Genomic DNA, 115,343 nt, shown 5'->3' with positions numbered 1-115,343 from the left:
CAGCAGCTCGTTGACCCCAACCGGGCCGCCGGTCTTTGGACGCGCTTCGGCGATCTGGAAGATCTGCCGTTCGGCTTCGTCGAGAATCTCTGCCGCGTTGCGACCCTGCGGGTTGAAGGCACTGTCGGCAATCTCGCTGCTGATGCTGATCAGCTGACGCAGGGTCGCCCGCTCACGAATGATCTGCGCATAGGCCTTGATGTTGGCGACCGATGGCGTGTTCTTGGCCAGCTCACCGAGGTAACCCAACCCACCCACCTGGGAGCTGAGACCTTCCCGATCCAGCTGCTCATGCAGGGTTACCACATCGAACGGGGTGTTCTGATCGGCCAGCTTGTAGATCGCACGGAAGATCAGGCGGTGGTCATGCCGGTAGAAATCGCCATCCGAGACTTGATCCAGCACGCGCTCCCAGGCGTTGTTGTCCAGCATCAGGCCACCGAGCACAGCCTGTTCGGCCTCGATGGAATGCGGCGGCACCTTCAGGGCAGCAGTTTGCAGATCGTATTGTTCGGGAGCGGATATCTCGTTCATGGCCACACGGAAATCAGGGAGACGAAAAAGACAAAGGGCACGACCTGCCTAGCAGGATCGTGCCCGATGTTAACCGGCTGACACGCGAGGTGCCAGCCGATTGGTGCAGCTTAGGCTGCGACAACAACCACGCGAACGGTGGCTTCAACATCGCTGTGCAGGTGCACGGCAACGTCGTATTCGCCAACATTACGGATGGTGCCGTTCGGCAGACGAACTTCAGCTTTAGCCACTTCAACGCCGGAGGCGGTCAGGGCATCAGCGATGTCGTGGGTGCCGATCGAACCGAACAGCTTGCCTTCGTCGCCAGCGGTGGCAGTGATGGTCACTTCCAGCTCGGCCAGTTGGGCAGCGCGGGTTTCAGCAGAAGACTTCTTGTCTGCAGCCAGTTTTTCCAGCTCGGCGCGACGCTCCTCGAACGCAGCCAGGTTGGCAGCGTTGGCAACGGTGGCCTTGCCTTGCGGCAGCAGGTAGTTACGGCCGTAACCAGCCTTAACATTTACCTTATCGCCCAGGTTGCCCAGGTTGGCGATTTTTTCCAGCAGGATCAGTTCCATTTGGTAATAACCTCTTAACTTTTAACCTTCACCGTTCGCGGAACCGTTGTCGGCACCATTTTTTGGCGCCCCGCGGCCGCGAAAATCAATCAGGCTGTCGACAATGGCCAACACCACGAGCAACGGATAAATCAGCTGCATGAACAGCAGCAGTGTCACGTACAACCCAACCAGCCAGAACCTTGCCAGCCGGCCCTGCGCCACCAGCCCATGCAACAGGGCAGCCCCTGCGAACATCAGCGGTACACTGCAAATCGGCGTCAACATCGCCAACCCGGCCCCGAAATTGGGCCCGATCAGCATGCACGCCAGCAGCACCAGCGCCGGCACCAGCGGTAGTCTGACGGCGCGAAACTCGCGACCGAAGCCACCCGGGTTATACAACACTGCCTGCCAGTAGCGACCCAATATCAGGGCCAACAGACTGACGGCTTGCAACAACGCGGCGATCAGGCCGTAGAGAACTGGCGCGATAAGGCTACCCAGGTGCGCTCGCTCTTCTACCGTCAACTGCTGGTAGAGCCCGTCGAGCATTTGCGGCAAGGCTTTCTCAAGCGCTTGTGACAAAGCTTCGACCGGTTCGCGGAAAACCGACCCAAGAACCACACCGTACACCAACCCCAAGGCAGTGCTGATCAACAGCACCCTGTTCCAGGACTGCCCCGCGCGTAAAAACGCAGCCAGGCCAAGCGTTCCCAACAGCACCATCAAGATGCGTGGGTCACCGAAGAACCACCAGGCCAACGCGGGCAACAAAGCCCAGGCGAGGACACCGGAGGCGTCACTGAAACCGCGCCGCAGGAACACCAGGCTCCCGGCGGCGGCACTCAACCAGAACAGCAGCGGCATTGCCGCACAACCAACCACCACTAAAGTGGCCTGCACGCGACCGCGCATGATGAAATCAGCCAAGGCGCGCATGCGTTCTATCCCTTGCTACTTGTCGACGACCCGGTCTCAGCGGCCGTGGCTGTCGGTGTAGGGCAGCAGGGCCAGGAAGCGGGCGCGCTTGATAGCGGTAGCCAGCTGACGCTGATAACGAGCTTTGGTACCGGTGATACGGCTTGGAACGATCTTGCCGGTTTCGGATACATAAGCTTTCAGGGTGTTGAGATCTTTGTAATCGATCTCTTTCACTTCTTCAGCAGTGAAGCGGCAGAATTTACGACGACGGAAGAAACGTGCCATGTAATTGGCTCCTCAAAAGGTCCGTGGATTACTCGTCAGCGTTATCGCTGTTGTCGCTGTTGTCGCTGTCATCGCCTTCGGCGCTGTCAGCATGCTCAGGACGGTCGCGACGCTCACGGCGCTCACTGCGGTTCTCTTCAGCCTTGAGCATCTCGGACTGGCCGGTAACGGCTTCGTCGCGACGGATGACCAGGTTACGGATCACGGCATCGTTGTAACGGAAGTTGTCTTCCAGCTCGGCCAGGGCCTTGCCGGTGCACTCAACGTTCAGCATCACGTAGTGAGCCTTGTGAACATTGTTGATTGCGTAGGCCAGTTGACGACGGCCCCAGTCTTCCAGACGGTGGATTTTGCCGCCGTCTTCTTCGATCAGCTTGGTGTAACGCTCAACCATGCCGCCGACTTGCTCGCTCTGGTCAGGGTGGACCAGAAAGATGATTTCGTAATGACGCATGAATGCTCCTTACGGGTTGTAGTCTGCCACCAGAGTGGTCAGACAAGGAGTGAATGACACTTGTATGTCCTGCCTTGGAAAGAGGCACATGCGCGCCTGCCAACACGACAAGGGCCGCAATTGTAGAGAAGCGCCCGCAGACAAGCAAGGTAATTGGTGATTATTTGAACAACGTTGCGCAAGAGAAGCGCGACGCTCTACAGCCCTTAACGACAAGGCCCGCGCCTGCAGCATCGCTGTAGACGCGGGCCTTGGCAGGCCGTCATGCGCGGCGCTGGCGCACCGCTTCAAACAGGCAGACACCTGTAGCCACCGAGACGTTCAGGCTGCTGACACTGCCGGCCATCGGCAATTTCACCAGGAAGTCACAGTGCTCACGAGTCAGGCGACGCATGCCTTTGCCTTCGGCACCCATGATCAGCACGATCGGGCCGGTCATGTCCTGCTGGTACAACTCCTGCTCGGCCTCGCCGGCCGTGCCGACGACCCACAAGCCACGCTGCTGGAGCTTTTCCAGTGTCCGCGCCAGGTTGGTCACCGCGATCAGCGGGATAACCTCGGCGGCACCACAGGCCACCTTGCGCACGACGGGCGTCAGGGTCGCCGACTTGTCCTTGGGCACGATCACCGCGGTTGCACCGGCCGCATCGGCGGTACGCAGGCAGGCACCCAGGTTGTGCGGGTCGGTTACGCCATCGAGCACCAGGATCAACGGCGAACCCTCGGTACGCTCAAGCAGTTCCTCGAGCATGTTCTCGCCCCAGACCTGGCTCGGGCTGACCTCGGCCACCACACCCTGGTGAACGCCCTCGACCCAGGCGTCCAGTTCACGCCGCTCCGCCTGACCGACCGCTACGCGGTTCTGCCCGGCCAACTCCAGCAGCGCCTGGATACGTGGCTCGCTGCGCCCTTCAGACAACCAGATCTGCTTGACCCGCTTGGGATGATGACGCAACAGGGCCTCTACGGCATGCACGCCGTAGATTTTTTCCAACTGACTCATGACTTGCCCTTCTTACGCGGAGCAGCGCCAGACTTCGGCGGCCCCTTGCGGTGTTTGCTTGGCTTGGCCGCAGGCTTGCCGGACGACGACTTGCCAGCGGCGTGACTGCCCTTGGCGTCGGCCATCAAGGCCTTTTTCATTTCGCGGCTCTTGCGCACCTCGGCATTCTTCGCCGCCGCATGGGACGGGAAGTAAGCCTCGGCGGTCTCGCTTTTCTTGCTGCGACGCGACGGTTCGGCGCTTGGCGCTGGCGCAGCGGCCTTCTCGGCAGCAGGCTCGGAGCCCGAGCGTTGCTTGCGACCGATCGGCGCGCTGAGGGTTTTCTCGGCCATCTCGAAGTCGATCTTGCGCTCGTCGAGATCGACACGCATGACCCGCACCTCAACGGTATCGCCCAGGCGGAACGTGCGACCGGTACGCTCACCAGACAACCGATGGTGAACCGGATCGAAGTGGTAGTAATCGCCCGGCAAGGCACTGACATGCACCAGGCCTTCCACGTAGATGTCGGTCAGCTCGATGAACAGGCCGAAACCGGTCACAGCCGTGATCACGCCTGGGAAGCTCTCGCCCACGCGGTCCTTCATGTACTCGCACTTGAGCCAGTTGACCACGTCGCGGGTCGCCTCGTCAGCGCGCCGCTCGCTCATCGAGCACTGTTCACCCAACTGTTCCAGGGTGTTCTCGTCGTACGGGTAGATCCGTGCCTTCGGAATGCTCATGGCCCCGGCGCGCTTGACGTGCGGGGTATCCTGACGCGAACGGATCACGCTGCGGATGGCCCGATGGGTCAGCAGGTCGGGATAACGGCGAATCGGCGAGGTGAAGTGGGTATACGCCTCGTAATTCAGGCCGAAGTGACCATGGTTATCGGCGCTGTACACCGCCTGGCTCAACGAGCGCAGCATGACGGTCTGGATCAGGTGGAAGTCCGGACGGTCGGCGATTTGTGCCAACAGCGCCTGGTAGTCCTTCGGCGACGGACCATCCTTGCCCTTGTGCAGCGACAGCCCCAGCTCACCGAGGAACGCACGCAGTTTTTCCAGACGCTCCGGTGGCGGACCGTCATGGACCCGGTACAAGGCCGGAATTTCATGCTTCTTGAGGAACTCGGCAGTGGCAACGTTGGCCGCCAGCATGCACTCTTCGATCAGCTTGTGAGCATCGTTGCGCACAGTCGGTCGAATTTCCGCGATCTTGCGCTCGGAACCGAAGATGATCCGGGTTTCCTGAGTCTCGAAATCAATCGCGCCACGGCTGTGACGAGCGGTCAACAGCACCTTGTACAGCGCATAGAGCTGCTTGAGGTGCGGCACCACGTTGCTGTACTCGTCACGCAGGGCTTTGCCCTCACGCGTACGCGAATGCTCAAGCATGCTGCTGACCTTGTTGTAGGTCAGGCGTGCATGGGAGTGGATCACCGCTTCGTAGAACTGGTAGTCGACCATCTGGCCAGACTTGTTGATGGTCATTTCACAGACCATCGCCAAGCGGTCGACATGCGGGTTCAGCGAGCACAGCCCGTTGGACAGTTCTTCGGGCAGCATCGGCACGACGCGCTCGGGGAAGTACACCGAGTTACCGCGCACCTGCGCCTCGGCATCCAGTGCCGAGCCGAGGCGAACATAACTGGACACGTCGGCGATTGCGACATAGAGGCGCCAGCCTCCGGAGAACAGGCGCAGCTTGCCCAGGCTCTCGCAGTAGACCGCATCGTCGAAGTCGCGGGCGTCTTCACCGTCGATGGTGACGAACGGCAGGTGGCGCAGGTCAATGCGCTTTTCCTTGTCCTTCTCTTCGACGTCCGGCTTGAGCTTGCGGGCTTCCTTGATGACGGCTTCCGGCCAGACATGCGGGATGTCGTAGCTACGCAGCGCGACGTCGATCTCCATGCCCGGCGCCATGTAGTTGCCGATGACTTCGACGATGTCGCCTTGAGGCTGGAAGCGGGGTGTCGGCCAGTGGGTGATTTTCACCTCGACGAACTGGCCGATCTTGGCGTTGCCACTGCGCCCCGGGGTCACCAGCACTTCCTGCTGGATTTTCGGGTTATCCGGCGTTACGAAGCCAATGCCGCCTTCCTCGAAGTAACGGCCAACGATGCTTTCATGGGCACGGGAAATGACTTCGACCAGCACACCCTCGCGGCGACCACGGCGGTCAACGCCGGAAACGCGAGCCAGGGCTCGGTCACCGTCAAACACCAGACGCATCTGCGCCGGGCTGAGGAACAGGTCTTCAGTGCCGTCATCCGGGATCAGGAAGCCGAAACCGTCGCGATGGCCGGAGATGCGGCCGAGGATAAGGTCCAGCTTGTCCACCGGGGCATAAGTGCCGCGCCGGGTATAGATCAACTGACCATCACGCTCCATGGCACGCAACCGGCGGCGCAGGGCTTCGATCTGGTCCTCGGTCGTCAGGCCAAACTCCTCCACCAACTGCTCACGGGCAGCTGGCGAGCCTCGTTCGGCGAGGTGCTGCAGGATCAGCTCACGGCTGGGGATGGGGTTTTCGTATTTTTCCGCTTCACGAGCGGCCTCGGGATCGAGGGTCTGCCAATCGGCCATTAGGAGGGGTTCACCTTGTCTATATAAGGGTTAGTTTGGCATAGGCGTATTGAAACCGGAAATTTCGGCCTTGGACAGCCCCGCCAGAGCCCTGTGAGGGGCTATAAGTGCTGTCATTGGACAACAACTTGAATTTTTTAAGATTTTTTCCAAACAGGGCTTTACAGCCGTTTTGAGCATCCGTATTATGCGCACCACAGCGACGGACACCGTCGTTATAGTTGAGAAGCAACGTGATGTGAAGCATCATGTGACCTTAACGAAATGCCCAGATGGTGAAATTGGTAGACACGCCAGCTTCAGGTGCTGGTGACCTTACGGTCGTGGAAGTTCGAGTCTTCTTCTGGGCACCAATTTCAAATTTCAGATTAGCCTAAAGCATCTGAAATTTATGCAACACGCTACACCGTTTCATGCTTTAAAGCTTTACTTTTGCCCAGATGGTGAAATTGGTAGACACGCCAGCTTCAGGTGCTGGTGACCTTACGGTCGTGGAAGTTCGAGTCTTCTTCTGGGCACCATATTTCTAAAGAAACCCGCGAAAGCGGGTTTTTTTATGCCTCGCGAAAAGTACTTATCCCCCACCTGCAGCTACGCCCCTCCCTCTCAGTAAGGGCGAATGGCAACGATAGCCTGCTCATGAATTTTTCCTCACTGGCGTACTTGAGAAACAATATCGTTTATTATTGTTTCCAGATTTGTACCCGTAAGCGAGGAAGTACCCGCATGACGATTCGCATCAAACCGATTTTGCGCGGCCTGGCCGCCTCCCTGTTCACACTGGCACTGGGCACCCCTCCGGCCATGGCCGCCGACCCCGTGTCGCTGACCCTGTACAACGGCCAACACAAGGAAATCGGTGAAGCCATCGCCAAAGCCTACGAGGCCAAGACTGGCATTCACATCAATATCCGCAAGGGCAGCAGCAACCAGCTGGCCAGCCAGATCATCGAGGAAGGCGATCGCTCCCCCGCCGACGTCATCTACACCGAAGAGTCGCCACCCCTTAACAACCTGGGTGAACTCGGCCTGCTGGCCAAGATCGACGATGCAACCTTGCAGGTTCTGCCCAAGGAATACGTTGCCAACAATGGCACCTGGATGGGTGTAACCGCACGCACGCGCGTCGTCGCCTTCAACCCCAAAGTGATCGACGAGAAGTCGCTGCCGCCTTCGGTCATGGATTTCGCCAACCCGGAATGGGACGGCAAGATCGGTTTCGTCCCTACCAGCGGCGCCTTCCAGGAACAGGCCGTTGCAATCCTCAAACTCCACGGCCGCGAAGCCGCCGAGGAATGGCTGACCGGCCTGAAAGCCTTCGGCAAGACTTACACCAACAACATGGTCGCGCTCAAAGCCGTGGAAAATGGTGAAGTCGCCGCGGTACTGGTCAACAACTACTATTGGTACGCCCTGAAAAAAGAGCGCGGCCAGCTCGATTCGAAGCTCTACTACCTTGCCGATGGCGATGCCGGCGGCCTGGTGACCATTTCCAGCGCGGCAGCGGTCAAGGCCAGCAAGCACCCACAGGAAGCCCAGGCGCTGCTGGCCTGGATGGCCAGTGAAGAAGGCCAACGGGTGATCACACAAACCACCGCCGAATACCCGCTGCACAAAGGCATGGTCTCTGATCAGGGCCTGAAGCCATTCGAAGACCTGCGTCCACCGAAAATCACCCCGGCCGATCTGGGTAACGCCGAGGAAGCCCTGGAACTCGAACGCGAAGTTGGCCTGCTCTGATGAGCGCCGCCCTGCCCTTGGCGGCCTCGGTCGCCTATGTACCGCGACGAAAGCGCCCCTCGATCTGGGTGGTGCTACCGGTTCTGCTGCTGGTCGGGCTCAGCCTGCTGCCGTTGCTGTATGTTGGGCTCAAGGCCTGGCAGGCCGGGCTGCACGAAGCCTTGCGCCTGCTCTGGCGACCCTTTGTATGGGGCCTGATGCGCAACACGCTGCTGCTGATGGTCGGCGTTACGCTTGCGTGCGCGATACTCGGCCTGGCGCTGGCTTGGCTACTGGAACGCAGCGACTTGCCGGGAAGGCGCCTGTGGGGCGTCGTCCTGTGCCTGCCATTTGCCGTGCCCGCGTTTGTCAGCGGCTTTACCTGGGTATCCCTGAGCCCGCGTTTCGAAGGGCTGGGCGGGGCGATTCTGGTGATGGCGCTGTCCAAGTACCCCTTGGTGTTCCTGCCGGTGGCCGCAACACTGCGCAACCTCGACACCTCCCTGGAGGAGTCGGCACGCACCCTGGGCCAGAATCGCTGGGGAGTGTTCTTCAGAATCACCCTGCCACTGCTCTGGCCGTCGATTCTCGGCGGCAGCCTGCTGATCGCCCTGCACATGCTGGTGGAGTTCGGCGCCCTGTCGATCCTCGGGCTACAAACCTTCACCACGGCGATTTACCAGCAATTCGAGCTGGAGTTCAGCAATGCCAATGCAGCCATGCTGTCAGCCGTGCTGCTGTTCATGTGCCTGCTGATGCTATGGCTGGAGTTGAGGGTGCGCGGCAAGGCACGCCATGTACGTATCGGCCAAGGCGTGGCACGTCGCGCTGCTCCCGTGCGCCTGCGTGCGTGGACGCCCATCGCACAGCTGTTCTGCCTGATACTGATGTTACTGGGCAGCGGCATTCCGCTGGGCATGCTCGCGTACTGGCTCAGTGTCGGCTCTTCGGCAGCCTTCCCGGTCGCCGATATCAGCCGGGCACTGGTCTCCTCATTGTCGCTATCGCTGGGCGGTGCCGGGGTAAGCCTGCTACTGGCGCTGCCAGTGAGCTTCCTGGTGGTGCGCTACAAGGGACGCCTGGCAGTCTGGGCTGAGCGCCTGCCGTATTTGTTACATGCCCTGCCGGGGCTGGTGATTGCCCTGACGCTGGTGTACTTCGCCTTGCACTACGTGCCCGCCCTGTACCAGACCACCGGGCTGTTGCTGCTGGCCTATGCCCTGCTGTTTCTGCCACTGGCCCAGGCGCCGGTGCGCACAGCACTAAACAAGGCCTCCCCGCAACTGGAAGAGGCAGCACGCACCCTTGGCGCAACGTCGTTTGGCGCCTTCTGCCGGGTGACCCTGCCGATCATCTTCCCGGCACTGGCAGCAGCTTTTGCGCTGGTCTTTCTGGATGCCATGAAAGAGCTCACGGCAACCCTGCTGCTCAGCCCGACAGGCATGACCACGTTGGCTACCGAGGTATGGGCACACACCGCCAACGTCGAGTTTGCGGCAGCAGCGCCCTATGCAGCCCTGTTGATCCTTGTCTCGGGCCTGCCGGTGTATCTGCTGACCACACGCATGTACCTGAACCGGGCCTGACACTGCCGACAGCCGCTGACCGATCAGCGGCTGTCGATCAGTTGTTCAGGCACGGAACTGCCCTAGGCTGGCCTTGAGCTGAGCCGCCAGATCGTCCAGCACTTTACTGCTGGCCGTCGTTTGCTGAACCACCCTGGCAGCGCGCTCAGCTTGCTCATGAATGGTTTCCACTCGACCACGTACTGCCTGCGCACCCCTGGCCTGCTCCTCAGCCGCACGGGTCGCCATACCGATGGCCGCATGCACCTGCTCGACCGAGGCCTGTACGGCCTGCTGTACCCGCGCATTGTCACGCAGTACCAGCAACCCCTCGCTGGCTTGACGCCCTGCCTGGCTGATCGCCGCAACGGCCTCCCGCGCGCCCTGCTGCAAGGCCCCGATGTGGGCTTGAATATCACCCGTTGAGCTCTGAGTCTTGCTGGCCAGCGCGCGCACCTCATCCGCGACCACGGCAAAGCCCCGGCCTGTTTCACCCGCACGAGCCGCCTCGATGGCCGCATTAAGCGCAAGCAGGTTGGTCTGCTCGGCAATACCGTGAATCACCGTCAAGACCACTTCAATCTGCTCGCTCTGCTCAGCCAGTCGCTCGATCACTTTCGAGCCGGTCTGCACCTGCCCGGCCAAGGCCTCGATCAGGCCGGCCACCTGAGCCGAGGTACGGCTGCCTTCATCCGTAGCCTGGCGAATGTCCACAACCTGTTGCAGGGCAGACTGCATTACCTGACTTTCGTTCTGCGCCTCATCAGCCATGGCCGACAAGGCACGCAGGCTTTCGGCCACTTCATCACGCTGCAACTCGGCCGCCGCATCGGCGCCGGCATTGTGCTGGGCCATGACACCGATTTCGATGCCCGTACGCTGTGCCACTTCACCGGCTTCGCGAACAATCGGCTGTAACTTGTCGACAAAGCGGTTGACCGCCGTCGCCATGTCACCAATTTCGTCACGGCTATCAATCGGCACACGCTTGGTCAGATCACCCTCGCCAGCGGCCAAGTCGTTAAGCGCGGCAATGAGCAAACGCAACTTGCTGACGACCCGATGGCCCAGCACCACCGCCACAACCAGAAGCACGCCAAAACCGACCAACGCCAGCCCCAGACCAATGTTCCAACGCAACGTAGCAGCGGCTTCCTGAACGCTCTGCGAGGTGTTCGCCTGCATGCCCGCAGCACTGGCCTGAGCTGCCTCCAAACGCGCACGCAAGGCCTTGGTGCTGTCTGCCGCTGCCCCCATCAGGCTCTCACCCACCAATTGATCACCGCTGGCGATCAACGCCGCGAAGCGCTGATCCAAGGCCTGCAGTTCGTGTTCGACTGACGACGTGGATACCCCCATGAGCACTTTGCCGATCTCGACACCATTAGGGTTGATCGGCGCCTCGACGAAGTACACCGACGGATCGTTGCGCGCAGCATTGACCACCTTGTCCAGCGCCCGCTCTCCCTCACCCTTTTCCAGCAAGGCCTGGTTGATCGGGTTTTGCCGGTTCAGGTAACGAGTCAAGTGCTGACCCTGAGCATCGTCGTAGACCACAAAGAGCACATTGGGATTGCGCTGGGCCCGTCGCGAGAACTCCGACAGGGTCGGCACATCGTTGTCCCACATCGCTCTTGGCGCCACAGAGGCCAGCAACTCAGCCATGTCATTGGCCGAGTCCTTGAGGTTTTTTTCCAGGGTGGCTCGTAACTGCGCCTGCTCGCTTTCCAGACGAGCCGAGAGCCCGCCCGTCAGGCGCTGACGAGTACTGGCCGAAAGGCTGTCCAGACCGGCGCTGACCTCCTGCTCCGCACGCTCCAATTCCGCCGACAATTTCTGACTGTCGACCCCCAAACGATTGCCCAAATCCGCTTCAAGCGTGGTCACCGTGCTCCGGGTAAGCGCTACCGCTACCAGCACTTGCACCAAAAGAGCGATACCAAGGGCAACAAAGACAGGCCGCAACAGGCGGCTTCGTAACAGTGAGAGAACGGCTGACACGAAAGAACCCTCTACTTTCTGGCGCCATTAAAATGATGGCTCACCTGTAACGGTTCTCTTAGCAATCCCCATGCCGCACTCCCGATAAAATGCCTGAGCACTGCGCTTCCTGTGGGATCAGCACCAGTCTTTGGCTTAAAAAAAACCCCCGCTAAAAAGCGGGGGTTTGTGTTTAGCGCAAACGTATATCAGGCAAACGGATGACGCAGCACGATGGTCTCGTTGCGGTCAGGGCCGGTGGAGATGATGTCGATCGGCGCGCCGACCAGCTCTTCCACACGCTTGATGTAGGCACGGGCGTTGGCCGGCAGTTCTTCCAGGGTCTTGGCACCCAGGGTCGACTCGCTCCAGCCCGGCATTTCTTCGTAGACCGGCTCCAGGCCGATGTAGCTGTCGGCATCGGTCGGTGCATCGATAACCGCACCGTTCTCGTTCTTGTAGCCAACGCAGATACGGATGGTTTCCAGGCCGTCGAGGACGTCCAGCTTGGTCAGGCACAGGCCGGAGATGCTGTTGATTTCGATGGCGCGACGCAGGATCACGGCGTCGAACCAGCCACAACGGCGGGCACGGCCCGTGGTAGCACCGAACTCATGGCCACGCTTGGCCAGGAAAGCACCAACGTCGTCGAACAGTTCGGTCGGGAATGGACCGGAGCCAACGCGAGTGGTGTAGGCCTTGGTGATACCCAGGATGTAGTCCAGGTACATCGGGCCAAAACCGGAACCGGTGGCGATACCGCCAGCAGTGGTGTTCGAGCTGGTGACATACGGGTAGGTGCCGTGGTCGATGTCCAGCAGCGAACCCTGGGCACCTTCGAACATGATGTCCTTGCCGTCGCGACGCAGAGCATGCAGCTCGGCAGTGACGTCGAGCATCATCGGCTTCAGCTCTTCTGCAAAGGCCATGCACTCGTCCAGGGTCTTCTGGAAGTCGATCGCAGGCTCTTTGTAGTAATTGACCAGCACGAAGTTGTGGTAGTCCAGCAGCTCGCCGAGCTTGGCAGCGAAACGCTCACGGTGGAACAGGTCACCGATACGCAGGCCGCGACGGGCAACCTTGTCTTCGTAGGCCGGGCCGATGCCACGACCAGTGGTGCCGATCTTCAGCTCGCCACGGGCCTTTTCACGGGCCTGGTCCAGCGCTACATGGTAGGACAGGATCAGCGGGCAGGATGGGCTGATGCGCAGGCGCTCACGCACCGGTACACCTTTTTCTTCCAGCTTGGTGATTTCACGCAGCAGGGCGTCTGGTGCAACCACCACGCCGTTGCCGATCAGGCACTGCACGCCTTCGCGCAGTACGCCCGATGGAATCAGGTGCAGCACGGTCTTCTCGCCGTCGATCACCAAGGTGTGACCGGCGTTGTGACCGCCTTGGTAGCGCACTACGGCGGCAGCATGTTCGGTCAGCAGATCGACGATCTTGCCTTTGCCCTCATCACCCCACTGGGTGCCCAGGACTACGACATTCTTACCCATAACACTTGTCCTCATTCGCGCAAACTTGGCGCCGGGCATCGCCGGCGGGAAAACTCAAATGGCCAGTGGCAGAACCTGCCAAAGCCCGTTTTGCTGAATCAATTGCCGATCACAATCTGCCTCGCGGGCGGCGGACAACGGTTGCCCAGGCAATGCCTGAACCACACGCTGACCTTCGCTACGCAACTGGCAGACCTGTTGCCAAAGCGCGGCATCGCTGCTGTCGGGCATCCAGATCCCGCCAGACGGCAACACGACTTCGGCTCGCCCCAGTGTGACCAGGGTCTTCAAATCCGTAGAGAAACCGGTGGCCGGGCGCGCCCGACCGAAATCCGCGCCGATATCATCGTAGCGGCCGCCCTGGGCGATCGACTGACCGACACCCGGAACGAACACGGCGAACACAACGCCGGTGTGGTAGTGATAACCACGCAACTCACCCAGGTCGAAATACAGCGGCAGGTCTGGATAACGCGCGGACAAGCGCTCGGCAATCGCCAGCAGATCATCCAGCGCAGCCAGTACCGCTGCAGGTGCACGCCCCAGGCGCACACGCGCCGCTTCCAGCACTTCTCGCCCGCCGCACAATTCGGTCAGGGCGCGCAGCATGCCGCCCAGCTCTGCCGGAAGGTTTGCCGTGAGTGCTTCAACTTCGTCGACGGCCTTGCGCTGCAGTGCGTCGAACAACTGCTGCTCAACCGCACCGGACAACCCGGCGGCACGCGCCAGGCCGCGGTAGATACCGACATGCCCGAGGTCCATGTGGACGTCCGCCACGTCAGCCAGTTGCAGCGTTGCGAGCATGAGGCTGATCACCTCGACGTCGCTGACCGGGCTGGCATCGCCATACAGCTCGGCGCCCAGCTGAATCGGGCTGCGCGAGGTCGAAAGCGCCCGAGGCAACGCATGCAGCACGCTGCCGGCATAGCACAGTCGGTTTGGGCCCTCACGACGCAGGGTGTGCGCGTCGATACGCGCCACCTGCGGCGTGATGTCGGCACGGAAGCCCATCTGCCGACCGGATTGTGGGTCGACGACCTTGAAGGTACGCAGGTCCAGGTCCTGGCCGGCACCGGTAAGCAGCGATTCCAGGTACTCGATATGAGGGGTTACGACAAACTCGTAGCCCCAGCTCTGGAACAGATCCAACACCTGACGACGCGCGATTTCGATGCGCGCCGCTTCCGGTGGCAGTACTTCTTCGATGCCATCTGGCAGCAGCCAGCGGTCTACCGTTGCCATTACGCCATTCCCCTTGGGTCCCGACGGCCTGTCCGCAGGCCCGCCTTGAGTGAAGCAGGTATCGCCTGACGCCGCCTGTACAGGCGCTTCAAGCCGGGGCGATACCCTCGAAAACCTTGCTGCGCTGCCGATCAAACATGCAGACGCAAAAAAGCCGGGAATTTCCCGGCTGCCGCATCATACACCCGTTTTCGCGCAGGATCACCCCGCCAGAGGTATTAGCCGCCCGGCGGGGTACATCATCAAGGCTTGGTCTTGCCCATGAAGCGGAAGAAATCGCTGCTTGGGTCGAGTACCAGCACGTCGCTCTTGTTCGCGAAGCTCTCACGGTAGGCCTTGAGACTACGGTAGAACGCGTAGAACTCCTGGTCCTGGCCGTAGGCCTTGGCATAGATGGCCGCTGCCTGGGCATCGCCATCACCACGCACCTCTTCCGACTCGCGATAGGCTTCAGCCAGCAGCACACGGCGCTGACGGTCAGCATCGGCACGGATACCTTCAGCCAGCTCGTTACCCTTGGCACGGTGCTCACGGGCTTCACGCTCACGCTCGGTGCTCATGCGCTCGAACACGCTGCGGTTCACTTCCTTCGGCAAGTCGATGGCCTTGACCCGAACATCGACGACTTCGATGCCCAGCTCCTTGTTGGCCATGCGGTTCAGCGAAGCGGTGATGTCCGCCATCAAGGCGTCACGCTCACCGGACACCACTTCGTGCAGGGTACGCTTACCGAACTGGTCACGCAGGCCGCTTTCCAGACGACGCGACAGACGCTCGTCGGCGATCTGCTTCAGGCCCGAGGTAGCGGTGTAGAAGCGCTCGGCGTCCTTGACCCGCCATTTGGCGTAGGCATCGACCATCACGGCTTTCTTCTCCAGCGTCAGGAAACGCTGGGTCGGAGCATCGAGGGTCATCAGGCGGGCATCGAACCTGCGCACCTGGTTAACGTACGGCACCTTCACGTGCAGGCCAGGCTGAACGTCAGTTTTCACCACACGACCGAATTGCAGCAACACGGCGCGTTCGGTCTGGGCAACGATGTAGAAGCTGTTCCAGGCCACGATCGCCAGCACTACGCCAACGATCAGGGCGATCAGCGATTTATTGCTCATCAGCGGCTCTCCCTAGAACGCGACTCACGTTGCTGCTGTTGCAGGTCAGTGGCAGCACGGTTGGCTGCATCATTGACCGAGACCGGCACGCTGCTCACAGGAGCACTACTGCGCGTGTTTTCGATCATCTTGTCCAGCGGCAGGTAGAGCAGGTTGCTCTGGCCGTCTTTGCCAGAGACCAGCACCTTGCTGGTGTTGCTGTAGACTTCCTGCATGGTGTCCAGGTACAGACGCTGACGGGTCACCTCAGGCGCCTTGCGGTACTCGGCCACCAACTTGGTAAAGCGATCCGCCTCACCCTTGGCACGAGAAACCACTTCGTCGCGATAACCGTTGGCGTCCTCGATGATACGCTGCGCCTGACCACGGGCTTCCGGCACCACGCCATTGGCGTAGGTTTCAGCCTGGTTGCGGGCACGCTGCTCGTCTTCACGGGCGCGAATCACGTCATCGAAAGCTTCCTGCACTTCACGCGGGGCTGCCGCGCTCTGCACGTTCACCTGAGTGACGGTGATACCGGTACGGTAGGTGTCGAGGAAACGCTGCAAGCGCTCCTTGATCTCGACCGCCATCTGTTCACGGCCTTCGGTCAGCACCTGATCCATCGCGGTGGAGCCCACCACGTGGCGCAATGCGCTGTCGGTCGCGTGCTGCAGGCTGACTTCAGGCTGATCGACGTTCAGCACGAAATCCTGCAGGTTGGTGATCTTGTACTGCACGGTCAACGGCACTTCGACGATATTCTCGTCTTCAGTCAGCATTTGCCCCTGCTTGGTATAGGCACGCTCGCGGGTGACGTTTTCCATGTACTTGCGATCGATCGGCGGGAAGTAGATGTTCAGGCCCGCGCCAACCGTTTCGTAGTATTTGCCGAAGCGCAGAACGACTGCCTGCTCCTGCTCGTCAACCACATAGACGGCGCTGTAAAGCCAGATAGCCGCCAACACGGCGAGACCGACACCCAGCAGGCCAAAACCACCGCCCTTGTTGGTGCCGCTGTCGCCGCCACGTTTCTTGCCACTGCCGAACATACCGTTCAGGCTGTCCTGCAGCTTGCGGAAGGCTTCGTCGAGATCCGGCGGCCCTTTCTTGTCGCCACCACGGCGGCCACCCCAAGGGTCCTGATTGTTCGAGTTGCCACCCGGCTCATTCCAAGCCATAGCGCTCTCCATCTGATAAAGCAAAGACGCGCTCACGGCGCGCCGTCCAATGCTACAGAATGCCTGTCACGGCTGCCTGACCGCTAGGCCTGGCATTTATTGCAAAGTGTGTTGCTCGATGAAATCCAACGGTTTCATCCCTTCACGACTGACCAGTCGATTGAACTCTATTCGCGACAACCGCACCGCCAGCAGGCTGTTACCTTCTTCATCGTGTTCTTCGCTCTGCACCGCACCGAGCGCAAAGAACTGCGCACGCAATCGCGCATAGCGCTGCTCAAGGCGCAAGGTACCGATGAACAGGTCATCCCCCAGCAATTCGGCAATCGCCTGCCCGACCAGCTCCAGACCGCGTCCGTCACGTGCCGACACCCAGACACGTTGCGGTTTACCTTCTTGGTTACGCTGAATCTGAGGCTCTACACCTTCAAGCAGGTCGAGTTTGTTATACACCTCAAGTATCGGCAAGCCTTCAGCACCGATCTCACTGAGCACTGCCATGACTTGCTCGATCTGTGCCATGCGCTCCGGCTCATGGGCATCGATCACGTGCAACAGCAAATCAGAGTTGCTCGACTCTTCGAGCGTAGCTCGAAAAGCTTCAACCAGCTTGTGCGGCAGATGACGAATGAAGCCCACGGTATCGGCCAGCACGATCGGCCCGACATCGTCGAGCTCCAGGCGGCGCAAGGTCGGGTCGAGGGTGGCGAACAGCTGGTCGGCTGCATACACCTCGGAGGCGGTCAGGGCATTGAAGAGGGTCGACTTGCCGGCGTTGGTATACCCCACCAGCGAGACTGACGGGATGTCTGCACGCTTGCGTCCACGACGCGCCTGCTCACGCTGGCTGCGCACCTTTTCCAGGCGTGCCTTGATTTGCCGCAGACGGACTCGCAACAGGCGACGGTCGGTTTCCAGCTGGGTTTCACCCGGGCCTCGCAGACCAATACCGCCCTTCTGTCGCTCGAGGTGGGTCCAGCCGCGTACCAGGCGCGTGCTCATGTGCTCTAGCTGAGCCAGCTCAACCTGCAGTTTGCCTTCGTGGGTACGTGCGCGCTGGGCGAAGATATCGAGAATCAAACCGGTACGGTCAAGCACGCGACACTCGAAAACGCGTTCGAGGTTACGTTCCTGACTGGGCGTCAGGGTGTGATTGAAAATCACCAGGTCCGCTTCTTCGGCTTTGACCAGGTCGCGCAACTCCTCGACCTTGCCAGTGCCAATCAGGAATTTGGCGGAAGGCTGGTGTCGCGTCACCGTGACGAACGCAACGATATCGGCACCTGCCGACACTGCCAGCTCCTGAAACTCCTGCGGGTCTTCGCGCGCCTCAGGGTCCTGACCTTCCAAGTGAACGAGGATCGCCCGTTCACCACCACCGTGGCGCTCAAAGAACAAAGCAGACTCCTATCAGGCGTTACCTGGCTCAGCGTCACCGTGTTCGGCATCAGCTGCGCTTGGCAGACGGATTGGACGCACTGGAACCACTGTCGAGATAGCGTGCTTGTAAACCATTTGGCTGACGGTGTTCTTCAGCAGAATCACGAATTGGTCAAACGATTCGATCGTGCCTTGCAGTTTGATGCCGTTGACCAGATAGATCGAGACCCCGACCTTTTCTTTTCGCAAAGTATTCAAGTAAGGGTCTTGTAGCGAATGCCCTTTTGACATGTGCCGCACTCCTGTAAGGATCAATAGTAAGAAAATTCAAAAAAAACTGATGGCTCAGGCCGCCCCACCCCAAGGATAGACGGCAATTGCAAGGACTCAGCTCAATATGGAGGCCGATCCCAAGTATTTCAAGGTGCGAGACAGATTGTCGCAAGCCAGGCTATCCAGCCAGTGCAGATCAGCCCAACTACGCAACCAGGTAAACTGCCGCTTCGCCAACTGGCGAGTGGCAATAATGCCGCGCTCCTGCATTTCAACTGAAGTCAACTTGCCATCGAGATGATCCCATACCTGGCGATAACCGACTGCTCGTATAGACGGCAATCCGGCATGCAAGTCACTTCTGGCACGCAGCAATCGGACCTCATCAACGAAGCCCTGTTCCAACATTTGACCAAAGCGCAGTGCAATTCGCTCATGCAGAACCTGCCGGTCCTTCGGTGCGATCGCCAAACTGGCGACAGTATAGGGCAATTGCCCCTGTCCCGACGCGCCTAGTACGCTACTTTGCGCAGATTGACGCTCTCGATGGGCCGTCATGCTCAAGCCGCTGACCCGATAGACCTCCAGCGCACGCATCAGCCGCTGCGGATCATTGGGATGAATACGCGCCGCAGATACCGGATCGATGGCCGCCAGTTGATCGTGCAGGGCTTGCCATCCAAGGCGCAGGGCTTCGTCTTCGATTTCCGCCCGCACCTGCGGATCGGCAGGCGGCATATCGGCCAACCCTTCGAGCAGCGCCTTGTAGTACAACATGGTACCGCCCACCAACAGCGGGATATTGCCCCGCGCAGTGATTTCAGCCATGGCTTCCAGGGCATCGCGCCGGAAGTCCGCGGCCGAGTAGCTCTCTGCGGGGTCCAGAATGTCGATCAGGCGATGCGGGTGAGCCGCCAGAATATCCTTGGACGGCTTGGCCGTGCCGATATCCATACCGCGATAGACCAGCGCAGAGTCAACGCTGATCAGTTCGCAGGGCAATACTTTTGTAAGTTCGATGGCCAGATCGGTCTTGCCCGCGGCAGTCGGGCCCATCAGAAAAATTGCCGGCGGCCTGGAAGCAGGCATATCAACGACCACGCAAGAACAGTTTGTCCAGGTCATCCAGGCCCAATTGGGTCCAGGTCGGACGACCATGGTTACATTGACCGCTGCGCTCGGTGTTTTCCATATCGCGCAGCAAGCCATTCATTTCTGCCACCGCCAGACGGCGATTGGCACGCACCGCGCCATGACAGGCCATGGTGCCCAACAACTCGTTCAAGTGTGCCTGAATACGGTCACTGGTGCCGTACTCCATCAGGTCGGCCAAGACATCCTGAACCAGGCGATTGGCTTCAGCCTGCTTGAGCAAGGCCGGAATCTGCCGGATTGCCAGGGTTTCCGGGCCAAGGCGCTGCAACTCGAAGCCCAGGCGCTGGAACCACTGGGCATGCTCTTCAGCACAGTCAGCCTCACGCTGACTCAATGCCAGCGACTCCGGCACCAACAGTGGCTGCCCACTAAGCCCCTCACTGGCCATGGCGATTTTCAGGCGCTCATACATGATCCGCTCATGGGCCGCATGCATGTCCACCAGCACCAGCCCCTGAGCGTTTTCGGCCAGGATATAGATACCCTTGAGCTGGGCCAGGGCATAGCCCAACGGCGGAATGTCGCCCTGGCCTTCCGGCAAGGCGACCGCTGCAGTTTCGGGCAGCGGGGCAAAGAACTCGCGGTAGACACTCTGGGTTTCCGCCGTTGGCATCGGCGAAGCAGGACGCGGGGTGTACTGATACCCGTAACCGGCACCCGAACCACTGCCGGCCGGACGAGACACAGGCTCGGCCACAGGCTGCTCGAGCAGGTTGGCCGCCAGGCGCATCTCGCCCTGAGGACCAAACTCGCCCGCCGCCAGCCCACTCGGCCGAATCGCTTCGGGCACTGCCGCAGGCGCCGCCACCTGATCTTCCGGACGAACATCAGCCAGCGCCCGGTGCAACGTGCCGTAGAGGAAGTCATGCACCATACGGCCGTCACGGAAGCGCACTTCGTGCTTGGTTGGATGCACGTTGACGTCGACACCCGTAGGGTCAACCTCGAAGAACAGCACAAAGGTCGGATGCCGGCCGTTGAACAGCACGTCGCGGTAGGCCTGGCGTACCGCATGAGCCACCAGCTTGTCGCGCACGGCCCGACCGTTGACGAAGAAATACTGCTGGTCTGCCTGGCTGCGAGAGAAGGTCGGCAAGCCGACCCAGCCCCACAGGTGCAAGCCGTTACGCTCGATCTCGATCGGCAACGCCTGCTCAAGGAACGCGGGGCCGCAAACCGCGGCAACGCGCCGCGCCCGGGCCACATCGTCATTGGCCTCATGCAGGCTCAGGATGGTCTTGCCGTTATGGCGCAAGTGGAACGCCACATCGAAACGTGCCAGCGCAAGGCGCTTGATGACTTCCTGAAGGTGATCGAATTCGGTCTTTTCAGTCTTGAGGAACTTGCGCCGGGCCGGCGTATTGAAGAACAGGTCCCGGACTTCCACCGACGTTCCTACCGGATGCGCCGCAGGCTGCACCCTTGGCGCCATGTCGCGCCCCTCGGTTTCGACCTGCCAGGCCTGGTCGGCGTCACGGGTGCGCGAGGTCAGGGTCAGGCGTGCAACCGAGCTGATCGACGCCAGCGCCTCACCGCGAAAACCCAGGCTCATTACCCGTTCCAGGTCTTCGAGGTCGCGAATCTTGCTAGTAGCGTGGCGTGCCAGCGCCAGTGGCAGATCATCGGCAGAGATACCGCTACCGTCATCACGTACGCGCAGCAGTTTGACCCCCCCCTGCTCCACGTCCACATCGATACGCCGGGCGCCGGAATCAAGACTGTTCTCCAACAGTTCCTTGATCACCGAAGCCGGACGCTCAACAACTTCACCGGCGGCAATCTGGTTGGCGAGCCTCGGGCTAAGCAGCTCGATTCGAGCGCTGGTACTCATTGCTGGGCCGCCAGGGTGGCACTGGGAATGTCCAGGTTCTGACCAACCTTCAGTTCATCGGTCTTGAGGCTGTTGGCACTGCGCAGCGTCGCCACGCTGACCTGATAACGCACGGCAATCATCGCCAGCGTTTCGCCAGGACGCACCACATGTTCACGTGGCCCCTGGGCGATCTTGCCACTGTCACGCAGCCAGGCCACATAGGTGCCCGGCGGCGGGTTTTGCTGGAAGAACTGCCGCACGCCACTGTGGATAGAACGCGCCAGCGACTGCTGATGGCTAGGCGTGGCCAGCTTGGACGCCTCGTTGGCGTTAGAGATAAACCCGGTTTCCACGAGGATCGACGGGATATCCGGCGACTTCAGCACCATGAAGCCTGCCTGTTCAACCCGACGCTTGTGCAACGGGGTGATCCGGCCAATGTTACCCAATACCTTTTGCCCAACGTTCAGGCTGGAACTCAGCGAGGCGGTCATCGACAGGTCGAGCAGTACCCCGGCCAGCATGCGGTCCTTGTCATCCAGGCTGACGTTACCGGCACCACCGATCAGGTCGGAACGGTTCTCGCTGTCCGCCAGCCAACGCGCGGTTTCCGACGTCGCACCACGGTCGGACAAGGCAAACACCGAGGCACCGAAAGCTGCCGTGGAGGGCGCCGCGTCGGCGTGGATCGAAATGAACAGGTCGGCGCCTTTCTTGCGGGCAATCTCGGTACGTTTACGCAGCGGGATGAAGTAGTCGCCGGTACGGGTCAGTTCGGCGCGAAAGCCCTTCTCGGTATTGATCTGGCGCTGCAGTTCCTTGGCGATCGCCAGGACAATGTCTTTCTCATGCTGGCCACGCGAGCCCGAGGCGCCCGGGTCTTCACCGCCGTGACCGGCATCGATGGCGATGACAATATCGCGCTTGCCATTCGGTACCGGCGGCAATTTGATCGCAGGCTGCGCAGGCGTGACCGGAACGGCAGGCGCGGTTGCAGTGGTCGGCGGCGGTGCTGGCGTCGACGGCGAGGTATCGGCGTCCTGATCGAACAGGTCCACCACCAGGCGGTTACCGTACTGCTGATTCGGAGCCAGAATGAAACTCTTGGGGTTGACTGCCTTGCTAAGGTCAATCACCACACGCAGGTCAGTCGGGGTACGTTGCGCCGAGCGCACACTGGTAATCGGGGTATTGGCAGTGGGAAGCGACAGCGGCGCGGCCATGGTAGCGCCGTTGATGTCGATCACCAGGCGATCCGGCGCACTCAGCGTGAATACGCTGTGCTGCACAGGCCCCGACAGGTCGAATACCAGCCGCGTGTTGTCCGGCGCCCGCCACAAACGCACGCTTTTGACTTGAGTGACGGCCAAAGCGTCAACGGTCACGACCGTAAGCAATAGTCCTACGACGGCAACCAGTGCGCGAATGCGCATACCTATCCCCATTTTCTATTTGAATTCCAAGGCCAGAGCGACACACCAGGCTTCGCCGCGCGAGCCCTGCGGCAACAGGTTCAGCGAACGACCGCCCGCTTGTGGGCTTATGGTAATGGTCAGGTCAGGCTTTGGCAAAATGCCCGCCCCCTTTTGGGGCCACTCCAGCAGACACAGGGCGTCATCATCAAAATAGTCACGAATGCCCATGTACTCGAGCTCTTCGGGATCGACCAGACGATACAGGTCAAAGTGGAAGGCACGCTTGTCACCTATCTCATAGGGTTCCACCAGGGTAAACGTCGGGCTTTTCACCGCGCCACGATGCCCGAGCCCACGGATAATGCCGCGCGACAGGGTAGTCTTGCCCGCCCCGAGGTCGCCCTCGAGAAAGATCACGCCACGACCTTCAGTCACCTCGGCAATACGTGCGCCGAAATCGACCATGGCCTGCTCATCGGCCATAAACAGGGTTACACCTGACACGCTGAATGCTCCTCCAACAACTGACGAATCTCTGGAATCAGGTCACTGGCCGCCAGGCCACGCCCTTTTTCACCCTGCCGCTCTCCGGCACGGGCATGCAACCAAACACCAAGACAGGCGGCCTGCCATGGTGCCATTCCCTGCGCCAGCAGTGCCCCCAGCACACCACTGAGCACATCACCCAAGCCTGCTGTTGCCATGGCCGGATGCCCATGCTGACACATGGCCAGATGACCATCCGGAGCAGCAACCAGGCTGCCGGCGCCCTTGAGAATGCACACCGCCGCATATTTGCGCGCCAGCTTGCGTGCCGCCCCGGCCCGGTCCACCTGCACCGCTTCGGTGGCGATACCCAGCAAACGTGCGGCCTCACCCGGATGCGGGGTCAGAATGCTATGGGCGGGCACCGACAAGGGCGAGCGCGCCAACAGGTTCAACGCATCGGCATCCCACACCTGCGGCAACCCCACATCAACAAGGGCTGACAACAAGCTACGACCCCAAGCCGCCTGCCCCAGACCTGGCCCCACCACCAACACCGAGGCACGTGACAACGGCGCCATCAACTGGTTGGCCGACTGCACACCCAGGCTCATCACTTCCGGCAACCGCGCCTGCGCTGCAGCCAGGTGTTCGCCACGGGTCGCCAGTGAAACCAGCCCGGCACCACAGCGCAGGGCAGCCTCTGCCGCCAGAAGCCCGGCACCGCCGGTGCCGCGATCCCCACCGATTACCAGCACATGACCAAACTGGCCCTTATGTGCATCAACGGGTCGTGCTGCAAGCAACGGCAGGCTGTCGCCCTCAAGCGTCAGCACGTCTTTTGCGATGTGTTTGGTATGCGGCATGCGTACTGGACTCCGATGTCTGGCAGAATTATACGCACCTGAGTCCTGATTGCCTTGTTTAGCATGCCTGTTCCTGTCACTGATCTTCCCGCCCTGGCCCAATCCATCAAGGAATGGGGCCGCGAGCTTGGCTTTGCCCATGTCGGTATTGCCGGGGTGGCACTTGGCGAGCATGAAAAACACCTGGAGCGCTGGCTTGAAGCCGGTTACCACGGCGAGATGGACTACATGGGCGCCCACGGCAGCAAGCGCTCGCACCCTGAGGAACTGGTACCCGGTACGCTTAGGGTGGTTTCGCTGCGCATGGACTACCTGCCGGGCGACACCCAGATGGCACAACGCCTGGCACAACCCGAAAAAGCGTACATTTCCCGCTACGCCCTGGGCCGCGACTATCACAAGCTGGTCCGCAAGCGCGTTCAACAACTGGCCGAGCGTATCCAGCAGGCTATTGGCCCCTTTGGCTTTCGCGCCTTTGTCGACAGTGCCCCGGTGCTGGAAAAAGCCATCGCCGAGCAGGCCGGACTCGGCTGGATCGGCAAAAACACCCTGCTGTTGAACCGCAAGGCCGGCAGCTACTTCTTCCTTGCCGAACTGTTCGTCGACATTCCACTGCCCGTCGACCCGGCACAGACCAGCGAGCATTGTGGTCGCTGCAGTGCCTGCCTGGATATCTGCCCGACCAAAGCCTTCGTCGGCCCCTATGTACTGGATGCCCGACGCTGCATTTCCTACCTGACCATCGAGCTGAAAAACGCCATCCCCGAAGACCTGCGCGCCCTCATTGGCAACCGGGTCTTCGGTTGCGACGACTGCCAGATTGTCTGCCCCTGGAACCGCTTTGCTCGCCCAACCGAAGAGCACGACTTCAAGCCTCGACACAACCTGGACAACGCCGAGTTGGCCGAGCTGTTTCTCTGGGATGAAGAAAAATTCCTGGCCAGCACCGAGGGCTCGCCGTTGCGCCGGGCCGGCTATGAGCGCTGGCTGCGCAACCTTGCCGTGGGCCTGGGCAACGCGCCCTCGAGCATTCCCGTGCTGGAAGCCCTCAAGGCGCGTCGCGACTACCCTTCCGATCTGGTACGCGAGCACGTCGAGTGGGCGCTAAGGCAACATGCCGAGCGGTTGCCCCCCCTCTCGGTTTGATCATTGCTCGTCGTTGTAATGGAACTTGGGCATTTCCCAGTGAAAACGAATGGCCAATAGGCGCAACAGGAAGCCGCCGAACAAGGTGAGCAGAATGGCCTGCTCGCCTGGCAGCTCCAGCGCAACGCAGGCCAGGTAGCACCAGGCCGCAGCGAAAGAGACGCTGGCATAGAGCTCACGACGGAATATCAGTGGGATGTCGTTGCAGAAGATGTCGCGCAGGATGCCGCCGAAGACCCCGGTAATGACCCCACTGATCGAGGCAACCAAAAAGCTCTGGCCCATTTCCAGGGCGGTCATGCAGCCAATCAGGGTGAAGGCCACCAACCCCAGCGCATCAAGCACCAGGAACAGCGAACGCAGGTGGCGCATCAAGGGGGCAATGAAGATAGTAACCAGCGCCGCAACACTGGTCAGCACCAGGTACTCGGGGTGCTTGACCCAGGTCAGCGGGTAATGCCCCAGCAGTACATCCCGCACCGAGCCACCGCCCAGTGCGGTAATGCAGGCGATCAGCACCACGCCGAACCAATCCATGCCGCGACGACCGGCCGACAACGCACCCGTCATGGCTTCAGCGGTGATTGCAATCAAGTAGAGCATCAACAACATGGTGCAGATCCGAGCAAAGGGGCGCGCAGTCTACCCAGTTGCCCGCAGCACCAAAAGGGGGCGCACGGAGGATAATCCGCACACCCCGGGTGCGCGCCGCATCAGAACTTGATGAAGTGCTCGCGGTAGTGACGCAGCTCGGCAATGGATTCGCGGATGTCGTCCAGTGCCAGATGGGTTCCACCTTTCTTGAAACTGTCGCGGACCTCAGGCGCCCAGCGTGCAGCCAGCTCCTTCAGGGTTGAGACGTCGAGATTACGGTAGTGGAAATAGTTTTCCAGCTCACGCATGTGGCGGTAGAGGAAGCGGCGGTCCTGACAGATGCTGTTGCCACAGATCGGCGACTTGCCCTTCGGCACCCACTGCTCGAGGAAGGCCAGGGTCTGTGCTTCGGCGGCGGCCATGTCGACCTTGCTCTCACGCACGCGCTGAGTCAGGCCCGAAGCGCCGTGGGTGCGAGTGTTCCACTCGTCCATGCGCGCCAGCACCTCATCGCTGTGATGGATCGCGATGACCGGCCCTTCAGCCAGGGTATTCAGGTCACTGTCGGTGACAATCGTGGCCATCTCGATGATGACATCATGATCAGGGTCCAGACCGGTCATTTCCAGATCGATCCAGATCAGGTTCTGGGGGTTCTGCATACAGTGTGCTCCTCAACGTAGCTACGCAGTTTAGCCTAGTGGAGCATGCTAAACTCCAGACCGATTTAATATTGCCTCCCGCACGGAACCTTCATGGCCAAACGCCAGCTCAATCGTCGCCAGAACTGGCGTATCGAAAAAATCCAGGGCGAACGCGCTGCACGCGCCGCCAAACGCGAACAACAGGCCATGGAGGTACTCGAAGGTGGCGACTTGGGGCCCGAGCAACTGGGCCTGGTAATCGCCCACTTTGGCGTACAAGTTGAAGTCGAGGCCCAGGACGGCGAACAGGTCGGCCAGGTCTTTCGTTGCCACCTTCGCGCGAACCTGCCAGCACTGGTAACCGGCGACCGCGTCGTCTGGCGCGCAGGCAACCAGGGCATTGGCGTGATCGTGGCGCAAATGCCGCGCAGCACCGAACTGTGCCGCCCAGACTCGCGCGGCCAGCTGAAACCGGTGGCGGCCAACGTCGACCTGATCGTGATCGTCTTCGCACCAATGCCCGAACCGCATGCCAACCTGATCGACCGCTACCTGGTAGCCGCCGAACACGCCGGTATTCGCCCCTTGCTCCTGCTGAACAAGGCCGACCTGATCGACGAACAGAACGCCCCGGCACTCAATGCACTGCTGGCGGTGTACCGGCAACTGGGTTACCCGCTGCTGGAGGTTTCGGCCCACCATGGCGACGGCATGCAACAGTTGCAGTCCCAACTCGACGGCCATATCAGTGTGTTCGTCGGCCAGTCGGGGGTGGGTAAGTCATCGCTGGTCAACAGCCTGCTACCCGAGGTGCAAGCCCGTGTTGGCGCGCTGTCCGAATGGTCAGGCCAAGGCACCCATACCACGACGACCGCCCGCCTCTTCCACTTCCCCGGGGGTGGCGAACTGATCGACTCACCGGGTATCCGTGAGTTCGGCCTGGGCCATGTCAGCCGCGCTGATGTCGAGTCGGGCTTTATCGAGTTCAATGACCTGCTCGGCACCTGCCGCTTCCGCGACTGCAAGCATGATCGCGAACCCGGCTGCGCCCTGCTCAAGGCACTGGAAGACGGGCGCATCCAGCAGCAGCGCATGAACAGCTACCGCTCGATCATTGCCAGCTTGCCGCAAGACAGCTACTAAGCAATAACGAGCCCGTCAGCACACAGCAAAACGCCCGCGCAGATCGCTCTGCGCGGGCGTTTTGAGTGCCTTGGACTTAACGCTTGCCCGGCTCGTCCATCTTCAACACACCATCCTCGAAGATATTCAGCTTCTGGCGCAGCTCGTGTGGCTGCATAGGCTCGGGCTCTGGCGCAGTTGCACCGCTGGAGCCGCCCGGCGAAACCGGTGCACCACCTGGCTGAGTGCCATCCGGCGCGGCAGGCGCCTGCTCACCCTCCATCGCTCGCTGGGCCTTCTTGGTCAGCACGATGATATCGATACGACGGTTAACCGGATTGAACGGGTTAGCGCGATCAAACAGCGACGACGACGCATAACCCACTACCCGAGCGACCTGGGTGTCCGGGTAACCACCCGCCACCAGCGCACGCCGAGCGGCGTTGGCACGGTTGGCAGAAAGCTCCCAGTTACCGAAATCACCCGTACCAGCGAACGGCTTGGCATCCGTGTGGCCACTGATGCTGATCTTGTTCGGTACGGCCTTGATGGTATCGGCCATGGCCAGCAGGATATCTTCGAAATAAGGCTGCAAGCGCGCACTGCCCAAATCGAACATCGGCCGGTTTTCCGCGTCCATGATCTGGATACGCAGGCCGTCCTGGGTAATCTCGAAGAGGATCTGATCCTTGAACTTCTGTAGCTGCGGGTTTTCTTCGACCTTGTTTTGCAGCTCCTGCAGCAACAACTCCAGACGCTCACGCTCAACCTGTTCGGCCATGGTTTCGACCTTGTCCTTATCCAGCTGAATGCTGGTGTCAGGCGTTGGCTCGGACTTCACCTCAGGGTTGATAGTCTTTTCAGGGGCCAACTGAGGCGAACCGCCCAGGTCGATAATGTACGGCGTACCACTTTCAGAGAACCCTATCGGGTCTTTGAAGTAGCCAGCGATGGCAAGCTTCTGTTCCGGCGTGGCCGTCGACAGCAGCCAGAGCACCAGAAAGAACGCCATCATCGCCGTCGCGAAGTCGGCGAACGCAATCTTCCAGGCGCCACCGTGATGGCCAGCGTCAAAGCGTTTGACGCGCTTGACGATAATGGGCTGATTGTTCTCCATGGCTTAGCGACCGCGAACCGCTTGTTCCAGCTCAGCGAAGCTCGGACGATGCGACGGGAACAGTACCTTGCGACCGAACTCTACAGCCAGCGATGGCGGCATGCCCGACGCCGAGGCGACCAGCGAAGCCTTGATGGCCTCGTAGACATTGAGTTCTTCACGGGCGTCATGACGCAGCGTATTGGCCAGTGGACCGAAGAAACCATAGGCCGCGAGAATACCGAAGAAGGTACCGACCAGCGCCGCGCCCACGTGCAGACCGATGGATTTCTGATCGCCATCACCCAGCGAGGCCATGGTCACCACGATACCCAGTACGGCAGCCACGATACCGAAACCCGGCATACCGTCGGCAATACCCGTCACCGCGTGCGACGGATGCTCAAGCTCTTCCTTAAGGCTCAGCAATTCCATGTCGAACAGGCCTTCCAGCTCGTGGGGAGCCATGTTGCCGGTAGACATGATGCGCAGGTAGTCGCAGATGTACGCGGTCATACGTTCATCCTTGAGCACAGCCGGGTACTTGGCAAAAATCGGACTGGCCGCCGCGTCTTCGATATCGGCTTCAATCGCCATCATGCCTTCACGACGGCTCTTGTTGAGGATCTCGTAGACCAGGCCCAACACCTCGATATAAAAGGTGTGCGTGAAGCGCGTGCTGAACATCTGCAACGATTTTTTGACCACGTGCATGGTCATATGGCCAGGGTTGGCCTGCAAAAACGCACCGAATGCAGCACCCCCGATGATCAGCACTTCGAAAGGCTGAATCAACGCAGCGATTTTGCCGTGAGAAAGCACATATCCGCCAAGCACACTCGCGAATACGACGATGATGCCGATAATTTTAGCCATAGTTTAAAGCACTTACTGTCGTGGTCAGGGTCGGGGGGCGGAAGCTCGAAAACTCTTCTTCTACTTATCGGCACTTCTGCGCCAGACTATAGCCAGTCAAGGCGAAAAGCCAGTTCAGGCGCCCTACAGCATGCCTAATGAAACTATCGTGCCAAATAAAACCCCAAAAACACTCGATGCCTGGGTCAGGCTTCTAGACAGCGCTCGCCTTCCGGTACCCCGCGACAGCCATGCACGGGTTCGTGCGGCAATCAGCGACAACCGAAGCTCGTTACGTGACATTGCCGAGCTGATGCAGGGCAGCCCAGCGCTGGTGCTGAGCGTGATCCGCGAGGCCAATCAACACACTCATTCGAGCATGAGTGAACCGGCCGAGAGCCTGGAAATCGCCCTGAACAGGTTGGGCCTCAAGCGCACCGAAGAACTGCTTGAGCGCTTGCCCACCCTGGATCAGGCGCAGATCCCGCAACCCCTGCGGCAGTTGCAGATGGTCAGCCAGCATGCCTGCACGCAAGCCAATGGCCTGTTCGCCAATCGACTGGCGCGACTGTGGCAGGAAATCCACTGGGGCAGCCTGCTGTTCCTCTCACCGCTCTGGCCTCTGGCAATCACTTACCCCAAGTTGCTTGAAGAATGGGAAGTGCGGGTTGTCCACAAGAGCGAATCATCAACGGCCGTTGAACACGAGTTGTTCGGTGTGCGCCTGCTCGCCATCTTCCAGGCCCTGGCCAATCATTGGCGCCTGCCAAACTGGGTCACTCAGGGCTATCACTTGCTGCAGGAGGAGCGCGAACTGCTGGCCAAGGTCACCCACATTGCGCGTGATGACGACCCGCTGCATCAACAACAGCAACTGGACGATGATCCCGGTTTGCGACGCTGGTTCAACCAGCCGGCCAACACCGTGCTACTGGCCAATGGTTTGGCGCTGTCGGCCCAGGTGGCCTGGACCAGCCCGCACAACGTTCGCTGGGAGTACCTGATCAGCCTGTACTTGCAAGAACCTATCGACGCGGTACAGCAGCAGATTCACCAACACGCCGCCAGCAGTGCCCGCAGCCACGCAGATGCCGACCTGTTCCACCCGGCGGAAGCATTGATCTGGCCGTGGGAGGCACGCCGTATCCCGCGCGGCCTGTTGCCAGCGGCGCCGCCGTCAACCGAGGCACTGGGTGCCTGGCGCAAGTACTGCGCCGAACTGCTGGCCGAACCCAGCCCCTTCACCAACGCCATGCACCTGACGACTCACGCCCGGGACGCGCTGCTCGCCTGCGGCATGCAGCGGGTGATGCTACTGATGACCGACAAGAACCTGACCCACCTGCGCGTTCATCAAATTGCCGGCCTGGCCAAAGAGGCTGCCAGCCTGAACCTGCAGATCGATCAGAGCAAAGTGCTGCAACGCCTGCTGGCTCAGTCAGCCCAACTGCGCCTGACCCCGGAAAACAACGCGCAGTTTTCTGCACTGTTGCCGGCCAGCCTGCGCAGCCTGTTCAAGGGCAGTCACGTGCTGTTGCGCTCGCTGTCGAGCCATGGCCGGGTCGTCATGCTGCTGGTGGCCGACCAAGGCGGCGCGCCCTTCTCGGAAATCAGCGTGCAAGCCTTCGGCAAGACCGCGCAATGCATCGAACGCGCCCTGAACAACTTCAGCAATCGCAGTGCCTGACCCATGCGCTACAATCGCCCCCTCTCTTTCGACGTGGAGACCCTGGATGACTGACTTTTCTGGCTTGCCCCTGGTGATCGAGCCCGCTGACCTGCAGGCTCGCCTTGAGGCCCCGGAGCTGATTCTGGTCGATCTGACCAGCGTCAACCGCTACGGCAGTGGACATATCCCGGGGGCGCGCTTCGTTGATCCCAAGCGCACGCAATTGGGTCAGCCTCCAGCGCCAGGCTTGCTGCCGGCCAAAGCTGACCTGGAAAAACTGTTCGGCGAGCTCGGGCATAACCCCAATGCCGTCTACGTCGTGTATGACGACGAAGGTGGCGGTTGGGCCGGGCGCTTCATCTGGCTGCTGGACGTAATCGGCCACACACGCTACCACTACCTGGATGGTGGCCTGCATGCCTGGCATGGCGCAGGCTTGGCCCTGTCCACCGATGTGCCGGCCAGCGCTGGCGGCCCGGTCAGCCTGCGCCTGAACGACGCACCGACAGCCACCCGCGAATACCTGCAAAGCCGCCTCGGCGCTGCCGACCTGGCGATCTGGGATGCGCGCAGCCAACTGGAATACAGCGGTGAAAAGGTCCTCGCCGCCAAGGGCGGACATATCCCCGGTGCGGTCAATTTCGAGTGGACCAAGGGCATGGACACCGACAATGCCCTGCGTATCCGCAAAGACATGCCACAGATCCTCGAGCAACTGGGCATCAGCAAAGACAAGGAAGTGGTTACCCACTGCCAGACACACCACCGCTCCGGCTTTACCTACCTGGTGGCCAAGGCCCTCGGCTACCCACGGGTCAAGGCGTATGCCGGCTCGTGGGGCGAATGGGGCAACCATCCGGACACGCCTGTAGAAGTTTAAGGAAACCCAATGAAATCCCGCTTGTTCATCATCAGCCAGTACCTGCTGCCGCATCACCTGCTTTCGCGCCTGGCAGGCTGTATTGCCGAGTGCCGCGTGCGCTGGTTCAAGAATGCGTTCACCCAATGGTTCGCCAAACGCTACCAGGTCAACATGAGTGAAGCGCTGGTCGAAGACGTGACCGCCTACGAGCACTTCAACGCCTTCTTCACCCGCGCGCTGAAACCGGATGCACGCTCGCTGGACACAACTCCAGGGGCGATTCTCTGCCCAGCCGACGGTGCTGTGAGCCAGCTCGGCCCTATCGAGCACGGACGCATTTTCCAGGCCAAGGGCCACAGCTTCAGCGCCCTGGAGCTACTGGGCGGCGATCCAGCACTTGCTGCGCCGTTCATGGGCGGCCAGTTCGCCACCATCTACCTGTCGCCGAAGGACTACCACCGCGTGCACATGCCACTGGCCGGCACACTGCGCGAGATGGTCTACGTCCCGGGTCGCCTGTTCTCGGTCAACCAGACTACCGCCGAAAACGTACCGGAGCTGTTTGCCCGTAACGAACGCGTGGTCTGCCTGTTCGACACCGAACGTGGCCCGATGGCCGTGGTGCTGGTGGGTGCAATGATCGTGGCATCGATCGAAACCGTTTGGGCGGGCCTGGTGACACCGCCGAAGCGCGAGCTGAAAACCTTCCGCTACGACGACGCCGCCCGTGCGCCGATCCACCTGGAAAAGGGTGCGGAGCTGGGACGTTTCAAACTGGGTTCGACCGCTATCGTGCTGTTCGGTCAGGATCAAGTGAAATGGGCTGAAGAGCTGACAGCAGGTTCTGCTGTACGAATGGGCCAAGGCCTGGCACTGCCTGCACAAGCCTGACGCTACAGACAAACATGCGCCCCCAGGCCGGGGGCGCATGTCATGCGGGGCTAACCAGCAGCGTGATCAGCCACGACCGTGGCGGTCACGCATGCCCAGCAGGTACAACACACCATCCAGGCCCAATGTCGAAATCGCCTGTTTGGCCGACTGCTTGACCAACGGTTTGGCCCGGAACGCAACACCCAGCCCTGCAATGGCCAGCATTGGCAGGTCATTGGCACCATCGCCCACGGCAATGGTTTGCTCCATCTGCAAGCCTTCCTTGCGTGCCAGCTCGGTCAGCAGATCAGCCTTGCGCTGTGCATCGACAATCGGCTCTACCGCCACACCGGTGACCTTGCCATCGACGACTTCCAGCTCGTTGGCATAGACATAGTCAATACCCAGACGGGCCTGCAACTGCTTGGCGAAGTAGGTGAAGCCGCCGGACAGGATGGCGGTCTTGTAGCCCAGGCGCTTGAGCTCGGCGAACAGGGTCTCGGCACCCTCGGTCAAACGCAGCGACGCACCGATTTCATCCAGCACGCTGACATCCAGCCCTTTGAGCAACGCCAGGCGCTCCTTGAAGCTGGCCCGAAAATCCAGCTCGCCGCGCATCGCGCGCTCGGTGATCTCCGAGACCTGCTCACCCACACCCGCAGCCTTGGCCAACTCATCAATAACTTCGGCTTCGATCAGGGTGGAGTCCATGTCGAATACCGCCAGACGACGGTTACGGCGGAACAGCGAGTCCTGCTGGAAAGCGATGTCGACGTTCAGCTCCTGAGCCACGCTGAGAAATTCGGCGCGCAGGGCTTGAGGGTCGGCGGGTTCGCCACGTACTGAGAACTCGATGCAACCCTTGCTCTTTTCCACCGGCGTATCCAACGCAACGCGGCCGGACAGACGGTCGATGTGGTCGATATTCAGCCCGTATTGCGCGGTAATCGCGCTCACTCGCTGCACTTGCTCAGCGGTTACCTTGCGGGTCAGCAACGTAACGATATGCCGTGGCTTGCCCTGACCCTCTACCCAGGCCTGGTAATCGGCTTCGGAAACCGGCGTAAAACGCACCTGCTGATCCAGCTCGTAGCCAGCGAACAGGATGTCCTTGAGGACCGAAGAGGCATGCTCGCTTTCTGGAATTTCGACCAGAATGCCAAAGGACAGGGTGTCATGAATCACCGCCTGACCGATATCGAGGATGTTCACACCGCTCCTCGCCAGGACACCGGTGATGGCGGCGGTGAGACCCGGACGGTCCTCACCAGTGATGTTGATCAGGACGATTTCGCGCAAGACGGGCTCCGACTCGTTGAAAAAAAGCGCATTCTACCGACTTTCACTGACTATCGGGCACCGCCGATACTTTGCCGCCCTGTAGCTGCTCGCTATACTGCGCAGCAACTTAACCGACATAAAGAGCCGCGCTCTGTGAACCGGCCTACGCCTGTAAAAACCGACAACTTCTTCCTGCTGATCTTTCGTGCCCTGCGCCAGCGCCGAGTACCGTTGGCGCTGCGGATCGCCTGCCATAACGTCTTCCTGGTCGCCTTGGCACTGGTGATCTATGCCGTTGTGATGGGCCTGCAGTTCAAGGAAGCCATGCATGAACAGGCTGATGCCCTGGGCCAGAGCCTGACGACCCAGACGGCCACCTCGGCTACCGAACTGCTGGTGTCCAACGACATCCTCAGTCTCAACGTGCTGCTGGGCAACCTGGTGAAGAACCCGCTGGTGGCCCACGCGGCCATCTACAGCGTCGATAACCGGATTCTGGCCGAGGCTGGCCAGCGCCCGAAAAACGGCCTGCTGGGCGAAGCGGAAGGCCTCTACCAGACCAAAATCACCTTCCAGGACGTGACGGCAGGGCAACTGCGCATCAGCCTGGACATGAGCCAGTTTCAGCAGCCGCTGACCATCAGCCTGCAAAGCATGGGCATTCTGGCCGGTATCCTGCTGGCACTGGCACTGGCCTTGAGCCTTCGTCTGGGGCGTTTCATCTCCACACCGCTGCTGCAACTGCGCGTATGGCTGCGTGACCTGAATGAATTCACCCCGGCCACTGAGCGCCAGGACGAGATTGGCGACCTGGCGCGCCAACTGCATGCCCGCTTCGCGCCGCCGCCACGTGAGGTAGAGCCAGAAGCAGAGGATGACGACTCGCTGGAAAGCGAGGCAGACGAACCGACATTTGAAGTTCGTAATCTGCGCGACCCAAGCTTTGACGAAACCCCAGCCATTGCACGCCCTACCGTCCGAGCTGTCGTGGACGAGGACGACGAGGCGTTCGCCGACCTGCATGATGACACCGATGTCGCTCGTCCAGCCCAGCAAGCAGTGGCACGCCCACCACAGGCCAGTGCGGTTCTGGCTATACAACTGGGCTCGCAGGAACAATTGCGTCGCCTGCCGCGCGCGCGCCTGACTGAACTGCTGGAACGCTACCGCGACTGCCTCGACCAGGCCGCCTCGCTGTATGAAGGCGAAGTGCAGACACTCAATGACGGCAGCACCCTGATGCTGTTCCACCGCCAGGACAGCGGTGATGACTACCTGACCAACGCCATTTGCTGCGGCGAACTGCTGCGCGCACTCGGCCATGCACTGCAGATCGAGGTCGCGGACAGCGGCATCACCCTGCAACTGCAGCTGGGTCTGGTGTTGGGTGAGGGCCTGCATGGCCTGAGCCAGATCGACCTGCTGCTGACCGAAAAGGCCCAGGATGCCCTGGCCTTGTCCCAGCACAGCCGCAATTTGTTGCTGGTCGAACGCAAGATCAGCGACGACGCCCTGATTCGCCAGCGCGCCCGCATTCGCCCGATCGCCAGCCCTGAAGGGGCTTGCTGTGTCGAGCGACTGATGGAACCTTATCCATCGATGCTGGAACGCCAACTGGCGCGCATGCACGAAAGCCGCGTCAAGAACTAGCCCACCCAGCGATGCAGGCTTGCCTGCGATGACGTCAGCACGGGTGTCAGTGAGTACGAGGCGCCTGCATCGTTGGCAAGCCAACTCCCACAGGAGTCCGCGCAGTACACTGCATTTTCTGTGGGAGTGTCTGCGATGGCATCAGCGCGGTGCCAGCGAGTGCGTAGCGCCTGCATCGTTGGCAAGCCAACAGGGGGGCCGCGCAGAACGCTACATTTCCCTGTGGGAGCAGGCTTGCCTGCGATGGCGTCAGCACGGGCACCCGTAAGTGCGCAGCGTCGACGGCCTGAACCCGCATCGCTGCGGGCTCGTTCTTCAGAAGCGGAACACTTCCATTTCGGTGCGGATTGGCGAAGCCAGCGGGATCTTTGACTTTTCAGGCCCCTCCTTGCGCACCTGCACAGGAGCAGCCTTGCGTGGTGTTTCTTCGACCACAGGCGGCTGATTGGCCAGCGGTTTGAGCGCAGCGCTCAACTGCTCAGACAATCGCTGCAGCAACACGCCCTGAGCCTTGACCTGATCAGCAGAGCTGCCCAAGTGCCGTTCCTCAAGGTGGATGATACGGTTGTCGCGAACCTTGCCACGACGGTCAATCAACCGCCACTGGGCATCCAGGATGGCAGGCTGATGCACGCCCGAATCCAGACGTGTGATCGACAGCAGCACTTGCACGTCAGGACTGAAACCCGACGTGGCCGGCGCCAGCACGACGCGATGGCTGTCCAGACGCCAGGCCAACTGACGTACCAGCAGTTGATCGATGTCAGCCGACAGGCTGCCTGCCCAACGACCATCGGTAGCAGCAGTCAGGCTGCCATCCGCCTGACGCTGCAGGAAGGTTTCACGTTGCAAGTAATCAGCAACCGACACCGGCCCCAGCACAACGGCCATGCCGCCCGCCTGTTTAGGCTGCTCAGGCTGACCATCGTCGAGCTGATACAGCGCAACCGGTTGATGCATGCTACAGCCAGCCAGGCCCAATACCCCTGCCAGCAGTAGAACAAATGGAAGGCGCAGAAAAGTCATCATCCCATCCAGGCGGTCGCCACTCGGCTCACCGCAGTGATACACATAAATTCACTCGGGCACCCAGCTACCTGGGCACCACAAGGCGCCTATCATCCGCGAATATGCGGCGCGACTCCAGCATTTGTGCCGTATACCCGACCAAAAAAGCCGGGTATGCGGCCCACGAGCACACTAGCCAAGGCTCTCGACCAGCAACGCGTCAACCCGCTGGAAACCACGTGGCAGCTTGCTACCGCGCCGCCCTCGCTCACCCTTGTAGTGCTCCAGGTCATCAGCCTTGAGAGACAGGGTACGCTTGCCGGCCTGCAATACAAGGGTTGAACCCTCAGGAACGACCGCCAAATCAGTGACGTACTCTTCGCGGCTAGCAACCCGCTCACCTGGAATACCAATGATTTTATTGCCCTTTCCTTTGCCTAACTGCGGCAAGTCGCTGACCTTGAACACCAGCAACCGACCTTCGGTCGTGACGGCTGCCAGCCAATCCTGCTCACGATCGGCCAACGCACGCGGCGCAATGACCTTGGCACCATTGGGCAAGCTGAGCAGCGCCTTGCCCGCCTTGTTTTTGGCCTGCAGGTCTTCGCCCTTGGCCACAAAGCCATAGCCGGCATCGGAAGCGATCACATACAGCGCGTCATCGTCAGGCAGCAGCACGCACTCAAAAGTAGCCCCTGGCGGCGGTGTCAGTCGGCCGGTCAGCGGCTCTCCCTGCCCCCGCGCCGACGGCAGGGTATGAGCCGCCACCGAATAGCTGCGGCCTGTCGAGTCGATGAATACCGCGAATTGGTTGGAACGCCCCGCAGCGGCAGTCTTGAAACCATCGCCGGCCTTGTAGGAAAGCCCCGTTGCATCGATGTCGTGACCTTTGGCGCAACGCACCCAGCCCTTCTCCGAGAGCACCACGGTAACCGGCTCGGTCGGCATCAACTCGTTTTCCGAGAGGGCCTTGGCCTCGGCACGCTCGATGATCGGCGAGCGGCGATCATCGCCGTAAGTCTCGGCATCCTTGATCAGTTCCGTGCGCACCAGCTTGCGCAGCTTGGATTCGCTACCCAGCAAGGCGATCAGGCGAGCCTGCTCTTTGGCCAACTCGTCCTGCTCATTGCGAATTTTCATTTCTTCCAGCCGCGCCAGTTGGCGCAGGCGGGTTTCGAGAATGTACTCCGCCTGGGTTTCGGTCAGGCCGAAACGGGCGATCAGCGCAGCCTTCGGCTGATCCTCGGTGCGGATGATATGAATCACTTCATCCAGGTTGAGGAACGCCACCAGCAAACCTTCCAACAGGTGCAGGCGCCGCTCGACCTTGTCCAGGCGGAACTGCAGACGACGACGCACAGTACCAACCCGGAACTCCAGCCACTCGCTGAGCAGCGCCCGCAGATTCTTGAGCTGAGGGCGACCGTCAAGGCCGATGATGTTCATGTTGACCCGGTAGCTGGACTCCAGATCCGTGGTCGCAAACAGGTGCTGCATCAACTCGTCGAGGTCGACCCGGTTGGAGCGGGCGATGATCACGATCCGGCACGGGTTTTCATGGTCAGATTCGTCCCGCAGATCGGCCACCATCGGCAGCTTCTTGGCTTGCATCTGCGCGGCGATCTGCTCCAGCACCTTGGCGCCGGAGACCTGATGCGGCAACGAGGTAACGACGATATCGCCATCCTCGATGCGGTAGACCGCGCGCATGCGCACCGAACCCCGACCGGTTTCGTAGATTTTCAGCAGGTCGGCCCGTGGCGTAATGATTTCCGCCTCGGTCGGATAGTCTGGGCCCTGGATATGCTCACACAGCTGTTCGACGGTCGCTTTCGGCTCATCGAGCAGCCGCACACAGGCACTGGCCACTTCGCGCAGGTTGTGGGGCGGCACGTCAGTCGCCATGCCCACTGCGATACCGGTGGTACCGTTGAGCAGAATGTTCGGCAAACGTGCTGGCAGCACGGCAGGTTCGTCGAGGGTGCCGTCAAAGTTCGGCACCCAGTCGGCGGTACCCTGGCCCAGCTCACTGAGCAGTACTTCGGAGTAACGCGACAGACGTGCCTCGGTGTAACGCATGGCGGCAAAGGACTTCGGATCATCCGGTGCGCCCCAGTTACCCTGGCCATCGACCAGTGTGTAGCGGTAGCTGAATGGCTGAGCCATCAACACCATGGCTTCATAACAGGCCGAATCGCCATGGGGGTGGAATTTGCCGAGTACATCACCAACAGTACGTGCCGATTTCTTGTGCTTGGCGTCAGCGTCCAGCCCCAGCTCGCTCATGGCATAGACGATACGTCGCTGCACCGGTTTCAGGCCATCGCCGATATGTGGCAGCGCACGGTCCATGATCACGTACATGGAGTAGTTGAGGTAGGCCTGTTCGGTGAAGTCAGCCAGTGACCGGCGCTCTACGCCATCGAGGCTGAGATCAAGGGAGTCGCTCATGCGGGCCTCATCATTTCAAGGTCTGGCGCAGCAGCAAGGTGCCGCTGCGCTGGGTAAATTCAAGTCGTTTCAGGGCACTCATGCCCAACAGCACCTGCTCGCCGCCTAGCCCCGGCACCACCAGGGCACGCACATCGAGCAAGCGAATATCGCCCAACTGCAGTTCGTCCAGCCGCGTGCGGTAACCCTCTGTACGGCCATTGGCAGTGCTCAGGGTGACCGGAACGCCGCGCTCAAGACCGAGCCGGGTTGCCAGACGCTCGGGGATAGCCACATCGGTCGCCCCGGTATCCAGCATAAAATGCACCGCCTGACCATTGATCTGGCCATCGGCGACGAAGTGACCCTGGCCATTACCGACCAGTTGCACCTCAATGTAATCCTCGCCCCGCACCGAACTGACGACCTTGTTCGGGTTTTCCTGACGCTGCTCCCACTGCCCGAAGAAGCGTGTCGCCAGAAACAGACCGGCGGCCCAAGCCAGTATCAGGAACACCCGACCGGCACGCTTGCCCGGGGCCCGGCTCATGGCTTGGCGCTCCAACCGTCCTTGGGCGCAGCAAAGCGCCAGACGATCGGGCGGCTTTCGCCATCGGCACGGCTGCCACCATTGTTATCCAGCCCCACCCAGGCACCTTCAGCGTCGATCACCAACGCTTCAGCCAGGCCGAAGGGTTGAGAATAGCGACGCGGCTCCGTCAAGGCTTCAGCTGCAAACGACCAGCAGCGCTCGACCACGGCCGTGGCCGGGTCTCGGCGGCAGATTCGAAACGCATTGCGCTCCAGGGTGAACAGCTTGTCATTGAACAACGCCAGGTCGGCAAAATCACGCTCCCAGGCTCTCGCGCTGGGCATCTGCTCCGGCTGAAGTTCAGCCCCGCCTTCACTGAGCAATACACAACCGCCATTGCAGTCCCAGGTCGTCTGCTGTCGTTTAATCAACAGCAGACCGCGCCTTTCGCGCTCGGCAGCCAGCCAGATACGGTCACCGGACGGGTTGACGGCAAGCCCCTCAAACAAGGCATTGAAGTGCAACAGCATGCCACTGCCACGGGCCTGACGAATAACGCCGGGGTCAATTTTTAACCAGTTTGGCGCACCATCAACCGGCACCTGAAGTACGGCCGCATGGGCCTCGCTGACCAGGTACTTGTTGCCAGTGGCGTCACAGCTCACGGCTTCGAAATCGATCGAGCCACCCCGTACCCAGGACGCAGCCCAATTACGCATGCGCACTCCCCAAGGCAATGCGCTGTTCGGCGCAGGGGGCAACACCATCGTGCTAGCGATGGACTGCCAGACGGGCGCCGAGGTGTCCAGGCGGTACAGCAGGTCATCATCACGATCCGAAATCGCCCACAGGTCCTTGCCACACAAGGCCAGGCCCGAGAGGTTGCCGCCACGCATGCCGTCGACAGGATGCTCGGCCTGGAGTGTCAGTTCCGGCCAGGGCGCAGCCAGCGTCGGCAAGGCGAAAAGCAGCAGCACGCTCGCCAACAGCGAACGAATCAAGCCATGACCTCGGCCAGATTCCCTTTGGTTTCCAGCCAGTTTTTGCGGTCGCCCGCACGCTTCTTGGCCAGCAGCATGTCCATGATCTCGCTGGTTTGCGCGAAATCATCCAGCGTCAGTTGAACCAGGCGCCGGGTGTTTGGGTCCATCGTGGTTTCGCGCAGTTGTGGCGGGTTCATCTCACCCAGACCTTTGAAGCGCGTCACCTGAGGCTTGCCACGCTTCTTCTCGGCGACCAGGCGATCGAGAATGCCATCGCGCTCCGCCTCGTCGAGGGCGTAGTAGATCTCCTTGCCCAGGTCGATCCGGTACAACGGCGGCATGGCGACGTAGACATGGCCCGCCTCGACCAGCGGGCGGAAGTGCTGAACGAACAACGCGCACAGCAAGGTGGCGATATGCAGGCCGTCGGAGTCGGCGTCGGCCAGGATGCAGATCTTGCCGTAACGCAGTTGGCTCATGTCACTGGCACCTGGATCGACACCGATGGCGACTGCAATGTTGTGCACTTCCTGGCTAGCCAGGACTTCACCACCATCGACCTCCCAGGTATTGAGGATCTTCCCGCGCAACGGCAGGATCGCCTGGAACTCCTTGTCCCGTGCCTGCTTGGCCGAGCCGCCTGCCGAATCACCCTCGACCAGGAACAGTTCAGCGCGCATCGGGTCCTGCCCGGCGCAGTCAGCAAGCTTGCCGGGCAGGGCCGGCCCTTGAGTGACACGCTTGCGCTCAACCTTCTTGCTCGCCTTGAGGCGACGCCCGGCGTTACTGATCGCCAGTTCGGCCAGTTGCATGCCCAGCTCTGGGTGGGCGTTGAGCCACAGGCTGAAGGCATCCTTGACCACGCCGGAGACAAACGCAGCCGCCTCGCGTGAGGACAGGCGTTCCTTGGTCTGCCCGGAGAACTGCGGTTCCTGCATTTTCATCGAGAGCACAAAGGTAATGCGCTCCCAGACATCTTCAGGCGCCAGCTTGACCCCACGCGGCAGCAGGTTGCGGAACTCGCAGAACTCCCGCATGGCGTCGAGCAGACCCTGACGCAGGCCGTTGACGTGGGTACCGCCCTGGGCGGTCGGGATCAGGTTGACGTAGCTTTCCTGAACGCTGTCGCCGCCTTCGGGCAGCCACAGCAAGGCCCAGTCCACGGCTTCCTTGTTACCGGCCAGGCTGCCGCAGAACGGTTCGTCCGGCAGACGCAGGTAGTCGCTGACCGAGTCGACCAGGTAGGAACGCAGGCCGTCTTCGTAGTGCCACTCGACTTTCTCACCACTGGCCTTGTCCTCGAAGCTGACCAGCAACCCCGGGCACAACACCGCCTTGGCCTTGAGCACATGCTTGAGGCGGCTGATGGAGAACTTCGGCGAGTCGAAGTACTTTGGATCGGGCGCGAAGTAGACGCTGGTACCCGTGTTGCGCTTGCCGACCGTACCGACCACTTCCAGCTCGCTGGCCTTGTAGCCGTCGGCGAAGGTCATCTGGTACTCGTTGCCATCACGCTTGACCTTGACCCGAACCTGACTGGACAAGGCGTTGACCACCGAAATACCGACCCCATGCAAACCGCCGGAGAACTGGTAGTTCTTATTGGAAAACTTACCGCCCGCGTGCAGTTTGGTCAGGATCAGCTCGACCCCGCTGACCCCTTCTTCAGGGTGGATGTCCACCGGCATGCCACGACCGTCATCCGAGACTTCCAGAGAATGGTCGGCGTGCAGGATTACCTGAACCGACTTGGCGTGCCCGGCCAAGGCCTCGTCGACACTGTTGTCGATGACTTCCTGAGCAAGGTGGTTCGGCCGGCTGGTATCGGTGTACATGCCCGGGCGCTTGCGCACAGGGTCAAGGCCGGAGAGGACTTCGATGGCGTCTGCGTTATAGGCGCTAGCGCTGGGATTGGCCATGGGTTCTCGTCGTCATTCGTAGGTAAAAATAAGCAATCAAAATACAGAAAAATCGAGCGCTTGATACTGTTTCGGCGCAATTCCTGCAAAGTTCAGCAAGGCCGGCAAACGTTCGGCGAAGCCCTGGAAGCTATGGTCGCCCCCTGCCTGGATCCGCAAGGCGCATGCCCGGTAGAAGGCTTCGGCACGGCGATAATCAAGGGTTTCATCAGCGGTCTGCAACCAGACCTGGAAGCGCTCGGCATCGCGTGGCGGGGCCACTTCCAGTTCGGCCAATGCATGCACATGATCGACCGTCAGTTCCCATGTTTCACCGGTGTAGAGGTTCTGCTGGCTACCCAGGTAGCCGTCGAACAACTGGTGCGGATTGACTGCCGGGTTGATCAACAGGGCCTTCAGACCGTGGCGCTCGGCCAGGCTGGTCGCATAGTAGCCGCCGAGTGAGCTGCCGACCAGTAATGGCGCACCGAGTTCGGCGATGGCTGCTTCCAGTTGCGCGATTGCCTCACGGGGATGGTGGTGCAGCGCCGGAACCCGAAGCTGTTCCTCCAAGCCCAGCTGCTGCATGACCGCCACCAACTGAGTGGCCTTTTTCGATGACGGCGCGCTATTGAACCCGTGGATATAAAGAATCGAACCCGACATACCACCCCCGCGCATCGATATGGCCCGCACTGCGGGCGCAAAAGCATGCAGTTTAGCGTGTCCGGCGGGCGTTGGATCAGCTTTGGAGACTTCGCAACACTTTGTACTCAGTAACCCGTGCTACCGTAGTCCACCGTGAAGGCAAAATCGCTGACACGGGACACGCCGGTATCGATCTGACCGTTGCCGTGGAGTCGCAACCAGCGGTACCCCGGCGCCTGTGCACCTACGGTGAAGTCTTCGCTGCCTGGCTCGAACTGAATACAGGTGGACGGTGAGGCGAGCAGACGAATGTCACCACGCTGTTCATCCCACTCCTGATGGACATGCCCCCAGAGTACTGCCCTGACCTGTGGATAACGCTCAAGTAAGGCGAACAGGGCATCGCCATTACGCAGGCCGATCGGCGCCAACCAGGCGCAGTCAATCGAGACCGGATGATGATGCAGGCAGACCAGATGATGGCGCTCGGGCGCCGTGGCCAGCGCCTGCTCAAGCAATTGCAGTTGATCCTCGGCCAGCAGGCCTGGCACGGCACCCGACACCGCCGAATTGAGCAGAATGACCCGCCAGGCGCCGATATCCATGACCGGTTCAAGCGCATCCGAGCCTTGCGCGGCCTGCGCCATGGGCAAGGGCTCGTCATGATTGCCCGCCAACCAGCGTACCGGTGCAGAAATTTGCTCGCTCATCTGGCGAAACCGCTCGTAGGACGCCTGCGTACCGTCCTGGGACAGATCGCCCGTTGCCAACACCAGATCGATACGTGGCTGCTCGTTCAGCACCTGCCCGATGACCCGCTGCAGGCTGTCACCGGTGTTCATGCCAAGCAGCGTGCTGCCTTCATCGGCAAACAGATGACTGTCGGAAAGCTGGACCAGTAGCACTGAGGCATCACTGGTGGAAGTCGATTGAGGCTGCAAGGCTCGCTCCTGGGGCGGATTCGGCACGATTATGGTGGCGACGAAACGTCGGAGCAAACCCGTTACACGACCGGCTTCACATTTTTAACGTACCGCCGCCAACTCGTGTCCACAGGCCAGGCAGTGGCTCAGCCACTCACCGAGGAACAGGTTGAGCTGAGCCTTTTCATCCGGCTGATGCATCTGCGTGTTCGGATAAGGGTAGATGCTGCGAAAGCGTCGGGCATGCTCAGCGCTGACCACTTCAGCCATGCGCGCATCATGATAGACCTGTACCTCCAACTGCGGCACCGGCAACCAGGGCAGGCTGTGTTCCTGACGTACACGGAGCGTGGTGGTGTAAGGACAGGCAAGGACAACATCGAGCACCAGAACGCCAAGCATCTGGTCGCCCTGGGTCATACCGATACGGCGCGAGCTTTGGGTGTTGCGCATATCCGGCAACAGCCGCATCAGGCGCGCATAGTTGGCCTCGCAGGCAGCCTGCAAGCCCACCAGATCGACCCGATAGCGCTCACGCAACAGATTCACGACCATAGCCCCCTGACTTCATCGCGGTTCAACGCCAACCATTGCAAGGCAATGATGCTTGCCGCGTTGATGATTTGCCCATCGCGCACGGCCTGAAGGGCATCCTCGAATGCCCAGACCTTCACGCGAATATCTTCGCCCTCAGCCTCCAAACCGTGCAAGCCACCCGCCCCCACGCTGCTGCAACGGCCAAGGTACAAATGAACGTACTCATCACTGCCGCCCGGCGATGGAAAATACCGCGTCATGGGCCACAGGGCAGTGAACTTCAGGCCAGCTTCCTCCTCGGCTTCGCGGTGTGCAACTTCTTCCGGTTGTTCGTCCTTGTCGATCAGACCAGCAACCAGTTCTATCAGCCAAGGGTTCTCAACCTTGCCTATGGCACCGACGCGAAACTGCTCGATCAGCACCACTTCATCACGCTGCGGGTCGTAAGGCAGCACACACACGGCATCGTGACGCACAAACAGCTCACGGCTTATCTCCCGCCCCATGCCGCCTGCGAACAGCTCATGACGCAGGTGCACCTTATCGAGCCGGTAAAAGCCCTTGTAGCAGTTGTCCCGTTGAACGATCTCAACGGCGCTGGGCACAGCACTAGCCTTGTCTGTCATGGAAATCCTCATTGCTTCGGTGTACCGCTTGGCGCCATCCTAACGCGCACTCGGCCAGCTTTCACCTCTTTAAAGATACCGGCGAGGCTGCGAGGATAGGCAGCCCGCTGGTCTATTCAGCTTAGTGGCGAACCGAAGGCGCCGCCGACGGTCAAAGCCCGATTACCTTAGCCTTACAGGGACCATCATGACGCTTGCGAAACTGACTTCCGTGGCCGTACTGGCACTGGCGCTGGGCGCTTGCCAAAGCGTGTTCCAGCCCAACATGCGTACGCCACTGGAGGTCAAACGCGAGGCCTGGGAACACATCAAGCCAGGCTGCAACAACACCGACTGCCCGCTGGTAAACATCGACACGATTCACTTCCCGGCACAGCCAAAGCTGGATGCACTCGTCGAGCGACGCCTGTTGCAAATGACCCAGGACAACAACCGCACAGCACTGCCTGCTTCGCTCAAAGCCTACGAAGAACAGTTTTTGCGTGACGCAGAAAGCCGCAACAGCAGCTACCTGCAAGCCAAGGTACGCGAACAGCATGACGGACTGGTGATCATTGAACTGTCCAGCTACCTGGACACCGGCGGTGCCCACGGTATGCCCGGACGCGGCTTCATCAACTACTCGCGCCAACAGGACAAGGTGCTGACACTGCAGGACATGCTCCTGCCTGGTCAGGAGGAAGCCTTCTGGCAGCAGGCGCAACTGGCTCACAAGAGCTGGCTGGCGAGCGTCAAGATGGATCAGGACCCGGAGTTCGTGCAAACCTGGCCCTTCCGCAAGACCCCACACATTGCCCTGACGTACGGCGCGCTGGTACTCAAATATGAGGTCTACACCATCGCGCCCTACTCCATGGGCCACACTGAGCTGAAGATCCCTTACCCGCGCCTGAACGGCATCCTCAAGCCGGAGCTTTTTCCTGGCCGCGGCTGAATACGCCCACTGAAAGCCCGTACAACAACCCTGCCGACAGCAATGCCGGCAGGGTTGCGCCGACTTCAGGCGAGTAATTCGCCAACAGGTGGTAGATCAGCACACCGCCACACCAGGCCAGCAACGCCCCCCAGTGCAGCGCCCGTATGCTGATGTCCGCACGGCGACGGCGCCAGATGAAGTGATCCACCAGCACGACGCCAAACAGCGGGGCAAACACCGAGCCAATCAGCAACAAGAAGTTCTGGTACTGCGCCAGTGGCGCCAAACAAGCGATCAGTGTGCACACCAGGCCGATGACCAAGGCCAGATGCTCGACTTTCAAAGGCAGCAGCAGGCCTGTCGAAACAGCGGCCGAGTGAATGTCGGCAAACGCGTTTTCCGACTCGTCCAGCAAAATCAATAACAAGGGAATGCCCAGGCCAGCGCCGGCCAGGGCCAACAGCAGTGCATTGGTTTCACCGCTTGGGGCAAATGCCAGGGTGTACGCTACGCCCAGGCTCATCAGCCAGAAATTACCGATAAAAAAGCCGAGCGCCGTGCCACCGAACACCCGCGAAGCACGCTGACCGAAACGCGAGTAGTCGGCAATCAACGGCAGCCAGGACAACGGCATCGCAATCGCGATATCAAAGCCCAGTGCAAATGACAGCGAACCATCTCCCGTACGTTGCCAGAGGCTGGCCAGATCTGCCTTGGCGAACAGGTTCCAGGTCAGCCACAGGCAGGCACCCAGCAGCAACCAGATGCCCCACTTGCGCAGGATCCGCCGCACGAAGGTCAACGGGCCACTGACGGCCAGCAAGGTCGCCAGGCCACCAAAGAACAGCGTCCAAAGCAACGGACCGGCCCAGAGGCTCCCGTCACCGAACGCCCGCGCCCCTAACAAGCTAGCGGCATCGCGCATGACAATGATCTCGAACGCGCCCCAACCGATCAGTTGCAGCAGGTTCAACAGTGCCGGCAAGGCCGCCCCCTGCCGCCCCAGGCTCAACCGCAAAGCGGCCATGGCCGAGAGGCCGGTATCACTGCCGATGACGCCGACCGCCGCCAGCAACAACACGCCCACGGCCGTGCCGAGGATAATCGCCAGTAACGCACCCGCAAGCCCCAGCCCCGGACCGAGCAAGGCGCCGGTCTGTAGCACCATCAGGCCAATGCCAAGGGAAAACCACAGGGAAAACAGGTCACGTGCACCGAAGGTACGCTGATGACTGGGAACAGGATGGTCGGGGGAGTAGTGGCTGGATGTGCTCACGGCGATGGTCTCGACAGGGAGAGAGTCAGGTAGTCGTTTGAATCCCATTGCGGCCAAGCCAACCCCCACAGGCACCGGCATGTGCAGTGTCTGTAGGGGTTGGCCTGGTTGCGAGGCGGTGCGCATGGCGCGCCGCCCCAGGGTGTCCTTAGACCTTTTTGTACAACTGGCTGCCTTCCTGGCGGAACCGCTCGGCCTGCTCACGCATGCCTTCCTCGACCGATACATCCAGCGCTTCGATGCGTTGGTTGGCGGCGTACTCGCGCACTTCCTGAGTGATCTTCATCGAGCAGAACTTCGGCCCGCACATGGAGCAGAAGTGCGCGACCTTGGCCGAATCCTTCGGCAGGGTTTCGTCATGGAAGCTGCGTGCAGTGTCCGGGTCCAGGCCAAGGTTGAACTGGTCTTCCCAACGAAACTCGAAGCGCGCCTTGGACAAGGCATTGTCACGGATTTGCGCCCCCGGATGGCCCTTGGCAAGGTCGGCAGCATGCGCGGCGATCTTGTAGGTAATGATGCCGGTCTTGACGTCATCCTTGTTCGGCAGGCCCAAGTGTTCTTTGGGCGTCACATAGCAGAGCATGGCGCAGCCAAACCAGCCGATCATCGCCGCACCGATACCGGAGGTGATGTGGTCATAGCCAGGAGCGATGTCCGTGGTCAGTGGGCCGAGGGTATAGAACGGCGCCTCGTCGCAGCACTCCAGCTGCTTGTCCATGTTCTCTTTGATCAACTGCATCGGCACGTGGCCAGGGCCTTCGATCATGCACTGAACGTCATGCTTCCAGGCGATCTTGGTCAGCTCGCCAAGGGTTTCCAGCTCACCGAACTGCGCTTCGTCGTTGGCGTCGGCAATCGAACCCGGACGCAGGCCGTCACCCAGCGAGAAGCTGACGTCGTAGGCCTTCATGATTTCGCAAATTTCGTCGAAATGGGTGTAAAGGAAGTTTTCCTTGTGGTGTGCCAGGCACCACTTGGCCATGATCGAACCACCACGGCTGACGATACCGGTCACACGCTTGGCGGTCAGTGGCACGTAACGCAGCAGCACACCGGCGTGGATGGTGAAGTAGTCCACGCCCTGCTCGGCCTGCTCGATCAAGGTGTCACGGAACAGTTCCCAGGTCAGGTCCTCGGCGACACCATTGACCTTCTCCAATGCCTGGTAGATCGGCACAGTACCGATCGGAACCGGCGAGTTGCGGATGATCCACTCGCGGGTTTCATGGATGTGCTTGCCGGTGGACAGGTCCATGACGGTGTCCGAACCCCAGCGAATACCCCAGGTCAGCTTGGCCACTTCTTCTTCAATGGACGAGCCCAGGGCACTGTTGCCAATGTTGCCGTTGATCTTCACCAGGAAGTTACGGCCGATGATCATCGGTTCCAGTTCAACGTGGTTGATGTTGGCCGGAATGATCGCACGGCCACGGGCGATTTCCTCGCGGACGAACTCAGGGGTGATCTCTTTCGGAATACTGGCACCGAAGCTGTGACCGGCGTGCTGCTGGTTGAGCAGGCCGGCGGCACGGGCTTCTTGCAGCTTCATGTTTTCGCGAAGGGCAACGTACTCCATCTCGGCCGTGATGATGCCCTTGCGCGCATAGTGCATCTGGCTGACGTTGGCACCGGCCTTGGCCCGACGCGGGTTTTTGACGTGGGCAAAACGCAGTGCGGTCAGCTCCGGGTCACTCAGGCGTTGCTGGCCGAAATGCGAGCTGAGGCCGTCGAGGCGCTCGGTGTCGCCACGGGCTTCGATCCAGGCCGAGCGCACGTCGCCCAGGCCTTTACGCACATCGATCACCACGTTCGGGTCGGTGTAAGGGCCCGAAGTATCGTAGACCAGCACCGGAGCGTTAGGCTCGCCACCGAAGTCGGTCGGCGTATCGTCCAGGCTGATTTCACGCATCGGCACACGAATGTCAGGGCGCGAGCCTTCGACATAAATTTTTCGCGAACGGGTAAAAGGTTGCACGGACTGCTGATCGACCTGAGCCGATTCACTCAGGTTGGCGTATTTTTCTTGTTTACTCATCACAGGCTCTCCAGACGGCATCCAGCGGTGGAATGTCGGAGTGAACCTGAAAGGCACGGACGCACCTGGACTGGTGCTGTGCCATAGTCGGCGATGCCTGGCAGCCTGAAGCTGACTCGACATTCCCGGACCCTGGCACAAGAGGGCTCGCGGGAAGGCGAGCAATCTTGTTCCCTACGCAGGCGCTAACCTGATCAGGTTCAACGGGATCCGGAATTATCCGATCTCAGCCTCAACACAAGGCACCCCGACAAGAACCGGGTCAGTCTAGACTGGAGTGACGCGTAAAGCCACCACTGTAAAACTGCGTACGATCAATGGCGGATATGGCAGATTGTTGCAACATGTCAGCGCAACTACACTGCACTACGCTCTGAACTAAGCGACTATCTAACTCGTTCAAGGATTGCCCTATGCTGCGCAAACTTTCACTGGCCCTTGCCGTGTCTTGTGCTACCAACGGAATGGCCTGGGCAGCAGAAGCGCCCTTGTCCGCAAAGACCGACCTGGTCAGCGTCTATCAAGAAGCAGTCAACAATAACGCCGATCTGGCAGCGGCCCAGGCCAACTACGGTGCTCGCCGCGAAGTCGTACCGCAGGCGCGTGCCGGGCTACTGCCAAACCTCTCGGCCGGGGCCGAGATGCAGAGCACCCGCACCCAGTTCGATGAACCCTCGACCACCGCCAACCGCAGTGGCAACTCGTGGCAAGCGACCCTGTCGCAGCCGATTTTCCGTGCCGACCGCTGGTTCCAGTTACAAGCGGCACAGGCCGTCAATGAACAAGCGGCACTGGAGCTTTCGGCTACCGAACAGAATCTGATTCTGCAGAGTGCAGACAGCTATTTCAGCGTGCTGCGTGCCCAGGACAATCTGGCGGCGACCAAGGCCGAGGAAGCCGCGTTCAAGCGCCAACTGGACCAATCCAACGAACGCTTTGACGTGGGCCTGTCGGACAAGACCGACGTACTGCAGTCCCAGGCCAGTTATGACACGGCGCGGGCCAACCGGATCCTTGCCCAACGTCAGGTCGAAGACGCCTTCCAGGCACTGATCACCCTGACCAACCGTGAGTACAACGCGATCCAGGGCATCGTCCATACCCTGCCCGTGCAGGTGCCGGTTCCGAACGACGCCACCGCCTGGGTCGACACCGCCGCACGGCAGAACCTGACCTTGCAGGCGACCAACTATGCCGTCAGCGCCGCGGAGGAAACCCTGCGTCAACGCAAGGCAGGGCATGCCCCGACGCTCGATGCAGTGGCCAACTACCAGAAAGGCGACAACGACAACCTGGGGTTCAGCAACCCAACGCCGGGTGTTCGATACGGAGGCGATGTCGAACAACGCAGCATTGGCCTGCAGTTGAACATTCCGATCTACAGTGGCGGGCTGACCAGCTCGCAGGTGCGTGAGGCCTACCAGCGCCTGAACCAGACTGAACAGCAACGCGAGAGCCTGCGCCGCCAAGTGGTGGAAAACACCCGCAACCTGCACCGCGCAGTGAACACCGATGTGGAGCAGGTGCAAGCGCGCAAGCAGTCGATCATCTCCAACCAGAGCGCACTGGAAGCGACCGAGATCGGCTACCAGGTCGGGACACGCAACATCGTCGACGTACTCGATGCACAGCGTCAGCTGTACACCTCGGTGCGGGACTACAACAACACCCGCTACGACTACATCCTCGACAACCTGCGCCTCAAGCAAGCCGCTGGCACACTGAGCCCGCAGGACCTGCAAGACCTGACGCGCTACCTGAAAGCCGACTACAACCCGGACAAGGACTTCCTGCCGCCTGACCTGGCCAAGGCCGCACAAGCGAACTTCGAGCGCCGCCCCTGACCGCACACCGGCAAGCCGCACACGGGACCGCAATGGACCGTGCTGGCGTGCCGGTGACACCCTCAGAACAACCGCGCCAACCCGTCCAGTAAACGCTGCAATGCCCCCTGGTTGGCGCGCATCACTGACAACCCGGCATCACCCATGCGCCGAGCGTCGATTGGCAATTCAATCAAGCGGCGCACCTGTGCAGCCAGGCCTTGCGCGTCGTCCACTTCCTGCAAAGCCCCCGCTTCACGCAACATCGCTGCGATTTCCAGAAAGTTGAACAGGTGCGGCCCACTGAGCACCGGCTTGGACAAGGCCGCCGGTTCCAGGACGTTATGCCCGCCATTGGCGACCAGGCTACCGCCGACGAAGGCAATGTCTGCCAACGCATACAGGAACAGCAACTCGCCCATGGTGTCACCGAGCAGTACCTGGGTTTGCTCAGTGACCGCTTCGCCACTGGAGCGGCGCTGTGTCACACACTGCTGCTGACAGAGCTCGAACACAGCGTTAAAACGCTCTGGGTGACGCGGCACGAGAATCAGCAAGGCGTCGGCGTGGTGTTCCAGCAGTTGCCGGTGCGCCTGCAGAATGATCGCGTCTTCGCCCTCATGGGTACTCGCCGCGATCCATACTGGGCGCCGATCCGCTTGCCACTGGGCACGTAACTGACCGGCACGGACCAACAGCTGAGGATCGATGCTCAGGTCGAACTTGATCGACCCGGTAACCTCAACACATTCGGGACGGGCGCCCAACTGACGGAAACGCTCGGCCTCGGCCTCGGTCTGAACTGCAATCAGGCTCATCTGCGCCAGCATCGGCTGGGTCAGCCTGGCAAATCGCCCGTAGCCACGCGCAGAGCGCTCAGACAACCGGGCATTGGCCAAAGCCACCGGTATACCTCGTTTGGCGCACTGATTGATGTGGTTGGGCCAGAGCTCGGTTTCCATGATCACCGCCAGGCGCGGCTGTACGTGATCCAGAAAACGTGCCGCCGCCCAGGGCAGATCGTACGGCAGGTAGCAGTGCTGAACGCGCGGCTCATCGGCAAACATAGCCCTGACCCGCTCGGAGCCGGTCGGGGTCATGCACGTGATGGTGATGGGCAGCTGTGGATAACGTTTGAGCAAGGCCCGCACCATCGGCGCTGCAGCAATACTTTCGCCCACCGACACGGCATGCACCCAGATGCCGCCGGTCTGCATCGGTGCAAGGCCCTTGGCAAAGCGCTCGCCGATACGCTTCGCATAGGCGGGCGCCTTGCGCGAGCGCAGGTACAGGCGCAGCGCGACCAGCGGCAGGCCCAGGTGAAACAGCAGGGTATAAAGGGTTCTGTTCATGGCGCCGCAGTGTACTAGCCAATGGCGCGCAAGTGCAGTGCGAAGCGTTCAGCCAACCACTGTGCAGCCGGCCCCAGGGGCTCATCCCGCCGCCATGCCAGTTCCACCACCAATGCTGGCGGCGTCCATTCACTGGCCAACTCGACCATCTGCGTCTGGTAAGTCGGGTACTGCACCACATGCCGGGGCAACCAGGCCCAGCCCAGGCCTCGCATCAGCAACTCGGCCATGGCGTAGAAACTGTCTGCACGCCAGATCTGCGGGCTGATCGGCTCACCACCGGGGTAGCCGCTCTCCTGAGGGGTAATCAACAACTGACGGTGCTGCGCCAATTGCTGCCGACTGACCCACGGCAGTTGCGCCAACGGGTGATGGATCGCACACACCGTAACCATCTCGACGCTACCCAACGCCCGACGCTCCAGCGCGGCAGGCATATGGTCATGATGGAACAGCAACCCGAGGTCCGCCCGACGCTCAACCAACTTGCGTGCTACATCCCCCTGTGCGCCGCTGGCCAACTGCACTTCAAGTAGCGGAAAACGCTGGGCCAGTTCATCCAGGCTGTCGATCACCGGCTGATAAGGCATGGCCTCATCCTGGGCCACACGCAATTGCGCCTCCTGCCCGCGCATCAGCGCCAGGGCCCGGCCATCCAGGCGCTCGCATTGGCGCAACAGTTCGCGGGCGTCCTCCAGTAACGCAGCGCCTGCTTCGGTCAGGCGCGGTTGACGGCCGCTACTGCGCTCGAACAGGACGACCCCCAAGTCTTCTTCCAACAAGGCAATGCCACTGCTGATCGCCGACTGCGCCTTGCGCTGCTCACGGGCAACAGCGGAAAACGAGCGCAACTCCGCCACGCGCACGAACAGCCGCACCTGCTCCAGACTCCACTGTTCGCTCATCGCAACCTATCTCCAATATAGATAGCTAATGACTTTACCGCATTCGACCATCCTCTAGAATGCCCACCAACTACAGAGGACACCCACCATGAACGCCTACACCTACCTCGCTATTGCCATCTTCGCGGAAGTCATTGCCACCGCCTCCATGAAAGCTGTCAAAGGCCTGAGCACGCCACTGCCCCTGCTGCTGATGGTATGTGGGTATGCCGTGGCGTTCTGGATGCTGACCCTGGTCGTGCGCAGCATTCCGGTGGGTATCGCGTACGCAATATGGTCGGGGCTGGGGATCGTCCTGATCAGCATCGCCGCATTGCTCCTCTATGGCCAAAAGCTCGATACCCCCGCCATCCTGGGCATGGCGATGATTGTCGGCGGCGTGGTGGTGATTCAGGTGTTCTCAAAAACCGCCGGGCATTGATGCCAGGCAGGGTGCAAACCGCCGCAGGCTGTATACTGCGCTCCTGTCCCAGCTTGTGAGGTTTGTACATGCCATCGGTTATTTCTACCGACGTCCTGATTGTCGGCGCAGGGGTCGCAGGCCTCTGGCTCAATGCGCGCCTGCGTCGTCAGGGCTATTCGACGGTTCTGGTAGAGCGCGACAGCCTCGGTGGCGGGCAAACCCTGAAATCCCAGGGGATCATCCATGGCGGCGCCAAGTACGCCCTACACGGCGCCCTGACCGGTGCCTCGGAAGCCATTGCCGATATGCCTCGGCGCTGGCGCGAAGCCCTGGCCGGTAGCGGCGAACTGGACCTGTCCGGCGTGCGCCTGCTGTCAGAAGCGCACTACCTGTGGTCCCCGGGTACCCTGGCGGGCAATCTCACCAGTTTCTTTGCCAGCAAGGCCGTGCGCGGCCGGGTCGATCAGGTCAAGGGCGAGCAGCTGCCACCTGCCCTGCAGGACCGCGCCTTCAAAGGCAAAGTCTACCGCCTGGCCGAACTGGTCATTGATGTACCCAGCCTGCTCGATCGCCTGGCGACCCTGGCCGGTGACAGCCTGCTCGCCGGTGAGCGGATCGAGCCGCTGCGTGAAGGCGATGAACTGGTCGGCCTGCGGGTCGATGGCCGCGAGATCCGTGCGCAGCGCGTAGTGCTGAGCGCGGGCGCCGGCAACGCCGAACTGCTCACGGCACTTGGCCTTAGCCAGCCGGCCATGCAAACACGCCCCCTGCACATGGTGCTGGCCAAAGGGCCAAGCCTGAAACCCCTCTATGCCCATTGCCTCGGTGGCGGCCCCAAACCACGCGTCACCGTCACCACCCACCCGGCGGCCGATGGCCAGTGGGTGTGGTACCTGGGCGGCGACCTTGCAGAAGCAGACGGCGTTGCACGCGAACCGGATGCACAGGTCGCGGCAGCGAAGAAGGAAGTGGCCAGCCTGCTACCCTGGGTCGATCTCAGTCAGGTGCGCTGGGCAACCCTGCGGGTTGATCGGGCAGAGCCGGCACAGTCAGGCCTGGTACGCCCAGACAACGCCTTCCTCGCCGAGCAGCAGCGCTTGCTGGTCGGCTGGCCAACCAAACTGGCACTGGCCCCCGACTTCGCCGATCGCGTAATGGCCAGCCTGACCCGCGACGGCATTACGCCAGGGGCCTGTAGCACACTGCCGGAACTGCCAAAGCCGCCCATTGCTCCACCTGTCTGGGAACAGTTGCTGCCATGAACCAAGCCACCCTGCATGACCTGCACCGCCCGCTGGGCAGCCTGGGCCTGATGGTCTCGCCACTGGGCCTGGGCACCGTCAAACTGGGCCGCGACCAAGGCGTGAAATACCCCAACGGCTTCACGATCCCGGATGACCGTGAAGCCCGTCAGCTGCTCGACCAGGCCCGCGACCTGGGCATCAACCTGATCGACACCGCGCCCGCCTATGGCCGCAGCGAAGAACGCCTTGGCCCGTTGCTGCGTGGCCAGCGGCATGAATGGGTGATCGTCAGCAAAGTGGGCGAAGAGTTCGACAACGGCCTTTCGAGCTTCAACTTCAGCGCGGCCCATACCCGCCTCTCGGTCGAGCGCAGCCTGACGCGCCTGGAAACCGACTGTATCGACCTGGTACTGGTGCACTCTGACGGCAACGATCTGCATATCCTTGAGCAGGAAGGCGTTTACGAAGCCCTCGCGCAGCTCAAGCAGGAAGGCAAGATTCGCGGCTTTGGCCTCTCCGGAAAAACCGTTGCCGGTGGTTTGAAAGCTCTGGAACAAGGCGATTGCGCCATGGTCACCTACAATCTCAACGAGCAGGGCGAACGACCGGTACTGGACTATGCCGCCGCGCACGGTAAAGCCATTCTGGTGAAGAAGGCACTGGCCAGCGGCCATGTCTGCCTGCACGCGGACGAAGATCCCGTGCGTGCCAGCTTTGAGCTACTGTTTGCCCATCCCGGCGTCAGCAGTGCTATTGTCGGCACCATCAACCCCGTACACCTGGCCCATAACGTGGCCACCGTTGCCCAGGTATTAAGCAAGCGCTGAGCCGCCTTCGCGGCCGACCCCAACGCAAGAAGGAGCCGACATGCCGCGAACGCTGATCCGCAAGAACCCCAGCAACTTCAAGACACTGCCGCTCCATGTCGAAGCCAGCCCGGAAGGGCTGAGCTACCAGAGCATCGGCAAACCGCTGAATTTTGCCCAGACCCTGCAGCGGCGCAAACCCATCCAGTTGAGCGATCACCAACACTTCGTGGCCGAGCTGGCCAACCTCGGGGTGTCGGTGCGACTGACGCTGCAATGGCAGAACCGCGACTATTGGGTACTGGTGCGCCAGCGCCGTCAGGACCGGGGCGATGTCGTGCTCAAGCTGATCTCCGGTTATGTCCCCGCTCAGGAACTGAACCTGCCGCTGCACACTGCGATACAGGAAGTGGCCGAGGAATGCCTGCTGGAGACGCCCGAGGGGTGGCTGAGTGGACGCTTCAACGAAACCTGGTTACCGGCGCCCTATGCTGAAGCCCTGCACTACCGTGACGCCCTGCCCTTTGTCGTGACGCCACTTTCAGGTGCCGCACGGCCCGTACGCTGCGCCAACCTGCAACTGTTGGAACGGCCACGGGCCTATGTGCATCTACCCACGGCGTCGCTACAACTGGTCTATGACCTGCGCCTTCAGGTACCCAAGGAAGCGAGGTCGCTGAGCCTGTTCCACGTCGACGAACGCCTGGAAGGCGACCAACTGGTCGCTCGGCTAAATCGCAGCCGACCCGACCTTTACCTGATGCCACTCGAAGACGGACGACCCCTGGCTGAGCTCTACACGCTGAAGAAGGATCGTCTGAACCCGGCCAGCACCCGCGGCGTGTATCTGGCTGAGAGTTTTGCCCGGCAGGACGGCTGGGTCGTCAAGGAAGAGCGTATTCGCTGGAAGGACTGGCTCAGGCAGGAAGGCCTGAGCCCGGCCCGCAGCGAGTCTGGGCTGAGTCGCCTGACGGGCAAGGCCAGGCAACTGCTGCAGATGGCCCGCGGTAGCCTGCACAAGTAGCGCAGGCTGTTCGGGTCAGTTTTTGCGGATCTTCTCGACGATCGCTGTGGTCGAGCTGTTTTCCACCAGCCCCAGCACCTTCACGGTTCCGCCGTAGGCCCTGACGATCTCGGCGCCGACCACCTGGTCAATACCATAGTCGCCACCTTTGACCAGCACGTCCGGCTTGAGCTGGCTGAGCAGGTTTTCCGGGGTCGCTTCAGGGAAGCTGATGACCCAGTCGACAGCACCCAGGCCTGCCAGCACCGCCATCCGCCGGTCCACGCTGTTGATCGGGCGACCTGGCCCTTTCAGGCGGCTGACCGATGCATCATCGTTTACCGCCACGATCAGTCGATCACCCTGGGCACGCGCCTGCTCCAGGTAGGTCACGTGGCCCGCGTGCAGGATGTCAAAACAGCCGTTGGTGAACACGATTTTCTCGTTGTGCGCCCGGGCATCATCGATGGCCAGCAGCAACTGCTCCAGGCCCAACACGCCGCGTTCGGAACCTTCCTCGCGCTGAATGGCGCGGCGCAGCTCCGGTGCACTGATGGCTGCAGTACCGAGCTTGCCCACCACGATACTGGCGGCCAGGTTAGCCAGGCCCACTGCCTGCGGAAGCGCTTCACCGGCCGCGATGGCCGCCGCCAGTGTGGAAATGACCGTATCGCCAGCACCGGTGACGTCGAAGACTTCACGCGCACGCGCAGGCAAGTGCAAGGCCGGTTGCTCTGGACGCAGCAGGGTCATGCCATGCTCGCCACGAGTCACCAGCAACGCACCCAATTCAAGTTCGCGCATCAACTGACTGCCCTTGGCGACCAACTCGGTCTCGTCAGCGCAACGTCCAACGATGGCCTCGAACTCGCTCAGGTTGGGCGTGATCAGGCTGGCACCACGGTAGATGGAGAAATCCTTGCCCTTGGGATCAGCCAACACCGGAATACCTTTGGCACGGGCGGCCTGGATCAGGCTTTGATGGTTCTTCAACGCACCCTTGCCGTAGTCCGACAACACCAGCACCTTGACGCCGTCCAGCAAGGCATCAACTTCGGCACCGAGCGACAACGGGTCGGTGGCGAAAGGTTCTTCAAAGTCGATACGCAGCAACTGCTGGTGACGACTCATCACCCGCAATTTGACGATGGTCGGCTGATGGGCAATACGCTGGAAGATCGAACGGACACCGGCCGCCTTCAGGCTATTGGTCAAGCTGTCGGCCGCTTCGTCCTGGCCGGTAACGCCGATCAGCAACGCCGGCGCACCCAGCGCAGCAATGTTCAAGGCAACGTTCGCTGCACCGCCCGGGCGGTCCTCGATCTGTTCGACCTTGACCACCGGCACCGGGGCCTCAGGCGAAATACGTGAGGTGCCGCCATGCCAGTAGCGGTCGAGCATGACATCGCCGACCACCAATACCGGGGCTTGATCGAAACGCGGCATGGACAACTTCATGGGTAACCCATATACAAAATGAACAGGGGCGGAATATTAGCACAGGCGAAACAGAGGCTTGATTGCCGCCGCACACGCGGGCGCTCACACGCCGATTGGCAGCCGGGGCACAGCAGGCCCCGGCATTCATGCATCAGGTGATGTCGGCCTTGCTTGGCTCGTCCAGCCCCATCGCATGCAGGCGGGCGTAATAGCCGTTCTCCGCGATCAACTGGCTGTGTGTACCGCGCTCGACGATACGCCCCTGATCCATCACGAGAATCAGGTTGGCCTTTTCGATGGTCGACAGTCGGTGGGCGATCACCAGGGTGGTTCGGCCTTTCATGACCTGATCCAGCGCAGCCTGAATGTGCCGCTCCGACTCGGTATCCAGCGCCGAGGTTGCCTCGTCAAGAATCAACAGCGGGGCATTCTTGAGCAATGCCCGAGCAATTGCCAGGCGCTGACGCTGGCCACCAGACAACAGCACGCCGTTCTCACCGACCTCGGTGTCGAAACCATGCGGCAACTGCTCGATGAAGTCCTTGGCATAGGCGTCGGCAGCCGCTGCTTCGATCTGCTCACGCGGTGCTCCGGCCAGGTCGCCATAGGCGATGTTGTTGGCCACAGTATCGTTGAACAAGGTGACGTGCTGGGTGACCTGGGCAATGTGCCGACGCAGGTTACGCAGGCGATACTCCTCGATTTCCACGCCGTCCAGCAGGATCTGGCCCTGCTCGTGGTTGTAGAACCGTGGAAGCAGGCTGGCGAGGGTCGACTTGCCGCTGCCGGAACGCCCCACCAGTGCGATCATCTGACCGGGCTCGGCACTGAAACTGATGTCATTGAGCACCTGACGCTCGGTACCCGGGTAGGTAAAGCTCAGGTTGCGCACTTCAAGGCGACCGCTGACGCGCTCACGCTCCACCGTCCCAGTGTCACACTCGGGCTCAACATCCAACTGCTCGAAAATACTCTCGGCCCCGGCCACACCCTTCTGGATGGTCGAGCTGACTTCCGACAACTGGCGAATCGGCTTGGGCAACAAGCCCGCGGCAGTAATATAAGCCACCAGATCACCGGCAGAAGCATCTCCGCGCAAGAACAGCACCAGGAACATCAGCACGGCCATGGCCGAATAGATCACCAATTGCAGCATTGGTGTATAGATCGCACCGGTCTTGGTCATCCGCAGCTGTTTGTTGGTGTTGGTCTGGCTGGCATTGGCAAACCGCTCCTGCTCATAGCGCTCACCACCAAAACTGCGCACCACGCGATAGCCTTGAATGGTTTCCGAAGCGACATGGGTCACATCCCCCATCGCCACCTGGATTTTCTTGCTCTGCTTGCGGAATTTTTTGCTGGCGGTACCGACCATGACTGCAATAAGCGGCAGGATCGCCAGCATGACCAGCGTCAGCTTCCAGTTCATCCACAACAGGTAGATGAACAGGAAAACAACGGTCAGGCCTTCGCGAATCACCACCTTGATCGCATCGGTCGCCGCCCCCGTGACCATGGTCACGTTGAAGGTAATCCGCGAGATCAGATGACCGGAGTTGTGGCTGTCGAAGTAGCGATTGGGCAGAACCAGCAGATTGTTGAACAGCTCAACCCGCAGGTCATGTACCAGGCCAAGGGAGACCTTGGCCAGAAAGTAGTTACCCAAGAAGGAGCCAAGCCCCTGCCACGCGGCAATGGCCACGATCAGCAAGGGCACCGCCTGGAGCAACTGCAGGTCGCGCAGGTACGGCACATTGGGGAACAACACCGCTTCGGGGTTGCTCAAGCCGTCGACGAAGTATTTGAGAATGCCCGCCAGCATCGGCTGGGTCGAGGCAAAGATCACAAAGCCAACAATGCTCAGCAGGAAAATGCCTATATAAGGCTTCACATAGCTCAGCAGCCGAAAGTAAATTTTCAGACTGGAGCCCTGCTCCGCCTCTCGCGGTGTTTCAGCCATCTTCGAGCTCACTGTTCTGGTAGAACGGAAAATTTTATCACAGCCGACGTGATGGGCATGCCATCACAGGAACTCGGCTCACCGTAAAGAGCAATCACAGGCTCATGATGCCCGCACTGCCAATGAATCAAAGCATCCTGCCATGGTGCATTCCTGAAGTTTTCGGCATTATGGCCTGTCATTTTGCGTGCCATTTTCAACAAGGCCTCAACCATGCAATGCTCCCGACTCACTCAGGCCGACCTCGAACAGCTGATACTCGGCGCCCAGATCCTGGAGGCCGATAGCTTTGGCGCGAAAGTCTACCTGCTCGAGAACGGTAATATTCTTAAACTCTTCAGGCGCAAGCGTTTTTTCTCTTCGGCGCTGCTGCGACCCTACTCCCGTCGCTTCATCGACAATGCCCTACGCCTGGAAGCATTTGGCATCCCCACACTGCATGTACTAGCCCATTACCGACTCGACGAACCCGGCAAGACTGCAGTGCTGTACCGCCCGCTGCCCGGCAAGACCTTGCGCCAAATCAGCCAACAGCCCGGCTTCAGCTGGCAGAAAACGCTGCCGGAAATGGTGTCGCTGATTCGCAAGCTGCACCACTGCGGGATCTATTTTCGTTCACTGCACCTGGGCAATATCGTCGTGACACCCGACAGTCACCTGGGGCTCATCGACGTAGCGGACATGAAATTTCTCCGGGCACCCTTGCCTGAACGCATGATCAAACGCAACGTGCAGCATTTTGCCCGTTACCTGTCTCGCGAGCAGCTCAGCGAAGCGTTTCCACTCGTTGAGCTGGAACATGCGTTACTGGCCCGCTGAAGCAGACACCGGAGCCAGCAGATCGCGGGAGGTCTGGCTGAACGTTTGCCAGGCCTGCACGGGTGCCAAGGCTCGGTACTGGGCACTCGCTACCTCGACGGCAGGTAGCGCAGCACAGCGCTCGATGGCCTGCGCCCATGCCTGGGTATCACCCACGGGCGCGTAGTATCCATCCTCGCCCAGTTGCTCGCGGAAAACGGCCAGATCGCTGCATAGCACCGGCACACCGGCCAGAACAGCCTCCTGCAGCACCAGGCCCAGCCCTTCCGAATAGGAGGGAATCAACACCCAGTCGAAAGCGCGATAGAGCTGATCACAGCCAGAAAAGTACCCCGGCAGAATGACCTTCCCGAGCAGCCCGAGTCGCTCGACACGCGCTTCAAGATTCACGCGCTCAGCACCCTCACCAAGAATAAACAAACGCAGATCGGGGTGCGCCCTGGATGCCTGGGCAAAGGCATCGATCAGATAATCGAAACCCTTGCTAGCGACCAGACGCCCGACAGCGCCCATTACCCTGACCCCGTCCGTACTCACCCCCAGTGTCTGCCGAGCCCGTTCACGTGCCAGCAGTGCGGCTTCAAAGCACGAGGGCTCAAGCGCACTGCGCAACACGGTCACCGGCAAGCCTGTCGTGCCTTGCAGTGCATCGGCAAGCGTGCGAGAAACGGCAACCAACGTCAGCTGAGAGGTAGGGAGGGACTTGAGCAACGAGACATCGGCCGTACTCAGACGTGTCTCGCCATGAAAAAGGACGGCAACCCGGACACTGGGCAAGCTGCGCAGGACCGGGAGCAACAAGCGCGCTACACCCACACCGTCGAGCAGCACCGCACCGGCATCAGCCTCCAGCAAGGCCTTGCGAAAACGCGCGCGCAACCAAGGGCCAAGCAGTTTCCAGACGTGCCGCCCCTTGATCAAGCGCGGGGACAGGTTCCATTCCAGGCTTGGCGACCCAGCACTGTCGGACAAGGCACGGCCTTGCAGCAACCAGTTGATGACTGAAGTTCCGGGCGCCGCCAGCGAAAGAATCTGCTGATGGACCTTGTGCACTGAAACAAAAGGCGAGCCACCAGCCCACATGATGTTGATCACGTTCATGAGGCAGCACACTCTGCTTCACGCCATACGAAAATGACACAGGCGAACGCATCCACTGAAAAAGCCAATGTCATCTCCATTGATAAAATCCATTCCACACTTTACTGCACAATCCGAACAGCGCGCATGAACACGACGAATACATGACGCCAAAAAGGCAGGATATTGCCACAAACCGAGCGCCTGATGCGGAGCAGTTCTGCCCTTCGCCGCCTGCGCCTGGCTAACCCCTCAAGCGCAAAAGGCTCAGGTTGAAGTAATCGAAGACGTTACGCCGGCATGCCTGCTGAAACCAGGGCATACCGGCACATTGCCTGGGCCACTCAGAAACCCAGGCTTAGCCGTAGGCGCTGCCAACCGGTCAACGCCGGGCGAGGCCGAAGAGGCGGTTGCAACTGCTCGACAATGCTGCGTCCGACCTGAGCAAAACTGAAGCGCGAAACCGCAAGATCACGGCCGTTGACAGCAATACGCTGCGCCAGCGCAGGATCTGCACGCAGGATGTTCAACTTTTCCTGCAACTGGGGAATGCTGCCATACAGCACGACGTTGTGCATATCCTGCAAACCCAGCGCACGGTTTTCGGCATCGCCCTGATCGTAAGCGAGCAGTACGCAGCCACACGCCATGGCTTCGAAGTTCTTGATCATGTACTCGCCCATGCCAACATCAGCGCTTACAAAAAAACGAATCCGGTTAAGCGTATCGCAGTACTCTTCACCCGATTTTGTTCGGGTAACGACCAGATTTTCGACCTGAGCCAGTTCATCGAGCAAGGCTTTGCGACCGCTGTAGGCAACGCTGTTGGTGCTGCCAACGAATGCCAACTCGATGTCCCGCTCACGCCCCTGATCAGCCAGCAACTGCTGGTCATACCCCTTGGGCACGAACACCGCATCAAACCCTTCCTGCCGCAGACGCTCGCTGACCATGTAGCCGGAGCTGATCACGCGCGCCCCAAGGCAGCTTGCGATAATGCTTGCTGAAAGCACCGGTGTACTTGCAGGGAATGTAATTCTGGTAAGCATCGTGCTCGAGGATGACCAGGTTGGGAACCGTACGAATGAAACCGACCTGGCGGATCTCCTGCTTGAAGCGCAGGAAGAAAATGATCCGGTCATACTGGCTGACGTCGATTTCACGGCGAAAGTACGCACGTAGATTGCGCTGATCGGCGCTGGTCAACCAACGCAGGTCGCACTCGCAATGCTCAGCAACCCCTTCGTACAAGCGATCCAGAATGGCTCGCTGTTCCTTCTGCACCAGAAATAGAACTTTCATTGTCTTCCTTACGGCGCATGCGCTACCGCTATCAATCACGCCCTGGACCTACAGATCCCGGCGCCAGAACAATTCATGTCGACGCACTGCTTTACGGAAAAACTCATTCTCACCGTAGGGCGACGCTTTGCGGCCTGCCAGCCAGCGCTGCAACAGGCGTCGCAGGCGCCGCTTGAACGGAGGAGCAGGCTGCAGGTCATGCATCATGCCCAGCGCCATGGCCTTGTCACGCTGTGCATTCAGGTCAAGCACCAGGCTGTGCGGAGTCCAGCCTTGGCCAGCCTCCATTTGCGGTGGCAACGCCACGCCTGCACCGCTGTCGCCCATCGGCCAACGATCGTTGTCATGCAGGTGGTTGGCGTAGCACAACAGGGTTTCAGGCTGCCATTCAAGGCCTTGCAAGGCTTCAAGCACCGCCGCCTGAGCGCACACGTGATCGGGGTGAGGGTCGAGTGTAGGGTGCGGCATCACCAGCACCTGTGGACGCGCCAGCACAATCAGCGCTCGCAAGTCAGCCAGCAGGTTGTTCCAGGTCGGAGCACCATCGTGATCGCCTGGCAAGGCAAGACTATTGAACTGCCGGAACAGCCGCGTGTCGGCCATCTCGGCTTCCCGAGAAGCCATTGGCTGATCCGGTGCGGCTTGCATGGCGGGCAACTGCAGGCAGAAGTACCCCAGCTGTACGCACTGCGCCTGCGGTACACCCGCCCAGCGTGGCACCGCAATACTGTCCCAGGCACGCAGACGCCCCTTGAGGCGTGCAGCCTCGGCACGCTCAAGGCCCATCTGCTGGTAATGCTCTGCCTCGATCTCACCCGCCGTCAGTGTCACGATCCAGGATTCTGCGGCCTTGCTGTAAAGGCCATAGGCGGCCAGCTCGGCATCATCGGCATGGGGCGCAATGACCATGACCCGCCGCGGGTACAGGTCACAGCTGCGCACAACCCACAGTTGCGATGCTTCCAGCACCCGACAATGCCGGCCACGCAGGCGCAAATTACCTGCCATTACAGCCGTCGCCTGGCCCGTCAGGTTGAGGTAGCGCACGCCTCGCACACCGCGCTCGAACGTCTGCAGGTCCGGGACGTCACCGCCCAGCACCTCGACGGCAGGGTCGAAGAAACGCCCTAGCCAGGTACATTTCAGGCGGACCTGAAGAATCAATGTTTCGTCACCCGTTACCGGCAATGGCTGAGTCACGCGCAGGGCCTGGCCGGCCAGTGACACCGCAACCGGCTCACAGCCTTCAGGGAAGGTGTACTGGTAATCCTCGGCTGGCGAATAGAACAAGTGGTCGGCGAACCACGCTTCGTGGGCCACCCACAGCAGCGGCAACAGCACCAGTGGCAACCACCAGTGGACGCCGACACCCACGCCGAGCAGCACGAGCAGGCCGAGCAGCAAGCCCATACGCTTGTTGCGCCGATGGCGCTTGAGCAACTGTTGCTTGCGGCTCACACCTGAAACACCGGAACGGGGTTGCACCATCGGTCCTTGTACTCGCGATCGGAACGACCGAAAGAAAACCGCAACGGCTTGTTCCGCGCACGGGCGTCTTCCCAGGCGCTCTGTGTGTTGAGGAAGCTCAATACGCTGCCAGGGCTGAACGCCTTGGTTTCGGGATCGACACCGCCATTGACGTACTCAACGCTGATCCATTCCGGCGCCTCAACCCGATACACCAATTGAATGGCGATGGGGGCACCGTCAAGAAACAACACCGAACCGATCAACAGCTCACGCAAGCGCTCAAGCACTTCGGCCATACGCTCGGCACCGGTGGCCGGGAACGTCCAGCGGCGCTGGAACAGGTCGCAGTACATGGCCGCCAGCTCCGCACTGCTGAAGTCGGTCACAGGACGAACCTGCCCACCCGCCTCTTCCAGCAGACGCAACTCGCGGCGCTGGTTGTAACGGAATTTCTTCGACAGGTCTTCCGGGGTCCTGGCCATGGCCAAGGACTCCACTTGCGGTTTGAGGTTGGCGAAACGGCCCTGATTCAACTCGGAGAGGTAACGCCCGGCATGCCGCAGCGGCACCTGAGCATCGGCCGCAGCAGGCAGAATCAACTCGGCATTACCCAAGTCGAACAAGCCTTTCTTGCCCGCACGCTTGAGCACGTCCTTGGACAGCGCCAGGTAGCGCCCCCAGGTTGGAATCACCGCCTTCAGCTCACCCTGTGCTTCCCAGGCCAGGTAGCGCACCGGGATCTCGGCCAGATCGGCCAATTGCGCGACCACCAACGGGTGAGTGGCAACGCTGCCACCAAAACGCTGCCAGGCCTGTTCATAGGCAGCAGCATCTACTTCGTGCCAGCCACGTTCGCGCCAGCCTTTGATTCGATTGAGCATCAAGCCTCCGCAGCCAATGCGCTGACGGCTGGCAGCTGCCAGAAGGACTCACGTACGGCAACATCGGAAAAACGTTCACGCAGACGCTGCAGCATGCGCTCGGCGCAGGCCTGGCGTTGCGACTCATCCAAGCCGGCCAGGTGCTGCAGCCCTTGAGCAAGGCGCTCGGCATCACCCAGCGGAAACAGAATACCGACCCCCTCGACGACCTCCTTCGCCCCACCACAAGCTGTCGCCAACAGCGGCAAGCCAGCAACCATGGCCTCCAGCAGAACCATCCCGAACGGCTCGTGATCGGAGCTCAGGGCAAAAGCATCGAATGCGCGGAAATAGCGACGACCGTCTGCTACCTGGCCCAGGAAATCGACCTGTCCGGCGACTCCCAGTTCGGCAGCCAGCGCCTTGAGGCTCTCGTCCAGGCGCCCCTTGCCCATGATCGCCAGACGAGCACCGGCCGGCAGCCCCGGCAGTGCCTTGGCAAAGCCACGCAGTAGCGTGGCCTGGTCCTTGTCCGGGTGCAGGCGACCGACGTTGGCGACGATCCAGGCCTGCGGGTCCAACCCCAGGGCCTGACGCGCTTCGGCGGCAGGCAACAAGCTGGCCTGCAGTGCTTCGATATCGACCCGGTTGTAAAGGGTCTGGATACGCTGCTCCGGCCACTTCGGCAAACAGTGGCGCATGTCGTCGCGCACTGCATCAGAGACGCCGAGCAGGCTCAGGCGTCGACGGAACAGGTTGGCAAACAACTGCCGGCTGCCACGCTTGTAATCGCTGAATGCGTGATGCACACCGATCACCGGCACATTCGTCGCCAGCAAGGCCACATAGATCGGCTTGAAACGGTGGGCAATGCAGAAGCTGAAACGGCGGCTGGAAGCGATCCGGCGCAATGCGCGAATCGCCCCCAGCTTCAGGCCGCGAATGGCCTTCGAGCTGAATTCCATGAACAGCACTTCGTCAGACGCACAGCCAGCAGCCACCTGTGGATCGGCAGCACCGGTCAGGAAAACCGTGGTAACCCGGTAACCCGTGCCCGCAAACAGGCTGGCATACTGACGGGCACAGTCCAGGAACGGCCCGTCATAACCATGACAGAACTGCAGGACATGCCGCTCAGCCGATGGTGTCATAACTGTCCGCACCGTCCTTGACCACCAGAATGTCTTCCATGATCAGGTATTGCAGGTCGGAGCCGAAGAACATGTTCAAGGCGTCGGTCGGCGAGCAGATCATCGGTTCGCCACGACGGTTGAGCGAGGTGTTCAACGACACACCGTTACCCGTCAGGTCTTCCAGCGCTTTCATCATGTCGTAGTAACGCGGGTTGTACTCACGCTTGAGTACTTGTGCCCGCGAAGTACCGTCTTCATGGACAACTTCCGGCACGCGGGTTTTCCACTCTTCCGCCACTTCAAAGGTGAAGGTCATGAATGGCGCCGGGTGATCGACCTTGATCATCTGCGGGCCGACCGTGTCGAGCATCGAAGGGCAGAATGGCCTCCAGCGCTCGCGGAACTTGATCTGCTCGTTAATCCGGTTAGCCACGCCCGGAACGCTCGGACAGCCAATGATCGAACGACCACCCAGGGCACGTGGACCAAACTCCATGCGGCCCTGGAACCAGGCCACCGGATTGCCGTCGACCATGATCTTGGCGATGCGCTGCGGCATGTCGTCGATCTTGCGCCATTTTGGCTGGCTCGGATGACGGGCACAGGCGGCGATCACGTCCTCGTTGGAGTACGCAGGGCCGAGGTAGACGTGCTCCATCTTCTCGACCGGAACGCCACGGGCGTGCGACACATAGGCCGCCGCACCGACAGCGGTACCGGCGTCACCGGAAGCCGGTTGAACGAACAGCTCTTTCAGGTCCGGACGGGCGATGATCTTCTGGTTCAGCTTGACGTTCAGCGCACAACCACCGGCAAACGCCAGCTTGCCGGTTTCCTTGAGGATGTCGCCCAGGTAATGGTCGATCATCTGCAACGCCAGTTTTTCGAACAGCGCCTGCATGCTGGCCGCATAGTGGATGTACGGCTCGTCGGCGATATCGCCTTCACGCTTCGGCCCCAGCCACTCGATCAGTTTTGGCGAGAAGTAGAAGCCCTTGCCCTTCTCTTTATGGCGACGCAGGCCGATGACGTTGGCGTATTCGGTGTTGATTTCCAGCTCGCCATTCTCAAAGCTGGCCAGACGCGAGAAGTCATACTTGCTGGCATCGCCATACGGCGCCATGCCCATGACTTTGAACTCGCCATCGAGCATTTCGAAACCGAGGAACTCGGTGATCGCACCGTAAAGGCCACCGAGGGAGTCCGGGTCGAAGAACTCCTTGATCTTGTGAATCTTGCCGTTTTCGCCATAGCCGAAGAACGTGGTGGCGTACTCGCCCTTACCGTCGATCCCGAGGATCGCAGTCTTCTCCTTGAAGCCAGAGCAGTGGTAAGCGCTGGAAGCGTGAGCCAGGTGGTGCTCGACCGGTTCGATCTTGATCTTCTTCGGATCAAAACCCAGTTGCTCCAGGCACCAGACGATTTTCTTGCGGTAACGCTTGTAGCGGCGGTTGCCCATCAGAATCGCGTCAAGGGCACGATCCGGGGCATACCAGTAACGCTTGGCGTAGTGCCAGCGAGCCTTGCCGAACAGGCTGATCGGGGCAAACGGAATCGCGACGACATCGACGTCGGACGGTTTGATCCCGGCCTGCTCCAGGCAGAACTTCGCCGATTCGTAGGGCATGCGGTTCTTTGCATGTTTATCGCGCACGAAGCGCTCTTCTTCAGCGGCAGCAATCAGTTTGCCGTCGATATACAGGGCCGCGGAAGGATCATGGCTAAGGGCGCCGGACAGGCCAAGAATCGTCAATGCCAAGGGTCTAGCCTCTTCAAACTTTTAAAATGTGCCCCTGCGCGTGCGGCAAGCGGCAGCCAAAGAGCGGGATTATAACGTAAAGCAGCGCGCAACCCAGCACTGCGCGCCGACTCATTCAGCGATCAACCAATCCATACGCCAGCTGCCTTGTGTCTGACCGAGTACTTGCGCAAGCCATGGCAGCAGCTCGCGCAACTCCTCTTCCAGCCCCCATGGCGGATTGGCAATGGCCAGGCCAGAACCGTTGAGGCTTTGCGGGGTATCCAAGGGGTGCACCAGCAACTCAACCCGCAGCAGTTTCGGCGCCCCTGTACTGGTCAGGTCCTGATAAAAGCGCGTCAGTTGACGCTCTTCCTTGATCGGGTACCAGATCGCCGCGACGGTCTGTCGCATACGGCCGATGGCCTCTTTCATGGCCTGACTGCATCGCTTGAGCTCGTCGAGCTGCTCAAAAGGCGGGTCGATCAGCATCACCGCACGCTTCTCCTGGACGGGCAGCAAGGCACGCGGCACGTGCCAGCCTTCGCCAAGGTGCACTGCAACGCGTCGATCACCTTTCATGTTCTCTTTGAGCAGACGACCGTCTTCCGGGTGTTTCTCATTGAGCAGCACGCGATCCTGATCACGCACCAGACGCCGCGCCAGCTCGGGCGAACCCGGGTAATAGCGCAATTCGCCATCCCGGTTCATGCGCTTGAGGATGCGCAGGTAATCGGCGGCCAACTCGGGCAGGTCGTCACACCCCCACAGGCGCCCGATACCCTCAAGGTACTCGCCGGTGCGTGTCGCCTGATCGCCCTGCAAGTCATACAAGCCAAGGCCGGCGTGGGTATCGATATAGGCAAACGGCTGCTCCTTGCGCGACATCAGCGCAATGAGGCGGGTCAACACAAGGTGTTTGAAGACGTCGGCATGGTTGCCGGCGTGAAAGGCGTGACGATAGTTCATGGCAACTCCTGCAAGGCCGACAAGTTTACCCTGTCGCAGGGGCCAGGCAAAACGACAACGGCCCGACCTCTGGAAGAGATCGGGCCGTTGTCAGGCACAGACCAGCATTAACCGATCAATGACCTTTCTTGAACGCCTCGTCGGCCTTCTCAAAACGGGCAACCATACCTTGCGACGGACGACCCAGGGTGCTGACCAGCAAGATTGCCAGAGCGCCCAGGATGAAGCCCGGGATGATTTCGTACAGACCCAGCAGGGCGAAATGCTTCCAGACAACCACGGTAATCGCACCGACCAGGATACCGGCCAGCGCACCATTACGGGTCATGCCCTTCCACAGTACGGAGATCAGTACCACAGGACCAAAGGCAGCGCCGAAGCCCGCCCAGGCATAGCTCACCAGGCCCAGGACCTTGTTCTCAGGGTTGGCGGCGATGCCAATCGCAATCAGCGCTACGGCCAGCACCATCAGACGACCGACCCAGACCAGCTCAAGCTGAGAAGCACTCTTGCGCAGGAAAGCCTTGTAGAAGTCTTCGGTCAGCGCACTGGAGCACACCAGCAGCTGGCAGCTCAGGGTGCTCATTACGGCAGCCAGAATAGCCGACAGCAGCACGCCCGCGATCCATGGATTGAACAGGATCTTGGCCAGTTCGATGAACACACGCTCATGGTTCTCGGTCACAGGACCAGCCAGATCAGGGTGCGCCGAGAAGTAGGCAATACCGAAGAAGCCGACGGCACAGGTACCGACCAGGCACAGAATCATCCAGGTCATGGAGATACGGCGAGCCTTGGCGATCGACTTGACCGAATCTGCCGCCATGAAGCGCGCCAGGATGTGCGGCTGACCAAAGTAACCCAGACCCCAGCCCATCAGGGAGATGATGCCGATAAAGGTAGTGCCTTTGAGCATGTCGAAGTTCGCCGGGTCTTGCGCTTCGATGGCCAGGAAGGTCGTATCGACGCCACCAGTGGCGAGCAGAACAATGATCGGCGTCAGAATCAGCGCGAAGATCATCAGGGTCGCCTGAACGGTATCGGTCCAGCTCACAGCCAGGAAACCACCGACAAAGGTGTAGGCGATCGTGGCGGCTGCACCTGCCCACAGGGCAGTTTCATAGGACATGCCGAAGGTGCTTTCGAACAGACGGGCACCTGCAACGATGCCGGAAGCACAGTAGATCGTGAAGAACACCAGAATCACCACCGCGGAGATGATCCGCAGCAGGCCGCTCTTGTCTTCAAAACGGCTGGTGAAGTAGTCCGGCAGGGTCAGCGCGTCACCGTTGTATTCGGTTTGAACACGCAGGCGCCCGGCAACGAACAGCCAGTTCAGGTAGGCACCGATGATCAGGCCGATAGCGATCCAGGCCTCCGACAGACCCGACATATAGATCGCGCCTGGCAGGCCCATCAGCAGCCAGCCGCTCATGTCCGAGGCACCCGCCGAGAGCGCGGTCACCACACTACCCAGGCTACGGCCGCCCAGAATGTAGTCGGAAAGGTTGTTGGTGGAGCGATAGGCCATGAAGCCGATCAGCACCATCGCCAGAATGTAGATCACGAAAGTGATCAGGGTTGGGTTGCTTGCACTCATGATGTTGCGCCCTGGAATTTGTTTTTATGTTAGCCGCAGTTGGCGGATACCACCGGCAAAGCCGTTCATTCCCTGAACGCTCGTCACGGACAGCACTGAAGCCCAACCGCGCATGGAGTGATGCGAAGACTTCCAGATAAAGCCCCGCACGGGTACACCTGACCTCAAGCGAGGTTGCACCGAGGCCGCGAATGCTATGCAACAACGCAAAGAAGGTGCAACCAATTTCTGCAATCCAGTTGCACCTCGTCGGATATTTCCGATGACGACCACTTTTTGCTCCCTAATGGAGCAAAAAGCACGATCTACAGAAGTAAATGCACCCCAAACAGCCAAAACGGCTGAAGATCCCAAGCTGTCGGACGAGCTGCACTTTTTTTGTACGAAAATTGGGTTGCACCAGGTTGCACCCTGCCCCAGCCACAGCTAATCTTTGCGCCGGCTAGTGCCACATCACGTGGCGATAATGAGGATAAGAAATGGCGACGACCACCCTAGGGGTCAAACTCGACGACCCGACCCGCGAACGACTCAAAGCCGCTGCGCAGTCCATTGACCGCACGCCGCATTGGTTGATCAAACAGGCGATTTTCAATTACCTGGAAAGGCTCGAGGGTGGCGCCACCCTGACCGAACTCGACGGACAGGCCCACAACCACGCTGACGAAGCAGGCGAAGTGCAACCTGATCACGCGCACCAGTGCTTCCTTGAGTTCGCCGAAAGCATCCTGCCGCAGTCCGTTCTGCGCTCGGCCATTACATCGGCCTATCGCCGCCCCGAGCAGGAAGTCGTGCCGATGCTGCTGGAGCAGGCTCGCCTGCCAGCAGCCATGGCCGATGCCGCCAACAAACTGGCCGCCGGTATCGCCGAGAAGCTGCGTAACCAGAAGAGCGCCAGCGGTCGCGCCGGTGTTGTTCAGGGCCTGCTGCAGGAATTCTCCCTGTCGTCCCAGGAAGGCGTAGCACTGATGTGCCTGGCCGAAGCGCTGCTGCGCATCCCGGACAAAGGCACCCGTGACGCCCTGATCCGCGACAAGATCAGCACCGGCAACTGGCAGCCGCACCTGGGCAACAGCCCGTCGCTGTTCGTCAACGCGGCAACATGGGGCTTGCTGCTGACCGGCAAACTGGTCTCGACCCACAACGAATCCGGCCTCACCGCTTCGCTCAGCCGCATCATTGGCAAGAGCGGCGAGCCGATGATCCGCAAGGGCGTCGACATGGCCATGCGCCTGATGGGCGAGCAGTTCGTCACCGGCGAAACCATTGCCGAAGCGCTGGCCAACGCCACTCGCTTTGAAGCCAAAGGCTTCCGCTACTCCTACGACATGCTTGGCGAAGCCGCACTGACCGAGCATGACGCACAAAAATACCTGGCTTCTTACGAGCAGGCGATTCACTCGATCGGCAAGGCTTCTCACGGCCGTGGCATCTATGAAGGCCCGGGCATCTCGATCAAGCTCTCGGCCCTGCACCCTCGCTACAGCCGTGCCCAGTACGAGCGCGTGATGAACGAGCTGTACCCGCGCCTGCTGTCGCTGACCCTGCTGGCCAAGCAGTACGATATCGGCCTGAACATCGACGCCGAGGAAGCCGACCGCCTGGAGCTGTCGCTGGACCTGCTCGAGCGCCTGTGCTTCGAACCACAACTGGCGGGCTGGAACGGTATCGGTTTCGTTATCCAGGCTTATCAGAAGCGCTGCCCGCACGTCATCGACTACGTGATCGACCTGGCACGCCGCAGCCGTCACCGCCTGATGATCCGCCTGGTGAAAGGCGCGTACTGGGACAGCGAGATCAAGCGCGCCCAGGTCGAAGGCCTGGAAGGCTACCCGGTCTACACCCGCAAGGTGTACACCGACGTTTCCTATATCGCCTGCGCCCGCAAGCTGCTGTCGGTACCGGAAGCCATCTACCCGCAGTTCGCCACCCACAACGCCCACACCCTGTCGGCCATCTATCAGATCGCCGGGCAGAACTACTACCCGGGCCAGTACGAGTTCCAGTGCCTGCACGGCATGGGTGAACCACTGTACGAACAAGTCGTGGGCAAGGTTGCCGATGGCAAGCTGAACCGTCCATGCCGCGTGTATGCCCCGGTCGGTACCCACGAAACGCTGCTGGCCTACCTGGTTCGCCGCCTGCTGGAAAACGGCGCGAACACCTCGTTCGTCAACCGTATTGCCGACCACTCCATCTCCATTCAGGAGCTGGTGGCCGACCCGGTTGCAACCATCGAGCGCATGGCTACCCAGGAAGGCAGCGCTGGCTTGCCGCACCCACGCATTCCATTGCCACGTGAACTGTATGGCAGCGAGCGGGCGAACTCTGCCGGCATCGACATGGCCAACGAACACCGCCTGGCTTCGCTGTCCTGCGCCCTGCTCAGCAGCGCCCACAACAACTGGTTGGCCGCGCCGATGCTCGGTTGCGCCGCCAGCGCCGGCACTCAGCAGCCTGTACTGAACCCCGCCGATCATCGCGATCTGGTCGGTCACGTTCAGGAAGCCAACATCGAAGACGTCGACAACGCCATTCAGTGTGCATTGAATGCCGCACCGATCTGGCAGGCGACGCCACCGGCAGAACGCGCCGCCATTCTGGAGCGCGCCGCCGACCTGATGGAAGCCGATATCCAGCCGCTGATGGGCCTGCTGGCTCGTGAAGCTGGCAAGACCTTTGCCAACGCCATCGCCGAGGTGCGTGAAGCCGTAGACTTCCTGCGCTACTACGCGGTGCAGGCACGCAACGACTTCAGCAATGACGCCCACCGCCCTCTGGGCCCAGTGGTCTGCATCAGCCCGTGGAACTTCCCGCTGGCAATCTTCAGCGGTCAGGTCGCAGCTGCGCTCGCCGCAGGCAACCCGGTACTGGCCAAGCCTGCCGAACAAACCCCGCTGGTCGCAGCGCAAGCGGTACGCCTGCTGCTCGAAGCCGGCATTCCAGAAGGCGTGCTGCAACTGCTGCCAGGTCGCGGCGAAAGCGTCGGTGCCCGCCTGGTTGGTGACGAGCGCGTCAAAGGTGTCATGTTCACCGGTTCCACCGAAGTCGCGCGCCTGCTGCAACGCAACATCGCCGGTCGTCTCGACAACCAGGGCCGTCCGATTCCGCTGATCGCCGAAACCGGTGGCCAGAACGCCATGATCGTCGACTCCTCGGCACTGACCGAACAAGTGGTCATGGACGTGGTGACGTCGGCCTTCGACAGCGCCGGTCAACGTTGTTCGGCACTGCGCGTGCTGTGCCTGCAGGAAGACTCGGCTGACCGTGTGATCGAAATGCTCAAGGGCGCCATGGCGGAATACCGCATGGGCAACCCGGAGCGCCTGTCCGTGGACATTGGCCCGGTGATCGACGCCGAAGCCAAGGCCGGCATCGAGAAGCACATCCAGGGCATGCGCGAGAAAGGCCGCTCGGTCTATCAAGTGGCTATCGCCGATGCCGAAGAATGCAAGCGCGGCACCTTCGTCATGCCGACACTGATCGAGCTGGAAAGCTTCGATGAGCTGCAACGCGAGATCTTCGGCCCGGTACTGCACGTCGTGCGCTACAAGCGCAAGGAGATGGACCAGTTGATCGACCAGATCAACGGCTCCGGTTACGGCCTGACCCTGGGCGTGCACACCCGTATCGACGAGACCATTGCCAAGGTCGTCGGCAGCGTCAACGCCGGCAACGTCTACGTCAACCGCAACATCGTCGGCGCCGTGGTCGGTGTACAACCGTTCGGTGGTGAAGGCTTGTCGGGCACCGGCCCGAAAGCGGGTGGCCCGCTGTACCTGTACCGCCTGCTGTCGACCCGTCCGGCCAACGCTATCGAACAATCGTTCAAGCGTACCGACGGCGAAAACACGCCAGACACCCAGATGCACGACAGCCTGACCAAGCCACTGCAGGCCCTGAAGGCCTGGGCTGGCAGCAACCAGATGGTCGAGCTGGGCGCACTCTGCGAGCAGTTTGCCGAGCAGTCGCAAAGCGGGATCACACGCGTCCTCACCGGCCCGACCGGCGAGCGCAACAGCTACACCATCCTGCCACGCGAGCATGTACTGTGCCTGGCCGAAGGCGAAGCTGACCTGCTGACACAACTGGCGGCAGTACTGGCGGTCGGTAGTTCGGCGGTATGGCCAGACAATGCACTGGGCAAAACCCTGCGCACTCGCCTGCCGAAAGACGTACAAGCCTGCATCAAGCTGGTGGCCGAGTGGAACAAGGACGACGTCGTGTTCGACGCCGTTCTGCACCACGGCGACTCCGACCAACTGCGCAGCGTTTGCGAGCAGGTGGCAAAGCGTGCTGGTGCCATCGTCGGCGTCCAGGGCCTGTCCTCGGGCGAAACCACGATTGCACTGGAGCGCCTGGTGATCGAACGTGCTCTGAGTGTCAACACCGCGGCAGCGGGTGGTAACGCGAGCCTGATGACCATCGGCTAAGCGATTCGCACCCAAACAAGCAGAAGGGGCGCGTTCGCGCGCCTCAGACGGCTGACAAACCCCCGCTCTTTAGCGGGGGTTTGTTTTTTTAAGCCAAAGAAAGTAACCGCCACAAAGTGCTGGCGCTAACCCCTGTAGAAGTTGGCTTTATCAGCAAGCTACAGCGCGCCCACCAAACGTGCGAAGACTCCAGAATTTCATTAGTTCAGACGCAATAGCCAACACCACCATTAACACCGTGCTACGGTCCGGAAAAAATTGAGCACCCAGCACTAAAACCGACACTGAGGGCGCAATGAAAAAAATCCTCAAGGGCATCTGCCAGTAGCCAACCCACCTCGCGGCATCTCGCTGGGCCAAGAATAAAAAACAGCTAACAAATAACGACACCTGCAGCACCCAATTCAGCACGAGCTTCAGCGCTTGGGCAGGACCGAGGTCCCCCCAATAAGCCAATGTCATTTCCCATGCAGCCAGGTACGGCACTTTGTCGTGCCGTAGATTTGTCGTCACGTACAACGCGATGTAGAGAACATCAAACCATCCCCATACAAACCACACCGTCGACTTGCAGCCACTGTTTTTTGCGCTCATTCAGTACAAACCTTTCTTCTGCCCACATTGGCGCTTCGGCCGAACGTGACACGCTGACGTAAGTTGAAGTTCGCGTATTTCGATTTGCACGGCTGCGACCTAGAGACGTGTTGGTTTGCCATCAAGCCAGATCGAACAATCCCTTTGATGTAGTCCGCATCCCAGCGGCAAGTAGGACGCATCCCAAACCCCAAAAAAGGCACTCAATGCACAGCGCGCTTTTTCCTCACCCGGAAAGTAACGGGCTGCCATAATGAGCGCGCATCACGAGTGGTTCTGAGGGGGAGCCACCGCGCGCACGGAGGTTCACCCATGTTCGATGTCACCGCATTGCTGCGCCAGCGCTTCGCAGCCTTGCGCAGCACCGCCGAATTCTTCTCGCTGCGCTATGTGCAGGAGTCCCGACAACACCTGTCGGTACGCAAGAACGTCGCCGAGCCACCCAGCCTGGGTTGCGATGAAGGGGCGATGCTGACAGTACGCCTCAACGGCGTGGAAGCCTATGCAGCAACCGCCGACCTGTCCCAGGCGGGCCTGCAACGCGCGCTGGAGCAGGCCGAAACACTGGCCCGAAGCATCAACGGCCACGCCCTGCTCAACCTGAGCCTGCAGCCGGTGACCAGCGCTCAGGCCGACTACTGCTCCCCCAACCTTGCGCAGCCGTTTCCCAGCCTTAGCGACTGCTATGCGCTACTGGCCAGCGAATCAGCCAGCGTACCGGCGGACTCGCGCCTGGTGAATTGGCAGGCCAGCCTGGGCATCACCACGGTCGAACAGATTTACCTGAACAACGCTGGCGCGCAGCTGCGCCAGGCCCAGCGCTTCGTTTATCCAGGGTTCGGGGTCACCGCCTTTGACGGCCAGGACAGCCAAAGCCGCAGCCTGGGCCGGGAAAATTTCGGCCAGCAGGGCGGGTTCGATGTGATCGAGCGTTGCGGGCTGATAGGTGCCGGCGCCTTGGTCGCCGACCAGGCACTGCAACTGCTGCTGGCACCCAATACGCCCAGCGGCGTGCGCGACCTGCTGTTGATGCCCGACCAGATGATGCTGCAGATCCACGAGTCCATCGGCCATCCACTTGAAATGGACCGCATCCTCGGTGACGAGCGCAACTACGCAGGCACCAGCTTCGTCAACGCCAGCGACTTCGGCCATTTACAGTACGGCTCCACGTTGCTGAATGTCACCTTCGATCCCGATATCCCGGAACAACTGGCCAGCTATGCCCATGACGATGATGGTACGCCGGCACACAAGACCTTCCTGATCCGTGACGGCCTGCTGCTACGCCCCCTGGGCAGTGCGTTGTCGCAGTTCCGCTCCGGCCTCGATGGCGTTGCCAACAGCCGCGCCTGTGGCTGGAACCGTGCACCGATCGACCGCATGGCCAACCTCAATATCGAGCCGGGCGAACAGAGCCTGGCGCAACTGATCAGCGGCATCGAACACGGCATTCTGATGAAAACCAACCGTTCGTGGTCCATCGACGATGCGCGCAACAAGTTCCAGTTCGGCTGCGAGTGGGGCCAGTTGATCGAAAACGGCGAGCTCAAGGGCGTGGTCAAGAATCCAAATTATCGGGGCGTTTCAGCACAGTTCTGGCGCAACCTCAGCGCCGTGGGCGATGCCAGCACCTTCCAGGTACTCGGCACACCTAACTGCGGCAAGGGCGAACCCAACCAGGTGATTCGGGTCGGGCATGCCTCACCGGCCTGCGTGTTCAGCCAGATCGACGTATTCGGAGGAGATGCCTGATGGCCTACCTGGAACATTTCCAACGCCTGGTGAACAGCCTGCGCGATGCCGTACGCGCCCCCGAACACTTCACCCTGAGCTACAGCGCCGAGCAGTCGCAGTTCATTCGTTTCAACCATGCCCAGGTCCGCCAGGCCGGCAACGTCGCGCAGGCCAGCACCAGCCTCAAACTGATCGACAGCGGACGTCAGGCCGACTTTCAACTCACCCTCAGCGGGGACAGCGACGTTGACCTACAACGCCTGCAGCAGGCCCTGGCACAACTGCGACAGACCTTGCCGCTGATCCCGGTCGACCCCTACCTGAAACTGAACGAGGCCGTCTGGCATAGCCACAACGTGCAGAACACGCCTCTGCCAGACACCGCCGAGGTACTCGCCCAGATCGCCGCAGGTGCCACGGGGCTGGACCTGGTCGGGATCTACGCCGCAGGCCCGATCTGCCGAGGCTTCGCCAGCTCGTCTGGCGCCTTTGGCTGGCATCAGGCCAACAGCTTCAACTTCGACTGGAGCCTGTTCCATGCCAACGGGCAGGCCGTCAAAGCCAACTATGCCGGCCAATGCTGGGACGCCGCGACATTGGCCTTGCGCCTGCATCAGGCCCGCGAGCAACTGGACTACCTGGACCGCCCACTCAAGGTCCTCGCACCCGGCCAGTACCGTGCCTACCTGGCGCCCGCAGCGCTGGACGAAATCATCGGCATGCTCTGCTGGGGTGGTTTTTCCGCCCAGGCCATCGCCAACAAGGACAGCCCGCTACAACGTCTTTACGCCAGCGATGCACAGTTGAGCCCGCTGATCGGCATCGCCGAACAGGTCAGCGGCTCGCTCAGCCCAGCGTTCTCCGAGGAAGGCTACCCGCGCAGCGACCTCTCGCTGATCGCACAGGGCAAGGCCCACCAACGACTGGTCGGTGCCCGCAGTGCAGCCGAGTTCGAGTTGCTGGCCAATGGCGCCGACAGCGATGAGTCACCCTGCGCACTGAGCATGGCCCCCGGCGAACTGGCGGCGGATGCAATCCTCGCCCAACTGGGCACGGGCCTGTACATCAGCAACCTCTGGTACCTGAACTACTCAGACCTGCCAGCAGCGCGCATGACCGGCCTGACCCGCTTCGCGACCTTCTGGGTTGAGGACGGGAAAATCCAGGCACCGGTCAGCACCATGCGCTTTGACGACAGCGTCTACAGCCTGCTCGGTACGCAGTTGGAAGCACTGACCTGCGACCGCGAGCTGATCCTGTCGACCAGCACCTATGACCAACGCCAGACCCGCTCTACGCACCTGCCGGGCGCGCTGGTCAAATGCCTGACGCTGACCCTGTGATAGCTACTTATCGCCGGCAATACCGGCGATAAGGCCCCACCTCGGAGAGAGGCCCTATGCCTGATCGCGCGCCCCTAGACAGCACCACCGCCCGCTGGATTCCCTGGGTGGTGGCCATCGCTTTCTTCATGCAGTCACTCGACGGCACCATCCTCAACACTGCCCTGCCCGCCATGGCCCGCGACTTGGCCGAAGACCCCCTGCGCATGCAGTCTGTCATCATCGCCTACATGCTCACTGTGGCCTTGCTGATTCCCGCGTCGGGCTGGATCGCCGACCGCTTTGGCACCAAACGGATCTTTTTCGGCGCGATTTTGCTGTTCAGTATCGGCTCGCTGCTCTGCGCCTTGGCCGACAGCCTCGGGATGCTGGTCGCCGCACGGGTGATCCAGGGCCTGGGCGGCGCGCTGATGCTGCCCGTCGGGCGCCTGGTGGTGTTGCGCGCCTACCCACGCTCCGAGCTGGTGCGGATCATGAGCTTCATCACCATTCCCGGCCTGCTCGGCCCACTGCTGGGGCCGACCCTGGGCGGCTGGCTCGTGGAAATACTCAGCTGGCACTGGATCTTCCTGCTCAACCTGCCCGTCGGGGCGGTGGGTTGCTATGCCGTGTGGAAATTCATCCCCGACTTGCGCGGTACCGAGCGCACACGCTTCGACGGCATGGGTTTCCTGCTGTTCGGCGCGGCAATGGTGCTGATCACCATTGCCATGGAGGGCTTGGGCGAGCTGCACCTGCCGCACTTGCGGGTGATGTTGCTGCTGTTCGCCGGCATGGCCTGCCTGGCAGCCTATTGGCTGCGCGCCGGCAGTACGGAGGACCCGCTGTTCTCGCCCCGGTTGTTTCGCACCCGGACCTTTTCGGTGGGTATTCTTGGCAACCTGTTCGCCCGCCTGGGCAGTGGCGCCCTGCCTTTTCTGGTGCCACTGCTGCTGCAGGTCGCGCTGGGCTACTCGCCCTCAGAAGCCGGCATGAGCATGATTCCGCTGGCGGCCGCGGCGATGCTGGCCAAGTCGGTGGCCCAACCCCTGATCGAGCGCCTCGGCTACCGTACGATCCTCACCGGCAACACCCTGCTGCTGGGCGTGCTGCTAGCCAGCATGGGACTGGTCGATGAACAGACGCCCTACGCCGTGCTGCTGGTCCAATTGGCACTGCTTGGGGCCGTCAACTCGCTGCAATTCACTGCCATGAATACCGTGACCCTGATCGACCTTGACGATGCCAGCGCCAGCAGCGGCAACAGCCTGCTTTCCGTGGTGGCACAACTGTCGCTGAGCCTGGGTGTCGCCTGTGCCGGTGCGCTGCTGGGCGGGTTCACTGCAGCGGGCAGTGCCGAAGGGGTAGAAAGCACACTGGGTGCGTTCCAACTGACGTTCCTGACCATCGGCCTGATGGCCATGTTGGCCGCAGCGATCTTCATGCAGCTGTCAAAGACGGACGGAAGGCGTGCCCGTCGTCTGGAACCTGAAATCGAGCCTTAGGGCGAATGGCCACGAGGCTGGTACACTGCGCGACATTTTGTTTTGCAGGCCCGCCTCGTGACCACCATTGCCACCGCCTTCGATACCCTGCCGCTGTCCAGCGCCATGCTGGCCAACCTGAACGCCCTCGGCTACGCCCAGATGACCCCGATTCAGGCCCAGAGCCTGCCGGTGATTCTCAAGGGCATGGACCTGATCGCCCAGGCCAAGACCGGCAGCGGCAAGACCGCCGCTTTCGGCATCGGCCTGCTCAACCCGATCAACCCACGCTACTTCGGCTGCCAGGCCCTGGTGCTGTGCCCAACCCGTGAGCTGGCCGACCAGGTCGCCAAGGAACTGCGGCGGCTGGCCCGTGCCGAAGACAACATCAAGATCCTGACCCTCTGCGGCGGGGTTTCGCTCGGCCCGCAGATCGCCTCGCTGGAACACGGCGCGCACATCATCGTCGGTACCCCGGGGCGGATTCAGCAGCACCTGAGCAAAGGCACCCTGGTGCTCGACGGGCTCAACACCCTGGTACTCGATGAAGCAGACCGGATGCTCGACATGGGGTTCTACGACGCCATCGCCGACATCATCGGGCAAACGCCGAAACGCCGTCAGACCTTGCTGTTCTCGGCAACCTACCCGGCCGGCATCAAGCAACTGTCGGCAGCCTTCATGCGTGACCCGCAGCAGGTCAAGGTTGAAGCCCTGCACGCCGACAACCAGATCGAACAACGCTTCTACGAAATTGATCCGGAACAGCGCCTGGAAGCCGTAACCCGCGTACTCGGGCATTTCCGCCCACAGTCCTGCGTGGCGTTCTGCTTTACCAAACAGCAGTGCCAGGAAGTGGTGGAGCACCTGCAGGCCAAAGGCATCGTCGCCGCGGCCCTGCACGGCGACCTGGAACAGCGCGACCGCGATCAGGTCCTGACCCTGTTCGCCAACCGCAGCAGCTCGGTCCTGGTCGCCACCGATGTCGCCGCCCGCGGCCTGGACATCGACGCCCTGGACATGGTCATCAACGTCGAACTGGCCCGTGATGCCGAGATTCATGTACACCGCGTCGGCCGTACCGGACGCGCAGGCGAGAAAGGCCTGGCCGTAAGCCTGGTGGCGCCTGCCGAAGGTCATCGCGCCCAAGCGATCGAAGCCCTGCAAAAGGCGCCGCTGCGCTGGGAACAGCTCGACAGCCTCAAGCCCCAGAGCGGCGCCCCACTGCTGCCGGTCATGAGCACCCTGTGCATCGCTGCCGGCCGCAAGGACAAACTGCGTCCGGGCGACATTCTGGGTGCCCTGACCGGCGATGCCGGTTTGCCAGGCACTCAGGTCGGCAAGATCGCGATCTTCGACTTCCAGGCCTTTGTCGCAGTGGAACGCGCGGTCGCCAAACAGGCCTTGCAGCGCCTGAACAGCGGCAAGATCAAAGGGCGCTCGTTGCGCGTGCGGATCATCTGATCCCATTACCCGCCAAGCCGGCTCCCGCCCCTGCGGGAGCCGGCTTGGCTGGCGACAGGACGACACGGTTTCAGCTTTCTACCCCGAGGATTTTGCAGTGCGTTCCACCGAAGTCATCATCATCGGCGCAGGCGCCGCCGGCCTGATGTGCGCCCTGACCGCCGCCAAGCGTGGCCGCCAGGTTGTATTGCTCGACCACGCCAACAAACCGGGCAAGAAAATCCTGATGTCGGGTGGTGGGCGCTGCAATTTCACCAACATGTACACCGAGCCGAGCAATTTTCTCTCGCAGAACCCGCATTTCTGCAAATCCGCGCTGGCACGTTACACCCAGTGGGATTTTATCGAGATGGTCAGCAAGCATGGCGTGCCGTACCACGAGAAGAAACTCGGTCAGCTGTTCTGCGACCATAAATCCAGCGACATCCTCGACATGCTCCTGGCCGAGTGCGACGCCGCAGGCGCCGAACTGAACATGAACACCCGCATCGATCAGATCGAAAAACTCGAAAGCGGCTATTTGCTGGAAACCAGTGCAGGCAAGCTGCAATGCCAGTCGCTGGTGATCGCCACCGGCGGCTTGTCGATCCCGACGCTGGGGGCGACCGGCTTTGGTTATCAGGTGGCGCGTCAGTTCGGTCACAGCGTACTGCCGACCCGCGCAGGCCTGGTGCCCTTCACCATCACCGACCAGCTCAAGGCGCTCTGCACCGAGCTGTCCGGCACCTCGGTCGACTGTATCGCCAGCTGCAACGGCGTCAGCTTCCGCGAAAACCTGCTGTTCACCCACCGCGGCCTCAGCGGCCCGGCGATCCTGCAGATTTCCTCGTTCTGGGAAGCCGGTGATACGCTGGAAATCAACCTGCTGCCGGATCACGACGCGTTGACCTGGCTGCAACAGCAGCAAGCCGAACGCCCCAACAGCGAGCTGAAAACCCTGCTCGGTGAACTCTTCACCAAGAAAATGGCCAACCTGCTGGCCGAGCAGTGGTTCGTGTCCAAGCCAATGAAACAGTACACCCCGGCTGAACTGGCTCAGGTCGCGGAGAAACTCGGCGCCTGGCAACTGGTTCCCGCCGGTACTGAAGGCTACCGCACTGCCGAAGTGACCCTGGGCGGCGTCGACACCCGCGAGGTATCCTCCAAAACCATGGAGTCACTCAAGAGCCCTGGCCTGTATTTCATTGGCGAAGTGCTGGATGTCAGCGGCCACCTCGGTGGCTTCAACTTCCAGTGGGCGTGGGCTTCGGCCTACGCCGCCGCACAATTCGTCTAACCTTCGCGGTAGAATCGGCGCATCACGGAACAAATTTTGCTGGGACATTACCGCGACGGCAGCTTGCCGTCGCGACCCGCTCAATTTCGATCACTGCCCTGCAGGCCTGACTCCCGCCATGTCATCCACATCGTTGCGCCATTCACTGCGTCGCCTCTGGGCTCTGGATAAATTCAGCTACAGCATCCGGGTATCGATCGCCCTGACCGGAAGCATGGCGCTGTGTTGGTACCGGGACGAAATGGGCCTGCTGATCCCGCTGTTCCTCGGTATCATTGCCAGCGCCCTGGCAGAAACCGATGACAGCTGGCAAGGCCGACTCAACGCCCTGGCCGTTACCCTGGTCTGCTTTACCGTCGCCGCGCTGTCGGTAGAGATGCTGTTCCCTTACCCCATTGTGTTTGTCTGCGCCATGGCATTGGCGGCCTTCGGCCTGACCATGCTCGGCGCACTGGGCGAACGCTACGGCGCGATCGCCTCGGCGACGCTGATTCTCTCGGTGTACACCATGATCGGTGTCGACCAGCGCGGCGGCGAAGTCACCGACTTCTGGCACGAACCCTTGCTGCTGGTGGCCGGCGCTGCCTGGTACGGCCTGCTCTCGGTTCTCTGGCAGGCCCTGTTCTCCAACCAGCCCGTGCAGCAAAGCCTGGCCCGGCTGTTTCGCGAGCTGAGCCGCTACCTCAAGCTCAAGTCCACGTTGTTCGAGCCGATTCGTCAGCTGGATGTCGAAGCACGACGTCTTGAACTGGCACAACAGAACGGTCGGGTGGTGGCCGCGCTCAATGCCGCCAAGGAAATCATTCTGCACCGGGTCGGCAATGGTCGCCCTGGCTCTAAAGTCAGTCGCTACCTGAAACTGTACTTCCTCGCCCAGGACATCCACGAGCGCGCCAGCTCGTCGCACTACCCGTACAACGCATTGGCCGAGGCGTTCTTCCACAGCGATGTCCTGTTTCGCTGCCAACGCCTGTTGCGCCAACAGGGCGTGGCCTGCCAACAGCTTTCAGAATCGATCCAGCTGCGTCAGCCATTCACCTACGACACAGGCTTTGCCCAGGCCCAGGAAGACCTGCACGCCTCACTCGAGCACCTGCGCAGTCAAAACAACCCAGCCTGGCGCGGCCTGCTCCGTTCGCTTCGCGCCCTGGCGGCCAACCTGGCCACACTGGACCGCCTACTCAGCGACGCGAGCAACCCCGACAAACTGGCTGACAATAGTGACTCCAGCCTGCTCGACCGCTCGCCCCACAGCCTGGCGGATGTCTGGAATCGGCTACGCCAACAGCTGACGCCGACGTCATTGCTGTTTCGTCACGCGTTGCGCCTGCCGCTGGCACTGTCGATCGGTTATGGCATGGTGCACCTGATCCACCCCACACAAGGTTACTGGATCATCCTCACCACGTTGTTCGTCTGCCAGCCCAACTATGGCGCCACGCGACGCAAGCTGGTGCAGCGGATCATTGGAACGGGAATTGGCCTTACCGTTGGCTGGGCATTGTTCGACCTGTTCCCCAACCCACTGATCCAGTCGATGTTCGCGGTTGTCGCCGGCGTGGTGTTTTTCGTCTATCGAACCACCCGCTACACCCTGGCCACGGCAGCGATTACCCTGATGGTGCTGTTCTGTTTCAACCAGATCGGTGACGGCTACGGGCTGTTCTTGCCACGCCTGTTCGATACGTTGATTGGCAGCCTGATCGCCATCCTCGCAGTCTTCCTGTTCCTGCCAGACTGGCAGGGGCGGCGGTTGAACAAGGTGCTGGCCAATACCCTGAGTTGCAACAGCATTTACCTGCGCCAGATCCTCCAACAGTATGCCAACGGCAAGCGCGACGACCTGGCCTACCGCCTGGCGCGCCGCAACGCCCACAACGCCGATGCGGCGCTGTCGACCACCTTGGCCAACATGCTGATGGAGCCTGGGCATTTCCGAAAGGAGGCGGATGTCGGCTTTCGATTCCTGGTGTTGTCGCACACCCTGCTCAGCTACCTTTCAGGCCTCGGCGCCCATCGCGATAGCGTCCTGGCGGCCGAGGCACGTACCGAGCTGGTCGAAGGGGCCGGGGCACGCCTGGCAGACAGCCTCGATGAAATCGCCGTCGGCCTGTCGACCAAACTACCCGTCGCGATTCACAGCGATGACGAGGAAGCCCTCGCCAGCAGACTGGAACAGGTACCCGAGGAAATCGACGAAACCCAACGTCTGGTCCAAACCCAGCTGGCCTTGATCTGCCGCCAACTGGGCCCGCTGCGCACCTTGGCGGCGCATCTGATCAAAGAGTCTGCGGCCTGATCACAAACCGTACTGTTTGAGCAGGCGGGCATAGCTGCCATCGGCCTGCATCGCCACGATAGCCTGATCGAACGCGGCAACGATTTGCTGATGACGAGGGTTTTTCAGGCTGACCAGAATGTGCAGGCTGTTTTCACTGAGCGGCTTGCCGAAAAACTCAACGCTGTCGCGAACAGGCGCAGGTTCCTGCTTGAGAAAATGGCGAGCGACGTACTCGTCCTCAAGGGTCAAGCTTACCCGGCTTGCTGCCAGCATTCGCACCGCCACCGAAAAGCTGCGCACAGGGACCTTCTGCAAGCGGCTATCGGCATCGAAGCTGAGGGAGTATGCATAGTCACGAACGACTGCGATCGGATAGGGATACAAATCCGCCAGGGTCTGGAAGGTAATCGCTTCATCCTTGCGCTTGAGCAAGCGTATGCGGTTGGTCAGGTACCCGGCCGAAAATTCCCCGATCCGAGTACGAGAGTCGTTGTACCAGGCATTGACCAGGATGTCGTAACGGCCCTCGCCCACGCCCATCAATGCCCGCGCCCAAGGGGCCTGCTCAAATTCGCTTTCATAGCCGGCACGCTTGAGCGCTGTGGTAACAAGCGCCGTAGCCAGCCCGCCCCCTTCCAGGCTGGCATCGGTGAACGGAGGCCAGGCATCCGCCACAAGCCTGAGCTTGTCCGCTGCGATCAGGGGGGATGTTGCGCAAAGCATTCCAAGCAAAACCAAGACTCGAAGCAATACAGACATGCTCAAATCCTTTAGCGAGCACCCTGCCCGCGCCAATGTCCAACTGCCTGAAAATGCACCTAGTGCCAGAACTCTAGAAGGCGAATTCAGATTACACAAAGATGAAGGGCTCGGGCAGCAGAAATAATAGCTATTTGCCTGCACCGTTGATCGGGCGCACAACAGACACAATCCGCCGCAACTTCAGTCTCGTCGTGGGCACAGTGCTCTGCCATGATGAGTCATTGACATCAGGACGAGGCCTATCATGCCCATCGAATGGCTCTGCAAACACCACTCGGACCTTGGCAAGGAACAGCTCTACGCCATCCTCAAACTGCGCTCGGAAGTATTCGTCGTTGAACAGAAATGCCCCTATCTGGACATCGACGGGGAAGACCTGGCCAGTGACACCTGCCACTTGATGGCATGGCAGGACGACACGCTGGTGGCTTATCTGCGCCTGCTCGACCCCACGTCGCAGGGCGGTGACGTGGTGATCGGTCGGGTGCTGATCGCACCGCACGCACGCGCAAAAGGCCTGGGGCATGAACTGATGGAGCAAGGTTTGAAGCATGCCGAGCAGCTCTGGCCCGACGTGCCGGTGTACCTGTCAGCACAAGCACATCTGCAGGACTACTACGCCCGTCATGGCTTCAAGGTCGCAGGTGAGGCCTACCTGGAGGACGGTATTGCGCATGTCGGCATGCGCCGCTAGCCACTGACCTCCACGGCGCATGGCGCAGTCGCCTGCGCAGCGGTATCAGGGATAACCCAGCACCTCGCGGATCTGCCCCAGGTGCTGGAGGACCCACTGAGGATCAATCGCTCCCCAGTCACGAATACGGTAATGCCCGGCATGATTGCGCGCCCCAGCCTGCTGTTCGAACTCGCAGAGGATGTCCAGGTCACTCAACGCAGCAATCGTGTCCTGAGCGGTACGCCGTGGCATGCCAGTGGCCTCCATCAGGGCGGGAACGCTGCTGGCGGTCTGGCTGTCGATCAACCAGGCAACGTAAAGGCGGCGGTAGAAGCTGGTCTTGGTCTTGCTCACATCCATCGGCAAATCCTTGTCAGTCAGGCCTGGGCAGGCAACTCCCGCCAGGTCAGGTAAACACGCAGGTCAAACTCCAGTTGATGGTAGCCCGGCTGCATGTACTCACAGAGCTGATAGAAGGCCTTGTTGTGCTCGGCCTCCTTGAAGTGCGCCAGCTCATGCACCACGATCATGCGCAGAAACTGCGGGGCCGCCTCCTTGAACAACGAGGCAATACGTATCTCTTTCTTCGCCTTGAGTTTGCCACCCTGCACCCGCGACACCGCCGTGTGCAAACCCAGTGCCCGGTGGGTCAGGTCGAGCCGGTTGTCGAACAGGACCTTGTCCAGGTTCGGCGCATTGCGCAGGTACTCCTGCCTGATGGCCTGGGCATAGGCGTACAACGCCTTGTCGCTCTGCACCTGATGCCGCTCGCTATAGCGCTGCACCAGATAATCACCCAGGCGGTTGCTGGCGATCATCTGGCGCACCTGATCTTGCAGGTTGGCGGGGTAGGCTTGCAGGTACTTGAGGACGGTCATGGCTACAGCTGAATAGATAAAGACGCAGTGTAACCAACTACCGGTGCTGCCAGTCAAAAAACGCCGGAAAAGCCCCCGCATACTCGGTCGTCAATGGGTGCGCCACCAAAAAGCCCTGGACGTACTCACACCCATTGGCCTGAAGCCAGTCGGCCTGAGCACGTGACTCGACCCCCTCGGCAATCACGCTGATGCCGTACTGCCGGCACAACTCAATGACGGCGCGAACCAGTACTGCATCCATCGTCGACTCGGGCAGCCTGGCGACCAGATGACGGTCGAGTTTAAGGGTGTCTATCGGCAAATCGCGCAGCATGCGCAATGAACAGTCGCCAGCGCCAAAGTCGTCCAGCGCCACCCGCACCCCCAATTGACGCAGGCGCTGCAATTGCTTGAGCGCGATATCGTTACTGAAATTCAACGAGGTTTCAGCAACCTCGACCTCCAACTGCGCCGGTATCAGGCCATGGCCCTGAATGACCCGCCCGAGCTCTTCGGCCAGGTTCGGCATCGAGAACTGGGCCCGACTCAGGCTGATACTCAACACAACCTCAGCCCCCAGCACATTCCCCCAGGCCTTGCGCTGCGCGGCACCCTGCTGATAGATCCAACTGGCCAGCCGGGTAATCAGCCGCGCCTCCTCCAGCAACGGAATGAACAACCCTGGCGGCACATCGCCAACACTTGGGTGCTGCCAGCGCAACAGCGCCTCGAAGCCTCGCAAGCGGCCATCGGCAAATGCAACCTGCGGCTGATAGACCAGGTTGAAATCGTGGTTCTCGATAGCATCACGCACGCTGTCTTCGAGCATCAAGCGCGAACGTGCACGCCCATTGAGCTCCTGATCGTAATAGCGGTACTGCTGACGACCTGCCTGTTTCGCCGCGTACATGGCCGCATCGGCGGCACGCAGCAGCCCGGCAAGGCCTGTGTCGCAATCAGGACACGTGGCAATGCCAATGCTGACGCCCAAGGTGACTTCCATGCCATCAATCAGTTGGCAGATCGACATCCGTTCGATCAGCCTTTCCGCGAAACGAGCCGCCTGCTCCGGGTAGTCCAGCGCATCAAGCAGGGCGGTAAACTCATCACCGCCCATGCGCCCGAGGATCGCATGCGCCCCCAGGCAATCCTTCAATTGCTCGGCCACCCAATGCAACACCCGGTCGCCGGCTTCATGACCCAGCGTATCGTTGACGCGCTTGAAGCCATCCAGGTCCAGGTACATCAGGGCCTGCGCCTTTTGGGAATGCTCACTGCGCATCAACACGCTTTCCGCCGCCTGACAGAACCCCCGGCGATTGAGCAAGCCGGTCAACGGATCGGTGACCGCTTGATGTTCAAGCTGCTGATGCAGGCTGCGCACCACTGACATGTCCAGCACCGTCACAACCATCGCCTGCTGCTCGCCAGGCAGTGGCGCGCAGGACAATGCCACCGGCAGCAACTGGCCGGTTCCGGTACGCAGCACAGCATCATGCAGGCGGTAGATTTCACGGCTCTGGTAAGCCTGGTAGAACGCTGAGTCGCGCCACAGGGTAGCCTCTGGCGTCTGCAGGAAGGTCAGCAGACCCACACCTTGCAAACGCTCGACGGGCGTTTCAAGCAAGCGTGAAATCGCCGGATTCGCAAACTCGATAAGGCCATTCTCGGCCACGACCAGAATGCCTTCAGCGGCATTTTCAAGCACCGACGCATTGAAAGCGCGCGCCGTCTCCAGATCGCGACTCAGGCGCTGCAGCTCACGGCGATTGCGCTGCTGTTCAAGCAGTGCCTGCACCTTGGGCTTGAGTATTTGCGGGTCAAAAGGCTTGAACAGGTAATCAACAGCCCCGCTGGCATAGCCTTTGAGCACAGCCGCCTGGGACTGCTCATTGGCTGTCAGGAAAATAATCGGGGTCATGCGTGTACGCTGGCTGCCACGCATCAGGCGGGCCACTTCGAATCCATCCATCTCCGGCATTTGCACATCAAGCAGTACGAGGTCCACTTCATGCTCGAGCAGCGCGCTCAGCGCTTCTCTCCCGGAGCTTGCCGTCAGTACCTGCCAGTCTCGCCGGGCCAACAGCGCCCGCATGCTGATCAGGTTTTCAGGGTAATCATCAACGACCAGCAACACCGAGTTGCCGTTTTGATGCTGAGTATGCGCGCAATCCATGCTGCTTCTCTTTATGAGACCGATCTCTACTTCGGCTGAAATCTGAACCTAACTCTAGTCGTGGCAGCCATAAATCTGAAGCCAGCATCCCGTGATCACGTAATGAAACGGACACTCACCGACTAACGGTCTGTCCGAACGAGCCAACACGCTCCTGTGCTTGGCTCGCAAAAACAAAAAACCCGCATCGCTGCGGGCTTTCCGGGTTACCAGGTTTAGTTGACCTTGGCAGCCAGCTCACCTTTGGCATAACGCTGGAACATGCCTTCCAGGGAGATCGGCTTGATCTTCGAGGCATTACCGGCAGTACCGAAGGCTTCGTAGCGGGCGATGCAGACGTCACGCATGGCCTTGACGGTTTCGGCGAAGAACTTGCGTGGGTCGAACTCGCTTGGGTTCATCGCCATGTGACGGCGCATTGCACCGGTAGAGGCCAGACGCAAGTCAGTATCGATGTTGACCTTGCGCACACCGTACTTGATGCCTTCGACGATTTCTTCAACCGGCACGCCGTAGGTCTCTTTGATCTCACCACCGTACTGGTTGATGATCGCCAGCCACTCTTGCGGAACCGAAGAAGAACCGTGCATCACCAGGTGGGTGTTAGGAATGCGCTTGTGGATTTCCTTGATACGCTCGATTGCCAGGATGTCACCGGTTGGTGGCTTGGTGAACTTGTAGGCGCCGTGGCTGGTGCCGATGGCAATGGCCAGGGCATCGACCTGAGTCTTCTTGACGAAGTCTGCCGCTTCTTCAGGGTCGGTCAGCATCTGGCTGTGATCCAGCACGCCTTCTGCACCAATGCCGTCTTCTTCGCCGGCCATACCGGTTTCCAGCGAGCCCAGGCAGCCCAGCTCACCTTCTACGGAAACGCCACAGGCGTGAGCCAAGGCCACGGTCTGCTGAGTAACGCGAACGTTGTACTCGTAGTCGGTTGGCGTCTTGCCGTCTTCACCCAGCGAGCCGTCCATCATGACCGAGCTGAAACCCAGCTGAATCGAACGCTGGCAGACATCCGGGCTGGTGCCGTGGTCCTGGTGCATGCACACCGGGATATGCGGGAATTCTTCGATTGCGGCCAGGATCAGGTGACGCAGGAATGGGGCGCCAGCGTATTTACGGGCACCGGCCGAGGCCTGGACGATCACCGGAGAGTCGGTCTTGTCGGCCGCTTCCATGATGGCGCGCATTTGCTCAAGGTTGTTGACGTTGAAAGCTGGAACGCCGTAGCCAAATTCAGCGGCGTGGTCCAGCATCTGGCGCATGCTAATGAGTGCCATGTTATGTGTCTCTCCCGACGAGGGTCGTTAATCGTGCAAGCCTGCCGTAGCGGCGGCTGCTATTCAAGTAGTGTGGACCAGCGCACGCTGGCCCGGCCAGTCACGGTGCCTTGCAGCCCCGTCCTATCAAATCGTTAGTTGCTACCCAGTACACCAGGCCTTCGTTACCTTGGGTGTGGAAGGCCAATACACCATCGCTGTACAGCGCTCCGGAAGCCCCCGGCTCAGGCTTGAGCCGATAGACCCGGTCGCCGCCGCCCAGTCGAACATCCATGGACTGCTGGTGGCTATCGGCAAAGCGCCAGAACACTTCTGCCTGACTGTCGCACACCCAGCGTGTCCAGTTACCCGCAACCGGCTGAGGATTGCTCACGCAGCCTGCCAGTGTCGCCAAGCCTATCAGGGCCAGAACGCGTTTCATCACATGTCCTCTAAGACCACAACACGGTCAGCGGGTTGCATTGAATCACTGAATCACTCAAGGGCAACCATGCGCCTGACGCTGATGTTCGTCGTCATACTTTTCCAGGCCATCCGGGCCAAGCCTTTTACTGATGACCGGCGCGGTTTCGGCCTGCCATTCAGACTGGTAGCAGCCGCCCTTCGACACACCCGCCTGGTTCGCCTCAGGCGCGGCCGTGCTGGAGCAGCCACTCAGCACTGCCGCCAGGATCACCACAGGCAATAGTTTGACCATCAGGCTGCTCCCTTTGCCAGGCACTGAACGATTCAGGCCTTGGCCCGCTGTTCCAGCATGTCGACCGCCGGCAAGACCTTGCCCTCGACGAATTCGAGGAAGGCGCCACCGCCAGTAGAAATGTAGGAGATATCAGCACCGACACCATACTTGTCGATAGCGGCCAGGGTGTCGCCACCACCGGCAATGGAGAACGCTTCGCTCTGGGCGATGGCGTGCGCCAGTACCTTGGTGCCATTACCGAACTGGTCGAACTCGAAGACGCCAACCGGACCGTTCCAGAGAATGGTCTTGGAGGACTTCAGCAGCTCGGCAAAGTGCTCGGCGGTTTTCGGCCCGATATCGAGGATCATGTCGTCATCGGCAACGTCAGCAACGGCCTTGACGGTGGCAGCAGCGCTTTCGGCAAATTCCTTGGCAACCACCACATCCACCGGCAGCGGCACGCTGACCTTGGCCGCAATGGCTTTGGCGGTTTCAACCAGATCAGGTTCGTACAGCGACTTGCCGACCTTGTAGCCCGCTGCCGCCAGGAAGGTGTTGGCGATGCCACCACCGACGATCAGTTGATCGCAGATCTGGCTCAGGCTGTTCAGTACGTCCAGCTTGGTGGAAACCTTGGAGCCGGCAACGATGGCCGCCATTGGCTTGGCCGGGGCGCCCAGCGCCTTGCCCAGCGCGTCCAGCTCAGCGGCCAGCAGAGGGCCCGCCGCCGCGACCTTGGCGAACTTGGCAACGCCGTGGGTCGAACCCTCGGCGCGGTGAGCAGTACCGAACGCATCCATGACGAAGACGTCGCACAGGGCGGCGTACTTCTGGGCCAGTTCATCGGCGTTCTTCTTCTCACCTTTGTTGAAGCGCACGTTCTCGAACAGCACAACGTCACCGGCCTTGACCTCAACGCCATCGAGGTAATCGGCGATCAGCGGTACATCGCGACCCAGCGCCTTGCTGAGGTAGTCGGCAACCGGCTTAAGGCTGTTTTCGGCGGAAAATTCGCCTTCGCTCGGACGCCCCAGGTGAGAGCAAACCATCACGGCCGCACCCTTTTCCAAGGCCAGCTTGATGGTCGGCAGCGAAGCAAGGATACGCGCATCGCTGGCAACCACACCGTCCTTGACAGGAACGTTGAGGTCTTCGCGGATCAGTACGCGCTTACCGTGCAGATCGAGGTCGGTCATCTTCAAAACGGTCATGAATGCAGTCCTTCAGGGCTGTTTGCGAGTGGTGCAAGTGGGGTCGGCGACACGCAGGTAATGACCGGCGACGTCGAGCATACGGTTGGCGAAACCCCATTCGTTGTCGAACCAGGCCAACAGGTTCACCAGCCGGGGGCCGGAAACACGGGTCTGGCTGGCATCGACAATGGCCGAATGCGGGTCATGGTTAAAGTCGCAGCTGGCATGCGGCAATTCAGTGTAGGCCAGCAGGCCGTGCAGCGGGCCACTCAAGGCTGCTTCAAGGAGTACCTGATTGACCTGCGCGGCATCAGTGTCGCGCGAGGTCTGCAGGGTGATATCCAGGCACGAAACGTTCACCGTCGGCACCCGTACCGCTTTGGCCTGGATTCGACCGGCAAGTTCCGGCAACAGGCGCTCGATACCTCGCGCCAGGCCCGTGGAAACCGGAATCACGGACTGGAAGGCCGAACGCGTGCGGCGCAGGTCTTCGTGATGATAGGCATCAATGACGGGCTGATCGTTCATCGCCGAGTGAATGGTCGTGATCGACACATACTCAAGGCCAAAGGCCTCATCCAGCACCCGTAACAGCGGCACACCGCAGTTGGTGGTACAGGATGCGTTCGAGACCAGACGCTCATGCCCGGTCAGGCAGCCCTGGTTGATGCCATAGACGATGGTGGCGTCGACATCTGCCTCGCTCGCCATCGGCTGGGAAAACAGCACACGTGGCGCACCGGCATCCAGAAACCGTTGGCCATCGGCGCGGGTGTTATAGGCACCGGAGCACTCCAGCACCAGATCGATATCCAGTGCAGCCCAGTCGATACCTTCCGGGGTTGCACTGCGCAGTACTTTCACGCAGTCGCCGTTGATGTGCAGGCAATCGCCGTCGACCTTCACCTCACCGGGGAAACGTCCATGGGTGGAGTCAAAGCGCGTGAGGTACTCGAGGCTGGCCTGATCAGCCAGATCGTTCAAGGCGACGATCTCGAAACCGGCCTTCGACCCGCGCTCGAACAAAGCACGCAAGACACAACGACCAATACGGCCATAGCCGTTGAGTGCAACTCTATAAGGGCGCGGTTGGGACATAGAATGCTCACGGAACAGAAGCGTTATTCTGCAGCCTGTGGAAAACGCGGTGCGTTCAATCGCTGGCACGCCAGCGCCCACAGGAATCTCGATGCCCCTGTGGGCGCTGGTTTGCCGGCGAAACGCCGACACCAGCCCCCACAGGGCAACGCGATCAGTCTTCCAGCAGCTCTTCGGCGGTGCCCAGGATGTTCTCCAGGGTGAAGCCGAATTCTTCGAACAGGGCTGGCGCAGGGGCCGACTCGCCGAAGGTGGTCATACCGATGATGCGACCTTCCAGGCCCACGTACTTGTACCAGAAGTCCGCGTGAGCAGCTTCAATGGCGATACGTGCGCCAACTTCGACTGGCAGAACGGCTTGCTTGTAGCCAGCGTCCTGGGCGTCGAACACGGTGGTGCAAGGCATCGATACCACACGGACCTTGCGGCCCTGCTCGGTCAGTTTGTCGTAGGCCTGAACGGCCAGGCCCACTTCCGAACCGGTGGCGATCAGGATCAGCTCTGGCTCGCCAACGCTGTCCTTGAGCACATAACCGCCACGCGCGATATCCGCCACTTGAGCCGCATCGCGTGGCTGGTGTGGCAGGTTCTGACGCGAGAAGATCAGTGCCGAAGGGCCGTCGTTACGCTCAACGGCGAACTTCCAGGCCACCGCCGACTCGACCGCATCGGCCGGGCGCCAGGTGTCCAGGTTCGGCGTGCAGCGCAGGCTGGCCAGTTGCTCGATTGGCTGGTGGGTCGGGCCGTCTTCGCCCAGACCGATGGAGTCGTGGGTGAACACATACAGCACACGTTTCTTCATCAGCGCCGACATGCGCACAGCGTTGCGGGCGTATTCCATGAAGATCAGGAAGGTCGCGCCGTACGGCACGAAACCACCGTGCAGGGCCACGCCGTTCATGATGGCGCTCATGCCGAACTCACGTACGCCGTAGAACATGTAGTTGCCGCTGGCGTCTTCAGCGCTGACACCCTTGCAGCCTTTCCACAGGGTCAGGTTGGAGCCGGCCAGGTCAGCCGAACCGCCAAGGAATTCAGGCAGCAGCGGGCCGAAGGCATTCAGTGCGTTCTGGCTGGCCTTGCGGCTGGCGATGGTTTCGCCCTTGGCCGCAACGTCGGCGATGTAGGCAGCGGCTTTTTCCGAGAAATCGGCCGGCAGTTCACCGCTCAGGCGACGTTTCAGTTCGCTGGCCAGTTCAGGGAAGGCTGCGGCATAGGCGTCAAAACGAGCATTCCACTCGGCCTCAACAGCCTTGCCGGCTTCCTTGGCGTCCCATTCGGCGTAGATGTCGGCCGGGATTTCGAATGGACCGTGGTTCCAGTTCAGCTCTTTGCGCGCCAGGGCGATTTCGTCGTTACCCAGTGGAGCACCGTGGCAGTCTTCCTTGCCCTGCTTGTTCGGCGAACCGAAACCAATGATGGTCTTGCAGCAGATCAGGGTTGGCTTATCGCTCTTGCGAGCGGTCTCGATGGCGGTCTTGATCTCGTCGGCATCGTGACCGTTGACGTTGCGGATCACCTGCCAGTTGTAGGCTTCGAAACGCTTCGGCGTGTCATCCGTGAACCAGCCTTCGACTTCACCATCGATGGAGATGCCGTTGTCATCGTAGAAGGCAATCAGCTTGCCCAGGCCCAGGGTGCCGGCCAGGGAAGCGACCTCATGGGAAATACCTTCCATCATGCAGCCATCACCCAGGAATACGTAGGTGTGGTGGTCGACGACGTTGTGGCCTTCACGGTTGAACTGGGCGCCCAGCACCTTCTCGGCGATGGCAAAGCCCACGGCGTTGGCCAGGCCCTGACCGAGCGGGCCGGTGGTGGTCTCGACACCTGGGGTGTACCCATACTCCGGGTGGCCCGGGGTACGGCTGTGCAACTGACGGAAGTTCTTCAGGTCGTCGATCGACAGGTCGTAGCCGGTCAGGTGCAGCAGCGAGTAAATCAGCATCGAACCGTGGCCGTTCGACAGCACGAAGCGGTCGCGGTCGGCAAAAGCCGGGTTGCTCGGGTTGTGCTTCAGGTAGTCACGCCAAAGAACTTCGGCGATATCCGCCATGCCCATAGGGGCACCTGGGTGGCCGCTGTTGGCCTTTTGCACGGCATCCATGCTGAGGGCACGAATGGCGTTGGCACGCTCACGACGGCTGGGCATCGCTTATCTCCTGGGGCTTGAATAAGTAACGGGACAGAAAAAGGCGGCCATTTTCGCCCAGTCACAGGCTCGGGGGCAATGACGGATGGTCGCTGTCGGGTGATTTTCCTGTGATTGAGGTTGGTTTTGGCGAATCGCCCGGTCAAACAGCCGAATTTGTCGCCGGACATGCCTTTGCACAGCCCACTCATCGCGCAATATCAAAACTTTTTGATATTGCGCTTGCGACAGCGGAGGTCGCTGACTAGACTGCCGCCCCATGAACCTACGCGTGCCGTCAGTCCGCCATGAGCAAAGCGACGAGCTGGCGGCCCTGTGCAAGGCCGGCGGCGATCCGCTGCGCCTGAATGTGTTGCGTGCACTGGCCAACGATTCGTTTGGGGTACTGGAACTGGCGCAGATCTTCGCGATCGGCCAGTCCGGCATGAGCCACCACTTGAAGGTACTGGCTCAAGCCACACTGGTCGCCACGCGCCGTGAAGGCAATGCCATCTTCTACCGCCGCGCCCTGCCCGACAGCCTTCGCCTGGGTGGCAAGCTGCACGCAGCGCTGCTGGAAGAAGTGGACAGCCTGTCGTTGCCGGCCGAGGTGCAGGCACGGATGGCCCTCGTGCAACAACGCCGCGCGGCCACCAGCCAGGATTTTTTCCAGCGTGTAGAAGAAAAGTTTCGTGCCCAGCAGGACCTGATCGCTGGCCTCGCACAGTACCGCGAGAGCCTGCTGAGCCTGCTCGACAAGCTAAGCTTCGCCCCCGGCGCCAGCGCGCTTGAAGTCGGCCCGGGCGATGGCGAGTTCCTACCCGAACTGGCCAAGCGTTTCGAGCAGGTAACCGCCCTGGACAACAGCCCGACCATGCTCGAACTGGCGCGTCAGGTGTGCCAGCGCGAGCGTCTGGCTAACGTAAACCTGCAGTTGGCCGATGCACTCAGTGCAACGGATGTCGACGCCGACTGCGTGGTGCTGAACATGGTCTTGCACCACTTCAGTGCTCCGGCCGATGCCCTGCGGCAACTGGCCACCCGTGTCAAACCAGGCGGCAGCCTGTTGGTTACAGAGTTGTGCAGCCACGACCAGAGTTGGGCCAGAGAGGCCTGCGGTGATCTCTGGCTGGGCTTTGAGCAGGACGACCTGGCCCGCTGGGCCAATGCTGCGGGACTGGCTCCCGGGGACAGCCTCTATGTGGGCTTACGTAATGGTTTCCAGATTCAGGTCCGCCATTTTCAGCGACCGACTGGCGACACTCACCATCGGTAAATATTTAGGAACCCGTCGAGATGAGCGAATACTCCCTTTTCACGTCCGAGTCTGTGTCTGAAGGGCATCCGGACAAAATCGCCGACCAGATTTCGGACGCCGTACTGGACGCAATCATCGCCCAGGACAAATACGCCCGTGTCGCTTGCGAAACCATGGTGAAAACCGGCGTAGCGATCATTGCTGGCGAAGTCACCACATCGGCCTGGGTCGACCTCGAAGAAATCGTTCGTAAAGTCATCATCGACATCGGCTACAACAGCTCCGACGTCGGCTTCGACGGCGCCACCTGCGCTGTGATGAACATCATCGGCAAACAGTCCGTGGACATCGCCCAGGGCGTTGACCGCAGCAAGCCGGAAGACCAGGGCGCGGGCGACCAGGGCCTGATGTTCGGCTACGCCAGCAACGAAACCGACGTGCTGATGCCAGCACCGATCTGCTTCTCTCACCGTCTGGTCCAGCGCCAGGCCGAAGCCCGCAAATCCGGCCTGCTGCCATGGCTGCGTCCGGATGCCAAGTCGCAGGTCACCTGCCGTTACGAAGACGGCAAGGTCGTCGGTATCGACGCCGTCGTCCTGTCCACCCAGCACAACCCTGAAGTCTCCCACAAGGACCTGCAGGAAGCTGTGATGGAGCTGATCGTCAAGCACTCCCTGCCTGCCGAACTGCTGCACAAAGGCACCCAGTACCACATCAACCCGACCGGTAGCTTCATCATCGGCGGCCCGGTAGGCGACTGCGGCCTGACCGGTCGCAAGATCATCGTCGACACCTACGGCGGCATGGCCCGTCACGGTGGTGGCGCATTCTCCGGTAAAGACCCATCCAAGGTTGACCGTTCCGCCGCCTACGCCGGCCGCTACGTGGCCAAGAACATCGTCGCCGCAGGCCTGGCCGATCGCTGCGAAATTCAGGTTTCCTACGCGATTGGCGTCGCTCAGCCAACGTCGATCTCGCTGAACACCTTCGGCACCGGCAAAATCAGCGATGACAAGATCATCCAACTGGTTCGCGAGCATTTCGACCTGCGTCCTTACGCAATCACCACCATGCTCGACCTGCTGCACCCGATGTACCAGGAAACTGCAGCCTACGGTCACTTCGGCCGTACTCCGCAGCTGAAGACAGTCGGTGACGACACCTTCACCACCTTCACCTGGGAGCGCACTGACCGCGCCGACGCCCTGCGCGCCGCTGCCGGTCTGTAAGTACCCTGCGTCACCCCAAAGCCCCTGCCGGGTAACCGGCAGGGGCTTTTTTGTGCACCACGGATACACATGTACTGACAACTTCAAGCGCATTGGCCGCTGCAACTTTCCTAGGCTTTGTATTCCTCCCGCCGAGCAAGGATGCTCGCCATGCCTGCACTACTGTTTTCCTTTCTGCTGATGCTGCTCAGTAGCGGCACCCTTGAGGCCAGCACCTGCCCCGAGTGGTCGCAACCCGATGCTCGCCAAGCGATAGAGCACCTGCAACGCCGCCTCACCACCTGGGACGAGCAGTACCATGGCCAAGGCCGGTCAGAGGTCGCTGACGAACTGTATGACCAGAGCCGTGCACGACTGCAGCAGTGGCAGCGCTGCTTTGCCCTCGACACACCGGCCGCCAACCCGCTGAGCAGTGCAAGCGGCCCCATCGCGCATCCGGTCCCACACACAGGCCTGCACAAGTTGCCCGATGAATCCGCCGTGCGCACCTGGCTTATGGCAAAGGACGATGTATGGGTGCAGCCCAAAGTCGATGGCGTTGCAGCCACACTTATCTACCGCCAAGGCCGACTGGTACACCTCATCAGTCGCGGCGACGGCACCCACGGGCACGACTGGAGCCGGCACATCCCCGTACTCAGCGCTGTGAACCAGACACTGCCGGAGCCCGTCGACCTGCTGCTCCAGGGCGAGCTTTACTGGCAACTGGACAACCATGTGCAAGCCCATAGCGGCAGCCTGAATGCCCGAGCCGATGTCGCCGGGCGCCTGGCCCGCAAGCAACTCAGTGACGCGGACGGTGCGCGCATCGGTCTGTTCGCCTGGGGCTGGCCAGCAGGCCCACAGGATCCAGCCAAACGCCTGGCGCGCCTGACCGAACTGGGTTTCCCCCTGATCGGCGAGTACAGCCAGCCGATCAGCAGCGCCAGCCAAGCCGCGCACTGGCGCGAGCACTGGTATCGCACCCCGCTGCCCTTCGCCAGCGATGGCGTGGTGCTGCGCCAGGGCAGCCACCCGCCGCCCGAACGCTGGCAAGCTCACCCTCCCCACTGGACAGCCGCATGGAAGTACCCGCTTGCACAGGCGCTGGCGGAGGTGCGCGACGTGCAGTTCGGCATCGGTCGTACCGGACGCATCAACCCGATCATTCAGGTCGCTCCGGTGCAACTGGACGACCGAACGATACGTCAGGTGAGCGTTGGCTCCCTGCAGCGCTGGCAGCAACTGGACATCCGGCCCGGTGACCAGGTTGCCATCAGCCTGGCCGGCCTGACCATACCGAGGCTTGATGCGGTGGTGCACCGCAACCCACAACGCCAGCCACTTCAAGTACCCGACCCTGCGGCCTACCATCCGCTCAGTTGCTGGCAACCGACACCCGGCTGCCGGGCGCAGTTCCTGTCCCGACTGAACTGGCTAAGCGGCAAGCAAGGGCTGAACCTGACCGGTGTTGGCCAAGGCACCTGGGAGCGACTGACCGACAGCGGCCATGTCACCCACCTGGTTGATTGGCTAGCCCTGCCCGACAGCCAACTGCAACACATACCGGGGCTGGGTGAACGCAGCAGCAAACACTTGCAACAAAACTTCGCACAGGCTCGCCAGCAGCCGTTTTCCCGCTGGATCCGCGCCCTGGGCATACCCGCGCCCAGCCACCTCGACCTGGGTGACAACTGGCTGGAGCTGGCACAACGCGACACTGCGCGCTGGCAACAGGAAGCGGGTATCGGCCCGAGACGAGCAGCCCAACTGAGCGCATTCTTCCAGGCACCTGAACTGCAAATGCTGGCCGAACAACTGCGCCAGCATGCAATCGAGGGTTTCTAAATTTCTCGGTTCAGGGCAGCATCAACGCTTCTGCTGTCCCGCCCCCTATGGAGCCCCTATGAAACTGCTTTCACCTCTTGCCCTGTTCGCGGCCTGTAGCCTCATGGCTGCACCGCTGCTGGCCGCTGAAGAGCAACCCGGCCTTACAGGCTGCGCAGCCAAACGCCAGGCGATCAGCGAACAGATCGAGCAGGCTCGCGCCCACGGCAACAGCGAACAACAGGCCGGTCTGGAAAAGGCCCTGAGCGAAGTGACAGCCAACTGCACCGATACCAGCCTGCGCAAGGAACGGGAGAAAAAGGTCCTGGAGGCTCGACACGAGGTCGCCCAGCGCCAGAATGACCTTGAAAAAGCCATGAAAAAAGGCGACGCGGAGCGCATCAACAAGCGCAAGGACAAACTGGCAGAGTCGCGCAAGGAGTTGCAGCACGCGCTGGATGAACTGGAAAAGTGACCGCGGTGCATGCCGGCGTCACCTGCATCGCCGACCGGTCAGCGATGCAGTGCTTGCGCTCAACTGATCAGTGATTGCGAAACTCGGTATGGCATGCCTTGCAGGCCTGCTCGACCTTTTGCATCGGCGCCGCCAGCTCTGCAGGCGTCAGCGGCTGATGACGGGTAACCGCGACCAGTTCACCGGTGGCGGCCTCCATCTGCCGGGCAAGTTCCTGGAAGCGCGCCTGCTTCTGCCAGACGTCTTCACGTGCACTGGAGTCCTTTTCCTCGCGCACCTGTGGAAAATGCTTCCACGGTTCGTGCGTCAGGCCATCAAGCTTCAGCGCGCCGTCGGCAAATTTCTGGCTGTCGAACGCCAGCCGCCCACGCAACATGCCGCCCAGGTCTTCGCTGGTCTTGAGCATCTGCTTGAAGATCGCCTTGCGCTGGCCCAGCGGCGAATTCGGGTCGACACCGCCACAGGCGGTCAGGGTCATGCAGGCCAGCAGTACTACACAGAGTCGTTTGAACATCATGATCGCTTCGGCTCACAAAAAAGGCTGCCAGTATCCTCGCACGGCCCCCAAAGACCAATACCCTTATCAACACTAGGGGCTGCACGTGCTGCCCGGCACGCGGCAACCTCAGGAAATCGACACCCATGAAGATGACTTTCAGCCGCCTGAACTGGCTGCTACCCGTACTGGCCCTGCTGGCCGGTTGTAATGGCGGCAACCCGGAAAAACCCAAAACGCACGCAATAGCCACCTACACCAGTGCCACCTGGAAAGACCTGCCCCTGGTAAGCGACAGCGACCTGCTGGCGGGCTTCAACGCCTGGCGCAGCGCCTGCGAACGGCTCAAGAGCGATGCCACCTGGGCTGGCACCTGCAACGCTGCCGCAAACATCGCGGCAGAACCCGGTGCGGTTCGTACCTTTCTCCAGACCCGTCTGGACGTGTTCAGCCTGCGCTCGGCCGAAAACAGCGCCAACGGCCTGATCACCGGCTATTACGAGCCAGTCTACCCCGGCAGCCTGACACGCACCGACCACGCCGGCGTCCCGGTCTACGGCGTACCCGATGACCTGGTGGTCGTCGCGCTCGACAGCGTCTACCCGGAACTCAAGGGCAAACGCCTGCGCGGGCGCCTGGAAGGTCGCACCCTGAAACCCTATGACACCGCCGACACCATCCGTCGCCAAGGCGTGAACGCCCCCGTGTTGGCATGGCTGACCGATCCGATGGATCTGCAATTCCTGCAAATTCAGGGTTCAGGCCGTATTCAGCTGGACGATGGTCGCCAGTTGCGCATCGGCTACGCCGACCAGAACGGCCACCCCTATCGCCCTGTGGGTCGCTGGCTGGTCGAACAGGGCCAATTGAAAAAAGAAGAGGTGACCATGGGCACTATTCATAGCTGGGCCGAGGCTAACCCGACGCGGGTACCGGAACTGCTCGCAAGCAACCCAAGCTATGTGTTCTTCAGCGCCCGCCCGGACAGCAACGAAGGCCCGCGCGGCTCACTCAACGTACCCCTGACTGCCGGCTATAGCGTGGCCATCGACCGCAAGGTAATCCCGCTGGGCAGCCTGTTGTGGCTGTCGACCACGCGCCCGGACGGCGCGCCGGTAGTGCGCCCGGTCGCGGCGCAGGATACCGGCGGCGCGATCACCGGTGAAGTCCGTGCAGACCTGTTCTGGGGCACGGGCAGCGAAGCCGGCAAACTGGCCGGTGACATGAAGCAACAAGGCCAGATCTGGTTGCTCTGGCCAAAGGGTGCGGCATTGCCAGACGTGCCTCAGGCCTGAGGGTCGATCAGGCCGATACGACGAAAAACGCGGCAATCACACCCATGCCTAGCGCCCAGACCAACGAGCGCAACAGCGCCCAGTCCGCCAGGTAGCAGATGATGTAGAGCAGACGGCTGGTGATGAACATCACCGCCAGCACATCCTGCGTCACCTGCTCTGCGTTACCGACGACATCGGCAATGATCACTGCCGCGGCGAACGCCGGTGTCACCTCAAAGCTGTTCAACTGCGCGGCATGGGCGCGCCGGGCGAACCCTTCGAGCGTATCGAGAAACGCGCGCGGGTCGTGATTCTCGCGCAAGCCGAAACGACCACCGCCGAACTTCGCCACACCGGTACACAGATAAGGTAGGAACAGCGCGATCAGTACACACCAGAAAGCTACGGTCATGGCAGGGTCCTTTTTTGGTTTCTCGGGTCAGAGTTTCATGATCAGCATGCCGATCAAGACCAGCGCACAAGCTAAGAGCCTAGGCCCGCCAAAAGGTTCTTTCAGGTAGCGCATGCCAAACAGCACCACCAGAATCACACTGACCTCTCGCAAAGCCGCCGCCTCTGCCACCGAACCCAATTGCATGGCCCAAAGCACCAAGGCATAGCTGAACAACACACAGAACCCAACGGCCAGGCCGAGCCGCCATTGCTCTCGCCAGAACAAGACGTAGGGCGCACGACGAGCCACGGCGGCCAACACCGGGAAAGGCCAGGCACTGATCAGGGTCAACCAGACCAGATAGTCCAGCGGCTGCGACCACAGCTTGATCGCCGTACCGTCCAGCCAGGTGTAGCAACCGATGCACAGGCCGATCAAGGCAACCACCGGCAGCATCGACCACGGCAGACGGTCACCGCCGCCACCCTGCCAGAGCAGGCAGGCCATGCCGCACGGGATCAGCAGAATACCAATGATCTGCTGAGTGCTCAGCGACTCGCCAGCAAAGGTCAGGGTGAGCGCCAGCACCACCAAGGGCGACAAACCACGCATCAGCGGATAGACCAGGCCGAGGTCGCCCACCCGGTAGGCTTGAATCAACAGAAAACGGTAAAGCAACTCGAACAGTGCCGAGGCCAACATCCAGGGCCAGACCTCAGCCGGCGGCACCTGCACGAAGGCCACCATGACCAGCGCAAACAGCAATGCCACCGCATCCATACTGGCGATCACCAACAGGCGCTCGCCACTGAACTTGATCAGGGTATTCCAGGTTGCATGGAGCACCGCCGCAAGCAGTACCAGAGTCGTTGCCAGCACGTATCAGTTCCTTGGCAGGTCTTGGAAAAGCCATCACTGGCCATCTGCCCACCATACTAACCGCTTCTTGGTGAGGCACTGATGTGCAAGCCACGACACGTTCCAATAACTTCGCAGGCAAGCCAGCTCCAACAGGGCTGCCGCTCATCTTGTAGGAGCCGGGCTTGCCCGCGATGGTGTCGGCGCGGTGCCAGTGAGATCGCGGCGTTTGCGTCGCAGGCAAGCCAGCTCCAACAGGGCTGTAGCTCATCTTGTAGGAGCCGGGCTTGCCCGCGATGGCGTCGGCGCGGTACCAGTGAGTTCGCGGCGCGTGCATCGCAGGCAAGCCAGCTCCAACAGGGCTGCAGCTCATCGTGTAGGAGCCGGGCTTGCCCGCGATGGCGTCGGCGCGGTGCCAGTGAGTTCACGGTGTTTGTATCGCATGCCTGCAGTTCATCTTGTAGGAGCGGGCTTGCCCGCGATGGCGTCGGCGCGGTGTCAGTGAGTTCGCGGCGCTTGTATCGCAGGCAAGCCAGCTCCCACCGGGCCCCGGTCAAACCGTGTGGCAGGCTTGCCCGCGATGACGTCGGCGCGGTGCCAGTGAGTTCGCGGTGTTTGTATCGCATGCCTGCAGTTCATCTTGTAGGAGCGGGCTTGCCCGCGATGGCGTCGGCGCGGTGCCAGTGATTTCGCGGCGTTTGTATCGCAGGCAAGCCAGCGCCTACAGGGTTGCAGTTCATTTTGTTGTAGGAAAGCACCGAAAATGCGCCGCCGTGACAGGGCACTCTGGCTGCCGAGGGGTCCTAGGACATATCCTACGAATTCTGTCGTTTCAGGGATGATTGCTCCCCGGGAAACTCGCCACTAGGCTCGGTAGGTCGCTGACACATCAGCGATCGGGTTTGGCGACCCGGGAGAAATTACTGAATCCTCATTGCGAGGCTGTCGCGGGCAACCGCTCAGCACCACTCGTTATGGCGGCTGTGCGCGGGAGGGCTTAGGCCCTGCCGGGTTTACTAATTTACCGGTTCGCCAACCCGCGTACTGCTGCCACCCATTCGTTTGGCGACGATATGTGGCGGCTCCACCAAATTAGAGATCGACCATGAAAAAAATCGTTCCCGATCCACCCGAATTCCACGAACTCAAAACCACCGAGAAACCATTCGGCCTGTGCGATGCCGGGCACCCTCAGCTCTTTGCGGTGCGCTCGGGCATCAGTGTCGAGGACGCACTGGTGCATGCCTCGCTGTACCTGAAGTGCGCCAGCCAGACCGGCCCGCTCATGGTTGAGTATTGCAAGGAGCCGGGCCGTGGTTTTGCCCAATCGACCCTGCATTCAGTGGAAATGGCCAAAGGCATCATCGATTCGCTGCTCGACAGCCTGGAAAGCCGCTACACGCAGCCCTCCTGAGGCCTTACGGTCGAGCCGCCAGCATGAGTGCTTACTTGACCTCGGTGTCGAACTGATCCTTCATGTACTTGATTTCGGTGCGCCCGTGCGGTGCCGGCAAGCCGTCCTCACCAAGGTTGACGAAGACCATCTTGTCTACGGTGAGGATGCTCTTGCGGGTAATCTTGTTGCGCACTTCACACTTGAGGGTAATGGAGGTGCGGCCAAACTCGGTCGCGGTGATACCCAGCTCGATGATGTCGCCCTGGCGCGAAGCACTGACGAAGTTGATCTCCGACATGTACTTGGTCACCACACGCTGGTTGCCCAACTGGACGATAGCGTAGATCGCCGCTTCCTCGTCGATCCAGCGCAGCAGGCTGCCGCCGAACAGGGTGCCGTTAGGGTTGAGATCTTCAGGCTTTACCCATTTGCGAGTGTGGAAATTCATCTGTACTCCTGACCTTGCTTACCAATCGATGCCGCTAATCATGGCAGAGCCAGCGCACCGGCTCCATTTAACCTCGACTATGGTCTCGATTAATCGACAGAAAGCCTTGGGTAGGAGCCTCGGCATGGCTATAATCGCCATCGTTTCATAACGGTCATCTGCACTTGATACCGTTCCCGCCACCCATCCGAGGGGCGCTGCAGCAGGTTCATCCTGTCAGGCTCGGATGGGGCGTTGTCCTGCAAGGCTTGCCTGCAGACACTAAAACGCACAACGGCGCCCATTCGCACCTTACGAATGGAGGCTCTCAATGAGCGCTGTAAACACGCCTGCAGGTTTTACCGATTTTAAAGTTGCTGACATCTCCCTGGCCGCCTGGGGCCGCCGCGAGGTAATCATCGCCGAATCGGAAATGCCTGCACTGATGGGCCTGCGCCGCAAGTACCTGGAAGAGCAACCGCTCAAAGGTGCCAAGATTCTCGGCTGCATCCACATGACCATTCAGACTGCCGTGCTGATCGAAACCCTGGTTGCCCTGGGTGCCGAGGTACGTTGGTCGTCCTGCAACATTTTCTCCACTCAGGACCAGGCTGCCGCTGCCATCGCTGCTGCCGGCATCCCTGTATTCGCCTGGAAAGGCGAGACTGAAGAAGAGTACGAGTGGTGCATCGAGCAGACCATCCTCAAGGACGGTCAGCCATGGGACGCCAACATGGTGCTGGACGACGGTGGTGACCTGACCGAAATCCTGCACAAGAAATACCCGGCCATGCTGGAAAAAATCCACGGTGTGACCGAAGAAACCACCACCGGCGTACACCGCCTGCTCGACATGCTGGCCAAGGGCGAACTGAAAGTCCCGGCCATCAACGTCAACGACTCGGTCACCAAGAGCAAGAACGACAACAAGTACGGCTGCCGTCACAGCCTGAACGATGCGATCAAGCGCGGCACCGACCACCTGCTGTCGGGCAAGCAAGCCCTGGTCATCGGCTACGGTGACGTGGGCAAGGGTTCGGCCCAGTCCCTGCGTCAGGAAGGCATGATCGTCAAGGTCACCGAAGTCGACCCGATCTGCGCCATGCAAGCCTGCATGGACGGTTTCGAACTGGTTTCGCCATTCAAGGGCGGCATCAACACCGGTGCCGAAGCCTGCATCGACAGCGACCTGCTGGGCAAGATCGACCTGATCGTTACCACCACCGGTAACGTCAACGTCTGCGACGCCAACATGCTCAAGGCCCTGAAGAAGCGCGCCGTGGTGTGCAACATCGGCCACTTCGATAACGAAATCGATACCGCGTTCATGCGCAAGAACTGGGCATGGGAAGAGGTCAAGCCGCAGGTGCACAAGGTACACCGCACCGGCCACGGCGACTTCGACCCACAGAACGACGACTACCTGATCCTGCTGGCCGAAGGCCGCCTGGTAAACCTGGGCAACGCCACCGGTCACCCAAGCCGCATCATGGACGGTTCGTTCGCCAACCAGGTCCTGGCCCAGATCTTCCTGTTCCAACAGCAGTTCGCCAACCTGTCGCCAGCCGAGAAAGCCGAGCGCCTGACCGTTGAAGTGCTGCCGAAGAAGCTCGACGAAGAAGTCGCCCTGGAAATGGTCCGCGGCTTCGGCGGTGTGGTCACTCAACTGACCCAGCAGCAGGCCGAGTACATCGGCGTGTCCGTCGAAGGTCCGTTCAAGCCACACGCCTATCGCTACTGATGGGCCAAAGCCGGTGCCGCTCTCAAGCGTCACCGGCTTTTTCTTGAGCCGCACCGTTTGGGCGGCTTGCTTGATCGGTTTACCAGGATTTCGCCATGTCTCAGGAACGTCGCTACAGCTTCGAGTTCTTCCCGACCAAGACCGATGCTGGACATGAAAAACTGCTCGCCACTGCCCGTCAGCTGGCTACCTACAACCCTGACTTTTTCTCCTGCACCTACGGTGCCGGTGGCTCGACCCGCGACCGCACGCTCAACACCGTGCTGCAGCTGGAGAGCGAAGTAAAAGTCCCTGCCGCCCCGCACTTGTCATGCGTTGGCGACAGCACAAACGACCTGCGCACCCTGCTCGCCCAGTACAAAGCTGCGGGCATCAAGCGCATCGTTGCCCTGCGCGGCGACCTGCCGTCCGGCATGGGCATGGCCAGCGGCGAGTTGCGTCACGCCAATGACCTGGTTGAGTTCATTCGCAAGGAAAGTGGCGATCACTTCCACATCGAAGTCGCTGCTTACCCTGAAATGCACCCGCAAGCGCGCAACTTCGAGGACGACCTCGCCAACTTTGCACGCAAGGTCCAGGCGGGTGCGGACAGCGCCATCACCCAGTACTTCTTCAACGCCGACAGCTACTTCTACTTCGTCGAGCGCGTGCAGCAACTGGGCGTCGATATCCCTGTAGTGCCGGGCATCATGCCCATCACCAACTACAGCAAGCTGGCACGCTTCTCCGACGCCTGCGGCGCCGAGATTCCACGCTGGATCCGCAAGCAGCTGGAAGCCTATGGCGACGACGCGAAGAGCATCCAGGCCTTCGGCGAAGAAGTGATTACCCGCATGTGCGAGCAACTGCTGCAAGGCGGCGCACCGGGCCTGCACTTCTACACCCTGAACCAAGCCGAACCAAGCCTGGCAATCTGGAACAACCTCAAGCTGCCACGCTGACCGAAGCGGCGTTCGCGCCGCTTTCCAGTGCACTGCACGCTCGCGATTATTTGAACTTGAAGGTGCTCTAGCCTAGGCTAGGGCACCTTTGTGCTTTTCTCTATTGGACTATTGGACTGTCACCCTGCCTATGTCTCTAGCTTCTCAACGACCGCAACTGGTTTACCTGGTGTTCGGTGCCCCCACATACCACCAGGAAGCCCAGTTCAGTATTGCCAGCGCCTTGACCAATCTGCGCAAGACACCTGGCGAAGCTATTGATATACAGGTTTTCAGTGATGACCCTGAGCCATACCGTCACCTGCCCGTTACGGTCCACACACTGGATGCAGAAACCCGCACGCAGTGGAACCAGCCCCATGGTTATCATTTCCGCAGCAAACATGTCGTGCTGCGTCAGGTGCTGGAGCAGCATGAACTGGCGCTGCTGATCGACACCGATACGTTCTTCCATCGTTCTCCGATTGAACTGTTTCGACGCATAGCACCGGGTACCTTGCTGTGTAATGCCATAGGCGGCCACTACGGCGATGACCCCAAAGCGCCACTGTATGAGGCACTCGCCACGGTACTGCGCAACCGCGATCTGGCAGACGACCAGATGCCGCTGCTGAACTCAGGGGTGATGGGCTTGCACTGTAGCGACGCAGCACTGCTTGATCGCTCGATCGCCTACATGGATGAGTTCTACCTGCAAGCCAAAGGCGCCTATACGCTGGAAGAGTTCTGCCTGGCAGTGGCGGCTTACCGCTCAATGAAGGTCAACGAATGCCCTGACCTGATCCATCACTATTGGAGCCGCAAGCAACTGTTCAGGGCCAAGATCCAGGCATGGCTGCGCAAGCACGGCGACGCACCACTCAGCCCTGAAGCCATGGCCGACATACCGCATGTCAACGCAAAGCTGCCACGGCCACCCACACTGCAACGCATGCTGTACAAGACCGTGAGCCTCGCACTGCCCGAACAGCAACGCCAGTTCCTCCGTGAACTGCTGTATGGCTGCTATGCCTACCCCAACGAGTTCGACCGCGCCTGCGGTTCAGCCTGGTGGGACAAGGCCCTGGAGAACGTCCAGGCGCGCCTTGGCCGAACATTGACCCGCGAACAGTTGATGAGCTGGCTGCAGCAACCGGCGCTGCGTCTGGCACTGGGCAAACAGCACCCAAGCGTTCAACAGCACCTGCTGCTGAAGCTGCAGGACTGAATCCAGACGCAGTCACCACTGGTCATCCTGAACCGGTCGTCGTACTCTGCCGACATGTTCGATTTCGCCCGTCTACTGACAGCGCTGTTTCTAGCTTGCCTGAGCACTTTCGCCCTGGGCGAAAAGCTGCGTATTGTTACCGACCCTTGGCCGCCCTATGCCTACCAGGAAGGAGAGCAGATCAAGGGGATCGACTACGAGGTGACGGCCGAAGTCTTCAGGCGCCTGGGTGTCGAGGTGGAGTGGCAGTTCCTGCCCTGGAAGCGCTGCCTGAACATGCTGGAACAGGGGCAGGCAGACGGCGTACTGGATATTTTCCAGACCCGTCAGCGTGACAGCCTGCTGTTTTACCCCAGCGAACCGCTGTCGACCGTCGAGTTCGCGCTGTTCTATGCCAAGGCCCGCCCGCACGTGGTGAACAACCTGGACGACCTCAAGGGGCTTACTGTCGGCACTTCGCCCGGCTACACCTACGACCCGACCTTCACGGAGTCAACCGCGTTCAACCGCGAGCCCGCCCCCAGCCACGAGGCCAACTTCGGCAAACTGCAACTTGGCCGTATTGACCTGCTGATCACTGATCGTCGGGTCGGCCGCTACCTGATTGCCAACCTGGGCCTGGAGCAGGAAGTCGGTGAGCTGCCCTTGGTCGTCAGCCAACAGCATCAGTACCTCGCCGTACGTCGAAATGTCGGCATGGACCTGCTGGCTCAACGCTTCGCGGCTGAGCTACGGCGCTTCAAGACGGAGCCTGCCTATGCCGCGCTGTCAGCCCGTTATGACAGTGCCGCAATAAAAAATCAGCCCGCCGTTGAGCAGTAGGAACGCAGCACTCACTGAATGCTCTGTTATACTCGGGCATTCCCGCCAGGCTTACGCCCGGACGCTCGACCTTGAAACAGCCATCCTGACCGGTAAAACCGCGCGTTTAGACACCCGCTCGCCGCTCCCGGATGCACATTGAAGGCCAAGCAGGACCGGACGCGATAGCATCTGCAGATGCCCGTCGCGCCAGGCAAGATCATCCCAATGGGCTCAGCCCCCACTAGAACAGGATTTCTCATGTCCTTTGCTTCCCTCGGTCTCTCCGAGGCTCTAGTCCGCGCTATCGAGGCTGCGGGCTATACCCAGCCCACTCCGGTGCAACAGCGGGCGATTCCCGCCGTGTTGCAAGGTCGCGACCTGATGGTGGCGGCGCAGACAGGTACTGGCAAAACCGGCGGTTTCGCACTGCCAATCCTTGAACGCCTGTTTCCCGGCGGCCACCCCGACAAATCCCAGCGTCACGGCCCGCGCCAACCACGTGTTCTGGTGCTGACGCCAACCCGTGAACTGGCCGCACAGGTACACGACAGCTTCAAAACCTATGCCCGTGACCTGAATTTCATCAGCGCGTGCATCTTCGGTGGTGTTGGCATGAACCCGCAGGTGCAAGCCATGGCCCGCGGTGTCGATGTACTGGTGGCCTGCCCTGGCCGCCTGCTGGACCTCGCCGGTCAAGGCAGCGTCGACCTGTCGCACGTCGAAACCCTGGTGTTGGACGAAGCCGACCGCATGCTCGACATGGGCTTCATCCACGATGTGAAGAAGGTCCTGGCCCGCTTGCCGGCCAAGCGCCAGAACCTGCTGTTCTCGGCCACCTTCTCCAAAGACATCACCGACCTCGCCGACAAGCTCCTGCACAACCCGGAGCGTATCGAGGTCACCCCGCCGAACACTACCGTCGAGCGGATCGAGCAGCGGGTCTATCGCCTGCCGGCCGGCCACAAGCGTGCGCTGCTGGCCCACTTGATCACCGTCGGCGCCTGGGAACAGGTACTGGTCTTCACCCGCACCAAGCATGGCGCCAACCGCCTGGCCGAGTACCTGGAGAAGCACGGCCTGACCGCCGCCGCCATCCATGGCAACAAGAGCCAGAATGCCCGAACCAAAGCCTTGGCCGACTTCAAGGCCGGCACTGTACGGGTCATGGTTGCCACCGACATCGCCGCGCGCGGCCTGGACATCGATCAACTGCCTCACGTAGTCAACTTCGAGCTGCCGAACGTTGAAGAGGACTACGTACACCGCATCGGCCGTACCGGTCGTGCTGGTCGCTCGGGCGAGGCCATCTCGCTGGTCGCACCCGACGAAGAGAAACTGCTCAAGAGCATCGAGCGCGTTACCCGCCAGAAAATCGCCGACGGCGACCTGATGGGCTTTGATGCTTCGGCCATTGAGGCCGAGAAACCCGAAACCCGCGAGCGTCCACAAAACACCCCACGCACTGGCCGTGGCCAGCGTGCCGATGGCACCAACACCGGCAGCGGTGGCCGCAAGGACAAGGGTAAGGATAAAGGCAAGGAAAAGGACAAGGCCGGCGAGAAGTCCGCTGAAAAGGCCGCTGGTGGACGCCAGGAACGCAAGCCACGCGACAAGAAACCGCGCCCGGCTCAAGCCGCTGGCCAATCGGCTATTCCTCCAGTGCCCGCCAACCGCGATCCGGAAGAATTCCTGGACGACGAAGTCGATAATTTTGGCAACCGTGCCGACTACGTCAGCCCTTACCAGAACAAGGGTGGCCAGGGCCGCAACCGTCGCCCAGGCGCTCCAGCCAACAGCAACGGCGGGGCTGCCCAGCCACGCGGTGGCCAGGGCCGTAGCAACAACCCTCGTAGCGGTGGTGCAGCCAATGCAGGCGCCAACGGCGAGAAGCGTGGCGGTGCACGTAACGGTGCGGGCTCGGGTGGCCGTGACGGCCAGCCACGCCGTGACGGTGCCAACCGCAACCGTCGCCCTGCCCGCGAAGAGTCTTCGCGCCAGGAACCGGCCGTACGCAACCCTCGTGAAGGTCAGCCGCAACCGAAGATCATCCACAAGGAATCCAAAGTGGATCGCTTCCCGACCGCCGAGCAGTTGGAACAACTGCCAAGCCGTCCACGTGGCGAAAAACCGGCGCTGCTGACGCGTAACCGCTGATTCAGACGCCAACAAAAACGCCGCCCCATGGGGCGGCGTTTTTGTTGGTGCAGTAACCCGATTACTTCTGCTTCACGCCTTCCAGCGAGATGTCCAGGTCCAGGGTCTGCGAAGCTGGGCCCGGGCCCTTGATGCCGAAATCGTTCAGGTTCAGCGTAGTGGTGGCATTGAAGCCAGCACGCTCGCCGCCCCATGGGTCTTTGCCTTCGCCGTTGAAGGTTGCCTTGAACACTACCGGCTTGGTCACGCCGTGCAGGGTCAGGTCACCCGCGACATCAGCAGTTTTTTCACCGGTCGACTTGACGCTGGTAGAGACGAACTTGGCATCAGGGAATTTGCTGACGTCGAGGAAGTCCTTGCTGCGGATGTGCTTGTCACGCTCGGCATGGTTGCTGTCGAGGCTGGCGGTTTTCAGGTCAACGGCAATTTTGCTGGCTTCTGGCTTGGCGCTGTCCCAGCTGAAGGTACCGTCAAAGTCCTTGAAGGTGCCATGGATGAAACTGTAGCCAAGGTGGCTGATTTTCCAGTCGACGAAAGCGTGCTGGCCTTCTTTGTCGATTTTGTAATCAGCAGCCATGGCCTGACCAGCCGACAGCAGTGCAGTACCAAGCGCCAGTGCGGCAAAAGTCTTTTTCAACATGCGTCTGTATCCTTTTTGCAGGTTAGGTTGAACATCAAGCTTTGCGGCCCAGCATGCGGACAAGGGTCGCGTCACGGTCTATAAAGTGGTGTTTAAACGCCGCCAGGGCATGCAAACCGGCAAAGATCACCACGCCCCATGCCACGTAGAAGTGGATTTCGCCGGCAAGGTCTGCCTGATCAGGCAGATTGCTGAGCAATGCAGGGACCTCAAACAGGCCGAATACCGGAATGCCCACGCCATCCGCGGTGGAGATCAGGTAGCCACTGATCAGAACAGCGAACAGGCCCAGATAGAGGAGACTGTGGCCAGCCTTGGCAGAAACCCGGGTAAATGTGCTGTAACTGGCCAACGTCGGCGGTGGCGGGCTGACAAAGCGCCAAATGACCCTTAGCAACATGATCGCCAACACAGTCAAGCCGATACTCTTGTGCAGATCGGGCGCGGTGTGACGCCAGGCGCTGTAGTAATCAAGGCCGACCATCCATAGGCCCAGGCCGAACAGGCCGAACACTGCCAATGCCACGCCCCAGTGCATGACAACACTGACCAAGCCATAGCGAGAAGATGAGTTTCGCAACTGCATTGCCGAATTTCCCTGTAAGAACTGTTGCCAAGACTAACGAGTTATCTATCGAATTAAAGCGGAAAATTTCGCTTTGAAATATCGAGAAAAACGATTGTTAGCGTGGAACGCTGGCATTAAGGAAAGATTAACGCTAGGCACTAGCGCTAATGGCAACGGGCGTGGAGAGGCATCAGAACGAGGCCGGCATGGGGATTGCCGGCAAGGCCGGCTCTTGAACGAGCCGGCCGCTACATCGGTAACAGGCTACTGAGCGCTGGCCTGAGTGTTGGTGGTCTTTTTCTTCACGGGCTCAGCCTTGGCAGCGTTTTTTTTCACCGGTGCCGGCTTGGCTGCTGTCTTCTTGGCTACCGGCTTCTTCGACGGCGTAGCCTTGGCAGGGGCAGCCTTGGCGGGCGCAACCTTGGCCGGTTCCTCTTTCGCTACAGGAGCCACAGGCGGCGCCACTGGGGCAGGTGCAGCCACTGGAGCCGGCGCTGGAGCAGCCTGCACAGCCTTCACCGCAGGTGGTGCTGCCGGTTTGTCAGCGCCACCGAACAGACGCGAGAAGAAGCCTGGCTTGCTCTCCTTGGCCGCAACGGCGCCTGCCGTTGCAGCTGCAGCGCCAACGGCTGCGGCTTTAAGCGGGTCGACGGTTTTACCCGCAGCCAGGTCCTGTACCTGGTTGGCCGCGCGCTGACCGCTGCGCAGGGCACCTTCGAGCGTGCCGGGGTACAGCGCATC

Annotated in this window: 99 protein-coding genes, 2 tRNA genes, 1 pseudogene and 2 riboswitches (2 of these 104 only partly in view); of the genes and pseudogenes, 36 read left to right on the top strand and 66 right to left on the bottom strand. The window is 60.8% G+C overall.

From position 1 onward, the window contains the following. The 7 genes from dnaB to rnr form a co-directional block, all read right to left on the bottom strand. Positions 1 to 534 carry the 5' portion of a replicative DNA helicase gene (dnaB, locus tag ACZ9H3_RS17975; RefSeq protein WP_065757973.1) on the bottom strand. Its footprint begins 864 nt before the window's first position, so 534 of the gene's 1,398 nt are visible here — the first part of the coding sequence; it begins with the start codon at positions 532 to 534; the stop codon falls past the left edge of the window. A gap of 110 nt (positions 535 to 644) precedes the next feature. Further along, the gene (rplI, locus tag ACZ9H3_RS17970) at positions 645 to 1,091 is read right to left on the bottom strand and encodes a 50S ribosomal protein L9 (protein ID WP_065757894.1); all 447 of its coding nucleotides are present in this window, start codon (positions 1,089 to 1,091) and stop codon (positions 645 to 647) included. 21 nt (positions 1,092 to 1,112) lie between these two features. Then, a complete protein-coding gene (locus ACZ9H3_RS17965) occupies positions 1,113 to 2,012 on the bottom strand; it encodes a hypothetical protein (RefSeq protein ID WP_476221796.1) in 900 nt (299 codons plus the stop codon). A 36-nt stretch (positions 2,013 to 2,048) separates the two neighbouring features. Next, a complete protein-coding gene (gene rpsR, locus ACZ9H3_RS17960) occupies positions 2,049 to 2,279 on the bottom strand; it encodes a 30S ribosomal protein S18 (protein WP_065757892.1) in 231 nt (76 codons plus the stop codon). A gap of 28 nt (positions 2,280 to 2,307) precedes the next feature. Next, complete coding sequence (gene rpsF / locus ACZ9H3_RS17955) at positions 2,308 to 2,733, bottom strand: 30S ribosomal protein S6 (protein WP_065757891.1); 426 nt, start codon at positions 2,731 to 2,733, stop codon at positions 2,308 to 2,310. Between the two features lie 262 nt (positions 2,734 to 2,995). Continuing rightward, entirely contained in the window at positions 2,996 to 3,736 is a 741-nt protein-coding gene (rlmB, locus tag ACZ9H3_RS17950) for a 23S rRNA (guanosine(2251)-2'-O)-methyltransferase RlmB (protein WP_163935989.1), read from the bottom strand. Beyond that, a complete protein-coding gene (rnr, locus tag ACZ9H3_RS17945) occupies positions 3,733 to 6,303 on the bottom strand; it encodes a ribonuclease R (protein ID WP_102052364.1) in 2,571 nt (856 codons plus the stop codon). The genes rlmB and rnr overlap by 4 nt, the downstream gene beginning before the upstream one ends. Before the next feature lie 266 nt (positions 6,304 to 6,569). On the opposite strand from rnr, the gene ACZ9H3_RS17940 reads away from it, so the two are divergent. From ACZ9H3_RS17940 to ACZ9H3_RS17925, 4 genes are all read left to right on the top strand, one after another. Further along, positions 6,570 to 6,656 (top strand) — tRNA-Leu (locus ACZ9H3_RS17940). Positions 6,657 to 6,737: 81 nt separating this feature from the next. Next, positions 6,738 to 6,824: transfer RNA gene (locus ACZ9H3_RS17935), tRNA-Leu, on the top strand. Positions 6,825 to 7,029: 205 nt separating this feature from the next. Next, positions 7,030 to 8,043 carry an extracellular solute-binding protein gene (locus tag ACZ9H3_RS17930; RefSeq protein WP_065758764.1) on the top strand — a complete coding sequence of 338 codons (1,014 nt, stop codon included), beginning with the start codon at positions 7,030 to 7,032 and terminating at the stop codon, positions 8,041 to 8,043. Then, the gene (locus tag ACZ9H3_RS17925) at positions 8,043 to 9,608 is read left to right on the top strand and encodes an ABC transporter permease (RefSeq protein ID WP_476221791.1); all 1,566 of its coding nucleotides are present in this window, start codon (positions 8,043 to 8,045) and stop codon (positions 9,606 to 9,608) included. Before ACZ9H3_RS17930 ends, ACZ9H3_RS17925 begins: the two co-directional genes overlap by 1 nt. A gap of 45 nt (positions 9,609 to 9,653) precedes the next feature. On the opposite strand, the gene ACZ9H3_RS17920 is transcribed toward ACZ9H3_RS17925, so the two are convergent. From ACZ9H3_RS17920 to ACZ9H3_RS17865, 12 genes are all read right to left on the bottom strand, one after another. Continuing rightward, on the bottom strand, positions 9,654 to 11,588 hold the full coding sequence (locus ACZ9H3_RS17920) for a methyl-accepting chemotaxis protein (RefSeq protein WP_476221789.1): 1,935 nt from the start codon (positions 11,586 to 11,588) through the stop codon (positions 9,654 to 9,656). Positions 11,589 to 11,776: 188 nt separating this feature from the next. Then, positions 11,777 to 13,069: an adenylosuccinate synthase gene (locus ACZ9H3_RS17915; RefSeq protein WP_065758761.1), complete on the bottom strand. Its 1,293-nt coding sequence runs from the start codon at positions 13,067 to 13,069 to the stop codon at positions 11,777 to 11,779. A 54-nt stretch (positions 13,070 to 13,123) separates the two neighbouring features. Further along, complete coding sequence (locus ACZ9H3_RS17910) at positions 13,124 to 14,311, bottom strand: ATP phosphoribosyltransferase regulatory subunit (protein WP_099773413.1); 1,188 nt, start codon at positions 14,309 to 14,311, stop codon at positions 13,124 to 13,126. A 242-nt stretch (positions 14,312 to 14,553) separates the two neighbouring features. Continuing rightward, positions 14,554 to 15,423 carry a protease modulator HflC gene (hflC, locus tag ACZ9H3_RS17905; RefSeq protein ID WP_102052361.1) on the bottom strand — a complete coding sequence of 290 codons (870 nt, stop codon included), beginning with the start codon at positions 15,421 to 15,423 and terminating at the stop codon, positions 14,554 to 14,556. Beyond that, on the bottom strand, positions 15,423 to 16,583 hold the full coding sequence (gene hflK / locus ACZ9H3_RS17900) for an FtsH protease activity modulator HflK (protein WP_102052360.1): 1,161 nt from the start codon (positions 16,581 to 16,583) through the stop codon (positions 15,423 to 15,425). The genes hflC and hflK overlap by 1 nt, the downstream gene beginning before the upstream one ends. 96 nt (positions 16,584 to 16,679) lie before the next feature. Beyond that, a complete protein-coding gene (hflX, locus tag ACZ9H3_RS17895) occupies positions 16,680 to 17,981 on the bottom strand; it encodes a ribosome rescue GTPase HflX (protein WP_065758757.1) in 1,302 nt (433 codons plus the stop codon). 12 nt (positions 17,982 to 17,993) lie between these two features. After that, positions 17,994 to 18,254, bottom strand: coding sequence for an RNA chaperone Hfq (gene hfq, locus ACZ9H3_RS17890; protein ID WP_065758756.1), 261 nt, complete (start codon positions 18,252 to 18,254; stop codon positions 17,994 to 17,996). Between the two features lie 96 nt (positions 18,255 to 18,350). Beyond that, positions 18,351 to 19,325: a tRNA (adenosine(37)-N6)-dimethylallyltransferase MiaA gene (gene miaA, locus ACZ9H3_RS17885; RefSeq protein ID WP_330522368.1), complete on the bottom strand. Its 975-nt coding sequence runs from the start codon at positions 19,323 to 19,325 to the stop codon at positions 18,351 to 18,353. Position 19,326: 1 nt separating this feature from the next. Next, on the bottom strand, positions 19,327 to 21,222 hold the full coding sequence (mutL, locus tag ACZ9H3_RS17880) for a DNA mismatch repair endonuclease MutL (protein WP_476221785.1): 1,896 nt from the start codon (positions 21,220 to 21,222) through the stop codon (positions 19,327 to 19,329). Beyond that, positions 21,219 to 22,649 (bottom strand): N-acetylmuramoyl-L-alanine amidase, encoded by a 1,431-nt coding sequence (locus ACZ9H3_RS17875; RefSeq protein ID WP_176717405.1) that lies wholly within the window; start codon positions 22,647 to 22,649, stop codon positions 21,219 to 21,221. The genes mutL and ACZ9H3_RS17875 overlap by 4 nt, the downstream gene beginning before the upstream one ends. Before the next feature lie 3 nt (positions 22,650 to 22,652). Further along, entirely contained in the window at positions 22,653 to 23,123 is a 471-nt protein-coding gene (tsaE, locus tag ACZ9H3_RS17870) for a tRNA (adenosine(37)-N6)-threonylcarbamoyltransferase complex ATPase subunit type 1 TsaE (RefSeq protein WP_102052356.1), read from the bottom strand. Continuing rightward, a complete protein-coding gene (locus ACZ9H3_RS17865) occupies positions 23,111 to 23,971 on the bottom strand; it encodes an NAD(P)H-hydrate dehydratase (protein ID WP_099773408.1) in 861 nt (286 codons plus the stop codon). The genes tsaE and ACZ9H3_RS17865 overlap by 13 nt, the downstream gene beginning before the upstream one ends. A 63-nt stretch (positions 23,972 to 24,034) precedes the next feature. Between ACZ9H3_RS17865 and queG the strand changes: the two genes are divergently transcribed. Continuing rightward, positions 24,035 to 25,117: a tRNA epoxyqueuosine(34) reductase QueG gene (gene queG, locus ACZ9H3_RS17860; protein ID WP_476221781.1), complete on the top strand. Its 1,083-nt coding sequence runs from the start codon at positions 24,035 to 24,037 to the stop codon at positions 25,115 to 25,117. On the opposite strand, the gene ACZ9H3_RS17855 is transcribed toward queG, so the two are convergent. Then, positions 25,118 to 25,729 (bottom strand): trimeric intracellular cation channel family protein, encoded by a 612-nt coding sequence (locus ACZ9H3_RS17855; RefSeq protein WP_065758749.1) that lies wholly within the window; start codon positions 25,727 to 25,729, stop codon positions 25,118 to 25,120. Positions 25,730 to 25,830: 101 nt separating this feature from the next. Further along, positions 25,831 to 26,373: an oligoribonuclease gene (gene orn, locus ACZ9H3_RS17850; protein ID WP_330522300.1), complete on the bottom strand. Its 543-nt coding sequence runs from the start codon at positions 26,371 to 26,373 to the stop codon at positions 25,831 to 25,833. Between the two features lie 93 nt (positions 26,374 to 26,466). On the opposite strand from orn, the gene rsgA reads away from it, so the two are divergent. Then, positions 26,467 to 27,498 (top strand): small ribosomal subunit biogenesis GTPase RsgA, encoded by a 1,032-nt coding sequence (gene rsgA, locus ACZ9H3_RS17845; protein ID WP_065758747.1) that lies wholly within the window; start codon positions 26,467 to 26,469, stop codon positions 27,496 to 27,498. 76 nt (positions 27,499 to 27,574) lie between these two features. Here rsgA and motB read toward each other — a convergent pair whose 3' ends face one another. Next, a complete protein-coding gene (motB, locus tag ACZ9H3_RS17840; protein ID WP_476221778.1) occupies positions 27,575 to 28,594 on the bottom strand; it encodes a flagellar motor protein MotB in 1,020 nt (339 codons plus the stop codon). A 3-nt stretch (positions 28,595 to 28,597) separates the two neighbouring features. Further along, entirely contained in the window at positions 28,598 to 29,449 is an 852-nt protein-coding gene (gene motA, locus ACZ9H3_RS17835) for a flagellar motor stator protein MotA (RefSeq protein WP_065758745.1), read from the bottom strand. A 130-nt stretch (positions 29,450 to 29,579) separates the two neighbouring features. On the opposite strand from motA, the gene ACZ9H3_RS17830 reads away from it, so the two are divergent. From ACZ9H3_RS17830 to asd, 3 genes are read left to right on the top strand one after another with little or no spacing between them, the layout of a single operon-like run. Further along, positions 29,580 to 31,115 carry an HDOD domain-containing protein gene (locus tag ACZ9H3_RS17830; RefSeq protein WP_476221776.1) on the top strand — a complete coding sequence of 512 codons (1,536 nt, stop codon included), beginning with the start codon at positions 29,580 to 29,582 and terminating at the stop codon, positions 31,113 to 31,115. A 46-nt stretch (positions 31,116 to 31,161) separates the two neighbouring features. Further along, positions 31,162 to 31,977 carry a rhodanese-like domain-containing protein gene (locus ACZ9H3_RS17825; RefSeq protein ID WP_065758743.1) on the top strand — a complete coding sequence of 272 codons (816 nt, stop codon included), beginning with the start codon at positions 31,162 to 31,164 and terminating at the stop codon, positions 31,975 to 31,977. Positions 31,978 to 31,986: 9 nt separating this feature from the next. Continuing rightward, the gene (asd, locus tag ACZ9H3_RS17820) at positions 31,987 to 32,850 is read left to right on the top strand and encodes an archaetidylserine decarboxylase (RefSeq protein ID WP_065758742.1); all 864 of its coding nucleotides are present in this window, start codon (positions 31,987 to 31,989) and stop codon (positions 32,848 to 32,850) included. Between the two features lie 66 nt (positions 32,851 to 32,916). Here the strand turns inward: asd and serB are convergent, their stop codons facing one another. Continuing rightward, the gene (gene serB, locus ACZ9H3_RS17815; RefSeq protein WP_065758741.1) at positions 32,917 to 34,131 is read right to left on the bottom strand and encodes a phosphoserine phosphatase SerB; all 1,215 of its coding nucleotides are present in this window, start codon (positions 34,129 to 34,131) and stop codon (positions 32,917 to 32,919) included. A 135-nt stretch (positions 34,132 to 34,266) separates the two neighbouring features. Here serB and ACZ9H3_RS17810 point away from each other — a divergent pair, with 135 nt between their 5' ends. Then, complete coding sequence (locus tag ACZ9H3_RS17810; protein WP_476221773.1) at positions 34,267 to 35,763, top strand: histidine kinase; 1,497 nt, start codon at positions 34,267 to 34,269, stop codon at positions 35,761 to 35,763. 315 nt (positions 35,764 to 36,078) lie between these two features. On the opposite strand, the gene ACZ9H3_RS17805 is transcribed toward ACZ9H3_RS17810, so the two are convergent. From ACZ9H3_RS17805 to ACZ9H3_RS17765, 9 genes are all read right to left on the bottom strand, one after another. After that, positions 36,079 to 36,789: a PqiC family protein gene (locus ACZ9H3_RS17805; RefSeq protein WP_065758739.1), complete on the bottom strand. Its 711-nt coding sequence runs from the start codon at positions 36,787 to 36,789 to the stop codon at positions 36,079 to 36,081. A gap of 174 nt (positions 36,790 to 36,963) precedes the next feature. After that, entirely contained in the window at positions 36,964 to 39,222 is a 2,259-nt protein-coding gene (parC, locus tag ACZ9H3_RS17800) for a DNA topoisomerase IV subunit A (protein WP_065758738.1), read from the bottom strand. A 10-nt stretch (positions 39,223 to 39,232) separates the two neighbouring features. After that, positions 39,233 to 39,751, bottom strand: coding sequence for a retropepsin-like aspartic protease family protein (locus ACZ9H3_RS17795; protein WP_476221770.1), 519 nt, complete (start codon positions 39,749 to 39,751; stop codon positions 39,233 to 39,235). Next, a complete protein-coding gene (locus ACZ9H3_RS17790; RefSeq protein WP_476221769.1) occupies positions 39,748 to 40,734 on the bottom strand; it encodes an esterase-like activity of phytase family protein in 987 nt (328 codons plus the stop codon). The genes ACZ9H3_RS17795 and ACZ9H3_RS17790 overlap by 4 nt, the downstream gene beginning before the upstream one ends. Next, positions 40,731 to 42,635, bottom strand: a complete 1,905-nt coding sequence (gene parE / locus ACZ9H3_RS17785; protein WP_065758735.1) for a DNA topoisomerase IV subunit B — start codon at positions 42,633 to 42,635, stop codon at positions 40,731 to 40,733. The genes ACZ9H3_RS17790 and parE overlap by 4 nt, the downstream gene beginning before the upstream one ends. Positions 42,636 to 42,671: 36 nt before the next feature. Then, complete coding sequence (locus tag ACZ9H3_RS17780; RefSeq protein WP_065758734.1) at positions 42,672 to 43,280, bottom strand: YqiA/YcfP family alpha/beta fold hydrolase; 609 nt, start codon at positions 43,278 to 43,280, stop codon at positions 42,672 to 42,674. Between the two features lie 107 nt (positions 43,281 to 43,387). Then, positions 43,388 to 44,203 carry a 3',5'-cyclic-AMP phosphodiesterase gene (gene cpdA / locus ACZ9H3_RS17775; protein ID WP_476221767.1) on the bottom strand — a complete coding sequence of 272 codons (816 nt, stop codon included), beginning with the start codon at positions 44,201 to 44,203 and terminating at the stop codon, positions 43,388 to 43,390. An 84-nt stretch (positions 44,204 to 44,287) separates the two neighbouring features. Further along, positions 44,288 to 44,740, bottom strand: coding sequence for a DUF1249 domain-containing protein (locus tag ACZ9H3_RS17770; RefSeq protein ID WP_065758732.1), 453 nt, complete (start codon positions 44,738 to 44,740; stop codon positions 44,288 to 44,290). Next, positions 44,731 to 45,348 carry an NUDIX domain-containing protein gene (locus ACZ9H3_RS17765; protein ID WP_476221764.1) on the bottom strand — a complete coding sequence of 206 codons (618 nt, stop codon included), beginning with the start codon at positions 45,346 to 45,348 and terminating at the stop codon, positions 44,731 to 44,733. The genes ACZ9H3_RS17770 and ACZ9H3_RS17765 overlap by 10 nt, the downstream gene beginning before the upstream one ends. A 187-nt stretch (positions 45,349 to 45,535) precedes the next feature. Here ACZ9H3_RS17765 and ACZ9H3_RS17760 point away from each other — a divergent pair, with 187 nt between their 5' ends. Beyond that, positions 45,536 to 46,282, top strand: a complete 747-nt coding sequence (locus ACZ9H3_RS17760; RefSeq protein WP_065758730.1) for an RsiV family protein — start codon at positions 45,536 to 45,538, stop codon at positions 46,280 to 46,282. Here the strand turns inward: ACZ9H3_RS17760 and cytX are convergent. Beyond that, positions 46,251 to 47,588, bottom strand: coding sequence for a putative hydroxymethylpyrimidine transporter CytX (gene cytX / locus ACZ9H3_RS17755; RefSeq protein WP_442963005.1), 1,338 nt, complete (start codon positions 47,586 to 47,588; stop codon positions 46,251 to 46,253). The two genes, ACZ9H3_RS17760 and cytX, sit on opposite strands and share 32 nt — an antisense overlap. A 100-nt stretch (positions 47,589 to 47,688) precedes the next feature. Beyond that, a complete protein-coding gene (thiC, locus tag ACZ9H3_RS17750; protein WP_065758729.1) occupies positions 47,689 to 49,575 on the bottom strand; it encodes a phosphomethylpyrimidine synthase ThiC in 1,887 nt (628 codons plus the stop codon). A gap of 154 nt (positions 49,576 to 49,729) precedes the next feature. Then, a riboswitch (TPP riboswitch) is annotated at positions 49,730 to 49,835 on the bottom strand. 153 nt (positions 49,836 to 49,988) lie between these two features. On the opposite strand from thiC, the gene ACZ9H3_RS17745 reads away from it, so the two are divergent. Continuing rightward, on the top strand, positions 49,989 to 51,419 hold the full coding sequence (locus ACZ9H3_RS17745; protein ID WP_102052352.1) for a TolC family outer membrane protein: 1,431 nt from the start codon (positions 49,989 to 49,991) through the stop codon (positions 51,417 to 51,419). 62 nt (positions 51,420 to 51,481) lie between these two features. Here ACZ9H3_RS17745 and waaA read toward each other — a convergent pair whose 3' ends face one another. Both waaA and ACZ9H3_RS17735 read right to left on the bottom strand, forming a co-directional pair. Further along, a complete protein-coding gene (gene waaA, locus ACZ9H3_RS17740) occupies positions 51,482 to 52,750 on the bottom strand; it encodes a lipid IV(A) 3-deoxy-D-manno-octulosonic acid transferase (protein ID WP_065758727.1) in 1,269 nt (422 codons plus the stop codon). A gap of 14 nt (positions 52,751 to 52,764) precedes the next feature. Beyond that, the gene (locus tag ACZ9H3_RS17735) at positions 52,765 to 53,655 is read right to left on the bottom strand and encodes a LysR family transcriptional regulator (RefSeq protein WP_454240606.1); all 891 of its coding nucleotides are present in this window, start codon (positions 53,653 to 53,655) and stop codon (positions 52,765 to 52,767) included. Positions 53,656 to 53,743: 88 nt separating this feature from the next. On the opposite strand from ACZ9H3_RS17735, the gene ACZ9H3_RS17730 reads away from it, so the two are divergent. The 4 genes from ACZ9H3_RS17730 to ACZ9H3_RS17715 all read left to right on the top strand — a co-directional run bounded on the left by ACZ9H3_RS17730 (position 53,744) and on the right by ACZ9H3_RS17715 (position 57,132). Then, a complete protein-coding gene (locus tag ACZ9H3_RS17730) occupies positions 53,744 to 54,076 on the top strand; it encodes a DMT family transporter (RefSeq protein WP_065758725.1) in 333 nt (110 codons plus the stop codon). Positions 54,077 to 54,144: 68 nt separating this feature from the next. Then, entirely contained in the window at positions 54,145 to 55,320 is a 1,176-nt protein-coding gene (locus tag ACZ9H3_RS17725) for an NAD(P)/FAD-dependent oxidoreductase (protein ID WP_065758724.1), read from the top strand. Continuing rightward, on the top strand, positions 55,317 to 56,129 hold the full coding sequence (locus ACZ9H3_RS17720; protein ID WP_330522290.1) for an aldo/keto reductase: 813 nt from the start codon (positions 55,317 to 55,319) through the stop codon (positions 56,127 to 56,129). The genes ACZ9H3_RS17725 and ACZ9H3_RS17720 overlap by 4 nt, the downstream gene beginning before the upstream one ends. 40 nt (positions 56,130 to 56,169) lie before the next feature. Beyond that, a complete protein-coding gene (locus ACZ9H3_RS17715) occupies positions 56,170 to 57,132 on the top strand; it encodes a metal ABC transporter ATPase (RefSeq protein WP_476221758.1) in 963 nt (320 codons plus the stop codon). Between the two features lie 15 nt (positions 57,133 to 57,147). Here the strand turns inward: ACZ9H3_RS17715 and hldE are convergent, their stop codons facing one another. From hldE to ACZ9H3_RS17700, 3 genes are all read right to left on the bottom strand, one after another. Then, positions 57,148 to 58,569, bottom strand: a complete 1,422-nt coding sequence (gene hldE / locus ACZ9H3_RS17710; RefSeq protein ID WP_065758721.1) for a bifunctional D-glycero-beta-D-manno-heptose-7-phosphate kinase/D-glycero-beta-D-manno-heptose 1-phosphate adenylyltransferase HldE — start codon at positions 58,567 to 58,569, stop codon at positions 57,148 to 57,150. 133 nt (positions 58,570 to 58,702) lie between these two features. Next, on the bottom strand, positions 58,703 to 60,511 hold the full coding sequence (gene msbA / locus ACZ9H3_RS17705; RefSeq protein ID WP_330522288.1) for a lipid A export permease/ATP-binding protein MsbA: 1,809 nt from the start codon (positions 60,509 to 60,511) through the stop codon (positions 58,703 to 58,705). 8 nt (positions 60,512 to 60,519) lie between these two features. Next, a complete protein-coding gene (locus ACZ9H3_RS17700; protein ID WP_145991787.1) occupies positions 60,520 to 60,726 on the bottom strand; it encodes a hypothetical protein in 207 nt (68 codons plus the stop codon). Here ACZ9H3_RS17700 and ACZ9H3_RS17695 point away from each other — a divergent pair. Continuing rightward, a complete protein-coding gene (locus ACZ9H3_RS17695; protein WP_065758718.1) occupies positions 60,725 to 61,330 on the top strand; it encodes a lipopolysaccharide kinase InaA family protein in 606 nt (201 codons plus the stop codon). The genes ACZ9H3_RS17700 and ACZ9H3_RS17695 overlap by 2 nt on opposite strands. On the opposite strand, the gene ACZ9H3_RS17690 is transcribed toward ACZ9H3_RS17695, so the two are convergent. The 8 genes and pseudogenes from ACZ9H3_RS17690 to putP all read right to left on the bottom strand — a co-directional run bounded on the left by ACZ9H3_RS17690 (position 61,316) and on the right by putP (position 71,482). Then, positions 61,316 to 62,431 carry a glycosyltransferase gene (locus ACZ9H3_RS17690; RefSeq protein ID WP_476221755.1) on the bottom strand — a complete coding sequence of 372 codons (1,116 nt, stop codon included), beginning with the start codon at positions 62,429 to 62,431 and terminating at the stop codon, positions 61,316 to 61,318. The two genes, ACZ9H3_RS17695 and ACZ9H3_RS17690, sit on opposite strands and share 15 nt — an antisense overlap. Positions 62,432 to 62,754: 323 nt before the next feature. After that, positions 62,755 to 63,712, bottom strand: a pseudogene (locus ACZ9H3_RS17685) (glycosyltransferase family protein). 48 nt (positions 63,713 to 63,760) lie between these two features. After that, on the bottom strand, positions 63,761 to 65,170 hold the full coding sequence (locus tag ACZ9H3_RS17680) for a PIG-L deacetylase family protein (RefSeq protein ID WP_476221753.1): 1,410 nt from the start codon (positions 65,168 to 65,170) through the stop codon (positions 63,761 to 63,763). Continuing rightward, the gene (locus tag ACZ9H3_RS17675; RefSeq protein WP_099773397.1) at positions 65,167 to 66,063 is read right to left on the bottom strand and encodes an antimicrobial resistance protein Mig-14; all 897 of its coding nucleotides are present in this window, start codon (positions 66,061 to 66,063) and stop codon (positions 65,167 to 65,169) included. Before ACZ9H3_RS17675 ends, ACZ9H3_RS17680 begins: the two co-directional genes overlap by 4 nt. After that, complete coding sequence (locus tag ACZ9H3_RS17670; protein WP_476221751.1) at positions 66,063 to 67,193, bottom strand: glycosyltransferase; 1,131 nt, start codon at positions 67,191 to 67,193, stop codon at positions 66,063 to 66,065. Before ACZ9H3_RS17670 ends, ACZ9H3_RS17675 begins: the two co-directional genes overlap by 1 nt. Continuing rightward, a complete protein-coding gene (locus ACZ9H3_RS17665; protein WP_065758712.1) occupies positions 67,177 to 68,934 on the bottom strand; it encodes a carbamoyltransferase family protein in 1,758 nt (585 codons plus the stop codon). Before ACZ9H3_RS17665 ends, ACZ9H3_RS17670 begins: the two co-directional genes overlap by 17 nt. A gap of 111 nt (positions 68,935 to 69,045) precedes the next feature. Beyond that, positions 69,046 to 69,882, bottom strand: coding sequence for a 23S rRNA (adenine(2030)-N(6))-methyltransferase RlmJ (locus ACZ9H3_RS17660; protein ID WP_476221749.1), 837 nt, complete (start codon positions 69,880 to 69,882; stop codon positions 69,046 to 69,048). A gap of 115 nt (positions 69,883 to 69,997) precedes the next feature. After that, positions 69,998 to 71,482: a sodium/proline symporter PutP gene (putP, locus tag ACZ9H3_RS17655; RefSeq protein ID WP_476221747.1), complete on the bottom strand. Its 1,485-nt coding sequence runs from the start codon at positions 71,480 to 71,482 to the stop codon at positions 69,998 to 70,000. 479 nt (positions 71,483 to 71,961) lie between these two features. On the opposite strand from putP, the gene putA reads away from it, so the two are divergent. Continuing rightward, complete coding sequence (gene putA / locus ACZ9H3_RS17650) at positions 71,962 to 75,915, top strand: trifunctional transcriptional regulator/proline dehydrogenase/L-glutamate gamma-semialdehyde dehydrogenase (RefSeq protein WP_476221745.1); 3,954 nt, start codon at positions 71,962 to 71,964, stop codon at positions 75,913 to 75,915. Between the two features lie 150 nt (positions 75,916 to 76,065). Here putA and ACZ9H3_RS17645 read toward each other — a convergent pair whose 3' ends face one another. Further along, positions 76,066 to 76,509: a hypothetical protein gene (locus ACZ9H3_RS17645; RefSeq protein WP_476221743.1), complete on the bottom strand. Its 444-nt coding sequence runs from the start codon at positions 76,507 to 76,509 to the stop codon at positions 76,066 to 76,068. Between the two features lie 312 nt (positions 76,510 to 76,821). Between ACZ9H3_RS17645 and ACZ9H3_RS17640 the strand changes: the two genes are divergently transcribed. From ACZ9H3_RS17640 to yccS, 6 genes are all read left to right on the top strand, one after another. Further along, complete coding sequence (locus ACZ9H3_RS17640; protein WP_099773394.1) at positions 76,822 to 78,264, top strand: TldD/PmbA family protein; 1,443 nt, start codon at positions 76,822 to 76,824, stop codon at positions 78,262 to 78,264. Beyond that, a complete protein-coding gene (locus ACZ9H3_RS17635) occupies positions 78,264 to 79,589 on the top strand; it encodes a TldD/PmbA family protein (protein WP_476221741.1) in 1,326 nt (441 codons plus the stop codon). The genes ACZ9H3_RS17640 and ACZ9H3_RS17635 overlap by 1 nt, the downstream gene beginning before the upstream one ends. 56 nt (positions 79,590 to 79,645) lie before the next feature. After that, the gene (gene mdtD, locus ACZ9H3_RS17630; protein WP_065760294.1) at positions 79,646 to 81,073 is read left to right on the top strand and encodes a multidrug transporter subunit MdtD; all 1,428 of its coding nucleotides are present in this window, start codon (positions 79,646 to 79,648) and stop codon (positions 81,071 to 81,073) included. 105 nt (positions 81,074 to 81,178) lie between these two features. After that, positions 81,179 to 82,516 (top strand): ATP-dependent RNA helicase DbpA, encoded by a 1,338-nt coding sequence (gene dbpA / locus ACZ9H3_RS17625; RefSeq protein WP_476222791.1) that lies wholly within the window; start codon positions 81,179 to 81,181, stop codon positions 82,514 to 82,516. A gap of 97 nt (positions 82,517 to 82,613) precedes the next feature. Then, positions 82,614 to 83,792 carry a BaiN/RdsA family NAD(P)/FAD-dependent oxidoreductase gene (locus ACZ9H3_RS17620; protein ID WP_065760293.1) on the top strand — a complete coding sequence of 393 codons (1,179 nt, stop codon included), beginning with the start codon at positions 82,614 to 82,616 and terminating at the stop codon, positions 83,790 to 83,792. Between the two features lie 118 nt (positions 83,793 to 83,910). After that, positions 83,911 to 86,091, top strand: a complete 2,181-nt coding sequence (gene yccS, locus ACZ9H3_RS17615; protein WP_476221738.1) for a YccS family putative transporter — start codon at positions 83,911 to 83,913, stop codon at positions 86,089 to 86,091. On the opposite strand, the gene ACZ9H3_RS17610 is transcribed toward yccS, so the two are convergent. Continuing rightward, complete coding sequence (locus ACZ9H3_RS17610) at positions 86,092 to 86,832, bottom strand: substrate-binding periplasmic protein (protein WP_476221736.1); 741 nt, start codon at positions 86,830 to 86,832, stop codon at positions 86,092 to 86,094. 247 nt (positions 86,833 to 87,079) lie between these two features. On the opposite strand from ACZ9H3_RS17610, the gene ACZ9H3_RS17605 reads away from it, so the two are divergent. Further along, on the top strand, positions 87,080 to 87,529 hold the full coding sequence (locus ACZ9H3_RS17605; protein ID WP_330522276.1) for a GNAT family N-acetyltransferase: 450 nt from the start codon (positions 87,080 to 87,082) through the stop codon (positions 87,527 to 87,529). A gap of 45 nt (positions 87,530 to 87,574) precedes the next feature. Here ACZ9H3_RS17605 and ACZ9H3_RS17600 read toward each other — a convergent pair whose 3' ends face one another. The 9 genes from ACZ9H3_RS17600 to tkt all read right to left on the bottom strand — a co-directional run bounded on the left by ACZ9H3_RS17600 (position 87,575) and on the right by tkt (position 96,952). After that, positions 87,575 to 87,871, bottom strand: a complete 297-nt coding sequence (locus ACZ9H3_RS17600) for a winged helix-turn-helix domain-containing protein (protein WP_065760289.1) — start codon at positions 87,869 to 87,871, stop codon at positions 87,575 to 87,577. A gap of 17 nt (positions 87,872 to 87,888) precedes the next feature. After that, positions 87,889 to 88,389 (bottom strand): YgjP-like metallopeptidase domain-containing protein, encoded by a 501-nt coding sequence (locus ACZ9H3_RS17595; RefSeq protein ID WP_476221733.1) that lies wholly within the window; start codon positions 88,387 to 88,389, stop codon positions 87,889 to 87,891. A gap of 37 nt (positions 88,390 to 88,426) precedes the next feature. Continuing rightward, positions 88,427 to 90,547 (bottom strand): putative bifunctional diguanylate cyclase/phosphodiesterase, encoded by a 2,121-nt coding sequence (locus tag ACZ9H3_RS17590; protein WP_476221731.1) that lies wholly within the window; start codon positions 90,545 to 90,547, stop codon positions 88,427 to 88,429. A gap of 215 nt (positions 90,548 to 90,762) precedes the next feature. Then, positions 90,763 to 91,827 carry a class II fructose-bisphosphate aldolase gene (gene fba / locus ACZ9H3_RS17585; protein WP_065760286.1) on the bottom strand — a complete coding sequence of 355 codons (1,065 nt, stop codon included), beginning with the start codon at positions 91,825 to 91,827 and terminating at the stop codon, positions 90,763 to 90,765. Between the two features lie 100 nt (positions 91,828 to 91,927). Continuing rightward, complete coding sequence (locus ACZ9H3_RS17580) at positions 91,928 to 92,248, bottom strand: MliC family protein (protein ID WP_476221729.1); 321 nt, start codon at positions 92,246 to 92,248, stop codon at positions 91,928 to 91,930. A gap of 57 nt (positions 92,249 to 92,305) precedes the next feature. Next, positions 92,306 to 92,524, bottom strand: coding sequence for a hypothetical protein (locus ACZ9H3_RS17575; RefSeq protein WP_065760284.1), 219 nt, complete (start codon positions 92,522 to 92,524; stop codon positions 92,306 to 92,308). Between the two features lie 32 nt (positions 92,525 to 92,556). After that, positions 92,557 to 93,720: a phosphoglycerate kinase gene (locus ACZ9H3_RS17570; RefSeq protein WP_065760283.1), complete on the bottom strand. Its 1,164-nt coding sequence runs from the start codon at positions 93,718 to 93,720 to the stop codon at positions 92,557 to 92,559. A 12-nt stretch (positions 93,721 to 93,732) separates the two neighbouring features. After that, positions 93,733 to 94,800 (bottom strand): erythrose-4-phosphate dehydrogenase, encoded by a 1,068-nt coding sequence (gene epd / locus ACZ9H3_RS17565; RefSeq protein ID WP_476221726.1) that lies wholly within the window; start codon positions 94,798 to 94,800, stop codon positions 93,733 to 93,735. Between the two features lie 154 nt (positions 94,801 to 94,954). Further along, a complete protein-coding gene (tkt, locus tag ACZ9H3_RS17560; RefSeq protein ID WP_099773384.1) occupies positions 94,955 to 96,952 on the bottom strand; it encodes a transketolase in 1,998 nt (665 codons plus the stop codon). Between the two features lie 259 nt (positions 96,953 to 97,211). On the opposite strand from tkt, the gene ACZ9H3_RS17555 reads away from it, so the two are divergent. From ACZ9H3_RS17555 to ACZ9H3_RS17540, 4 genes are all read left to right on the top strand, one after another. Further along, positions 97,212 to 98,207, top strand: a complete 996-nt coding sequence (locus ACZ9H3_RS17555) for an ArsR/SmtB family transcription factor (protein ID WP_065760280.1) — start codon at positions 97,212 to 97,214, stop codon at positions 98,205 to 98,207. Between the two features lie 20 nt (positions 98,208 to 98,227). Continuing rightward, on the top strand, positions 98,228 to 99,418 hold the full coding sequence (metK, locus tag ACZ9H3_RS17550) for a methionine adenosyltransferase (protein WP_065760279.1): 1,191 nt from the start codon (positions 98,228 to 98,230) through the stop codon (positions 99,416 to 99,418). Positions 99,419 to 99,568: 150 nt separating this feature from the next. Next, positions 99,569 to 101,245 carry an NAD-dependent DNA ligase LigB gene (ligB, locus tag ACZ9H3_RS17545; protein ID WP_476221723.1) on the top strand — a complete coding sequence of 559 codons (1,677 nt, stop codon included), beginning with the start codon at positions 99,569 to 99,571 and terminating at the stop codon, positions 101,243 to 101,245. Positions 101,246 to 101,303: 58 nt separating this feature from the next. Further along, positions 101,304 to 101,699 carry a DUF1090 domain-containing protein gene (locus ACZ9H3_RS17540; RefSeq protein ID WP_099773382.1) on the top strand — a complete coding sequence of 132 codons (396 nt, stop codon included), beginning with the start codon at positions 101,304 to 101,306 and terminating at the stop codon, positions 101,697 to 101,699. Between the two features lie 67 nt (positions 101,700 to 101,766). On the opposite strand, the gene ACZ9H3_RS17535 is transcribed toward ACZ9H3_RS17540, so the two are convergent. Further along, positions 101,767 to 102,216 carry a c-type cytochrome gene (locus tag ACZ9H3_RS17535; protein WP_102052704.1) on the bottom strand — a complete coding sequence of 150 codons (450 nt, stop codon included), beginning with the start codon at positions 102,214 to 102,216 and terminating at the stop codon, positions 101,767 to 101,769. Positions 102,217 to 102,341: 125 nt separating this feature from the next. On the opposite strand from ACZ9H3_RS17535, the gene mltA reads away from it, so the two are divergent. Next, on the top strand, positions 102,342 to 103,490 hold the full coding sequence (gene mltA / locus ACZ9H3_RS17530) for a murein transglycosylase A (protein ID WP_476221721.1): 1,149 nt from the start codon (positions 102,342 to 102,344) through the stop codon (positions 103,488 to 103,490). A 7-nt stretch (positions 103,491 to 103,497) separates the two neighbouring features. Here the strand turns inward: mltA and ACZ9H3_RS17525 are convergent, their stop codons facing one another. Both ACZ9H3_RS17525 and ACZ9H3_RS17520 read right to left on the bottom strand, forming a co-directional pair. Beyond that, a complete protein-coding gene (locus ACZ9H3_RS17525; RefSeq protein WP_065760274.1) occupies positions 103,498 to 103,884 on the bottom strand; it encodes an MAPEG family protein in 387 nt (128 codons plus the stop codon). A gap of 27 nt (positions 103,885 to 103,911) precedes the next feature. Beyond that, positions 103,912 to 104,745: an EamA family transporter gene (locus ACZ9H3_RS17520; RefSeq protein WP_099773381.1), complete on the bottom strand. Its 834-nt coding sequence runs from the start codon at positions 104,743 to 104,745 to the stop codon at positions 103,912 to 103,914. A 1,084-nt stretch (positions 104,746 to 105,829) separates the two neighbouring features. Here ACZ9H3_RS17520 and ACZ9H3_RS17515 point away from each other — a divergent pair. Then, the gene (locus tag ACZ9H3_RS17515) at positions 105,830 to 106,138 is read left to right on the top strand and encodes a DUF3077 domain-containing protein (RefSeq protein ID WP_476221718.1); all 309 of its coding nucleotides are present in this window, start codon (positions 105,830 to 105,832) and stop codon (positions 106,136 to 106,138) included. 31 nt (positions 106,139 to 106,169) lie between these two features. Here the strand turns inward: ACZ9H3_RS17515 and ACZ9H3_RS17510 are convergent, their stop codons facing one another. Further along, positions 106,170 to 106,568, bottom strand: coding sequence for an acyl-CoA thioesterase (locus ACZ9H3_RS17510; protein WP_065761755.1), 399 nt, complete (start codon positions 106,566 to 106,568; stop codon positions 106,170 to 106,172). Positions 106,569 to 106,751: 183 nt separating this feature from the next. Further along, positions 106,752 to 106,857, top strand: a riboswitch (S-adenosyl-L-homocysteine riboswitch). Positions 106,858 to 106,878: 21 nt separating this feature from the next. Here ACZ9H3_RS17510 and ahcY point away from each other — a divergent pair. The 5 genes from ahcY to ACZ9H3_RS17485 all read left to right on the top strand — a co-directional run bounded on the left by ahcY (position 106,879) and on the right by ACZ9H3_RS17485 (position 113,394). Further along, positions 106,879 to 108,288, top strand: coding sequence for an adenosylhomocysteinase (ahcY, locus tag ACZ9H3_RS17505; protein ID WP_476221717.1), 1,410 nt, complete (start codon positions 106,879 to 106,881; stop codon positions 108,286 to 108,288). A gap of 95 nt (positions 108,289 to 108,383) precedes the next feature. Next, the gene (gene metF / locus ACZ9H3_RS17500) at positions 108,384 to 109,229 is read left to right on the top strand and encodes a methylenetetrahydrofolate reductase [NAD(P)H] (RefSeq protein WP_099773379.1); all 846 of its coding nucleotides are present in this window, start codon (positions 108,384 to 108,386) and stop codon (positions 109,227 to 109,229) included. 130 nt (positions 109,230 to 109,359) lie between these two features. Beyond that, a complete protein-coding gene (locus ACZ9H3_RS17495; protein WP_476221716.1) occupies positions 109,360 to 110,436 on the top strand; it encodes a hypothetical protein in 1,077 nt (358 codons plus the stop codon). 54 nt (positions 110,437 to 110,490) lie between these two features. Further along, a complete protein-coding gene (locus ACZ9H3_RS17490; protein WP_476221714.1) occupies positions 110,491 to 111,258 on the top strand; it encodes a substrate-binding periplasmic protein in 768 nt (255 codons plus the stop codon). A 240-nt stretch (positions 111,259 to 111,498) separates the two neighbouring features. After that, entirely contained in the window at positions 111,499 to 113,394 is a 1,896-nt protein-coding gene (locus ACZ9H3_RS17485) for an RNA helicase RhlE2 (protein WP_102052699.1), read from the top strand. Between the two features lie 61 nt (positions 113,395 to 113,455). Here ACZ9H3_RS17485 and ACZ9H3_RS17480 read toward each other — a convergent pair whose 3' ends face one another. The 3 genes from ACZ9H3_RS17480 to ACZ9H3_RS17470 form a co-directional block, all read right to left on the bottom strand. Beyond that, complete coding sequence (locus ACZ9H3_RS17480; RefSeq protein WP_099773375.1) at positions 113,456 to 114,034, bottom strand: YceI family protein; 579 nt, start codon at positions 114,032 to 114,034, stop codon at positions 113,456 to 113,458. A gap of 34 nt (positions 114,035 to 114,068) precedes the next feature. Next, positions 114,069 to 114,620 carry a cytochrome b gene (locus ACZ9H3_RS17475; protein WP_102052698.1) on the bottom strand — a complete coding sequence of 184 codons (552 nt, stop codon included), beginning with the start codon at positions 114,618 to 114,620 and terminating at the stop codon, positions 114,069 to 114,071. Between the two features lie 246 nt (positions 114,621 to 114,866). Beyond that, positions 114,867 to 115,343, bottom strand: the 3' portion of a protein-coding gene (locus ACZ9H3_RS17470; RefSeq protein ID WP_476221710.1) for a flavin monoamine oxidase family protein. 1,290 nt of this gene lie beyond the right edge of the window; only the last 477 of its 1,767 coding nucleotides appear in the window; the start codon falls outside the window, past its right edge; the stop codon is at positions 114,867 to 114,869.

Source organism: Pseudomonas sp. TE3910 (assembly GCF_056279025.1).
This window is presented reverse-complemented; position numbering and strand designations above follow the sequence as displayed.

Bases quoted from the DNA above. Each gene is read 5' to 3' on its own strand.
- ACZ9H3_RS17535 (WP_102052704.1), bottom strand. From the start codon at position 102,216: ATGATGTTCAAACGACTCTGTGTAGTACTGCTGGCCTGCATGACCCTG.
- ACZ9H3_RS17590 (WP_476221731.1), bottom strand. From the start codon at position 90,547: ATGGATTGCGCGCATACTCAGCATCAAAACGGCAACTCGGTGTTGCTG.
- ACZ9H3_RS17765 (WP_476221764.1), bottom strand. From the start codon at position 45,348: ATGACAGACAAGGCTAGTGCTGTGCCCAGCGCCGTTGAGATCGTTCAA.
- ACZ9H3_RS17780 (WP_065758734.1), bottom strand. From the start codon at position 43,280: ATGTCGGGTTCGATTCTTTATATCCACGGGTTCAATAGCGCGCCGTCA.
- putA (WP_476221745.1), top strand. From the start codon at position 71,962: ATGGCGACGACCACCCTAGGGGTCAAACTCGACGACCCGACCCGCGAA.
- asd (WP_065758742.1), top strand. From the start codon at position 31,987: ATGAAATCCCGCTTGTTCATCATCAGCCAGTACCTGCTGCCGCATCAC.
- epd (WP_476221726.1), bottom strand. From the start codon at position 94,800: ATGTCCCAACCGCGCCCTTATAGAGTTGCACTCAACGGCTATGGCCGT.
- motB (WP_476221778.1), bottom strand. From the start codon at position 28,594: ATGGAGAACAATCAGCCCATTATCGTCAAGCGCGTCAAACGCTTTGAC.
- ACZ9H3_RS17640 (WP_099773394.1), top strand. From the start codon at position 76,822: ATGTTCGATGTCACCGCATTGCTGCGCCAGCGCTTCGCAGCCTTGCGC.
- ligB (WP_476221723.1), top strand. From the start codon at position 99,569: ATGCCTGCACTACTGTTTTCCTTTCTGCTGATGCTGCTCAGTAGCGGC.
- rpsR (WP_065757892.1), bottom strand. From the start codon at position 2,279: ATGGCACGTTTCTTCCGTCGTCGTAAATTCTGCCGCTTCACTGCTGAA.
- orn (WP_330522300.1), bottom strand. From the start codon at position 26,373: ATGCAGAACCCCCAGAACCTGATCTGGATCGATCTGGAAATGACCGGT.
- parC (WP_065758738.1), bottom strand. From the start codon at position 39,222: ATGAGCGACTCCCTTGATCTCAGCCTCGATGGCGTAGAGCGCCGGTCA.
- metK (WP_065760279.1), top strand. From the start codon at position 98,228: ATGAGCGAATACTCCCTTTTCACGTCCGAGTCTGTGTCTGAAGGGCAT.
- ACZ9H3_RS17475 (WP_102052698.1), bottom strand. From the start codon at position 114,620: ATGCAGTTGCGAAACTCATCTTCTCGCTATGGCTTGGTCAGTGTTGTC.
- parE (WP_065758735.1), bottom strand. From the start codon at position 42,635: ATGGCCAATCCCAGCGCTAGCGCCTATAACGCAGACGCCATCGAAGTC.
- hflK (WP_102052360.1), bottom strand. From the start codon at position 16,583: ATGGCTTGGAATGAGCCGGGTGGCAACTCGAACAATCAGGACCCTTGG.
- ACZ9H3_RS17645 (WP_476221743.1), bottom strand. From the start codon at position 76,509: ATGAGCGCAAAAAACAGTGGCTGCAAGTCGACGGTGTGGTTTGTATGG.
- mdtD (WP_065760294.1), top strand. From the start codon at position 79,646: ATGCCTGATCGCGCGCCCCTAGACAGCACCACCGCCCGCTGGATTCCC.
- ACZ9H3_RS17480 (WP_099773375.1), bottom strand. From the start codon at position 114,034: ATGTTGAAAAAGACTTTTGCCGCACTGGCGCTTGGTACTGCACTGCTG.
- hldE (WP_065758721.1), bottom strand. From the start codon at position 58,569: ATGAAGTTGTCCATGCCGCGTTTCGATCAAGCCCCGGTATTGGTGGTC.
- ACZ9H3_RS17805 (WP_065758739.1), bottom strand. From the start codon at position 36,789: ATGACTTTTCTGCGCCTTCCATTTGTTCTACTGCTGGCAGGGGTATTG.
- ACZ9H3_RS17690 (WP_476221755.1), bottom strand. From the start codon at position 62,431: ATGAACGTGATCAACATCATGTGGGCTGGTGGCTCGCCTTTTGTTTCA.
- ACZ9H3_RS17770 (WP_065758732.1), bottom strand. From the start codon at position 44,740: ATGGTCGTGAATCTGTTGCGTGAGCGCTATCGGGTCGATCTGGTGGGC.
- rlmB (WP_163935989.1), bottom strand. From the start codon at position 3,736: ATGAGTCAGTTGGAAAAAATCTACGGCGTGCATGCCGTAGAGGCCCTG.
- rsgA (WP_065758747.1), top strand. From the start codon at position 26,467: ATGGCCAAACGCCAGCTCAATCGTCGCCAGAACTGGCGTATCGAAAAA.
- mutL (WP_476221785.1), bottom strand. From the start codon at position 21,222: ATGAGTACCAGCGCTCGAATCGAGCTGCTTAGCCCGAGGCTCGCCAAC.
- fba (WP_065760286.1), bottom strand. From the start codon at position 91,827: ATGGCACTCATTAGCATGCGCCAGATGCTGGACCACGCCGCTGAATTT.
- rnr (WP_102052364.1), bottom strand. From the start codon at position 6,303: ATGGCCGATTGGCAGACCCTCGATCCCGAGGCCGCTCGTGAAGCGGAA.
- ACZ9H3_RS17735 (WP_454240606.1), bottom strand. From the start codon at position 53,655: ATGAGCGAACAGTGGAGTCTGGAGCAGGTGCGGCTGTTCGTGCGCGTG.
- ACZ9H3_RS17675 (WP_099773397.1), bottom strand. From the start codon at position 66,063: ATGCTCAATCGAATCAAAGGCTGGCGCGAACGTGGCTGGCACGAAGTA.
- ACZ9H3_RS17795 (WP_476221770.1), bottom strand. From the start codon at position 39,751: ATGAGCCGGGCCCCGGGCAAGCGTGCCGGTCGGGTGTTCCTGATACTG.
- ACZ9H3_RS17830 (WP_476221776.1), top strand. From the start codon at position 29,580: ATGCCTAATGAAACTATCGTGCCAAATAAAACCCCAAAAACACTCGAT.
- ACZ9H3_RS17720 (WP_330522290.1), top strand. From the start codon at position 55,317: ATGAACCAAGCCACCCTGCATGACCTGCACCGCCCGCTGGGCAGCCTG.
- queG (WP_476221781.1), top strand. From the start codon at position 24,035: ATGCCTGTTCCTGTCACTGATCTTCCCGCCCTGGCCCAATCCATCAAG.
- tkt (WP_099773384.1), bottom strand. From the start codon at position 96,952: ATGCCCAGCCGTCGTGAGCGTGCCAACGCCATTCGTGCCCTCAGCATG.
- ahcY (WP_476221717.1), top strand. From the start codon at position 106,879: ATGAGCGCTGTAAACACGCCTGCAGGTTTTACCGATTTTAAAGTTGCT.
- ACZ9H3_RS17730 (WP_065758725.1), top strand. From the start codon at position 53,744: ATGAACGCCTACACCTACCTCGCTATTGCCATCTTCGCGGAAGTCATT.
- ACZ9H3_RS17540 (WP_099773382.1), top strand. From the start codon at position 101,304: ATGAAACTGCTTTCACCTCTTGCCCTGTTCGCGGCCTGTAGCCTCATG.
- ACZ9H3_RS17600 (WP_065760289.1), bottom strand. From the start codon at position 87,871: ATGGATGTGAGCAAGACCAAGACCAGCTTCTACCGCCGCCTTTACGTT.
- mltA (WP_476221721.1), top strand. From the start codon at position 102,342: ATGAAGATGACTTTCAGCCGCCTGAACTGGCTGCTACCCGTACTGGCC.
- putP (WP_476221747.1), bottom strand. From the start codon at position 71,482: ATGAGTGCAAGCAACCCAACCCTGATCACTTTCGTGATCTACATTCTG.
- ACZ9H3_RS17925 (WP_476221791.1), top strand. From the start codon at position 8,043: ATGAGCGCCGCCCTGCCCTTGGCGGCCTCGGTCGCCTATGTACCGCGA.
- ACZ9H3_RS17745 (WP_102052352.1), top strand. From the start codon at position 49,989: ATGCTGCGCAAACTTTCACTGGCCCTTGCCGTGTCTTGTGCTACCAAC.
- miaA (WP_330522368.1), bottom strand. From the start codon at position 19,325: ATGCCTGCTTCCAGGCCGCCGGCAATTTTTCTGATGGGCCCGACTGCC.
- ACZ9H3_RS17865 (WP_099773408.1), bottom strand. From the start codon at position 23,971: ATGCCGCATACCAAACACATCGCAAAAGACGTGCTGACGCTTGAGGGC.
- ACZ9H3_RS17525 (WP_065760274.1), bottom strand. From the start codon at position 103,884: ATGACCGTAGCTTTCTGGTGTGTACTGATCGCGCTGTTCCTACCTTAT.
- hfq (WP_065758756.1), bottom strand. From the start codon at position 18,254: ATGTCAAAAGGGCATTCGCTACAAGACCCTTACTTGAATACTTTGCGA.
- ACZ9H3_RS17725 (WP_065758724.1), top strand. From the start codon at position 54,145: ATGCCATCGGTTATTTCTACCGACGTCCTGATTGTCGGCGCAGGGGTC.
- ACZ9H3_RS17910 (WP_099773413.1), bottom strand. From the start codon at position 14,311: ATGGCAACGGTAGACCGCTGGCTGCTGCCAGATGGCATCGAAGAAGTA.
- ACZ9H3_RS17485 (WP_102052699.1), top strand. From the start codon at position 111,499: ATGTCCTTTGCTTCCCTCGGTCTCTCCGAGGCTCTAGTCCGCGCTATC.
- ACZ9H3_RS17715 (WP_476221758.1), top strand. From the start codon at position 56,170: ATGCCGCGAACGCTGATCCGCAAGAACCCCAGCAACTTCAAGACACTG.
- ACZ9H3_RS17490 (WP_476221714.1), top strand. From the start codon at position 110,491: ATGTTCGATTTCGCCCGTCTACTGACAGCGCTGTTTCTAGCTTGCCTG.
- ACZ9H3_RS17915 (WP_065758761.1), bottom strand. From the start codon at position 13,069: ATGGGTAAGAATGTCGTAGTCCTGGGCACCCAGTGGGGTGATGAGGGC.
- ACZ9H3_RS17875 (WP_176717405.1), bottom strand. From the start codon at position 22,649: ATGGGGATAGGTATGCGCATTCGCGCACTGGTTGCCGTCGTAGGACTA.
- waaA (WP_065758727.1), bottom strand. From the start codon at position 52,750: ATGAACAGAACCCTTTATACCCTGCTGTTTCACCTGGGCCTGCCGCTG.
- thiC (WP_065758729.1), bottom strand. From the start codon at position 49,575: ATGAGTAAACAAGAAAAATACGCCAACCTGAGTGAATCGGCTCAGGTC.
- rplI (WP_065757894.1), bottom strand. From the start codon at position 1,091: ATGGAACTGATCCTGCTGGAAAAAATCGCCAACCTGGGCAACCTGGGC.
- ACZ9H3_RS17825 (WP_065758743.1), top strand. From the start codon at position 31,162: ATGACTGACTTTTCTGGCTTGCCCCTGGTGATCGAGCCCGCTGACCTG.
- dbpA (WP_476222791.1), top strand. From the start codon at position 81,179: ATGCTGGCCAACCTGAACGCCCTCGGCTACGCCCAGATGACCCCGATT.
- yccS (WP_476221738.1), top strand. From the start codon at position 83,911: ATGTCATCCACATCGTTGCGCCATTCACTGCGTCGCCTCTGGGCTCTG.
- ACZ9H3_RS17605 (WP_330522276.1), top strand. From the start codon at position 87,080: ATGCCCATCGAATGGCTCTGCAAACACCACTCGGACCTTGGCAAGGAA.
- ACZ9H3_RS17855 (WP_065758749.1), bottom strand. From the start codon at position 25,729: ATGTTGTTGATGCTCTACTTGATTGCAATCACCGCTGAAGCCATGACG.
- ACZ9H3_RS17515 (WP_476221718.1), top strand. From the start codon at position 105,830: ATGAAAAAAATCGTTCCCGATCCACCCGAATTCCACGAACTCAAAACC.
- ACZ9H3_RS17510 (WP_065761755.1), bottom strand. From the start codon at position 106,568: ATGAATTTCCACACTCGCAAATGGGTAAAGCCTGAAGATCTCAACCCT.
- ACZ9H3_RS17495 (WP_476221716.1), top strand. From the start codon at position 109,360: ATGTCTCTAGCTTCTCAACGACCGCAACTGGTTTACCTGGTGTTCGGT.
- hflC (WP_102052361.1), bottom strand. From the start codon at position 15,423: ATGAGCAATAAATCGCTGATCGCCCTGATCGTTGGCGTAGTGCTGGCG.
- ACZ9H3_RS17760 (WP_065758730.1), top strand. From the start codon at position 45,536: ATGACGCTTGCGAAACTGACTTCCGTGGCCGTACTGGCACTGGCGCTG.
- ACZ9H3_RS17930 (WP_065758764.1), top strand. From the start codon at position 7,030: ATGACGATTCGCATCAAACCGATTTTGCGCGGCCTGGCCGCCTCCCTG.
- ACZ9H3_RS17610 (WP_476221736.1), bottom strand. From the start codon at position 86,832: ATGTCTGTATTGCTTCGAGTCTTGGTTTTGCTTGGAATGCTTTGCGCA.
- ACZ9H3_RS17575 (WP_065760284.1), bottom strand. From the start codon at position 92,524: ATGGTCAAACTATTGCCTGTGGTGATCCTGGCGGCAGTGCTGAGTGGC.
- ACZ9H3_RS17965 (WP_476221796.1), bottom strand. From the start codon at position 2,012: ATGCGCGCCTTGGCTGATTTCATCATGCGCGGTCGCGTGCAGGCCACT.
- ACZ9H3_RS17555 (WP_065760280.1), top strand. From the start codon at position 97,212: ATGAACCTACGCGTGCCGTCAGTCCGCCATGAGCAAAGCGACGAGCTG.
- cytX (WP_442963005.1), bottom strand. From the start codon at position 47,588: ATGGGATTCAAACGACTACCTGACTCTCTCCCTGTCGAGACCATCGCC.
- ACZ9H3_RS17660 (WP_476221749.1), bottom strand. From the start codon at position 69,882: ATGAACTATCGTCACGCCTTTCACGCCGGCAACCATGCCGACGTCTTC.
- ACZ9H3_RS17695 (WP_065758718.1), top strand. From the start codon at position 60,725: ATGCAATGCTCCCGACTCACTCAGGCCGACCTCGAACAGCTGATACTC.
- rpsF (WP_065757891.1), bottom strand. From the start codon at position 2,733: ATGCGTCATTACGAAATCATCTTTCTGGTCCACCCTGACCAGAGCGAG.
- ACZ9H3_RS17670 (WP_476221751.1), bottom strand. From the start codon at position 67,193: ATGACACCATCGGCTGAGCGGCATGTCCTGCAGTTCTGTCATGGTTAT.
- ACZ9H3_RS17595 (WP_476221733.1), bottom strand. From the start codon at position 88,389: ATGACCGTCCTCAAGTACCTGCAAGCCTACCCCGCCAACCTGCAAGAT.
- ACZ9H3_RS17580 (WP_476221729.1), bottom strand. From the start codon at position 92,248: ATGAAACGCGTTCTGGCCCTGATAGGCTTGGCGACACTGGCAGGCTGC.
- ACZ9H3_RS17700 (WP_145991787.1), bottom strand. From the start codon at position 60,726: ATGGTTGAGGCCTTGTTGAAAATGGCACGCAAAATGACAGGCCATAAT.
- metF (WP_099773379.1), top strand. From the start codon at position 108,384: ATGTCTCAGGAACGTCGCTACAGCTTCGAGTTCTTCCCGACCAAGACC.
- msbA (WP_330522288.1), bottom strand. From the start codon at position 60,511: ATGGCTGAAACACCGCGAGAGGCGGAGCAGGGCTCCAGTCTGAAAATT.
- ACZ9H3_RS17570 (WP_065760283.1), bottom strand. From the start codon at position 93,720: ATGACCGTTTTGAAGATGACCGACCTCGATCTGCACGGTAAGCGCGTA.
- motA (WP_065758745.1), bottom strand. From the start codon at position 29,449: ATGGCTAAAATTATCGGCATCATCGTCGTATTCGCGAGTGTGCTTGGC.
- ACZ9H3_RS17635 (WP_476221741.1), top strand. From the start codon at position 78,264: ATGGCCTACCTGGAACATTTCCAACGCCTGGTGAACAGCCTGCGCGAT.